This window comes from Chitinophaga sp. ARDCPP14, assembly GCF_051362515.1.
Taxonomy (GTDB): Bacteria; Bacteroidota; Bacteroidia; order Chitinophagales; family Chitinophagaceae; genus Chitinophaga.
The window spans coordinates 230,686-317,565 of record NZ_JBKIXB010000009.1; the positions used below are offsets into that span (position 1 = coordinate 230,686).

At 47.0% G+C, this 86,880-nt stretch carries 55 protein-coding genes (1 of these 55 only partly in view); 30 read left to right on the plus strand and 25 right to left on the minus strand.

Translation table 11 applies throughout. The annotated features are described in order from the left end of the window. From ACLHR0_RS23730 to ACLHR0_RS23750, 5 genes are all read right to left on the minus strand, one after another. Positions 1-652, minus strand: partial view of an O-antigen ligase family protein gene (locus ACLHR0_RS23730; protein WP_370910351.1) — the 5' end (the start) only. Its footprint begins 782 nt before the window's first position; 652 of the gene's 1,434 nt are visible here — the first part of the coding sequence; the start codon lies at positions 650-652; its stop codon lies off the left edge, out of view. 120 nt (positions 653-772) lie between these two features. Continuing rightward, on the minus strand, positions 773-1,852 hold the full coding sequence (locus ACLHR0_RS23735) for an acyltransferase family protein (RefSeq protein WP_436490008.1): 1,080 nt from the start codon (positions 1,850-1,852) through the stop codon (positions 773-775). Between the two features lie 10 nt (positions 1,853-1,862). Next, positions 1,863-4,049: a GumC family protein gene (locus ACLHR0_RS23740; protein ID WP_436490010.1), complete on the minus strand. Its 2,187-nt coding sequence runs from the start codon at positions 4,047-4,049 to the stop codon at positions 1,863-1,865. Between the two features lie 394 nt (positions 4,050-4,443). Beyond that, complete coding sequence (locus ACLHR0_RS23745; protein ID WP_436490012.1) at positions 4,444-10,563, minus strand: fibronectin type III domain-containing protein; 6,120 nt, start codon at positions 10,561-10,563, stop codon at positions 4,444-4,446. 388 nt (positions 10,564-10,951) lie between these two features. Next, positions 10,952-12,136 carry a glycosyltransferase family 2 protein gene (locus ACLHR0_RS23750; protein WP_436490014.1) on the minus strand — a complete coding sequence of 395 codons (1,185 nt, stop codon included), beginning with the start codon at positions 12,134-12,136 and terminating at the stop codon, positions 10,952-10,954. Positions 12,137-12,559: 423 nt separating this feature from the next. On the opposite strand from ACLHR0_RS23750, the gene ACLHR0_RS23755 reads away from it, so the two are divergent. From ACLHR0_RS23755 to ACLHR0_RS23785, 7 genes are read left to right on the plus strand one after another with little or no spacing between them, the layout of a single operon-like run. Further along, positions 12,560-12,952: a response regulator gene (locus tag ACLHR0_RS23755; RefSeq protein WP_370910356.1), complete on the plus strand. Its 393-nt coding sequence runs from the start codon at positions 12,560-12,562 to the stop codon at positions 12,950-12,952. Positions 12,953-12,996: 44 nt separating this feature from the next. After that, entirely contained in the window at positions 12,997-14,148 is a 1,152-nt protein-coding gene (locus ACLHR0_RS23760; RefSeq protein WP_436490016.1) for a sugar transferase, read from the plus strand. Then, entirely contained in the window at positions 14,148-15,356 is a 1,209-nt protein-coding gene (locus ACLHR0_RS23765) for a glycosyltransferase (protein WP_436490018.1), read from the plus strand. The genes ACLHR0_RS23760 and ACLHR0_RS23765 overlap by 1 nt, the downstream gene beginning before the upstream one ends. After that, positions 15,340-16,263: a glycosyltransferase family 2 protein gene (locus tag ACLHR0_RS23770; RefSeq protein WP_436490019.1), complete on the plus strand. Its 924-nt coding sequence runs from the start codon at positions 15,340-15,342 to the stop codon at positions 16,261-16,263. The genes ACLHR0_RS23765 and ACLHR0_RS23770 overlap by 17 nt, the downstream gene beginning before the upstream one ends. Continuing rightward, positions 16,251-18,152, plus strand: coding sequence for an asparagine synthase (glutamine-hydrolyzing) (asnB, locus tag ACLHR0_RS23775; protein ID WP_436490021.1), 1,902 nt, complete (start codon positions 16,251-16,253; stop codon positions 18,150-18,152). The genes ACLHR0_RS23770 and asnB overlap by 13 nt, the downstream gene beginning before the upstream one ends. Position 18,153: 1 nt before the next feature. Next, positions 18,154-19,281, plus strand: a complete 1,128-nt coding sequence (locus ACLHR0_RS23780; protein WP_436490023.1) for a glycosyltransferase family 4 protein — start codon at positions 18,154-18,156, stop codon at positions 19,279-19,281. A 21-nt stretch (positions 19,282-19,302) separates the two neighbouring features. Then, the gene (locus tag ACLHR0_RS23785; protein ID WP_436490025.1) at positions 19,303-20,073 is read left to right on the plus strand and encodes a class I SAM-dependent methyltransferase; all 771 of its coding nucleotides are present in this window, start codon (positions 19,303-19,305) and stop codon (positions 20,071-20,073) included. A gap of 57 nt (positions 20,074-20,130) precedes the next feature. Here ACLHR0_RS23785 and ACLHR0_RS23790 read toward each other — a convergent pair whose 3' ends face one another. After that, positions 20,131-20,976, minus strand: a complete 846-nt coding sequence (locus ACLHR0_RS23790) for a beta-1,6-N-acetylglucosaminyltransferase (RefSeq protein ID WP_429047738.1) — start codon at positions 20,974-20,976, stop codon at positions 20,131-20,133. 10 nt (positions 20,977-20,986) lie between these two features. Then, positions 20,987-22,327 (minus strand): lipopolysaccharide biosynthesis protein, encoded by a 1,341-nt coding sequence (locus ACLHR0_RS23795; protein WP_436490028.1) that lies wholly within the window; start codon positions 22,325-22,327, stop codon positions 20,987-20,989. Positions 22,328-22,808: 481 nt separating this feature from the next. On the opposite strand from ACLHR0_RS23795, the gene ACLHR0_RS23800 reads away from it, so the two are divergent. Beyond that, complete coding sequence (locus ACLHR0_RS23800) at positions 22,809-27,440, plus strand: PKD domain-containing protein (RefSeq protein WP_436490030.1); 4,632 nt, start codon at positions 22,809-22,811, stop codon at positions 27,438-27,440. Here ACLHR0_RS23800 and ACLHR0_RS23805 read toward each other — a convergent pair. Both ACLHR0_RS23805 and ACLHR0_RS23810 read right to left on the minus strand, forming a co-directional pair. Further along, complete coding sequence (locus ACLHR0_RS23805; protein ID WP_370910366.1) at positions 27,437-28,051, minus strand: acyltransferase; 615 nt, start codon at positions 28,049-28,051, stop codon at positions 27,437-27,439. The genes ACLHR0_RS23800 and ACLHR0_RS23805 overlap by 4 nt on opposite strands. 2 nt (positions 28,052-28,053) lie before the next feature. Beyond that, on the minus strand, positions 28,054-29,259 hold the full coding sequence (locus ACLHR0_RS23810) for a glycosyltransferase (protein ID WP_429047742.1): 1,206 nt from the start codon (positions 29,257-29,259) through the stop codon (positions 28,054-28,056). Between the two features lie 173 nt (positions 29,260-29,432). On the opposite strand from ACLHR0_RS23810, the gene ACLHR0_RS23815 reads away from it, so the two are divergent. The 4 genes from ACLHR0_RS23815 to ACLHR0_RS23830 all read left to right on the plus strand — a co-directional run bounded on the left by ACLHR0_RS23815 (position 29,433) and on the right by ACLHR0_RS23830 (position 33,085). Next, complete coding sequence (locus ACLHR0_RS23815; protein WP_370910368.1) at positions 29,433-30,956, plus strand: GNAT family N-acetyltransferase; 1,524 nt, start codon at positions 29,433-29,435, stop codon at positions 30,954-30,956. A 136-nt stretch (positions 30,957-31,092) separates the two neighbouring features. After that, the gene (locus tag ACLHR0_RS23820) at positions 31,093-31,890 is read left to right on the plus strand and encodes an FkbM family methyltransferase (RefSeq protein ID WP_429064745.1); all 798 of its coding nucleotides are present in this window, start codon (positions 31,093-31,095) and stop codon (positions 31,888-31,890) included. Between the two features lie 351 nt (positions 31,891-32,241). Next, on the plus strand, positions 32,242-32,541 hold the full coding sequence (locus ACLHR0_RS23825) for a thiamine-binding protein (RefSeq protein ID WP_370910370.1): 300 nt from the start codon (positions 32,242-32,244) through the stop codon (positions 32,539-32,541). A 46-nt stretch (positions 32,542-32,587) separates the two neighbouring features. Further along, the gene (locus ACLHR0_RS23830) at positions 32,588-33,085 is read left to right on the plus strand and encodes a PH domain-containing protein (RefSeq protein WP_370910371.1); all 498 of its coding nucleotides are present in this window, start codon (positions 32,588-32,590) and stop codon (positions 33,083-33,085) included. A gap of 66 nt (positions 33,086-33,151) precedes the next feature. Here the strand turns inward: ACLHR0_RS23830 and ACLHR0_RS23835 are convergent, their stop codons facing one another. Beyond that, positions 33,152-34,384, minus strand: a complete 1,233-nt coding sequence (locus ACLHR0_RS23835; protein WP_429047749.1) for a nucleoside recognition domain-containing protein — start codon at positions 34,382-34,384, stop codon at positions 33,152-33,154. A gap of 67 nt (positions 34,385-34,451) precedes the next feature. On the opposite strand from ACLHR0_RS23835, the gene ychF reads away from it, so the two are divergent. The 4 genes from ychF (at position 34,452) to ACLHR0_RS23855 (ending at position 42,669) form a co-directional block, all read left to right on the plus strand. After that, positions 34,452-35,555, plus strand: a complete 1,104-nt coding sequence (gene ychF / locus ACLHR0_RS23840; protein ID WP_436490034.1) for a redox-regulated ATPase YchF — start codon at positions 34,452-34,454, stop codon at positions 35,553-35,555. 168 nt (positions 35,556-35,723) lie between these two features. Beyond that, a complete protein-coding gene (locus ACLHR0_RS23845) occupies positions 35,724-39,038 on the plus strand; it encodes a HEAT repeat domain-containing protein (RefSeq protein ID WP_436490036.1) in 3,315 nt (1,104 codons plus the stop codon). Between the two features lie 14 nt (positions 39,039-39,052). Further along, positions 39,053-40,705, plus strand: a complete 1,653-nt coding sequence (locus ACLHR0_RS23850) for an SWIM zinc finger family protein (protein ID WP_436490038.1) — start codon at positions 39,053-39,055, stop codon at positions 40,703-40,705. Positions 40,706-41,151: 446 nt separating this feature from the next. Further along, a complete protein-coding gene (locus ACLHR0_RS23855) occupies positions 41,152-42,669 on the plus strand; it encodes a reverse transcriptase domain-containing protein (protein WP_436490040.1) in 1,518 nt (505 codons plus the stop codon). A gap of 74 nt (positions 42,670-42,743) precedes the next feature. On the opposite strand, the gene ACLHR0_RS23860 is transcribed toward ACLHR0_RS23855, so the two are convergent. Further along, positions 42,744-45,605, minus strand: a complete 2,862-nt coding sequence (locus ACLHR0_RS23860; RefSeq protein ID WP_370910377.1) for a TonB-dependent receptor — start codon at positions 45,603-45,605, stop codon at positions 42,744-42,746. A 158-nt stretch (positions 45,606-45,763) separates the two neighbouring features. Beyond that, on the minus strand, positions 45,764-46,801 hold the full coding sequence (gene metX / locus ACLHR0_RS23865) for a homoserine O-acetyltransferase MetX (protein WP_436490042.1): 1,038 nt from the start codon (positions 46,799-46,801) through the stop codon (positions 45,764-45,766). Positions 46,802-46,925: 124 nt separating this feature from the next. On the opposite strand from metX, the gene ACLHR0_RS23870 reads away from it, so the two are divergent. From ACLHR0_RS23870 to trhO, 6 genes are all read left to right on the plus strand, one after another. Beyond that, the gene (locus ACLHR0_RS23870; protein ID WP_370910379.1) at positions 46,926-47,345 is read left to right on the plus strand and encodes an OsmC family protein; all 420 of its coding nucleotides are present in this window, start codon (positions 46,926-46,928) and stop codon (positions 47,343-47,345) included. Between the two features lie 20 nt (positions 47,346-47,365). Next, positions 47,366-48,556, plus strand: a complete 1,191-nt coding sequence (locus ACLHR0_RS23875) for an O-succinylhomoserine sulfhydrylase (protein ID WP_436490045.1) — start codon at positions 47,366-47,368, stop codon at positions 48,554-48,556. 230 nt (positions 48,557-48,786) lie between these two features. Then, complete coding sequence (locus ACLHR0_RS23880; protein ID WP_370910382.1) at positions 48,787-49,140, plus strand: hypothetical protein; 354 nt, start codon at positions 48,787-48,789, stop codon at positions 49,138-49,140. 80 nt (positions 49,141-49,220) lie between these two features. Further along, positions 49,221-51,740 (plus strand): DUF5686 and carboxypeptidase regulatory-like domain-containing protein, encoded by a 2,520-nt coding sequence (locus tag ACLHR0_RS23885; RefSeq protein ID WP_436490047.1) that lies wholly within the window; start codon positions 49,221-49,223, stop codon positions 51,738-51,740. A gap of 462 nt (positions 51,741-52,202) precedes the next feature. Continuing rightward, on the plus strand, positions 52,203-52,409 hold the full coding sequence (locus tag ACLHR0_RS23890) for a hypothetical protein (protein ID WP_436490048.1): 207 nt from the start codon (positions 52,203-52,205) through the stop codon (positions 52,407-52,409). Positions 52,410-52,522: 113 nt separating this feature from the next. Then, a complete protein-coding gene (gene trhO, locus ACLHR0_RS23895; RefSeq protein ID WP_370910385.1) occupies positions 52,523-53,539 on the plus strand; it encodes an oxygen-dependent tRNA uridine(34) hydroxylase TrhO in 1,017 nt (338 codons plus the stop codon). A gap of 188 nt (positions 53,540-53,727) precedes the next feature. On the opposite strand, the gene ACLHR0_RS23900 is transcribed toward trhO, so the two are convergent. From ACLHR0_RS23900 to ACLHR0_RS23930, 7 genes are all read right to left on the minus strand, one after another. Beyond that, positions 53,728-56,826 carry an efflux RND transporter permease subunit gene (locus ACLHR0_RS23900; protein ID WP_436490050.1) on the minus strand — a complete coding sequence of 1,033 codons (3,099 nt, stop codon included), beginning with the start codon at positions 56,824-56,826 and terminating at the stop codon, positions 53,728-53,730. Positions 56,827-56,838: 12 nt separating this feature from the next. Continuing rightward, the gene (locus tag ACLHR0_RS23905) at positions 56,839-58,152 is read right to left on the minus strand and encodes a carbohydrate porin (protein ID WP_436490052.1); all 1,314 of its coding nucleotides are present in this window, start codon (positions 58,150-58,152) and stop codon (positions 56,839-56,841) included. A 7-nt stretch (positions 58,153-58,159) separates the two neighbouring features. Then, entirely contained in the window at positions 58,160-59,251 is a 1,092-nt protein-coding gene (locus ACLHR0_RS23910; RefSeq protein WP_436490054.1) for an efflux RND transporter periplasmic adaptor subunit, read from the minus strand. A gap of 4 nt (positions 59,252-59,255) precedes the next feature. Beyond that, a complete protein-coding gene (locus ACLHR0_RS23915) occupies positions 59,256-60,533 on the minus strand; it encodes a TolC family protein (RefSeq protein WP_436490056.1) in 1,278 nt (425 codons plus the stop codon). 82 nt (positions 60,534-60,615) lie between these two features. Next, positions 60,616-61,986 carry a HAMP domain-containing sensor histidine kinase gene (locus ACLHR0_RS23920; RefSeq protein ID WP_429047781.1) on the minus strand — a complete coding sequence of 457 codons (1,371 nt, stop codon included), beginning with the start codon at positions 61,984-61,986 and terminating at the stop codon, positions 60,616-60,618. An 8-nt stretch (positions 61,987-61,994) separates the two neighbouring features. Beyond that, a complete protein-coding gene (locus tag ACLHR0_RS23925; protein WP_370910391.1) occupies positions 61,995-62,681 on the minus strand; it encodes a response regulator in 687 nt (228 codons plus the stop codon). A 59-nt stretch (positions 62,682-62,740) separates the two neighbouring features. Continuing rightward, positions 62,741-64,708 carry an ABC-F family ATP-binding cassette domain-containing protein gene (locus ACLHR0_RS23930; RefSeq protein WP_436490058.1) on the minus strand — a complete coding sequence of 656 codons (1,968 nt, stop codon included), beginning with the start codon at positions 64,706-64,708 and terminating at the stop codon, positions 62,741-62,743. 129 nt (positions 64,709-64,837) lie between these two features. Here ACLHR0_RS23930 and ACLHR0_RS23935 point away from each other — a divergent pair, with 129 nt between their 5' ends. Further along, entirely contained in the window at positions 64,838-65,428 is a 591-nt protein-coding gene (locus ACLHR0_RS23935) for a DUF3347 domain-containing protein (RefSeq protein ID WP_429047791.1), read from the plus strand. Between the two features lie 69 nt (positions 65,429-65,497). Beyond that, on the plus strand, positions 65,498-67,861 hold the full coding sequence (locus ACLHR0_RS23940; protein ID WP_436490060.1) for a TonB-dependent receptor: 2,364 nt from the start codon (positions 65,498-65,500) through the stop codon (positions 67,859-67,861). A 76-nt stretch (positions 67,862-67,937) separates the two neighbouring features. On the opposite strand, the gene ACLHR0_RS23945 is transcribed toward ACLHR0_RS23940, so the two are convergent. Then, positions 67,938-68,462 carry a hypothetical protein gene (locus ACLHR0_RS23945; protein WP_436490062.1) on the minus strand — a complete coding sequence of 175 codons (525 nt, stop codon included), beginning with the start codon at positions 68,460-68,462 and terminating at the stop codon, positions 67,938-67,940. A 596-nt stretch (positions 68,463-69,058) separates the two neighbouring features. On the opposite strand from ACLHR0_RS23945, the gene thrS reads away from it, so the two are divergent. Both thrS and infC read left to right on the plus strand, forming a co-directional pair. Further along, entirely contained in the window at positions 69,059-70,999 is a 1,941-nt protein-coding gene (gene thrS / locus ACLHR0_RS23950) for a threonine--tRNA ligase (RefSeq protein WP_436490064.1), read from the plus strand. Positions 71,000-71,169: 170 nt separating this feature from the next. Continuing rightward, on the plus strand, positions 71,170-71,877 hold the full coding sequence (gene infC, locus ACLHR0_RS23955) for a translation initiation factor IF-3 (RefSeq protein ID WP_429047798.1): 708 nt from the start codon (positions 71,170-71,172) through the stop codon (positions 71,875-71,877). Positions 71,878-71,960: 83 nt separating this feature from the next. On the opposite strand, the gene ACLHR0_RS23960 is transcribed toward infC, so the two are convergent. Both ACLHR0_RS23960 and ACLHR0_RS23965 read right to left on the minus strand, forming a co-directional pair. After that, a complete protein-coding gene (locus ACLHR0_RS23960) occupies positions 71,961-72,476 on the minus strand; it encodes a hypothetical protein (protein ID WP_429047800.1) in 516 nt (171 codons plus the stop codon). A 25-nt stretch (positions 72,477-72,501) separates the two neighbouring features. Continuing rightward, the gene (locus ACLHR0_RS23965; protein ID WP_429064726.1) at positions 72,502-73,092 is read right to left on the minus strand and encodes an HD domain-containing protein; all 591 of its coding nucleotides are present in this window, start codon (positions 73,090-73,092) and stop codon (positions 72,502-72,504) included. A 181-nt stretch (positions 73,093-73,273) separates the two neighbouring features. On the opposite strand from ACLHR0_RS23965, the gene ACLHR0_RS23970 reads away from it, so the two are divergent. Continuing rightward, positions 73,274-74,251 (plus strand): cation diffusion facilitator family transporter, encoded by a 978-nt coding sequence (locus ACLHR0_RS23970; RefSeq protein ID WP_429047805.1) that lies wholly within the window; start codon positions 73,274-73,276, stop codon positions 74,249-74,251. Between the two features lie 79 nt (positions 74,252-74,330). Here the strand turns inward: ACLHR0_RS23970 and ACLHR0_RS23975 are convergent, their stop codons facing one another. After that, positions 74,331-75,542 carry a serine hydrolase domain-containing protein gene (locus ACLHR0_RS23975; RefSeq protein ID WP_429047807.1) on the minus strand — a complete coding sequence of 404 codons (1,212 nt, stop codon included), beginning with the start codon at positions 75,540-75,542 and terminating at the stop codon, positions 74,331-74,333. A gap of 315 nt (positions 75,543-75,857) precedes the next feature. On the opposite strand from ACLHR0_RS23975, the gene serA reads away from it, so the two are divergent. From serA to ACLHR0_RS23990, 3 genes are all read left to right on the plus strand, one after another. Continuing rightward, on the plus strand, positions 75,858-77,093 hold the full coding sequence (gene serA / locus ACLHR0_RS23980) for a phosphoglycerate dehydrogenase (RefSeq protein ID WP_429047809.1): 1,236 nt from the start codon (positions 75,858-75,860) through the stop codon (positions 77,091-77,093). Between the two features lie 169 nt (positions 77,094-77,262). After that, positions 77,263-78,027: a hypothetical protein gene (locus ACLHR0_RS23985; protein WP_436490068.1), complete on the plus strand. Its 765-nt coding sequence runs from the start codon at positions 77,263-77,265 to the stop codon at positions 78,025-78,027. Between the two features lie 32 nt (positions 78,028-78,059). Beyond that, positions 78,060-79,634, plus strand: a complete 1,575-nt coding sequence (locus ACLHR0_RS23990) for a S41 family peptidase (protein ID WP_429047812.1) — start codon at positions 78,060-78,062, stop codon at positions 79,632-79,634. 133 nt (positions 79,635-79,767) lie between these two features. On the opposite strand, the gene ACLHR0_RS23995 is transcribed toward ACLHR0_RS23990, so the two are convergent. Together ACLHR0_RS23995 and ACLHR0_RS24000 are read right to left on the minus strand one after the other, a co-directional pair. Next, complete coding sequence (locus ACLHR0_RS23995; RefSeq protein ID WP_370910405.1) at positions 79,768-80,061, minus strand: phosphoribosylpyrophosphate synthetase; 294 nt, start codon at positions 80,059-80,061, stop codon at positions 79,768-79,770. Between the two features lie 139 nt (positions 80,062-80,200). Then, a complete protein-coding gene (locus ACLHR0_RS24000) occupies positions 80,201-86,800 on the minus strand; it encodes an HYR-like domain-containing protein (protein ID WP_436490070.1) in 6,600 nt (2,199 codons plus the stop codon). Between the last annotated feature and the right edge of the window lie 80 nt (positions 86,801-86,880).

An 86,880-nucleotide genomic window follows, 5' to 3' on the forward strand; every position in this document is an offset into this window, starting at 1 on the left:
TGAGGATAATCACGGTCTTGAATTTCTCCGGGTATTTGGCGATGTATGCTTTTTCAAACGGCATTAATCCAAACCACTGCTGAATACACGCATAAAAGGCCGCAACAGTAAGTATGATGATCCAGAATTTCAGGAATACTTTCAGGTCGTTCATGTTACGGATCATTTTCATGACCAGGTACATAAAGATCATATTGCGGACAAATACCCTCGCAAAGGTGGTCCAGCCATGCCGGTCGTATACAAAGGCGGGATTAAAAAACTGCAACAACACATAGCCGCCGTAGATGTAAAAAGTGATCAGCACCGGGTCCCGGAGAAAGTTAACTTTCTTGATACTATCGTCTCCGGCCTTTAATAAACTACCGAGTAATGTGATCAGCAGAATGGCATCTATTAATACGCCCACAGGTATTTCCGTACCGGACATCCTTTCGAGCAAACGCACGGTCAGCGCCACTGTACAGGAGATAAAATAACCTGCACGGTAATTCAGAATGGAAATCGCGGCAACAGTGATTCCTATCACCAACCCGATCAGCAACGCAATGTATTTTACCTCCTGGGCGCCGATATAGGCTATTGCCGGGATCAGCAGTACCCAACCGATAATAATAAATATGTTGAAAATATTTTTCTTCGCAATTTCCACTTAGGTCAATTTATAAGAATACTATTTTAATACCCATAGCGATAATAGTAAGCGCTATAAAGATGAGAATCAGCATCTGGTGAAGATGTTGGTCTATTGGCTTTTTCTTTGGTTGCGTTTTCATATAAAACTATACGTCATGATTTTTCCATTTGAACGGCTGGTACCAAACTTTCCCGTAAACAGGAAACTGCATCCTAATTTTACCAGTAAACGATAAGCAATAATTGAAAGCAATATCGAGGATGGTATACAGATCAGCAGCAACACGATCCCGTTGGTTATCCCTATGCCCAGCAGTACCGCGCGTAACCCCGCAAAAACAGTAATGTGCAGGAGGTAGATGTACAGGGAATAGTGGCCGGTTATGCTCAGGAACTGCAGCTTGTGCAGCTTCGCAAGCCAGGATGCCAGCATGATTACAAATAAGCAGCCATTGAGTGCAATGAGCATTAACAGGTACAGGTTCATTTGTTGATGATACAGGTAATACCATTGCAGCACACAAAACACCGGCGTCAACATCAGCAGGTTCACCGGGTTGGATAACTGTTGCTGTATTTGTATACGGAAAAAGTAAACCGCAGTAATATCCCCGATGGCAAAGTAGATGTAGTGCAGTGCGATGTCATAAAGCGCGCTGCTGCTGTGCACATATGGTGCCACGCCAAGCAGTACCAGTCCTGTTACCACCTGCCAGTACTTTTTCTCTTTGAACACCCGTGATGTGAGCAGATACAACATGGTAACATTAAATAATGCAAACAGGTACCACAACTGATCCAGTGTTCTGGGCTGAAGCAGTATATTCAGGAAATCCGTTGCGGACCGTTCCGCATTTGCGTATTTCGGAAATAAGATCTGCAAACTGATTTGTATGACTGCCCAAAGTATATAAGGATATAATAGCGTATTGATCTTCGATATCCCAAAGTTCTTGGCACCTCTTTTAGCAATACTTCTGCTGAAAAAAAATCCGGAAAGCAGGAAAAATAAAGGCATCCTGAAACTGTAAAGCATGTCGTTTGTGGCAAGTACTTCTTTAGGAAGAGATACGCCCCGCGCCACCAGACCATATGCCAGATGACGGTAAACCACCAGTACAATGGCTATTCCCTTGGCATAGTCGATCCAGGCATAACGCGAATCATTTTTTTCGGGCCGCAAACTAAATATGTCTTTAAAGATCCGTTGATACATATTTAAAAGATCAAAGCTCAATAAAATCTTCTTTTACATTATTCAAAACCACTCCCAGGAACTTATCGCCGAGAGACTCCAGGAACTCGGAAGATTCTCTGTCAATTTGTTTCATTTTCAAGCGGGAGGAGAAAATTGCTACCACACCTTCTGCATAGGCAGCCAGTTCCCGGCTATCTGTGAAATCGTTCAGTGGGGCGCCTTCCATCAAAATATAATCGTAGTGTTTTTTCAGTTCAGGCAGGTAATTGAGCAGGTGGTTGGGCGGTAAAATTTCTGATGGCGTATAGTCGCCACCTTTACATCCAATAATTTCAATACCCGGTGTTTCGTAAGTAGTAACAATCTCTTTTACTTTTTCAATGGAAAACTCTTCCGGTGGTACAGAGAAATACTCCAGGGTTGGTTTCGCTTCCATTTGCACGCTTACATCATTGTTACAGAAGTTGGTATCGATGATCAATACTTTTTTGTTGCTCAGGCTGAGGCTGTATGCCACTGCCTGCAGCAGTGTGGTTTTACCCTGCTGGGGTTCTGTACTGGTAAACAGGAATATTTTTTTGCCACTGCTTTCCAACTCATACCTGAGTTTACGTAAAAGTTCGCGGAAAACATTTTGTCTTTTCAGCCATTGTGCCTCATCCGTTTTACGTTGTAATATTTCCAGCAGTTTATATCTCTGAAGATTAGTATGATTGATGGTAGCAATCAACTTCAGATTGGAGCTGCGGTTGAATACAGAAGGGGATTTCAGTGAGTTGTCCATAAACTCCCTGAAAAGGATACCGATGCAGGAGATCATAAAAACAGCCATACCGGACATGCCCATAATGACGAGCCGTTTGGATGATTCTGGTGTGAAAGCCGGTTGTCCCTTTAATGTCTGGCGGAAATTATCCTGTGGCACATTCCGGTTATCTAAGGCGGAGCCGAGTTTTTCTTTCAGCTTATTATATTCATCCTGAGCCAGTTCCACTTCCTGTTGCAGGGAAGTTACCGTAGCTTCCTTATTGGCATAAGAACCAACGGAAGAACGGAGATTACGGATCTTTGCTTCCAGGGTACTGATATTTAATTTAGCGGCGCTTACCTGTGCTTCCAATGCATCCCTGCTTTGGATCAGCTCTTCACGGGTACTTACTTTGCCCGTAGTAGAAGAAGCATCCAGCAATATCTTTTGCAATTTGGCGCGCTGCGTTTTTATTTTTTCTGCCAGTGCATTATCAGTGGAGCCGGAATTTACATACTGGTCGTTCAGATCGTTGATCTGTTTTCTCAGCGTAACTATTTCCCCATTTGAATTGGAGTAGGCCGGTTTGCCACTGGTTGCCTGGGCCAACTGTGTGTTCACGTTGTCAAGAGAAGCCTGAAGGTTATTGTAGTTCGCCCTTTCGTCTGATACAGATTTCTCAAATTGTTTGATCAGATCCCATTCGTTGCCGCTGGCGGTTTCTACGTTTAACACGCCTTGTTGTGTTTTGTAACCCCTGAGCGCTTCTACTTTCTGCTCCAGTTCCTGTTTCTTTTGGTTTACCAGTGCTTCAAATGTTTCTACGTTTTCAACAGAGCGTTCAGAACGGGAGCTGCGGTAAAAACGGATAAACTCTTTGTAAAGGGTATTAACAGTGTACGCCGATAATTCAGGATTATCTGAATAACAGATGATGTTGATATAATCTGTACGGGAAAGACGTGCGGCATACAGCATTTTACGGATAGACTCAAAGTCGTACCGGTAAATCTTCATGAACTCCAGTATTTTTCTTTCTTCCGGCTGGGAAGAAGAAAGTATCTGCAGCGAATCAATTTTCTGACGGCAGATGCGCACAATTTCTTCCTTGTTGGCACTGGTATAATGAGGATCTTTCAGATCTTTTTCTGAAAGATGTCTGAAAGGTTTAGTGGAGGTGAGATCGTGCACCATGAGGTCACAGGCCAGTAATCCGATTACCAGCGGGGAATTCATGGTTTCGATAACGTTATCGAATTTAACATCTGCTTCAAAGAGGTTCAGATTTTCGTCCCGCAGTTTGATTTGTTCATTCGTTGTAAAACCTGTCGCCATCTGGGCGGTAGAGGCATAAAGTTTGGGTTTGCCGATGGTAAAGGCAAATGCAGCTGCAACAGCGGCAATGGTGCTGAACAGGATCCACCATTTCTTTTTAAGCAATGCCTTTATAAAATACACAATGTCCATATAGAATTTTTCCTTTAAGCTTTAATTGATACGCAGGGGTAGGTATACGTAAATACACGTACATCGGCCTTGTCCCGGCGTGGTAACTGGTATGTCAGAGGAGATGGTAAAAAATAAGATGATAATGTCAGGCAAGAAGCCCTACAATATATCAGGTTTTTGGCTGAGGATGAGGTTAATGGGGAGATATCCGGGGAGCAAAGCTATCCTGGTATATCCGGTTATGGCTCAAAGGTAAAAGATTATATTAAAACACACTTTATTTTTAAGCGAAACATAAAAATTAGTTGGTAACCGCTGAAGTTTGGCGGGTAAAGCGATTATTTTATAAAAAAACCGTTCCGGAACATTGCCCGGAACGGTTTTACTTTTATAGTAATCATTCAGTTACAACTCAGTTCTGCCTGATAAGTTTAACGCTCTTTGTTTCACCGGTAGAAGAAGTGATCCTCAGGATATATACACCCGGCAGTGTCACTGTACGCTGTGTATTGATCCTTATCAGGTTTTTACCCTGTGGTACCTCTTTCCTGGTTTCGCTGTAAAGGCGCTTACCACTCAGGTCATTGATTTCAATGAGCATTACAGGTGCTGTTTTCTGCAGTGTCATATCAATGGCCAGGTTATCTATATAAGGGTTTGGATAAACGTTCACCAGCATACTGCTTTTTGCAGTATTTGTGGTGGTGATCATTGAATTACCCGTTCCCATCAGCTGCGTATTATTGCCCAGGTTCTGAATGTTGGTGGTGGCAATAATTTCCATTGCATTCAGATAGCCTACCTGACCGCCCGGAGGGATACTAAGCGTAAACGCAATTTCACCGTTAGCGTCTGCTGTAAGGTTCGCGAAATCTGCGGTGGTGCTGGTATTGTTTTGCGCATTCAATGTTTTGCTTACACCATTGATGGTGAACTGGGTGCTGCCGTTATCAGGCTGCGGCGCCCACCATTTACTGTTGGACAGGAACTTGATGGTATAAGTGGTATTGGCGCTTAACCCGGTAAGGTGACCGTGCATAACCGGTGCGCCTGTAAAGAAGCCGGATAATGAACCGAAGTACAGGTATTCAGCCAGTACCGCATCCGGGTACACACCGCTGTTATTACCGGTGGTAGCTCCTTCAACGCCGGCAGCCCACCATGTTTCGTCAAATCTTAATCCTACGGAAGTGGTTTGTCCCTGATCATTCTTCAGGTTGGACGTAGCGCCTGTAATGTTATTCCACGGCGCCGGTACCGTATTATTGAGCTTGAAGTTCAGTAACAGTTTGTAGCTGCCACTGGTGTTAGGCGCCTGGGTTACCGTGATATTGAATGTAGTGGTGTCGGCAGCGCCGTATGTATCCTTCACAATAACTTTTACATTATTGTAAGTACCTGCATCGCTGATAGTTGGCGCTACAGAAAGGGATACACTACCACCTGATTGTACCAGGGTAACAAAAGAAGGCAGGTTGACGGTGCTATACGTAATCGGGTTGTTGTCCGCGTCCGTTGCCGTTACTGGAACATTCAGACTGGAACCTGCCTCCAGACTCTGGTTGGTAATATCTGTTATTACCGGTGCGTGATTGACTGCCGGTGCTGAGGAAGTACCTGCAACCACTTCGATCGCATTCAGGTAACCTACCTGTCCGCCTGCAGGAATACTCAGCGTAAATACTATTTCACCATTTGCGTCGGGGCTGAGGTTTGTAAAGCTCACCACGCTCGCAGAATTGTTTTGTACATACAGTGTCTGGCTAACGCCGTTGACAGTGAACTTCGTGCTGCCATTGTCCGGCTGCGGCGCCCACCATTTACTGCTGGAGAAGAACTTAACGGTAAACTTCTTACCGGCTTCCAGGCCAGTAATGTGGCCGGTCATGCTTGGTGCCCCTGTGAAGAAGCCCGGCAATGAGCCAAAGTAGAGGAAGTCGTTGATCACTGCATCGGGGTATACGCCACTGTTATTACCGGTAATAGCGCCTTCGCCGTTGGTAGCCCACCAGGTTTCATCAAACACCAGGCTCGATGCAGTTGTTTGACCCTTGTCGTTTTTCAGGTTGGTGGTCACTTTTCCGGTAACATTATTCCACGGTGCTGGTGCAGTGCTGTTTTGTTTGATACTGAGGAGCAGTTTATATCCGCTGGTATCTCCACCTGCCGGTGCATTTACGGTGAGGTTAAATACCACGGTGTCGCTGTTGCCATGTGTATCAGTACCAATTACGCCGATGTTATTAAACTGGCCCGCATTGCTGGTAGCAGGAGCCACCAGGAGGTAAGGATTACTACCTTGTGACTGTACTACTGAAACAAAGGCAGGGAGATTATAACCGGTGTACGTAATGGCATCGTTTTCAGGATCGGATCCCTGGAGCTGTACATGCAGGGTATCTCCGGCTGCCAGCGTTTTATTCGGAATAGCCGCAATTACAGGGGCTTTATTTACCACGACGGTAGTATCGCCGGCTCCGCCCGCGTTTATTTCCATCGCATTGAGGTAACCTACCTGTCCGCCTGCAGGAACGCTGAGGGTAAATTTAATTTCACCATTAGCATCTGCTGTCAGGTTTTCGAAAACTGCTGTATTCGTAGTATTATTCTGAACGTTCAGGGCTTTGGTTACACCATTAATAGTGTACTGCGTGCTGCCATTATCCGGCTGCGGCGCCCACCATTTACTGCTGGAGAAGAACTTAATGGAATAAGTCCTGTTTGTTTCCAGGCCGGTGAGATGTCCGTGCATAGCCGGCGCACCTGTAAAGAAGCCGGGAAGCGAACCAAAGTAGAGGTACTGGCTCATCACAGCATCAGGGTATACACCACTGTTGTTGCCGGTGGTAGCACCTTCTGTGCCGGCAGCCCACCAGGTTTCATCGAACGACAGGCCAACGCTGGTGGTTGTTCCGTTGTCGTCTTTCAGATTGGCGGTAGCCCCGGTAATGTTATTCCACGGTGCAGGCGCCATGCTGTTCAATGTGAAGTTGAGGAGCAGCTTATAATTAGGCGTTGGCTTATCTACCACCGTTAACAGGAAGCTGCGCACATCAATGCCGCCCTTGTTATCGGTTGCCTGTAACTTAACAGTATAAGTACCGGATGCACCAAATCCTGGTTGCAGGTTGATGACACAGGTATCATTATTACTGGTGATGGTGGCAAAAGACGGGATCTGGAGTGCTGTCCAGGTGTAGGTATTACCCGGATTCAGATCATGCAGGGATACCTTTACGTTCCTCTGCGTTCCTTCATCCACGCTCCATCCTGCAACAGAATCTATTACCGGAGGATAGTTATCATTTACGATGATATTGAACAACGCGGTGTCCTTTCCTCCGTTAGCATCTGTGGCGATCACTCCAACACCGTTATAGGTGCCCTGCTGCGCTGCTGTTGGCGCCAGGATCAGGGAAGTGGTACCAGCGTTCTGCTGCAGGGAGAAGAATGCAGGTGCGTTATAAAGACTAAAAGTAATCACATCATTATCCGGATCGGTAGCTGACAGCGGTATGCTCTGGGTGGTGCCATAGCGGATCGTCTGACTGCTGATGTCAGCTATCACCGGTGGATTGTTCAGTGATTTTGCGATTACCGCTTTGGTAAATGCGGAGTAACCACCTTCACCAAAAGCTCTTACCTTATAGTATACAATTGTATTGGCGACGAGGGAAGAGTCATTGAACGTTCCCTGTCCGGAAGCCACAGGACCAAGGCTTTTCAGCACGCTGAAGTGCAGGCTGTCTGCCAGGGAACGCTGAACTTCGTAGCCAGTTTCAATGGTGCTGTTATCAGTCCAGGTTAATTTCACTACCTGGGTGGAAAGCGCCTGTGTAACGAGGTTGGTGGGTACTACCGGTGGTAATGGTTTAGCTGCTGTGGTAGCATTGGCTACCGACGTGTAAGCAGATTCACCATAAAGGCCGATAGCCCGTATCTTATAATAATAAGGAGTGGAAGCGTTCAGTGCGGTATCTGTATAGCTTACCGCGTTGGCAGCTGCAGTAGCCACAATGGTATAAGTGCCGCCGCTGCTGGTGCTCCTGTAAATTTCAAAGCCTGTTTCATTATTGCTCTTGTCTGCCCACGTCAGGTTCAGTTTACTGTAATTGTTTACAGCTACTGCGAGGGTGGTTGGGGCGGTAGGAGCGGTACCATTCACTACTGATGTATCAACAAAGGCCTCTGCTGGTATCAGCGTGCGGGTATTAATGCCTGCCGCGCTACTGGTCCAGTATACGCCCATTGCAGAACCGCCGCTACCCTGGAAGTAGGTAACCGTGATAGGATACACACCGGCACTGATAATTACAGTGCCTGCTGCATAAGCCGCCGCATGTGCGCCATCGTTGTTTACGGTAGCGGTAGCAGAGTTGGAATATGCTTTATTAAAATACAGCTTACTGCCATCATCTGAATACGTTTCAAATTTATAGGTACCGGTAACAGGGATACGGATATAACCTGTCCACATTACGGCGTAGTTGGTGGAAACACCGGCTGGTACGATACTCTGGTCAGGCACATAAGCCTTGCCTGTTTGCGCAGGCGTAAGATTGGTGAAGTTGGGCAATGTGCTGTAAGAACCGGTATAATATTTATAATTAAGATTTGCCTTTTTGGTTCTCACCGTTACCTGGTTACTTGGAGTAGATGATTTTCCCGACACATCTTTTGCTTTCACGTAGAAGTTGTACAAGGTGCCATCTGCGAGACCGGTTACGGTTGCAGTAAGTACTTTGCCTACGGAGGTTACCAACACATTGTTTGCATAGATATCATAGCCGGCGATACCTGCATCATCTGTAGCAGCCAACCAGTTTAATATTACCTGGTTATTGGTGTAGCTACCGAGGGTTAAAGACGGAGGGGCAGAAGGAGCAGAGCTGTCTGACGCAGTGGTGCCTTTCACTTCCGCAGAAAGAGGCCCGGCTGCATTGTCGTTTACAGGACGTACTTTATAGAAATAGCTGGTATTTGGAATGAGATTGTTATCAGTAAAAGTAACTACGTTGGCATTGTTTTTACCAACAAGTATATATGGGCCACCCGCCTGGGTTGCGCGGTATATTTCAAAGTACTTTTCGTTGTAGGCCGGTGTGGCATTTTCCACCCACGACAGCACGATCTGTGTTTTGGTGAAACTGTTTATAGCCAGGCTGCTGATAGGATCAGGCCCGTTTACACCAGTGCTGTTTATAATCCGGAAAGTATCGGAGTAAGTACCGATGCAATAGTTGGGTGCTGTAACCCGCACTACATATGCTCCGGGAGTAGAAGTAGTTAAAGTGTTAGTGGTGCTGAGAACGGTAGCGCTGCCTGCACGTATCCATTCATAGTTGAGCATACCGGCCGGTACCTGCATGGTAAGACTGGTAGTGCCATCCGTAGCCGGGAGCACATTGCTGGCAAGGGCAGGGGAGGTAGTAATGGTTTGCGCAGGAGAAGCAGGTTTATAGCTGATCACCAGCGGGGTAACTGACCAGCCGGTCCAGCCGGTAGGGAGTTGTCCTCTTACGCGATAGGTACCGGGAGTGGTAACCACGATTGAGTTGGATGTGCCGGTAGATATAGTGACGCCATCTTTCTGCCATTCATACTGCGAAAATCCCGGCGCTATACCTATGGTAATAGTCTGACCAGGACAAAAAGTGGATGAACCATATAATGGATAAGGATTCAGCCTGTTGGCTCTCAGCATGAAGGGAACAAAATCTGCTTCATTCCATGCATCGTTCCAGGTATTGTGTTCATCGTTGGGATAAGTAGTGAGTTTAAAATTAGCACCGGCGGCATTAATCAATGCCACCACCTGGTTGGTAGTATAAGGAGCCGGGTTGCCATCCAGGCCACCCTGGAAAAGCCACATCGGCGTAAATTTGTAGGTATCAATATGATTGCCGTAGTCTATGGCCATCGCACTCATTGGCAACGAAGCCGCCGTTAACTGGGGATAGCGCATGGTGAATTCCCATGTGCCCCATCCGCCACCGGACAATCCATTTACGATCAGGCGATCGGGATCGCCTTTCGCACTGGTAACAATGGAATCGATTACTTCTTTCAGGTTATCGTAGTCGTTGGGGCCCCAATAGCCACCCTGGCTTTGAGGATATATTAAGTAGCCGTCGAACTGACCATTATCAACGCGGTTGGCCCATGTCTGGCCTCCCCATAATAAATGGAATTCGTTATCGTAGATGGTGCCTTTTTCACCTACACCATGAAAGAACAGGTAGATGGGATATTTTTTTCCATCATTCACGCCAGGAGCGTACGTTTTGGGGAATTTCAGGCGAAACGCCATGTTCTTATAAATGTAGCATTTATAAGAATCTGTGTTGTAGCTCATCCTGACTGTTCTCACCCATTTGGTGATCTTATCATACTGTGGATCCGCTGGGGGATTGGCAGGATTGTAAGTGATAACGGGATCACTGGGGTTTAATGCTGTTTGTGCCTTCACTGCTGATAGATAGCAGAGACCCAAGAGCATTAAAAGGAGCATGCGGTGTAAAGTTCGATTCATGGAAGTATGTTATATGTTATGTTATCTGGCAGTCATTCGGCTTTAACTGCAGAAAAAAAAGTATAACAAGCACTGATCCGGAAAGCCGGATATACTTGCAATTCAAAGGAGATGGTAAAAATTAAATACACTCCGGATATCTATCCAAAGGTGACGTGGCTTTATCGAAGGATGAGGTCTTAGAAAAATGGCTGTAGGTAAATCATCAATTCACTGATGGTGCATTTGTATTCTCAGCTCATTTGTGACAAAAAATGATTCTACAATTGGTTTTTATATTCACCGCTAAAGTAAATAACTGTATCTATATATAAGGAATTTTTTTGCAAACGGCGTTTTTTTGCTGGTAAACGCAAATTTTTATCGGGTGAAATAAACCGGCACTCCATTATTGAACGGCAATACTCCGTTGTGCCCGTTCCCAAACAGCAGATTGCCGCTTCCTGAAGAAGCGTATGCAACCGATGTAAACGGCTACGTTCATAAACACAAAGTAAAAAGGGATATAGAAGTATTTCGCTTTGATCTGCTTTTGGGCAAGTACGTAACCGGTAAATGCGGCCATATAGAAAAGCAGCTGTAATACACCGGTAATTATATATACAGGGCCGCCATTGAACACGATAAGAAGAATATTGGCAACCAGGGCCAGTAGGAGGGACAAGGGCGCAAGCGTCCAGCGCAGCACCCGGTGGGAGATATACTGCCACGTAATTTTAGGATACCTGAAAGGATTCAGCAGCGGGAGCAGCCGGCCCATCGACTGAAATCCGCCTGCGCTGATCCTTACTTTACGCTTATACTCTTCCTGGAGGGAAGCAGAAGAGGTTTCCATGGCGTAGGCGGCAGGTTCATACATTACCCGGTAACCTTTCATGTTTATTTTAAATGAAATCATGAAGTCGTCCAGTATGGTATCTTCCTGGGGCTGCTCATAAAGCGCAGTACGGATCGCTATCAGTTCTCCTGCAGCACCCATTACACTATACAGTTCTGCATCCCATTTTTTCAGTAACGATTCATATTTCCAGTACATGCCCTCGCCCTGGGCTTCTGCACCGCCGGTAGTAGCCATTACTTTCTTTTCGCCGGCCACCACGCCCACCTGGTCATCTGCAAAGTGCTGCATAAGCAGGGATACCGCGGCGGGATTCAGCAGGGTATTGGCATCAGACAATACTACAAAGGGAGTGGTAACCATTGCCATGGCCCGGTTTACCGCGGCCATTTTTCCTTTGCGCTGCGGATCATATAATAAGGTGATCCGGGGATGCTGCGAAATGATCTCATTGGTGTTGTCGGAAGATCCGTCCGTCACAAAAATGAACTGTATTTTCCCCGCAGGGTAATCCATTGCGAGGCTGTTTGCTATCTTTTCTGCAATAAAATCTTCTTCGTTATAAGCAGCTACCAGGAAGGTAACATCGGGTACAAAAGGTGCGGCCGCATCAGCTTTTTTGCCCTGTAATAGCCGTTTGACGCGGATTACAAGATAAAGCAACAAACCATATCCTACGTAACTATAGCATACTATAAAAATGCTCAACCAGAAAATCACAGACAAAATTGACATAGAGGACAATACATTTATGGGGATACGTATGTTTTCAGTGCAAAAGTATCATAATTTGGATCATACGCAATTGTATTTTTATATTAGATCGTTGTTTCATATCGTTTTATTGACATCATTCCGACCGTTTACAGTAAAAATTGCAACACTTACCCTCCAAATTAAGTCGTTTACCAAAAAAAGTATCTATGATATCCTGAAAATAATACTTTTGCTTCATGTTCATCAGATAACAGATCTGGTAACGAACAGCAAAAATGTAAAAACCATCTTTCCTCTCTCATATCCCCATGTTAAAACCGCAGAAGGTAATTTACCTGACTAATAATTGACCACATCCCATCAAAGGCCTTCGGGAGTTTGCAAAATAATTTGCACGTCCCATATTAACGGTTTTAATAATTGTTTGTAAAGAAGGTATAAATGAAAAAGAAAATTTTAGTAATAGACGATAGCATGCCGATGCGTTATTTGCTGGAGGCAGTTTTAGGAAAAGAATATTCGGTAGTTTCCGCACAGGATGGACTGGTGGCAATCACCTGGCTGCTGAAAGGAAACAAAGCGGATCTTATCATCACCGACCTGCAGATGCCGAATATCGACGGCTGGGAACTGCTGGATTATCTGTCAGGCAGCTATCTCTACCAGGATACGCCGGTAGTGGTACTTTCGGGATTCTATGCCGATAAAATGAATGATCTTTCAACAAAATATAATAGTGTGAGAGAAGTGCTGCAAAAGCCTTTCGACCCGATGCAATTGTTAAATAAAGTGGATTATATACTTGAGAAACAATTAAGTGCTGCTGCTGTATAATAAATGATATTGTCACCTACGAATACACTACTAATTTTTAACCGATGGATACCTTTACTCAAAATTTACTGCAGGTAGAAAGCATCAGAGGAGTAGATACCGGTAAAAGCTCCCTGTTTACCAAAATGCCGGACGCTGAAAGTATTTTGCTTTTTGTTGGCGCCCCGCATAAGGGAATGCTGACAGAAAACGATCAGTTCAGATGCATAGTGACCGAGAACGTAGAAGATGCGCAAAAAGTGATCAGTCAGTTGCAGCACGTTTTTAAGAAAGTGCCTGCGGCAATTATTTACCGCTTCGACAGTGCCTATGAATCGGCCCTTTCTGAATGGGACAGCTATTTTAAAACACACCAGTTTCTTTGCTCCATTCCTTTTTTCGTATACACAGAAAAAGGATTTGATGAAATGAAATCGCTGGTGACCAGGCATTCATTTATTGATGACATCATCACAATGGAGGCATGGCATATGCTGGGTAACAAAATTGCCATCGTGAGCAAGTTTAAACGTATGCGCACCTTCCCGGTATATAAAAGTAGCAGTCTCCGTACCCGGCTATACAACCGCAAATTTTACAGCAATTTCCTGAAACGTACGCTCGACGTAACACTGGCCGGCAGCGGCTTAATATTGCTGAGTCCTGTATTGCTGACGATTGCCGTATTGATCAGGATGGAATCCAAAGGTCCGGTGTTCTACGCCGCCAAGCGCGCTGGAAGAAATTACCGCGTCTTCAAATTCTACAAATTCCGTACAATGGTACCTGATGCGGACAAGCAACTGGATAAAATTAAGCACCTCAACCAGTACGACGGGCAGACAGACGGACCGGTTTTTATAAAAGTATCCAATGATCCGCGGGTGACCAAACTCGGCAGCTTCCTGCGCAATACCAGTTTAGATGAGATTCCTCAGCTGCTGAATGTACTAAAGGGAGATATGTCGCTGGTAGGTAACCGCCCTTTACCTTTATATGAAGCTACCACACTTACTACAGACGAATGGGTGGAAAGATTCCTCGCTCCGGCTGGTATCACAGGTTTGTGGCAGGTTAGTAAACGCGGAAAGAAGGATATGTCCGTAAAAGAACGGATTGACCTGGATATCAATTATGCCCATAAACGCTCACTCAGGTATGATATGTGGCTGATGGCCAGTACGCCGTTCGCGCTTGTTCAAAAAGATAATGTATAATGATAACGATTATTGAAGTAATACTGTTTGTTTACCTGGCCGGTTGTGTATTGTACAATCTGTTGTTAGCCATCGCCGGCCGTTTGAGCCGGAAAAAGAAGATTGCATACGAGGAAACTGTTGATTACGCGAGGATTGCCATTCTCATCCCGGCATATAAAGAAGACAGTATTATTTTATCTACTGTAAACAGTTATAACCGCCTGCGTTACCCGTCAAAGCATTTTGAAGTGGTAGTCATCGCAGACTCTTTGCAGTCACGGACCATGGCAGAGCTGGCAGCAACAGGCATAAATGTAATGGCCGTTAAGTTTGATAAAAGTACCAAAGCTAAATCGCTGAATACCGCTTTTGAAAGGTTGGGAGACAATTTTGACCTGGCCCTTATCTGCGATGCCGATAATATGCTGGAAGCAGATTTTCTTTTGAAGATCAATCACGCTTATCAGCAGGGGCACCACGCTATTCAGGGACAAAGAGTAGCCAAAAACCTTAACACGCCTTTCGCTATCCTGGATGCAGCCAATGAAATCATCGCCAATCACCTTTACCGCAAAGGTGCCAATGCGCTTGGATTGTCCTCTTCGGTAATTGGTTCAGGCATGGCCTTTCACTACCCGCTCATCAAACAGATCCTTAGTGAAATACAGGCCACCGGCGGATTTGACAAGGTGCTGCAACTGCTGGTGATCTCAAAAGGACACAGCATTTTATACCTGGAAGACGCCTATGTGTATGATGAAAAGATTACGCATGCAGCCGTATTTGAAAATCAGCGGAAACGCTGGATGTCCAGTCAGCTGGTATACCTGCGCACATTCTGGAGTAAAGGATGGTCGGCTTTATTCAAAGGTGACATCAATTATTTCAATCTTGCGGTGTGCCAGAATGCGTTGTTGCCGCGGATGCTGCTGCTGGCAGCCTTAACGGTTTGTACCGCGCTTTCATTGCTGCTGGAGCACTTTGTACCGGTTTCAGTTTACTGGTGGAGCGTGTTGTTTATATTGAATATAGTGAGTTTGCTGCTGCCTATCCCGGGGAAATTTTTTACAAAATATCTTTTCACTGCGGTGGTTACGTTACCACGTGCTATCGGCATCATGATATTATTGTTATTCCGCCTGAAAGGTGCAGATAAAACTTTTATACATACTACTCATACCCAAACAGGTATTGACAATCCTTTATTAGATGCAGCCAGAAAGTAATACATATTGTCCGCTGGTATCCATTATAACCGTTAATTATAACAATGCCAAGGTAACTGCGGAACTCATGGCCTCCCTTAACAGGATCAGCTACCCCAACCTGGAGATTATTGTAGTGGATAACGCCTCTGCAGAAAACCCGGTTGCGGTGATAAAAAATGAGTACCCGTCTGCCATCGTCATTGAAAGTAAAAGTAACCTGGGTTTTGCAGGAGGAAATAATCTCGGTATCAAAGCTGCTACCGGTGAATATCTTTTCCTGGTAAATAATGATACAGAATTTACCGAAGGATTGATAGAAGGCTTACTGGAAGTATTTGGCAAACATCCGGATGCCGGTGTGGTAAGCCCCAAGTTCCATTACTTTTTTCAGAAAGGAACCATAGAATATGCCGGGTACAAAGCAGTGGATACACTCACGGGAAGGAACAGTATGATTGGTTGCCGTGAAGAGGATAAAGGCCAGTACGATGCAGTATCAGAAACACATTACGCCCATGGAGGCGCCATGATGGTATCTGCCCGGGCCCTTGCAAAGGTAGGCCTGATGCCGGAAGTATATTTCCTGTATTATGAAGAATTCGATTGGTGCGAACAATTCAAACGCCAGGGATATAAGATATACTACCAGTACAAATCGCTGATCTATCACAAGGAGTCCATGACCACCGGAAAGAACAGCCCGCTGAAAACGTATTATATTACACGTAACCGGATATTATTCATGCGCCGGAATGTAAAGCTTCCAGCCAGAATGTTTTTCATGCTGTATTTTACTTTTCTTACCATTCCCAAAAATACCCTTCAGTTTTTACTAAAAAGGGAATCGGTTCATATGAATGCATTCTGGAAGGGAATTTTCTGGAATCTTAAACACCCTAAACCAGATAACATATGTGTGGCATAGCAGGGTTTATTGATTTTACCCAAAAATCAGACGCAGACATCCTGCGTAGCATGACAGATGTGATGGCGCACCGCGGCCCCAATGACGCCGGATATGAAGTGTACGAACATCCACAGGCATCTGTTGGCCTCGGTCAGCGGCGTTTATCCATCCTGGATCTTTCGAAGTCCGGCCACCAGCCAATGCACTACGAACAATATTCCATTATTTTCAATGGAGAGGTATATAACTTTAAAGAAATCCGCACGGAGCTGGAAAAACTGGGTCACCACTTCCATTCCGGTGCTGATACTGAAGTATTGCTGAAAGGCTATGCGCAATGGGGTGAAAAGATCCTGGATAAATGCATCGGTATGTTTGCCTTTGTTATTTATGACCGCACCGCAGAGGAAGTAACGCTGTTCCGCGATCGCGCCGGGGTTAAGCCTTTATACTACTACTGGCATGATCGCACCTTGCTTTTTGCATCCGAGTTAAAAGGGATTTGTGAACATCCGGCTTTCCGGAAAGAGATTGATGAGAAGAGCTTGTCCCTGTTCCTCCAATACAGCTACATTCCGGCGCCGTACACTATTTACAAGAATACCCATAAGCTGAAACCGGGGCATCTCCTTAAATTATCGCTCCGCGACGCTGCTATCCGGGAAGTCCAATACTGGAATGTACTGGATGCTTACCGTCAGCCGCTTACAGGATTATCTGAGCATGATGTCATCAAGCATACAGAGGAACTGATGCATAGCGCTTACAGTTACCGCATGGTATCTGATGTGCCGGTGGGCGTTTTCTTAAGCGGGGGATACGATAGTGCCAGCGTTGCGGCACTGCTGCAGTCCAATACTTCCAGCCGCATCAAAACCTTCACCATTGGGTATAAGGAGCCGCAGTGGGACGAATCAAAAGAAGCGAAGAAAATAGCGATGCACCTGGGCACCGAGCACTACGAATGGATAGTAGGAGCCAACGATGCGAAAGACGTGTTGCATCACTTACCGGAAATATATGATGAACCATTTGCAGATAATTCCACCGTACCCACTACGTTGGTCAGCAGGTTTGCCAGTAAAGAAGTAAAAGTGGTCCTCTCTGCTGATGGAGGCGACGAAGTATTTGCGGGGTATAACAAGTTTAACCAGTCGCTCCGCTATACCGGGAGTTTCCCAAAGCCCTTACAGCGCACGCTTAGCGCCGCCATGTCTGTGGTATCGCCGGAAATTATCCCTTACTTTAACAAGCAATATAATTTCGCGTCCCGGTACGAAAAAATGAAACTGATATGGGCCAGCGGTAAACCGCAGCACGCCCTAAAATATATCAGCCAGTACCTGACAGAAAATGAAGTTAATTATTATACCGCCGTACCGGCAGATGGTTATAAAACCAACTTCGATATGAACGGGGAGCTGGATAATATGAATGATCCCCTGAACAGGTTGCTGGCAGTGGACTATAAAACTTTCCTGGTAGATAACAACCTGGTAAAGGTGGACAGGGCCACAATGTCGGTGAGCATTGAGGGACGGGAACCTATGCTGGATCACCGTTTGGTGGAGTTCCTCGCAAAAGTGCCTGCTGGTCTTAAAGTAAAGGATGGTATCAATAAATATATATTGAAAACAATTGTACATAAGTACATTCCCAAAACCCTGATGGAACGTCCAAAAAGACCTTTCATTGCTCCTTTGCAGGAATGGTTTAAAGACGAGCTGAAAGAACAGATGCAATATTATCTGTCAGGTGAGCGCCTCGCAAAATCAGGGCTTTTCAATGTGCCTCATGTGGAGCAGCTGTTGGAAATTTATTTGTCCGGAGGAAAGGTGAGTCACCAGAAATTATGGAATATGCTGGTTTTCCAGTTGTGGTATAGTCGCTGGATAGAAAAGTTATAGTATGGGCAAAACAAATGGTAAAACACGGGTACTTGAAACCATCCGCCAGGGTAAAATTGGCGGGGGAGAGAGTCATGTACTGGACCTGGTAGCCTCGCTGGATAAAACCGCGTTTGATCCCATCGTGCTTTCTTTCACAGAAGGCCCTATGATAACGGCTTTACAGAAAATGGATATTCCCGTCTTTGTAATCGAAAGTGAGAAAGCATTTGATATCAGCGTCTGGAAAAAAGTAAAAAAATTCATGCAGGACCAGCGGATAGATATTGTGCATGTGCATGGTACCCGCGCAAACACAAATGTGTTGTGGGCCGCACGCCGCCTGGGTTTACCGGTGGTATATACCATTCATGGCTGGTCTTTTCATGACGGACTGCATCCACTGGCCAAACGTCTGCGTATTGCTGCTGAGAGGTTTATTACCGGTAAAACTCAGGTGAATATCTGTGTGTCGGAATCCAACCGGCAAACCGGTGTCAAAGCATTTAAAGATTTTACCGGTATTGTGGTTCGAAATGGGGTGAACCTGCAGAAGTTTAATCCCGATCAGTCTTACCCGGACTTGCGCGTGGAATATGGCATACCGGAAGATAAACTCCTGGTTTGTTTTATAGCGCGCATGACCTATCAAAAAGACCCGGTATGTATGATCAGGGGGTTTGCGGGAGCGCTGCAACAGGCGCCGCAGCTGCATTTGCTGATGATAGGAGATGGAGAACTGATGGATGCTGCGGTAAGCGCCGCTGCGGAAGCAGGCGTGGAAAAGCAGGTAACTTTCGCCGGCTTCCGCCAGGATGTACCCGCAGTGCTGCATGCAGCGGATATTTACTGCCTGCCCTCTTTATGGGAAGGCTTTCCTATCGGCGTATTAGAGGCCATGGCAATGGGGAAAGCCGTTATTGCCAGCGATGTTGACGGTACCAAAGAAGCGGTGAAAGACGGAGAGAACGGACTACTGGTGCCATCAGCTAATCCCGCGGCATTGGCTGAGGCCATTGTGAGGGTGGCAAAGGATAATACCCTGAGGGCTACATTGCAAAGTAATGCTAAAGCGGCCATTGCGGCGAATTTCAATGTGGCCGGTATGACAGAAAAAATTGCGGCTGTATATCAACAGCTTTGTAAATAATAACATTTTATCAATTTCAATATGACAAACACCGTAATCACCTACGAATATGATCGGATCACCGATATAAAAAGACTCAACTTTATAACGGATAGTCTGAAAAGCAACATTCCGGATGGGGGACGTGTATTGGATGTAGGATGTGGTAATGGCGTTATCAGCCGGCATCTCGGACAGTTTGGCTATGAAGTGCTGGGAATAGATATCAGCGAGAAAACCATTGCCGTTGCCCAACAGCGCAATACTTATCCTAATGTGAGGTTTGCAGCCATCAGCGCAGAAGCGCTTACTGCCCAGGGCGAAACGTATGATGCCGTAATATGCAGCGAAGTACTGGAGCACCTGGATCACCCGGGGCTGCTGCTGAACACCATTCACGCATCACTGAAAGACGATGGATTATTGGTTGTAACGGTTCCCAATGGTAATGGCCCCAGGGAATTGTGTGTAACAAGACCCATGCTCAAAGCGCGCAATAACCCCGTTTTGTGGAAGAACATTAATAAAGTAAAAAGTGCACTAGGGTTTAAAGGTACCACTGCACAATCCCAGGCAGATAACCTGGATCACGTGCAGTTCTTTACGCGTAAAGACTTACAGGATCTGGCGCAGGCGAGTGATTTCAAAATTGTGAGGTTTGCGAAAACGAATTTTGTGGAAGATGTATTTCCTTTTTCCCTGTTGACAAAGCGCCTTAAATTCCTGCAAACGCTCGATTGCCAGGTAGCAGAAATATTGCCGTACAATTTTACCGGTGGCTTTAACACCTTATGGAGAAAAAGTGCCGGTTGATTTTTGAATGTTGGTACAAATAGAGAAAGGCTGATCACGGTGATCGGCCTTCTCTTTTTACAGGCGGTTGGCCGCCGCATCTATTTTATCCAGTAGTTCCGGCGTTTTATCCATATCAAATTTACGGGCCAGTAATTTACCCGACCGCAGTATAGCAGGAAGGTCGCTCATGGTAAACGTTTTGGGATGCGCATGTCCTTCGGACCAGTCTATATACCGCTGGTAGTTATTTTGTACGCTGTTCTTAAAGGGCCCGTTCATAATAATGGTCTGGAAAATGAATTCATCCCCTCCCCAGGTATATTTGTAAAAGCGCTCAATCTCCGGGTGATCCTGGATATACCGCAGGCACCAGGTGGCACATTCCTGTGTGAGGCTCCACCAGAGCGATCCTCCATACACTTCCAGGTTCAGGGGATGACGCCTGTGGGGCAATATTTTATTGATCCATGCCGTGATCCTGTATTTCCCCGGCAGGCGGAGATCTTCAAAATGATAGGAGGTAATTTTGGGCATCATCTTTTTCAGTTCATCCGCAGGAAGCAGATCCAGGAATTGTTGTCCTGCGCGGTTGCTGAAAAAATCATAGAACATATTCATATCCGTAAGCGGATAATCCTGTGCACTGATGAGATGAATAAAGCCATATTGACTGCCTGAGCCGGCAATAAATTCGATTCCGTTCAATGCTGCCTGTATGGTTCCATATCCCGCCCAGGTAACATTTACCCGTTTTTCAATAAAGTATACCTGCGGCATATTCATCGCCTCCTGCCAGTCATTGATATCAGATTTGGCATCGAGGTGTATATAACAATCAATGGCAGGGTGTTGCAGCCTGTTCAGCAACCGGCATAGTTGCGCCGGGTTTTTATGACTCAGTATAATAAAAGCGAGTTTCATAAACTGAAGATTATTTATACTGTAAACGGAACAGTTTTATTTTTGACAATAACATTTTGCATTCAAACCAGCCGTAGTGCCATATACTTTTCAGGTTCACCGCGGGAAGATAACGCCGCAGGAAAATATATCCGAAGATGACCGCAAATAAAAGGTTCAGGGAAGAAGCAACAGCCACCGCACGGATATCTGCAAAAAGCAATACCAGCGTGATATCCAGCACAATATTCAGGATCAGTTTAATGAGATTTTTGTAGAAGTTAATCAGCGGTTTGTTGATCATATCCAGTGTAACCCCAATAAAGCGGTCGATAGGATAGAGGATAGCCGAGAACAGGAATATCCGCACAATATCTGTGGCCGGCAAATAGGCTTTGGCGGCCAGCAAAAGGATCAGGGGTTTGGTAAAGAGCAGCAATCCTACCACAAAAGGAAGAATGAGAATGGTAACCGTACCGGTATACCTGCAAAAGGCACGGGATACTTCTTTCCAGTCGTTCCGGTTGGCAGCGGCAGAAATAGTGGGCTGTGAGGTGGCTACAAAACTTCTCAATATAATTTCAATTACCTCCATGAATTTCTGGGGAATACTGTAAACCGCTACGGCCGCAGGATTGAGCATTGTTCTGAGTACCAGATTATCGGAATAATTCAGAAAAGCAGAAGAAACCATACTGCCTACTATCAGCCGCCCGTAATGGTACAGTTCTTTTACCTGGACTTTCGTTCTGGCAGCCATCGTTGTTAAAGCTGTCCACCGGAATATCATGCAATAAATGCTGGTGATCAGCAGCGATAATGAATAGGTATACAATACGTTGTGAAGTGTTACCTGTTTCATCAGGAACAGGCCGCCGAGTAAAACCAGGAAGGACCCGTTTTGCAGCATACGTATCTGTACAATTTTATCAAACCTATGCGCAGCCTGTAATACCCAGGTGGCAAAGTTAAAAGGCAGTGAAAATAAAGTCATGACTCCGAGCCATCCCAGGAAAAAGTGCCAGGTGGCGCTGAAATACGGATAAGCAACGGCGTATACCAGGAAGGACAGCAGGATAAAAGAGATAGTGAGTACCAGGGAAATGTACCAGGCAGCCCCGGTAACCTGCCTGGTAACAGCAATGTCTGTTCCTGCGCTGAACTTAATAATGCCGGATTGCAGCATGGCGGTGCGTATCTGATCCAGGATATTGTAAGTGGCCAGAAATAACACCCATTCACCAAAGGCGCTCAGGGAAAGCATCCTCACCAGTAATGCAAAGGAAAGTACGTTGAAAAAAGCCATTATAACGTTTCCTAGAAGGGAATGGAAATGCCTGTTACGAACAACAGCTAAAAGTTTAAATGCCATGAACCATTAATTACATTCAAATTGTATGAAAAACAATGGTCTTTTACAGGATGAGGCTAAAAAAAAGAGGAATATTCGATGCTCAGAATAACAAAGGTAGTTTTTTTATTTAGAATAAATAGCATCGCAAGGAGAGATAGATTGAAAATAAACAAATAAATATAGATATAAAATATTTATACTTTATTTATTGTAATGATATATGTTAATTTTTTTCATTATGTGAATTAAAAAAAAGCTTTCTTTGCAATAGTAAAAACCCCTTTTTCCGGGAACTTTTAAGTATTGACTATGAGGATAGACTTTTAAAAACCAATTGCACAAGCCATATATTTATATGATAAACCATCTGCTATTGCTAAGGCAATTTTTTTGCCGCGGTATTTATAGGCTAGGCGCTGTTATATTATTAATATCCTGTTTTGGGTCGGTCCCTGTTTTCAGCCAGGTTCAGACAGCGCGTTCGTTTAGTGATCCTACGATGTCCAATATCAAAGGCTTCTATGAATATCTTCCCGCCGGCTATACGCCCGGGAGTGGAAAGAAATATCCCCTGATTATTTTCTTTCATGGCAACGGGGAACTGGCCAGCTATGGCTCTCCGTTATCTGCAGTACTCAGAAATGGTCTCCCACGGGTAATCAACGACGGGAAATTTCCCACCACCTTCACCGTAAACAATCAAACTTTTTCATTTATAGTGATATCCCCCCAGTTTAACACCTGGCCGGGTTCCGGAGATGTGACGCTGTTTAAAAATTATCTTCTTACAAAATATGATATCGATCCTTCCCGCATTTATATCACAGGCCTGAGCATGGGAGGTGGACTAACGTGGGGCACGCTCTGTGAAGATAAAACCAAGGCCAAGGCTTTTGCAGCAGCAGCTGTTGTTTGCGGCATGTATCCACCCACCACCGCCTATGCTGCGGTAGTGGCTTCAAATAATACACCGGTATGGGCTTTTCATAACGACGCTGATCCAACAGTGCCTTCCGACTATTCAAAAAACTGGGTAAAATATATTAATGCCACCGTGCCGGCCCCCAATCCGCTGGCAAAACTTTCTATTTACAGCGCCGCTTCCCACGATGCGTGGACCAGGGCTTACGATCCCGCCACAAAGGAAGATGGCAAAAATATGTATGAGTGGATGCTGCAGTATACGCAGGGTGGAACAGTACCCACCACGCCGCCACCCGTTACAGGAGGGAAACGTATTGTTGTACCAATGAGCAACACCGCCAACGGACGTGCAGAAATGTATTATCCGGACGCAATGAAAACACTTAACGTAAATCCCGGTGACACATTATGTATTCCGGCCGGAGAATATGAATACCTGCATCTCGGCAACCTGACGGGAACTGCAGCGAAACCTATTGTTATCATCAACTGTGGCGGACAGGTAAAGCTGGGCGTAAAGAACCAGGGCACTGCAGCCGTATTCAATGCGCCAACCTGCCGGTTTGTAGAGATAAGCGGGAGCGGAGATAAAAATTATGAATTTGGGTTTGACCTGAATGGTACAAATATAACAGGCCTTAAAATATTCGGTCTTACACTGGGTATGGGCGCCTCCGATTTTGATGTGCATAATGTCTATATCCACGATGGTAACATCCTGTTACAGGCAAAAACCCTGCAAACCTGTGCGCAGCCTCAATACCTCGAAGGCAACTTTGTAATGAAGAATGTGAAACTCCATCACATTAAATGCCGCAACTCGACCGGTGAAGGTTTTTATATCGGTAACACGCATTACTACTGGACAGAAGGCACCTGCGTTGATATGAAGTCGCACTGGATTGAAAACCTCTGGGTATACGACAATGACCTGGAAAATATTGGCAGCGACGGATTACAGATCTCCATGGCGAAGAATGGTGACAACCGCGTATTCAATAACCGGTTGGTAAATTATGCCACTTCAAAGAACTCTGCACATGGTTACGGAATCCTGATTGGTTCCGGTTCCGCCCTGAAAGTTTATAATAACACCATCACCACTGGCTATATGCCAGGTGTTACGGTTTTCGGTTCGGGCGTAAGCGAAATATATAACAATGTGATCTCTGATATTTTTTATGAAGGAATCAACGTGGCAGATAAGATTCCGGAAAACACCACTCTGGATGTTTTTCCTCCTCCTGCTGCCATCATCTACAATAATACCATTGTTAATACAGATGCAGGTAAGAACGGTATAAAGATATTTGCCTACCAGACACCCATCGGGCACCAGGTGTATAATAACCTGCTGGTGGAAACAGGAACAGCCTACGATTATCCTTCAAAGGGAATGTATATTAAAGGAGACCAGCCTATTAAGCTGACCGCCAGCAACAATCTTTGTTACACAGATGTGGCCTCCGCCAAATTTGTGGACGGAGCTGCGAAAAACTACCGGCTGACATCTACTTCAACAGCGGTAAACACTGGCAGGGATATGACTGACTTTTCCCTGAAAACAGATTTCGACAATACCGCCCGTCCACAGCAGAGCAAATACGATGTGGGTGCTTTTGAGTTGAAAACCGGTACCACTTCACCACCCGTTTCAAATGCAGGTGGTGACCTTACCATTACCTTACCAATAGATTATGTAACCCTGGACGGCGCATCATCGGCCGCTTCAGGCGGCAGCACCATTCAAAGCTATGCGTGGAAGAAGATCAGTGGTCCCACCGCCGGCACCATTGTGAGCCCGAACGTCATTAAAACAAATGTAACGGGACTTACACAGGGAACCTATGTATATGCTTTGACCGTCACAGACGATAAGGGGCTGACAGATAGCGACAGCATCACGGTTACCGTGAAACCCGCTGCCAATAAGCCACCGGTGGCCAATGCCGGAAGTAATATCCAGGTACAGTTGCCCGTAAACAGTGCGTCACTGGACGGCAGCGCCTCTACGGATGCCGACGGACAAATAACCACCTGGGCCTGGACGAAAACCGCCGGTCCTGCCGGGGGCGATCTTTCCGCTGCCAATGCTGCTAAAACAAATGTAGCCAACCTGGTGGCAGGCACTTATACTTACCGTCTCATCATCACAGATAACACCGGCGCCAAGGATACGGCCACCGTTAATGTCACCGTAACCGCCGCGGCTAATAAACCGCCGGTGGCCAATGCCGGAAGTAATATCCAGGTACAGTTGCCCGTAAACAGTGCATCACTGGACGGCAGCGCCTCTGCGGATGCAGACGGACAAATAACTGCCTGGTCCTGGACAAAAACCGCCGGTCCTGCCGGGGGCGATCTTTCCGCCGCCAATGCCGCCAAAACAAATGTAGCCAACCTGTTGGCGGGTACTTACACTTACCGTCTCATTATCACAGACAACACCGGTGCAAAGGATACGGCCACCGTAAATGTTACCGTAACCGCTGCTGCTAATAAACCACCAGTAGCTTATGCCGGGAAAAATATACAGATCCAGTTGCCGGTAAACACCAGTGCGCTCGACGGCAGTAATTCCACTGACAGCGACGGACAAATCGTGAACTGGTCATGGCAGAAAACCACCGGCCCGGCTGGCGGAGACCTGGCAAGTGCCGGCGCATCCAAAACAACGGTGAGTAACCTGTCTGCCGGTACCTATACCTACCAGCTAACGGTTACTGATAATAATAACGCCACTGCCACAGCCACCGTAACCATCCTGGTACTGGCAGCAGCGCCCAATCTTTCGCCGGTAGCAGATGCGGGCAATGACATAGCTATCCAGCTACCGGTAAGCAGCGCAGCCCTGGATGGCAGCGCCTCCACAGATGCCGACGGACAAATCGTTACCTGGCTATGGGAGAAAACTGCAGGTCCTGCGGGAGGAAATCTTTCCGCCGCTAACGCAGCCAAAACAAATGTCACCAACCTGCAGGCGGGAACTTATACGTTCCGGCTGACAGTCACCGATAACGATGGCGCTACCAGCAATGCCACTGTGAACATTACAGTAACCGCAGCGCCGGTGAATAATCCACCGGTGGCCGTTGCCGGAAATGATATACAGATCCAGTTACCGGTAAGCAGCGCAGCCCTGGATGGCAGCGCCTCCACAGATGCCGACGGGCAAATCGTTACCTGGCTATGGGAGAAAACCGCTGGCCCTGCGGGAGGAAATCTTTCCGCCGCTAACGCAGCCAAAACAAATGTCACCAACCTGCAGGCGGGAACTTATACGTTCCGGCTGACGGTCACTGATAACGATGGCGCTACCAGCAATGCCACTGTGAACATTACAGTAACCGCAGCGCCGGTGAATAATCCACCGGTGGCCGTTGCCGGAAATGATATACAGATCCAGCTACCGGTAAGCAGCGCAACCCTGGATGGCAGCGCCTCCACGGATGCGGATGGACAAATCGTTACCTGGCTATGGGAGAAAACCACAGGTCCTGCAGGAGGGAATCTTTCTGCGACCAATGCCGCCAAAACAAATGTCACCAACCTGCTGGCGGGAACTTATACGTTCCGGCTGACGGTCACTGATAACAATGGCGCCACCAATTCTTCTTCAGTAAGTATTATGGTACTGCCTTTGGAAAATAAAGCGCCGGTAGCCCAAACACAGGGTGATAGGAGCATTCAGCAGCCAATGAATTCGTTCATTGCAGATGGCAGTTCATCTTATGATCCTGATGGTAATATTGTGAAGTATGAATGGACACAGGTAGAAGGACCCGCCACCGCCAATTTAAAAAGCCCTGACCAGGTACAAACACTGATCAACGGCCTCCATGCGGGCAAATACGAATTCAAACTTACTGTGACGGATGACAGGGGCGGTACGGCTACCAGCAACTTTACCTTAACCGTACTGGGCAACGATATTATCACGCATGAGGAAGACTCATTGGGTATATTCCCCAACCCGGCCACACAATACATCCGGTTACGGATCGTGCGGAGCGGCGCAACGCCTTTGCAGGTGAGGATTTTCGACATGAATGGCCGCATGCAGCAACAGCTGAGATACACCACGCCTGATTCATTCCAGACAGAAGTGAACATCAGCAATTTATCAAACGGACATTTCATTATAGATGTGAAGTCGGAAGACAGCAGCTACAATAAGAAAGGCCGTTTTATAAAAGTAAGCAACTAGATTTTTTCCCAGGTACCACTGGATAACTGATATTGACGGATAGGGCGGGCAGGGTTGCCCGCCACTATTGTAAAAGGAGGAACGTCTTTGGTAACCACACTGCCGCCCGCCACTACAGAATGGCGGCCGATGGTTACGCCTGCGGTAATAACGCTGTTGGCGCCAATCCAGCAATCTGCTTCTACAACAATTTCTCCAACGGTGCAGGGCTGCAACGCAATCGGAACATCGGGATCTTTGTACCCGTGATTCAAACCTGATAATACAATGTTCTGCGCCAATATAACATTGTCGCCTATACGAACCGGGCCAATCAGCACATTGCCTATCCCGATCCTTACATGGTCGCCAATAATTACCGCGCCCATTCCATTATTTACGGTGGCAAAGTCTTCTATGGTGGAGTAGTTTCCGAGAGTAAAAGTGTTAAATGGCAACACATCCATCCGTGTCCGCCTTCTTATCAGGGAGCCTTTTCCTTTTTTATGGAGGAAGGGATTGATAAACAACCGCACCCACAGGCGTGGACGGGCCTGATGCTTGGGCATCAGCAGGTATAAAGCCAGTTTCTTCAGCCCCGGGTGTTGTTTCAGTTTGTCTTTTATACTCATAATCAATTACCGCTGGAATTTAAGATCGCCTGGTAAATGGCCGCAACGGAATTCTCCCAGGTATGTGTGCCTGCAAAGCGGATACGCTCAGCGGCCAGCCCCGGATCTGCGTTATCTGATAAAGCTTTTTCAATCAATGGAACATAATCGTCCGGTGAAGGCGCCAGGTAAACATAATCCCTGAACAGTTCCATGGTTTTAGTAGCGGTTGCTACCACCGGCTTACCCATGGCAAGATATTCGTCGATTTTCAACGGGTAATTGCCTGCTGTGACTTCATTGATGACTTGTGGATTAAGACACACATCAAAGGACTGCACATAGGCAGGAAGCTGCGATAAGTCCTTATGCCCCGTAAAATAAACGTTGGGTAGCTGATGAAGCGCTGACGCTTTGAAGTCATCATCTTCCGGGCCAACCAGCACCAACTTCCATTCCGGCCGTTCGCTGGCTATCTTTACCAAAACGGAAATATCCAGTCGCAGTGATTTAAGCGCCCCCACATAACCAATAACCGGTCCCTGTCCTGTTGGCACATCATCCGGAACCGGATGTTTATCCGCCGCATTGAACAGCCGGAGGTCACATCCCTGTCCCACATAATAGCTGGAAGGGTTGTACTGCTGCAGCATTTCCTTGAGGTATAATGAATTGGCTACTGCGGCATCGGCCTTGGCAATGTGCTGCGGTTCAAGCCGCAGCCCGTGCTTTTTCCAGTAAGGCACGCCCAGCAGGTAGTCCCTGCTATAATATACATAACTGGAAGGCTGCAGCATTTCCTTGAGGTAGAAGCCGCGGAATATATCATTATCATTAAATAGAATGATGTCTTTGAAATTCATTTCCTTGACAGCATCCATAATACTGTCTGCAAACTTTCTGTTATTCCGCTTGTTAAACCAGGAGAATAAAGGGGTGAAAGGCAGCCAGTTAATAGATTCGAGGATGGCAGAAGGGTAGTAGTTCCAGAGGTTATCACTGATCGGCACAATGGCAGGTACCTTTTTCTGAATAGCATTCAGCTGGTATTGCACATGCGGATCTTCCTTCCCGGTCATAAGGGTATTCCTGTCCAGCGGAGCGTTAATATATAATACCCTGTTATGCCGGGCAAATTCCCGCGCAATATTTTTACAGTTGCTTCCAATAGTAGTGTACCATTGTTGCAGCCCTATTACAACGATATCTCTGTTTTGAATTAAAGGCACAGTAGCAAAGTGTAGATGATGTATATCGGTTTATTGAATTAATATGTGCAGGTCTGCCGTTGGGGATGGTTAAATATTGAACTTCTTAGCTCTAAATGCAAAGTAAATAAAAAAAATCGATATTATTGGAGTATTAGAATAAGAATCGTTCTTTAAAAACAGAAAAAGAGGCTATGTCAGAAACAGTAGAAATAAGAACATTGACCGTTGAGGATTACCTGGATCTTAAAGAATCCATGGTGTCTGCCTATGCCGATATGGCCGGCAGCTATTGGCGGGAGCCAACCATACGGCGACTGATCACACTTTTCCCGGAAGGGCAGATCGCAGTGACGGTAAATGACAAGGTAGTGGGGTGCGCACTGGCCATTATAGTGGACTATGAGAAATTTGGTGATAGTCATACTTATGAACAGATCACCGGTTATTATACGTTTAATACGCATAATCCAAAAGGCGATACACTTTATGGGATCGAGGTGTTCGTACATCCCGATTATCGCGGTAAGCGACTGGCCCGCCGCTTATATGACGCCCGTAAAAATCTCTGCGAACAACTGAACCTGCAGGGGATCGTGGCCGGCGGACGTATACCTAATTTTGAAAAGTTCTCCGACCGGATGTCGCCCAGGGAGTATATCGAGAAAGTGCAGGACCGGGAAATTTATGATCCCACCCTCACATTCCAGTTTTCAAATGATTTCACGGTAAAGAAGATCCTTAAAAACTACCTGCCTAACGATGAGGCTTCGAAAGGCTTTGCCACGCTGCTGCAGTGGTTTAATATCTATTACGAAAAGGACCTGGATACCATCCGCTATAACAAATCAACCGTACGCATAGGACTGGTGCAGTGGCAGATGCGGGATTATGGCAGTCTTGAAGGTTTCCTGCAACAGGTGGAGTATTTTATCGATGCAGTAAGCGACTATGGATCCGACTTTGTTGTTTTCCCGGAACTCTTTAACTCTCCGTTGATGAAAGAGTTCAACCAGATGGACCCGGCAGGAGCTATCAGGGGAGTAGCCCAATACACGCAGCAGTTAAGGGAAATATTCCAGCAGCATGCGGTAGCTTATAATGTCAATATCATTTCGGGCAGTATGCCGATTGTGATCGATGAGGTACTGTATAATATTTCCTACCTCTGCCGCCGGGATGGTACCTACGAGCAGTATATTAAGATCCATCCCACACCCGGCGAGGTAGCTGCCTGGGGAATTAAGGGAGGAAGCGATATTAAAGTGTTTGATACAGATTGCGGTAAAATCGGCATCCAGATCTGCTATGACGTGGAGTTCCCGGAACCGTCCCGTATCCTGGCAGAACAAGGTATGCAGATCCTGTTTGTGCCTTTCATGACAGATACGCAGCATGCCTATAACCGGGTACGGTTCTGCGCGCAGGCCAGAGCCGTTGAAAATGAGTGCTATGTGGCCATCGCCGGCTGTATCGGGAATTTGCCGAAGGTAAATAATATGGACCTGCAATATGCGCAATCCTGTGTATTTACCCCATCAGATTTTGCTTTTCCGGTAACAGGCATTAAGGCAGAATCAACGCCAAACACCGAAATGGTGGTTATCGCGGATGTGGACCTGGTATTATTGAAAGAATTACACGCTTTTGGAAGCGTGCAAACTAAAAAAGATATCCGGCGGGATCTGTATGAAGTAAATTATAAAAAGAAGGGGTAATTGTACATATAGATGAGGAGGATTTTCGAATTATAAACAGATGTAATTTGATGCCTGAAAATAAATAGGGTAACGGCTTGCGGAGGCTTGCTGTTATCCTTTTTTAGTTTTAAATTCAGTGTAAATCCCCAAAGTTATGAAAGATCAAGCCTATTATCCTTCCTGGAGGAATTTATCTAAGTACAGACAGTATCTTGCCTATTTTAGTGAATATATCAGGTATAACGACTGGAAATCCCTGCAAGCGTCCCTTAAACTCGTTTTATTAAACAAACCCTCTCTGAATGAATGGAACGCAAAATCAGCCATGGGACTTTTCCGGATCCGCGGAGGCACAACCGACTTCCAGTTTATTAATTATGCATACGAGAAGCGGGTACGCGACTTCCTAAAGGAGCAGGTAGAAAATGGGAACATCGACGGTTTTATTGACATTGGCGCCTGTATCGGGGAGTATGATGTATGGCTGGGTGGAAAAGGAATCCCCTGTGTTGCTTTTGAACCCGTGAATTACAAAGCCGTGCAGGAAAATATCACCCTCAATCATGTGGAAGATAAAGTGAAACTTTACGCCTGCGGTCTTGGTAGCAGGCAGGAGAAGGTGAACTTCAATATTATGAGTACTGTTACCGGGTCAAGTTATATCGACCGGGATAGCGATAAAGAAGGCAATATTCCTATTGAAAAACTGGATGACCTGATTCCTGAAATAGGATTTGACCTGCGCAGTAAAATCGTTATGAAGCTGGATGTGGAAGGAATGGAGACAGAAGTGCTGGAAGGTGCGCGTAATTTTATCGGCAAAGCCGATCATCTGCGTATCATTTTTGAACGCTATGAAGGTGACAATACTGTAAACGATAAGTTGAGCTCATTAGCTAATTTTACTTTCGACAGAATAGACCAGTTTAACTATCTCGCTACAAAAATATAGTCCAGCTCTTTATGATGATAAAGGCAATACATGTTCATTTGTGTGTTGCCTTTCGTAGTTTTACCACCCGACGGGCGGAATAAACAAGTCGAATGGATTGTTTTTATTTGTTATATATAATGAAACGTTCAGTGATTTTAAATAGTAGTAAATTATAAAATTATATTCTGTTTAATAATTGATAATTAATATATTGAGAGATTTAACTGAAGTGATACTATAATGTAAATAGGCTATTTTTCATGATCACTAACAAATTGGCCGCGAAAAATGATCATTTCATTTAAACCATTACTGTAAGTATTTTGTTTTAATAGATTGGTAACCATAAAATTAAAAAGTAAATAAAAGATGAGCAATAAGATCAATTTAGCCCTTCAAATCATTCCTTCAGTACCTTCAGAGCAGGTTTACGCAGTAGTAGACGAAGCAATTGCGGTGATTAAAGATTCCGGTGTAAAATACAGGGTATGCCCTTTTGAAACGGTGATGGAAGGCACCTACGAGGAACTGATGGAAGTGGTACGTAAAACCCAGGAAGTATGTTTTAAGGCAGGTGCATCCCAGTTATTGGTATATATAAAAATGCAGATAAGAAAAGACGGGGATGTTACCATTGAAGAAAAAACAGGGAAGTATGATAGCATATAACCAATTTTTTTTATCTTACTCACCGAACTAAAGGAGAGCCATATATATGAGATACGCTGCCCCGTTGGATGATAACTCGAAGATTGTAACGAACCTGGTCATCATTATTACGCTTGTGTTTTTATGCAGACAGATGACGGATGTTTCGCATGATGCAGTTACCACTACCATGTTTTTGTTTATCCTGGTGCCAGCCATCCTGGTAGCCTGGTGTCTGAGCCCCCGGTATTACATTCTAACGGCTACGACTATACTTATCAAGCGCCCGCTGCATAGCATTACCATTCAGCTGGAAGATGTGGTAAGACTGAGAAGCATCACGGAAGAAGACCTGGGCACAAGCTCCCGCTTACTGGGATTAGGAGGCATTTTCGGGTACCTCGGTACCTACCGTTCCAGTGAAATAGGCAAGTACCAGCGCTGGTGTACCAGCCGGGAAAACCTGGTGCTGATAGAATCGCTCAACAGGAAATGGCTGATCAGCCCCACCGGTGCAGATGATTTTGTGAAACGGGTGAATGCCACGATTAATGTACCAGCTTAATAGCTATAAATGAAAAAAGGAAGGCTGAATGCCTTCCTTTTTTCATTTATAGCATACCCCGGTCGTTTAATGAAAGAAAAGATAGCCGAGTAATATTGCGCAGAGCATACCAAAGAAGTCGGCAATCAGTCCGGCTGCCAGGGCATACCGTGTGAGTTTGATATTGACTGAGCCAAAATACACTGCGAGCACGTAAAAGGTGGTTTCTGTGGTACCCTGTATAATGCTGGCCAGTTTACCCACAAAGGAATCCGGTCCGTGCGTTTTCAGGATATCCACCATCAGGGCACGGGCGCCTCCGCCACTCAGCGGTTTCATAAAGGCCACCGGCAGGGCAGGAACAAAATCCGTATTGAACCCCATCGCCGCAAACAAGAGTCCGATGCCGTTGGTGATATAGTCGAGGCAACCGGTGGTCCGGAACACGCTGATCGCTACCAGCATACCCACCAGGTAGGGAATAATTCTTACAGATACCTGGAAACCTTCTTTCGCCCCCTCAATAAAGGCATCGTATACGTTGATCTTTTTTACCATCCCTGCCACCAGGAAAATGATAACAATGCTGAAAATGATCGCGCCACCGAGGGAAGCCGTTTTAGGGCCTATCTCCGCAGGTGGTAAACTGCGGACCCAAAACCATAAGGCAGCCATAATCCCGGCAAACAGGGCCAGGAATACCAGGACAGGGAGTTTAAAAAGGTTGATCTTTTGATAGATGGAAACCACAAACATCCCCATGATAAAGGCCATGAACGTGGATATCAGGGTAGGAATGAAAATATCCGCCGGGTTAGCCGCACCCGCGGCCAGCCGTATGGCAATCACAGAAGTGGGGATCAGCACCACGCCAGCTGTATTCAATACCAGGAACATGATCTGCGGATTACTCGCTTCCTCCGGCCGGGGATTGATCTCCTGCAGCTCCTTCATCGCCTTCAGCCCCATAGGCGTGGCGGCATTATCCAGTCCCAGCATGGTGGCAGAGAAGTTCATCATCATAGACCCCATGGCCGGATGCCCCTTCGGCACCTCCGGGAACAGCTTGGAAAAGAAAGGATTTACCAGCCTGGAAAACCGGTTGATCATACCGGCCACCTCGCCGATCCGCATGATGCCCAGCCATAAAGTCATGATGCCGGCCAGTCCCAGGGAGATCTCTGCACCGGTTTTGGCGCTGGCAAACATGCCGTTCATAATCTCCCCAAAAATAGACGCATCATGTAAAACTACTGACTTGAAAAGTGCTACAACAAATGCAATAAGAAAAAATCCCAGCCATACGTAGTTTAATGCCATTAGATTATTGGTTTATTCAATCAACAAATAAACTAAAATAAACCTATCTTTGCGCAAATTTTAAAAAATGGCTTTGCAAGTTGGAATTGTAGGATTGCCGAATGTAGGAAAATCGACTTTATTTAATGCGGTGAGCAACAGCGCTAAGGCGCAGGCCAGTAACTACCGCTTCTGTACTATAGAACCTAACGTTGGCCAGGTGGATGTACCGGACGAACGTATGCATAAACTGGCAGAGCTGGTAAAGCCTGACCGCGTGGTGCCTACTACCATCGAGTTTGTGGACATTGCCGGCCTGGTTAAAGGCGCCAGCAAAGGGGAAGGTCTGGGAAACAAGTTCCTGGCCAATATCCGTGAGGTGGATGCGATCGTTCACGTGATCCGCTGCTTTGAAGATGAAAACATCCTCCGCGAAGAAGGAGAGATCAACCCTGTCAGCGATAAGGAAATCATTGACACCGAATTACAGCTGAAAGACCTCGACAGCGTGGAGCGTAAAGTGGCCCGTACCGAGAAAATGGCTAAAACCGGTGGCGATCCAAAAGCAAAGATTGAATTCGAAATACTGAAAAGATGCCAGGAACACCTGGAGAAAGGCCGTAACATCCGTGAACTGGGCCTCAGTAAAGAAGAAAGGGTAGCCATTGCCGACCTGTTCCTGCTCACTGAAAAACCAGTACTGTACGTAGCCAACGTAGATGAAGCATCCCTTCATACCGGTAACAAATTTTCCCAGGCCCTCCAGGAATCTGTGAAAGCAGAAAATGCCCAGGTAATTATCATGAACAACTCCATCGAAGCGCAAATCTCCGAAATGGAGGAGCCGGCCGATAAAGAATTGTTCCTGGGAGAATATGGACTGACTGAACCCGGCCTGAACCGCTTAATCCGTTCTGCCTATAACCTGCTGGAACTGATCACCTACTTCACTGCCGGCGTGCAGGAAGTACGTGCCTGGACCATCCATAAAGGCTGGAAAGCTCCCCAGGCTGCCAGCGTAATCCACACCGATTTTGAGAAAGGCTTCATTAAAGCAGAAGTAATTGCTTATGAAGATTACGTAAAATACGGATCTGAAGCAGCTGCCCGTGACAACGGCCGTCTGCGCATTGAAGGTAAAGAATACATCGTTGCCGACGGGGATGTTATGCACTTCCGCTTTAACGTTTAAAAATACTTCTGGATAAGATCCATGAAGGTTACAACAAAAAGACGGGCCGGCCATCCGGCCCGTTGCTATGTTACCCCTAACGTATATGCATATATTAATTATATAACCCCCATACGCCAAATTCAAAATTCTTTTATTAGCTTAGCCACCTATTTTTAATGTTAGCTCATGCGTATTGTCAGGAACGTAAAACTCTTTTTCCGGGAAGGAAACTCGGATAAGACCTATGAAATTGATCTTTGTGAGGTTGGCCCGGAACAGTATATTGTTAACTTCAGATATGGTAAACGCTTCGGTACCCTGAAAGACGGTACCAAAACTGTAAGCCCCGTAACATTATCTGCCGCCACCACTATATTCGATGGTCTTGAAAAAGAAAAAAGAAGTAAAGGTTATCTGGGAGAACAGGAAGCTGTTCAGGACCTGTCGTTTACCCCGGTAGATACTACCCTCGTGGAAAACGTGAAACACCGCGCTATCCTGAAACGTTTACAGGATGCGGTAGAAGGGAAAAGCAGCTTTAAAACTGCCTGGAGCACTTCCCGCGTAATATGGCGGGCCGGTGAAGAAAAGATAAAGGAAGCCGTTCCCTACCTGATCAAGCTCGTGGAAAAAGGCGACGGACTGCAACGCTATGCAGCTCTCTGGGCGCTGGGTAAATCAGGCGACCCCGCGGCCATCTCGGTACTCCGCTCTTATGCCGATAACAGCTCCCGCCCCCTGAATATCAGGATGCTGGCTGCCAACGGCCTGCTACTGCTATTGCCAACGGAAGAACGGGCGGCACATGTGCGTTCCTATCTCCAACGGCTGCCCGAAATATTCCAGCAGGCGGTTGCCAAAGGAAGTACAGAAGAATTGCTCACACTGTTGCAGCAACGGGTCATCACACAACAGGAGCAAAGCTACCCGCTGCTGGAAGACTTATACATCGTAGCCTTTGAACATTCCGCCGTGAGAATTGCCATCGGCAACTTCCTCATGCACCTGCCTTTCAGGCCATCCTGGTTCCAGCATATCCGCCATATCTTCAAACAGGCGGAACTGCGCGGCGATCAGGGAATTGTAGCCATCCTGGCTGCACGTTTCGAAAGGGAAGCCCCTATGTTTAAGAACCCGGGTACGAGCATAGATTATAACGATAAGCCGTTTGTTCCAAACACTTATATACCGGAACTGAAAGAATCTGTACAGGCAGATAAAGAACTGAAAAGGCCCACCAGTAAAGTTGCATTTTCAGACAGGACCCGTAATTACCTTCATTACCGCGTATTCCGCAACCTGCGCCAGTTCGGTGAACAAAATGACGATCATTATGTTCGCCTCGCTACCGCCCTGTTGCTGCAATACGAAGAAAGCAGGGATGCGGCCAAAGAATACCAGACCCACGAACATACCTGGGTGAATGGCCGCTATGAAAGCTTCTACCGCCAGTTTCCGGCTAATTCAAAACTGGTATACCTCAACTATATCCTCCGCGGAAACGCCGCCAACCTGCAATTAACGCCCGATCACAAGGAATGGGTTTTCAAAGATGAGGGAGCTTCTAACGCACAGGGACGGACGAAACTGACATCAGGTAGCAACCCCGACGCCGCGAAAGACAAAGGCGGCCTGCTAAAAAAACTCTTCGGCTGGCTGGGTGGTGAAAAGAACGCACCAGCATCGGCCGTACCGCCGGAGTATAAGGCATCACCGGCACAACCGGTGAGCGATGTGCCATTCCTGCAACTGTGGCAAAAGTTACCGCAGGCTTTCATCCAGCTGCTCATATCCGCACGCATGGAAGCGATCCACATCTTTGCCATGGAGCAACTGAAAGCCCATCCGGATTACAGCACCCTGAAAGATAAAATGGATGAAGGCGTGATTGCCGGGCTGCTGGCTAACGCATTTTCCATTCCATCCATGTTCGGGTTGGAACTGGCCAAAGAGAGATACGATCCCGCCAACCCGTCGTTGCGGCTATTATACATACTGGTGATGAGCCCACTGGATCTGGCCCGTTTACAGGGACTGCAGTGGATCAGCGAAAATGAGCCGGTTTGCTTTGCGGACATGGACTTCCTCATGCAGCTGATATTTTCGCCCTATAAGGAAGTGCGCGGCTTTGCCCGTAAGCAACTTAAACCGGCGTACCTGCCACTGGATAAGGCGAGAATACTCTCTGCAAAAGCAATTACTTCGTTGCTGGCATTGAAAACATCCACGCCGGCAGGCAATGAAAACCTGAATGATGGCTGTAATATCCTGGAGCAACATTGCCGGGAGGCACTAACGGAAACCGGCATGCCGGATATAGAAGCGTTGCTGCAAAGCCCGGTGGCGGCCAATCAGGCATTCGCGGCGCGCCTGCTGCTCCTGAAACAAGGAGCGTTTAACTTCAGCGAAATATCCGACGCGATGCTGAAACAGCTGATCAGCAATGAATTCCAGCCGGTAAGAGCTGCCGGTGTGGAAGTGCTGGAAGCAATGGGCGTCGATGAATTATTGAAAAGACCAGAACTGGTACTCCATATATTATTAAGTACGTACACGGATGTACGTAATGCGGTACGCCCACTTATCAGCCGGCTGGTACAGCAGGATAAACGCATGGCCGTTTACCTGGTAAATGAACTGGTGCCACTGCTCATGCGCAAGGAAACCGGGGAAGGCATGCATGCCGATATTGAAGCCACCCTCAGCAATGAGCTGGTTGACTATTTACAGGATATCGACACTGCTACCGCTTTACGCCTGCTGTACGCCAATTACAGGTCGGCACAACAATTCGGATTGCTGGTACTTGATAAATATATTCCTGCATCGGCGCTGTCCGTGAAACAGGTAATTGCTGCCGGTAATCATGAACTGCTGAAAGTAAGGGAGTGGAGCTGGCATTTTTACTACAACAACGTCGCCCGTATCCGTTTTGAAAGAGACGCCGCTATTGGCCTGCTCGATGCGAAATGGGACGATACCCGGCAGGAAGCAATGGAATTTTTCAGAACGCAGTTTACGGATAACGATTGGTCGCCGGAAACACTGGTGGCGGTGGCCGACAGCGTGCGGCCCGATATCCAGGCCTTTGGCCGGGAATTGCTGCTGCGCTTCTTCCGCGAACAGGACGGACAAACCTACCTGTTGAAATTAAGCCAACACCCAAGTGAAAGCATGCAGTTATTTGCGACTAACTACCTGCAGCAATATGCCGCTGGCAACCTGGTGTTTCTGCAACAGCTGGAACATTATTTCCGGGTGGTACTAAGCAGGGTAAACAAAGCCCGCGCCGCCAAGGAACGGATCTTCGTATTCCTGGAAAAGGAAGCCATGAAGTCGGAGGAAGCAGCTGCTTATATCGGTCATATTATTGCGCATATATCCGCTACTGTAGCCATTGGCGACAAAGCCCGCTGCATTGCCATAATGCGTAGTATCCAGGAACGGTATGCGGTAGAACTGCCGATTGAAATAGTGCCAACAGCGATTAGAGTATCTTAAAAAGTAATCCATTTATGTTATTCAATTACAGATACAGCGGAAACTCCAACGTGTTCAGCAATGCCACCGCTGCGGGCATTTCCTTTGCACCGGATACCCGTCGTGACCCTACCTTTTTTGTGGGTAAGCTGCATAAAAAAATAGCTTTCCGGGAGGCCATCTCCGCCCTGCATGATGTAGTGGTATCCGATCTGCGCTTTAAACCGAAAGATAAAACAGCCTATAAAGAATGGGCCGCCCAGCAGGAAACAGTGTGGCTGGCGGAGTTCATGAACGGCTATGATGCGCAGGCGGCCGATCAGCGGATAGACGGGCTGAGAGGGGAACTCAATGGTATTTACCAGGAGAAGGAAAAAGTGATGGCCCCTTTTTATAAAGCCCGTAAAAATTATTTCGATTATTTATACCAGAAAGACCGCGACGCCTGGTTTGTACTGGACCCGGTGATCAGCGTACATCCGGATGAACTGTTCTTTGAATGTTTCAGCCAGGACGAATCTACCTACGGAAAGCTGAGTGCGAGTTATAATGTTTTCAAAGAAGTGAACGAGTTTGAATGCGGCACTACCAATATTGATTATTCTGCATCGCTTTATAACGAATTCCAGAAGATCCGTGATTATAAGGAAACAGATTTTAAGATTGATCCCGCCGGCTTCCAGGTGCAAACCTCGCAGGAGGAACTATATCATGAAGTAAAGATCGATTTGCCCGATAGCTGGGTGAGGGGCTTTCTGCAGGTGAGTTCTGCGATGACACTGCCCGCCGCAACGTTTGACCTGCATCCTATGGATGTATATAATTTCTGTTCCTGGCTGCGGCGCTTCAAAGAAAAACACGGGCCACGGTCGATCCGTTTTATCCTGGAACCCGGTAAACCGGTACGTGCAGTGTTTGAGCCATGGAACCAGGAAATCGTATGTGCAAGATCGTTATACACCGGCCCGCAAAGCAGGGAGATCAGGATATGGGGGAGAAGACGGTTGCTGATCCTGGAAAGGCTGATTCCAATTGCGAAGAAGTTCACCGTGCATCTTACCGGTAACGGGTTGCCATCCTTTTATGTAGCGGATCTTGGCGATATGCAGTTTACACTGGGGCTCAGCGGATGGACCGCCAACGACTGGTCGCGCGCCGGGCAGTTTGACCTTATGGCGCCAAGAGCAGACGTGAGCGACGTAGCAAAGCTCACCGTTTTTGAAGACCTGAAAACCAGGTGGATGGCTAAACCGGAAACGATTGTTGCCGCCACCGGCCTTGATAGGGCTACCGTATTGGGGGCACTGGGAATTTATACCCAGGCAGGCAAAGTAATTTACGATCTGCACACTGGCTTTTACCGCCTCCGTGAACTAAGTCGTGAGCCACTGCCGCTGGACCAGCTGCGCTTTGCCAATCCGCAGGAAGGGGAAGCCACCAAACTGGTGCAGGCCGGAAAAGTGGAACTGACGGCTACCGATATCCCGGGAGTAGGTTTGCAGCTGAAAGGAAATGTAAAAGGTGTGCAACGTATATACCATCCCGTTATTACCATTGATGCGGATGAAAGATTAAGTAATGCACACTGTGACTGTAATTTTTATAGTACGAATAAATTATACAAGGGGCCGTGCGAACACATGCTGGCACTGCGTATAGCGCATTCGGAAAATAAAGCGGTAAAATAATTTAAGGAGGTGTTTTTATTTCCGGAGATTATTTTCTACCTTGCTGACTCGTTAATAACAAAGATCTTTGTAAAGAGGAATTGATTGCACTTGCGCCCGAAAAGGGACGAATGATGTTTCGTCATTCAGGTATTCTGACTATACATGCTTCACTAAATGCAATCTTTACTTTGGGAGGGGGCTACGGTACGCATATTTCCAGTAGAAGCCCCCTGGGCTGAAATATGCGTACCGTAGCCCCCTCCCTGGAGTTGATTGATTTAGTCAATGGTTTGCACGAAGGCCTTTTCCTCTTTACAGAATTTTGTTTCCCCTTCTCAGCAGGGCCGTATCACCGCCCATTTTCCACCCTTTTACTGGTATTTTATTTTAGACGACCGGATTTTTATTACGGATAGGCTCCGTTGTCAAAGTCATGAAACAGCATAAATACAAACATATTTATCATGTCCTTAACCCGTCAACAACTGTACGATAAGATACGTGCATCCTCTAAAGAGGAATATATATTACAGGAAATGACACGCCTGGGTTTCTGGGCCGAAAATGTTGCGCAGCCTTCACCTGCGGCTACCCTCATCCAGAAGGAAAATGAGGTGCGCCGGCAGTTGAACGATCTGATGAACGAACGGCAGCGATACCGCAACAAGCGGGCAATGCTGGAAGATATGCGCAAGGCCCGCATGGCAAAAGCCAAACTGAAAAGGGAAGAAACAAAACAACGCCGCGAAACCGCAAGAAAAGAAAGAGCCGCCGCATGGGCCATCACCAAAGATCAGCAGATCGTATATCTTGGTGAGGAAGTATCTGCCGGCTTAAATAAAGTGGTGCCGGATGTAGCGCAACTCCAAAAGTTCGGACTGCCGGTATGGGCCGACGCTACCGCGTTAGCCAACGCTATGGGCATCACCATCGGCAAACTGAGGTATTTATCTTTTAACCGGAAAGTCGGGCATCATACCCACTATCAACGTTTTCAGATCCCAAAAAAATCCGGCGGCGCCCGCACCATTTCTGCGCCGATGCCGCAACTGAAAGCCGCACAACACTGGATCCTGGAGAATATTCTCTATAAAATAAAAAATGATGAATCAGCTCACGGCTTCGTACCGGGCAGATCTATCGTTACCAACGCAGCGCCACATACCGGTCAGGATATCGTGATCAACATTGATCTGCGCGACTTCTTCCCGTCTATTGAATACAAACGGGTAAAAGGACTATTCTGTAAACTCGGATACGCTGAACAGGTAGCTACCATACTGGCGCTTATTTGTACAGAACCGGAAGTAGATGAAGTACTGCTCGATGGCCGCAAATACTATGTGGCTAAAACAGCCCGGCATCTCCCGCAGGGAGCCCCTACCAGCCCCGCTATTACAAACCTGATCTGTTATAAGCTGGACAGGCGTTTTGCAGGTTTGGCGGCAAAGTACGGATACGCCTATACGAGATATGCAGACGACATGACATTTTCTGCCAAAGGCCCGGCTGCAGATAAAGCAGGACAATTGCTGCGTGCCGTGAAAATGTTTGTAAAAGAAGAAGGTTTTACCATCCACCCCGATAAACTAAAGGTGATGCGTAAAGGAGATAAGCACGAAGTAACGGGCATCGTGGTAAATGAAAAGCTGAGCCTGGACCGTACCACCCTGCGTAAATTCCGCGCCTTGCTACACCAGGTAGAGAAAACCGGTTTAGCCAATAAAAGCTGGGGCAAAGGAAAAAATGTTATCAGCAGCATGGAAGGTTACGCCAACTTTGTATACATGGTGAAACCGGAACTGGGCGCAAAGCTGAAAGCCACACTGGGCGCATTGCTGCAAAGGGAAGATATTAAGGCAGAAGCCCGCAGCCTGTGGACAGGAGAAAGCACGGCTAAAAAAATTACGCCACAGGTCAATGCCATACCACTCAACAATCCAACCACCCCGTCAGACAAACCCTGGTGGGACGTAGTATAACAATCGACAAACAAATATAAAAAGCCCCGGGTATTATTTTCTGACAAGAAAACAGTATCCGGGGCTTCTTCCTTTTATAAATTATAGCCTATAGAAATATAGCCTTGTGTGCCAATAGTGGGATTACCCCACGACTGTATATATTTCTTATTCAGGATATTGGCGGCGCCCAGTTTTACCGTGGTTTTAGCCTTCGGGAAAAACTTACTCACCATTGCATCCAATGTGCCATAGGCAGGAATTTCGCTAAGACCAGCGGCATTTAAATTAGGTCCTACAAAAGACGACTGCCATATGAAGGAGTCCTGCCATTTCCATAATACGTTAAACGCAAAATTGGAATTGGCAATGTTGCGGTTACCGAAATTCAGGCTGTAGCGCACCTTTGGTGTGTTATACATCGTCATAAATGAACCCAGGTCCTTTTCATTGGTGAGTTCATTATAAGAGATGTTACCACCGGCGGTGAAATTGAGCGGCAGGCTGTAATCCAGTCCCAATGCCCATCCCCAGGAATGCACTACTTCAGTGGCGCTTACCGGCACAGAGAAGATATTATTCTTTGCAGGATCTGCGGTTGGTTGCACCAGCACCTGTGTACCATTCATATTCTTGAAATCATTTTTATAGATATAGGCATCCACCAGCAATTGTTTTGCGATTACTGCCTTATAACCTATTTCATATGCCTGGATCCTTTCCGGCAGGAATTCACGGAAAACATACTGTTGGGGAGCACCCGCCTGTACCGACTGGAGAGAGAACACCGGTCCTTTATCCAGGCCATAACGTTCGCGCAGGAATGGCAAGCCGCCGATCAGGTGTGCCTGCGGCGTTACGAGATCGATATACTGATCCTGGTTGTGTGGAATACGGAAGCCTGTTTGATAGGAAGCGCGGATATTATGCGTACCGAGGAACGTATATACAGCTGACAAACGTGGACTGAACTGGCCTTTAAAGTTCATGTTCTTATCATAGCGCAGGGAGCCGGTCAGTTTCACGTGGTCCTCTATAATCTTTTTCATGATCTGCACATAACCGCCATACTCATTGATACGGAATTCATCGCCGTTGTCATCTACTGCAAACAGTGTTTTTTCTGAGTTCAGCGCATAGCGGCGGTAGTTGCCGCCTACCAGTATTTCAGCAAAGTGAATCAGGTTATGGAAGTTGTACATGAACTCTGCCTGATACAGGTTGGTTTTATCGGTGAACTTAGCGCCCACACCGGAAGCGTCTCCGGGGATGGGTTTGTTCTTCACTTTATCTGCGGCAGCATCAAACTCTGGTGTGCCTGGGATCAGGCGGCCCTTGTCGGCATTGGTTCTGGCAGCGCCGATAAAGTTGGCCTGCTGTGATTGAACTGCCGCCTGGGCAGCAGCAAATGCAGCGGGAATTCCTTGTCCGAGGTTATTGGTAAAAGTTGTTTTAAAAAGATTGCCTGCGGCCAGTCCATAGGTACCGAAGTATTCACTATACCACTGCTGACTGGTTTTCCAGGCCTCATTGATACCGGCAGCCAGGGTACCACCGGCGTAGCTGTCGCCCGCCCTTTCCTGTGTAGTGTATAATCTTACATAGAAGTCAGGGCTCTTCAATTCCACTTTATACTGGCCCATGTTGAAGTTTTTCAGGGAATAGCGGTCAGCTCCTGTGTACACGGTAGTACCGGAGCCATAGCTGCCCTGTAAAATGGCTTCGAGATTGGTAGTGAGCCGGTAATGCAATGCAGCATTCAGTTTGAGGTTTTTGGTAGTATAGTCTACTACGTCCGCTTCGTTGTAACCGGTGCGGGTTACGTTCGACATATTCTGCGGAGGCAGGATAGCATTATATAACTGATCCGGTGTGAGGGCGCCTCCCAGTTGCTGCGACAATGCAACCATTTGCGGCATCAGGGCAGGTTTCAGGCCGGTGTACATATTTACGGTATTCTCATCTCCATATACATTCACGCCATTATAGCCTTCATTATTAGCGCGGGTGCCATTTTCGAGGGTATGACCGTTTGCCAGGCTCTGGTCGCGGTGATCATATGCCTGCCAGTCCTTCGCCTGTAAATAGCCTACGTTCAGCTTAAAGGCAACCTTGTCACTAAAGGCATGTGCGTAACGCACAGATACATCGTAATACCCGGTAGTGGCGGTAGAGCGGCCTGCATCATTGAGGAAACCGGTTTTTACAAGGGCGCTGAGTCCCTGGTACTGGAACGGGTTTTTGCTGTTCATCAGGAGGATACCGTTGAGGGCATTGGGGCCATACAACGCGGATGCCGCGCCAGGGATGAGTTCCATGTTGTCGAGATCCACTTCCGGAATGCCCACCATGTTGCCCACGGCAAAGTTCAGCCCGGGGGCCTGGTTGTCCATTCCATCATTCAGTTGCAGCACGCGGGTATTACCATTGCTGTTAAAGCCGCGGGTATTCACTGATTTGAACGTTAAGCTCTGGGTGCTCATTTCAACGCCTTTCAGGTTGGCCAGCGCATCATAATAAGAAGGTGCGGGGGAGGCCTTCAGGGCGCGGGCATCCAGTTTTTCGATGGACACCGGTGATTGAAGGATGCTTTCCTGTGTACGGCTGGCGGCTACTACTACTTCCTGGCCGAGAATTTCAGTGGAGCTGAGTTCTATTACCAGTTTGTCCGCCGCAGAGGAGACTTCCCGCTCTTCTGTTTTGAAGCCTACGTAGGAGAACACCAGTGTTAACGGGAACGCATGTGTGGTTCTGAGGGTAAAAGCGCCTCCGCTGCCGGTGATAGTCCCGGTATTGGAGCCTTTAACTGCTACGGTTACACCGGGCATGACGTTGCCGGAACCTTTTTCGCGTACAGTACCATTAAGGGAGACAGGGTTTTGGGCCGAAATTATCTGGGTCAGGGATAATAAAAGCACCAGGCAGCCGATGAAGGCTTTGATTAGAATGCTTCTCATACACGATGGATTTATAAAAGGTTTAGACTCGGTTTAAATAAATATAAAGAAAAAAAACCGCATATAGCCATCGGGAGTGCAGGGGATTAAAATAAAAATGCAACAGGGTCATCCTGCTGCATCTATCTTGTTATAATACCTTAAAAATCAATGTGCTGTTATTGCATCCATTCCTGTAAAATGCTGCCGATCTTCTCAAATTCTATCAGGAAACCATCATGTCCGTACGAAGAATCTATTTCATGATAAGTAGCGTGTGGAAGATGTGCCGCTATAAACTGCTGTTCCTCCGGCGGGCATAAAATGTCACTGCTGATGCCTATGAGCAGGGTAGGCTGCTGAATATGAGAAAGGGTAGTGGTAATATCTTCATGACGGCCACGGGCAATATTATGGCTGTCCATTGCCTTGGTGAGCAGCCAGTACGACTGCGCATTAAAGCGTTTTACGAGTTTGTCGCCCTGGTAAATGATATAGGAGGAAGCCCTGAAATTATCGGTCTTCTCTTTATCTTCATCTGATTGCGCGCGCACGAAGGTGTGGTAGTTGCGATAAGTAAGCATACCAATAGCCCTGGCGGCTTTCAGCCCTTTCGATCCTGCGCTGTGGTTGTTGTCCTGCCACGTATCATCCGCTTCAATAGCCAGTCGCTGCGCAGTATGGATGGCAATACCCCAGGCGCTTTCCGCGGCTCCTGTGCACAGCAGGAACAGACGGTCGGTAACAGCCGGCTCCAGCAATGCCCATTCCAGTGCCTGGTAGCCGCCCATAGAACCGCCGATCAGCAGGTGGATACGGGGAATCTGCAGCTGCTTCCTGAGCAGGATATGCGCCTGTACCATATCCCGGATGGTAATGGTAGGAAACTGCCGATACCATGGATGGCCGGTTTCCGGGTTTACAGTATGCGGGCCGCTGCTGCCATAGCAGGACCCAATGATATTAGCACACACAATGAAATGCCTGGCAGGGTCGATCGCTTTACCGGGTCCGATTAAGCCAGTCCACCAGTCAGCCGCATCACTGTTGGCGGTTAAGGCATGACATACCCAAACCACGTTGCTGCCATCTTCTTTCATCGTACCATACGTATGATACGCGATATGTAATCCCGGTAATACTTCGCCGGATTCTAACCGGAATGCTGTTTGACTGTGAAATACCTTTGCCGACAATGCTTCTTCGAATTTGCGCAAAACTACAATATCAGAATTAAAAATTGCAAAATAGCGCCGGTGATTTATGAATTAGGGAGGAATGACGGCCACTGCATAAATCCTGATGGTTTTATTTATCTTTGTTGAAGATAACCTAATAATCATGAAGATAGCATTACAAAGAGTAGATGACGGATTTAATATGGAGGCAGTAGATGAAGGCGGCCACAAAGTACTGATGGACTCATCTCTGGAAAATGGCGGTAAGAATAACGGAGTAAGACCTATGCAAATGGTGATCATGGGCCTTGGTGGTTGTTCTGCCATTGATGTGATGATGATCCTGAAGAAACAACGCCAGGAAGTAACCGATTTCCGTATTGAAATTGACGCAGAAAGAGAAAAAGGAAAAGAACCTTCCCTCTGGGAAACGGCTCACCTGGTATTTCATCTCAAAGGTAATATTGATCCCGATAAAGCAGCACGCGCTGTGGAATTGTCTATGAACAAATATTGTTCTGTGGCGGAAACCCTGCGTCAGGGTAAAACAAAACTGACCTGGGAAGTGAAACTGAACGCATAAATGCTGTAACTACCATATCCATGAGCAAAGAAAAAAATCAATACCAACCGGATACCAATGCGGTAAGAATGCAGACGCCTAAAACGGACCAGATGGAGCATTCTGTACCCATGTTCCTGACCTCCAGTTTTTGTTTTGATAACGCAGAAGAAATGCGTGCTACTTTCGCGGACGAAACAGACTTCAATATCTATAGCCGTTTCAGCAATCCCAATGTAGACGAATTTGTACAGAAGATGTGCGCCCTTGAAGGAGGAGAAGCCGGCTATGCTACGGCCTCCGGTATGAGCGCAATTTTTGCCAGCTTCATGGCCCTGCTCAAAACCGGCGATCACCTGCTGTCTGCCCGCTCTATCTTCGGCTCCACCCACACCGTGATCACGAAGTTCCTGCCAAAATGGGGCATTGAAACTTCCTATTTTGATATGACCGATCCCGCCGGTATTGAAGCCATGATAAAGCCCAATACCCGGATGATTTTCGTGGAAACGCCGTCTAATCCAGGTCTTGAGATCATAGACCTGGAACTGCTGGCCGGCATTGCCAATAAGCATAATATCATTTTAAACGTCGACAACTGCTTTGCAACGCCTGTATTGCAACGCCCTATTGAATACGGCGCCCACCTGGTTACCCATTCGGCTACCAAATGGATTGACGGACAAGGACGTGTACTCGGCGGAGTAGTAGTAGGAAAGGCGGAACTGATCAAGGAAATCCATACTTTTTGCAGAAGTACCGGCCCGGCCATGTCGCCATTCAACGCATGGGTGCTCAGCAAAAGCCTGGAAACCCTCTATGTAAGAATGGAACGTCATTCGGCCAGTGCCTTGAAACTCGCCGAGCGCCTGGAAAACAACCCGCACCTGCTGTCAGTGAAATATCCTTTGCTGACTAGTCACCCGCAATACAACATTGCCAAAAAACAAATGAATGGCGGCGGTGGTATCGTATGCTTTGAACTGAAAGGCGGCCTGCAACAGGGCGTTCGTTTCCTGGATGCCTTACAGCTCCTTTCACTCACCGCTAACCTGGGCGATAGCCGCAGCATTGCTTCGCATCCTGCCAGCACCACCCACGCAAAGCTCTCTGAAGAAGAACGCGCCATTGCCGGTATCACGCCAGGACTGATACGGATTTCGGTAGGACTGGAAAACATTAAGGATATCGTGGAAGACATAGAGCAGGCACTGAATGCGAGTGCCCTGTAGCGGATGTTGTCTTACTCAGGATTACGCTGATTATACTGATTTTACTTTTTGGATTTTATTAAGATTATAAAGATTTAAGAGAGACTAAAGCAATTTTATTATTTGTTCTTTTTTTTAAAAGAAAATCATAAAAATCCAAAAAATCCAAAAAGTAAAATCAGTATAATCAGCGTAATCCTGAGAAAGACAAAATTCGCACAAATCCGCATTATTCTACTTATATTAGAATCATGAAATCCTTTGCCCATTTTCTCCTGATCCTTCTCCTGTCTTATGTAGCAGGTATGGTGCTGCCCTGGTGGAGCGTTGCGCTCGTGGCTTTCCTCGTAACGTTGCTTATGCCGCTGTCACCGGGTAAATCATTCTTCAGCGCCTTCATGGGCGTGTTTGTGTTATGGATGATCCTGGCTTTTTATATGGATGTAAGAAATGATCACCTGCTCGCCAACCGTATGAGTGAAATGATATTGAAAGTACGAAGCGCACCGCTTATGGGTGTAGTCAGTTCCTTTATCGGCGGACTCGTAGCCGGCTTCGCCGCCAGCTCTGCTGCGTTTGTCCGTGCTGCAAAAAAGCCCGCCTGATTACTTATCCAGGGTGTTAAAATTCTGATAAAACAGCTTATTCAAATAACCTGTAAGCAGTTCGCCGTTACATTTGGAATATGAAGAACTACCTGTCTGCCCTGTTTTGCATTTTCATTTCCAGCTACTGCCAGGCTATTGCGGTGAAAGGCCGCGTTACGGATGATAAAGATCAGCCGCTCCCATTTGCTACCGTATTCATCAAAGGAACTACCACCGGCACTACTACCAACGCTGCCGGCCAATACCAGCTTGATCTCCCTGCCGGTCAATATACGGTGGTATGCCAGTATATCGGTTTTAAAAGAACGGAACTGCCGCTTAACGTGAATGCCTCAACGCAGGTACTCGACTTTCATTTGCAGCCTATTAACATGCAGATAAAAGAAGTGGTAGTAAAAGCCAATGGAGAAGATCCCGCCTATGCTATCATCCGGCAAGCCATTAAGAAACGGCATTTCTACCAGCAACAGGTGAAAGAATATACCTGCATGTCCTATATCAAAGGGACTATCGGAATGAAAAATGTGCCAGGAAGATTCATGGGACAGAAAATAGATAAGAACGACATGGGAGTGGACAGCACCGGGAAAGGCATGATATTCCTGTCGGAGTCAGTAACTAAAATATCTGCAAGGCAGCCGGATAAAATAAAACTGGAAGTCATTTCCTCCCGCAAAAGTGGCGGTGGCTTTGGCTTAAGCTTCCCTGCCATCATCAGCTTCTATGATAACAATGTTTCCGCCGTTATCACACAAATGGGCCCCAGGGGTTATATTTCTCCCATTGCAGAAAATGCACTGGCCTACTATAAATACCGGCTGGAAGGCACCTTCACGGAAGAAGGCAAAACCGTTAATAAAATACAGGTGATTCCCCGCCGTAAACAGGAGCCACTGTTTTCAGGATATATCTTCATTACCGATGACGACTGGCGCATTCACAGCACAGACCTGATCCTTACCGGTGAATACCAGCTGGAACTGATGGACACGCTGGAGATCCGCCAAACCCACGTACCCGTTACCGCCGACATCTGGCGCGTAAAAGACCAGGTAATGCACATCTCATTTAATAAGTTTGGTTTCCGCATGGGTGGCAGCTTCGTCAATGTATACTCCGATTATAATGTACATCCTCAATTCCCGCCGAAGTTTTTTGATAACACCTTCCTCAAATATGATTCTGCCTTTGATAAACAAGGACATACTTATTGGGACAGCATCCGGCCGGTTCCGCTGGAAACCGCTGAGGTGAAGGATTATCACGAAAAAGACAGCATCGCTAAAGCGGCGCGCGACTCCTCCTTTTCCCGCTATCACCTCGATTCCCTGCAACGGAAACAGAAACCGGTGAAAGTAACGGATGTGCTCTGGAACGGTGTAAAACATAAGTACTATTTCCGCCGCGACAGCTCCATACAATATCATTCCCTCAGTGTAAAAGGACTGCTGAAATCACTGAAGTATAATACCGTGGAAGGGCTGGTCATTGCAGTGGAGCCTGAGCTGAACATCTATACAGGAGAAGAAAGCAGCCTGCGGATAACACCTTTCTTCCGGTACGGATTGAGCAATACTCACTTCAATGCCTATACGCAAATTGATTTCAGTAACAGGAGTAAAGTACAGAAGCGTTATGGCCGCAACGACTGGTCACTGGCAGGAGGGAAGCGCATCTCCCAGTTTAACCAGGACAATCCCATCGATAATATCGCCAATGAGTTTTATACCCTGTTCCTGAAGGAAAACTATATGAAGCTCTATGAAAACTGGTTTGGTAAACTGCGCTACGCGCGTACGTTCCAGACAAATGACCAGTTATCGTTCGCCGCTACTTATGAAAGCAGGAACCCGGTAGAAAATACCACCGACTTTGTAATCTTTAAAAACGACCGTAAGCAGTTTACGCCCAACCATCCCTATGAGCTGGCCAACGTGCCCTTTGAAAAGCACCAGGCGTTAATACTGGATGTGGATTTTACCTTCCAGCCCGGTCAACAGTTTGTGGAATTGCCCGACCGGAAAATCCCTTTTGGCTCCAAATACCCCACGTTCAAAGTAGGCTACAGCAAAGGGATACCCAATGTGGCAAACAGTATTGTTGATTTCGACAAATGGAGTTTCTCCGTTCAGGACAACATGAACTTCAAGTTGTTGGGGGAATTCCGCTACCGTATCGGCGCCGGCGGGTTCCTGAACGACCGGAACGTACAAATACCCGATTACCAGCACTTCAATGGCAACCAGACTTTCTATAACATGAAATACCTGAACAGCTTCCAGCTGGCGCCGTATTACCAGTACAGTACTACCGCCCCGTTTTATGCTACCGCTAATGTAGAACACCATTTCAATGGATTACTCACCAATAAAATTCCATTGTTCAACCGCCTGAAATGGAACCTGGTGGCAGGCGCCAACGCATTTTATGTAAACAGTGATAATAACTATGTAGAAGTTTTTGGAGGTATTGAAAATATTCTGAAGATGATCAGGGTAGATGTAGTAACGGGTTATCAGAGTAAAGAAGATACCCGTATAGGCGTCCGGGTTGGTTTTGGAGGTATCCTGGGGAATATGGTGAAGTTTAAGAACTAAGAACTGACAGTGATTCCGGGGACCTGTTACCACCTGTTATTGCTTGCCAGGTAACAAAATCCCCGTATCTCATCATTCACAAACCGGTTCTAAAATTTCTTCCTGCTCTTTATCTCTTTCTTTTCATCAAAGAAATATGCCAGTAACCTGTAGATCCAGATACCAACAACTGCATAAATAAAGTAGGTAATGTAAATACTCATAAAATAACATTTTCGGGTTAAACAATATTGCTTCTCTTAATCAATTTTCAAAAAGGGTGCCAATCGGGGTTGTAACTTATCTGCAAAGTTATATACAATAATTATCAAATAGTTATAAAAAAATAAATATTTTTTAGATCTCCGGTGAACCTTTGGTGGCCTTAATTCGTTAGTAAGGTAAGTATATTTGGACAAGCGCTGTGCACATTTTACTCACACGTTGGTGCCAAAATGAACCGTCATCCTTTGAATTACCGGTATGAGAAAGATCGCCCTCATTGCGCTGTTGTCGGGAATTATCCTGGCCGCAGCCGCCTATATTACGGAAACAAATGACCTGCCCGGCGCAGCAGAACTGAGAACCCCCGGCTTTATCGGTTATATCTTCATTATCAGCGCAATAGCCTGGTTTTCCTTACACGTCCTGTACCAGTGGGCGAAGAAATCAGACCCTTCTCATTCCTGATATTCAATGGATTTTGCTACCTTTGCTCCCTAAATCAATTGTTCTTTTACGATTAAAGAGAGTTGATTGGAGTTTTGTTCGCGACGCAGGCGTCCTTAAAATTTCAAGCAATTATGGCATTACACAATAGAGTATCTGCCGCCGAACTGAAGGTCCGGCTGGCCAATGAAACGTTTAAACGCGTCACTGTTTCTTTCTACCAGTACGCAAAAATCCCCGATCCACAGGCATTCCGTGATCAGTTGTACGAATCCCTTTTCCAACTCGGTACTTTCGGACGCATTTATGTAGCCCATGAAGGCATTAATGCCCAGGTGAGCGTTCCTGAGCATCACTTTGAGGCATTTAAGCAACAGTTGTACTCGATCGACTTTCTACATGGCATCCGGCTGAATATTGCCGTGGACGATGACGGTAAATCCTTCTTTGTACTGAAAATCAAAGTCCGCGATAAAATTGTGGCCGACGGAATTGAGGACCCCACCTTCGATATGGCCAACCGTGGCCGTTACGTGGATGCCAGCACCTTCAATGAACTTACTGCCGACCCGGATACCGTGATCGTGGACATGAGAAACCATTACGAATATGAAGTGGGTCATTTTGAAGGCGCCATAGAAGTACCTTCAGATACTTTCCGCGATCAGCTGCCGATGGCAGTTGATATGCTTGCAGATAAAAAAGACAAGAATATCATCATGTACTGCACCGGTGGAATCCGTTGTGAAAAAGCATCGGCTTACATGCTGCATAATGGTTTTAAAAACGTATTTCACCTGGAAGGAGGTATCATTGAATACACCAACAAAGCCCGGCAGCAGGGACTTCCCATTAAGTTCAAAGGTAAAAATTTTGTATTCGACGACCGGCTTGGGGAACGCATCAGCGACGATATTATCAGTCATTGCCACCAGTGCGGAGCGCCCTGCGATACACATACCAACTGCCTTAACGATGGCTGCCACCTCCTGTTTATCCAGTGCGAATCCTGCGCGAAGAAATATGATGGCTGCTGCAGTGAATCCTGCCAAACCACCCATGCATTACCGCCGGAACAACAGGCAGAACTGCGAAAGGGAGTGGAGAAAGGACTTATGTTCAATAAATCCCGGCGAAGAAAAGTAGAATAAAAAATCCGCCCCGCGTTGTTTCTTCTCGGCAGGGCGGAGTAGTTGACCATAAAATTGAATCGGCCGGATCACTCCGGCCTTTTCTTTTTTACGACCATTCTATCAACCTATATGCGAACTAAAAATATAAGCGTATAGTCCACCACGTTATAACAAACTAAATGAAAGGACTACACGCAATTTCATCCTCACATCTGATCTTTCTTATTTTTATAGGCGCCATAGAAAATGATCGGGAACACCAGCAGTGTTAATACTGTTGCGGTAATAAGCCCGCCAATTACCACGATCGCCAGCGGCTTCTGTGTTTCAGACCCGATACCATGTGATATGGCCGCCGGAATCAAACCGATGGCGGCCATCATGGCGGTCATTACCACCGGCCGTATGCGGCTCTGCACACCTAACTTGATCGATTCATTCAGCGATAATCTCGCTTCGAGGTTCTTATGGAATACAGAAATGAGAATCACCCCATTCTGAATACAGATACCAAACAATGCAATAAAACCTACCCCCGCAGAGATACCAAAGTTCATATTGGTAACATGCAATGCCAGGATACCGCCTATCAACGCAAACGGCACGTTCATTAACACCAGCCCCGCGTCCTTTACACTGCCCAGCATAATAAACAACACCATAAAGATGGCAATGATACTGATAGGCACTACCTGTCCCAGTCGTTGGGTAGCCCGCACCTGGTTTTCAAATTCACCCGTCCAGCCAATGCTGTAGCCTTTCGGCAATTTCACTACCCGGTTGATCTTCGCCTGCGCTTCCGCAATAGTGCTGCCGAGGTCGCGGTCACGGACAGAAAACTTCACGCCGATAAAACGTTTGTTACTGTCGCGGTAAATGAAAGCCGGTCCCGTAATGGTTTTGATCTCAGCGATCTCTTTCAGCGGTATTTTATTGTTGTTGATAGTAGGCACCATCAGGTTGGCCAGGTCATCTTCCGTTTTACGATAGTTTTCATCATAACGGATACGGATATCGAATTTTTTCTCGCCTTCATACAGCTGGGTAGCCGTTTTACCGCCAATGGCCATTTCAATAACTGCCTGGGCATCCCCGGTGGCTACACCATACTGGGCCATTTTGTTGTCGTCGAGATTGATGCTCATTTCAGGCTGACCAATATTCCGGATCACGCCAAGATCCTTGATCCCCTGCACCGTTTTCAATTGCGCCACTACCTGTTGCGACAATGATTCCAGCTTCACGAGGTCGTCGCCGAAAATCTTTACGCCGTTGGCAGCCTTGAACCCGGCTACTGCTTCAGAAACGTTGTCGCTGATTGGTTGCGAGAAGTTGAGGATGATACCCGGGTATTTCTTCAGCCGTTGTTCCATCTGGGAAATCAGCTCGTCCTGCGTGATCTTCCGTTTCCATTCTTCCTTCGGCGCCAGGTCTACCTGGTATTGTATAAAGTAAAAACCGTTGGGATCTGTACCATCGTTGGAGCGGCCTACCTGTGATAATACCCTTTTTACTTCGGGGAAGCCGCCGAGGTCCTGCCGGATATCATGCGCCATTTTAGTGCTTTCCGTGAGCGACATGCTCATGGGCAACTCCGTGGTTACCCACAGGGAGCCTTCATTCAGCTGCGGAAGGAACTCTGTTCCCAGGAATTTGGCGGAAATAAACGTAAGTATCATGAAGGCCAGTGCCAGCGTAATGCTCAGGCGTTTATTCCGGTAGGTCCATCCAAACCCTCTCATTACAAAACGGTCAAAGAAGTTCACCAGTGGATTATTCTTCTCTTTCACATTTTTGTTGAGCAAGATGGAACACAGTACCGGCACCAGTGTTAAGGTAAAGAGCAGTGCGCCCAGTAACGCAAATCCCAACGTCCAGGCCAGTGGCGAAAACATTTTACCTTCTACTTTCTGGAAAGAAAATATGGGGATCAGGGAGATGATGATAATGAGTTTAGAAAAGAAGATGGCTTTGGCCAGTTCTCCACCGGTTTGCTTGATCCAGCCCAGCTTCGCCATTTTGTTGAACCGCTCCATGCCGTATTTGTGGGCTTTATGGTCCAGCATCACGAAGATGCCTTCTACCATTACCACCGCGCCGTCTATGATGATACCGAAGTCAATCGCCCCCATCGACAGCAGGTTGGCGCTCATACCTTTCATGCGCAGGCACATAAAGGCAAACAACAGTGCCAGCGGGATAATGATGGATACAATCACGGTAGTGCGCCAGTCGGCCATGAACAGGAATACGATCACCGTTACAAAAATGATCCCTTCCGCGAGGTTGTGCATCACGGTGTGGGTACAGAACTCCATGAGGTTATCGCGGTCATAGAACGTTTCCATCTTGATATCATCCGGCAAAATGGTTTCATTCAGCTCCTTCAGCTTCTCTTTCAGGCGGGCGAGTACTTCTGTGGGGTTTTCACCTTTGCGCATCACCACAATGCCTTCCACCAGGTCGTCGTTGCTGCCTATGCCCACCTGGCCCACGCGCGGGGCAGAGGCTTCATGTACATTTGCGAGGTCTTTTACCAGCAAAGGCACGCCGTTGATATTCTGAACAATGATGTTGTTGATATCGGGGATGCTGTTTAGCAGCCCGATGCCACGCACCACGTATGCCTGCCCGTTCTTTTCAATCACATCACCGCCTACGTTCACATTACTTTTGGTCACTGCCTGGTATAATTCCAGCGGTGTAATATCGTATTTGGCCAATCGTACCGGGTCAGCGGAGATCTCGTAGATCTTTTCCTGCCCGCCGAAGGCAACTACATCGGCTACACCGGGCACGCTCCGGATCTGCCGGTCTATCACCCAGTTCTGCCAGGTGAGCAGATCGCGGGAATCGCGTTTACTGCTTTTCAGGTAGTACCGGAATATTTCACCGGTAGGACCGTAGGGAGGCTGTACTTCGGGTTCGGCGCCCTCCGGCAAACTGATACTCTGCAGCATGTTGTTGACCTGCTGCCGTGCGAAGAAATCTTCCACGTCATCGTCGAACATGATCTTCACTACAGATAACCCGAACATGGTAACAGAGCGCACACTGGTTTTCTTCTGCACCGCATTCATGGATACTTCTATGGGCAGCGTTACAAAGCGTTCCACTTCCTGCGCGCTGCGGCCATTCCACTTGGTTACAATCACAATCTGTGTGTTGGTAACGTCGGGGAAGGCTTCAATGGGCGTATGCAAAAAGGAAAACACGCCTGCTGCGATCAAAGTAGCTACGCTGATAAAAACAAACAGTTTGTTCCTCAGCGAAAAAGCGACAATATTTCTAATGAATTTATTCATAAGTCCTGTTCTTTAGAATGCCACTCTGGTCCTTAATCCGATGATATTTACCGGTCCGCGGTCCCCGTTGTAGGCAGGGTGCATCACAAACTGGTAATCAGGGCTTAGGGCTATATGTAGCCTGGTAATGTTACATTGATAGAAAACTTCGGCAATCATTTCCGGTGCGTAGTTCAACTGGCCGTCGCCGATCATGAATCCGGTGCCACCGGCAGCAAGGTAGTTGCGGTGCTCTTCTGATAATCCGTTCACCACCAGCGCCACACCGGCGTTATCCTGGTTGCGGTGCCAGCACTGGCCGTTTTGCAGCCATCCGGCGCTAACAGAGCGGTCTATTTCGGTATAAGCCCAGGTTTCATTGCGGCCATCATTCCACGATGCTTTCAGGAAAGCGCCGCCGCTGTTGGTAAGTTCCTGGTCTATATTGATACCAAAACCGTATTTAGTATGTCCGTCCCTTCTTACGGAACTGACGTCCGGCGTATCTTTTGCGGCACTCACCGCTTCGTTATAATTGCCCATAGGAGCCTGGTTAATAAAAGCCATTAACCGGACATTCCCTTCATGCTTATTCAGTGTATGCGTATGCGTTACTTCTATTACCTCACCGTTGGATTTACCGTATTGGTAGTTCAATTTCGGTCCGTTGGCTTCTTCCGGCTCCAGGGAAGTAGCTGCCTGTAACAGCCAGTTATCCTTCCGGTACTGAATGGTCAGCGCCATGGTATAGCCGCGTACATCTGCTGGGTAGTCCCATGCGGCATTGCTCATCAGCGACCAGTTCATAAACTGGGTGCGGGGATCGTGGCTATACGTATTCTGATCAAAGAAATCCGCGAGGCAGTATTTACCGCCAATGAAACGGAGATAGTGGGTAGGCGTGGCGCCGCCTACATGGTTCAGATCATCACCATCTGCTTCGGTATTGGAAGTTAACGGTAATGTATACACGCCATAAGCCCTGGCCAGGTATATTTTCGGTTTGGGATCGCCCACGCGAAAGGTTTCTCCGTTCGGGAAACCCGCAATGCCGGTGGCATGGCTGAGACCTTCACCACCAGCGAGTTCCGGGTTCACATATAATTCAAAGTTCTTCCACGGGCGGATACCGGCATAAACAGTACTGGTAATAGATGTAGCCCCTTTTTCATGGGTACGGAAACTGTTGGCGCCTGAGTACTTCGCGGAGAAATCAGGATGCCATTGCGTTACCAGTGTTTGCTGAAAATGGAAAGTGTAGGGGATAATGCTATCCGTCTTCTTTTCCTGTGCCAGCAGGCGGGTACTGCCCAGTGCCAGTATTCCTATGGAGAACAGCTGCTTCATGGCCCGCTTAATCTTTAAGTGCATCGTAGATGAGCAATTGATTTTTGGAAATCACTTTCTCTTCTGCGGCCAGGCCGGAGGAGATATAAGTAATATCGCCGGATGTTTTAGCCACTTCTACCTCGCGTACGGCTATATTAAATTTGTCTTTAAATACCAGCACATAATTTTTGCTGTTATCAAAGATGACGGCGGCAGAAGGGACGGCTATCTTTTGGTCGTTATCCTGGTACTTCACGTATACGGTAGCAAACATTTCCGGCTTCAGCAGCATGTTTTTGTTATCGATGCTGATCCGTACCTGCATGGTTTTGGTGGCAGGGTCCAGGAAATTGTAGATCTTATCGATTTTGCCGTGGAAGGGCTCATCAGGATAACTTACCGTTACCACGTCTGCTTCATAGCCTTCTTTGATACGCGCGATATCTGTTTCAAAAACATTGGCCATCACCCACACATCATCCAGTTCGGAGATCGTAAAAATGTTGGAACTGTTATCGGTACGTATCTCCATGTTATTATTGATATTCTTCTCAATAATATAACCGGAAATAGGAGCGGTTACCAGGTAGGTAGCGCCTTTGCCTTTGCGGTATATGGTAAACAGATCGTTGAGCCGGTTAATTTCCGCATCAGATTTTTGTACTTCTCCTTTGGCGTTTACTACGTCTTTATCTGTGTTCAAACGGCTGTCGAACAGGTCCTGGGCTACTTTGAGGTTTTTGTCTGCTACATTGCGGTCAGACTTTGCCTGGGCCAGCTGCTTTTCGTAATCAGCAATTTCAGCACTGTGTATTACGGCCAGTACCTGGCCTTTCTGTACATAGTCGCCCAGCTGTACTTTGATATCTTCCACATACCCGCTCACCAGTGGGTATACTTTCAATACCTTACCGCCATTAGGGGTAACCTTACCGGATAAACGAACTTCGTTCACCACCGGCTGCAGGTATGCCGTATCGATACGGATATTTTTCAGCATGGTATCGCTGAGAACGAAGGTGGTTTTCTCCTGATCTTCTGCCTGGCTGTGTTTACAACCACTCCACAGAATAGTTGCCAGCAGCGAAAAGCCAATAAAAAGGAAAGGCTGTTTCATGCGCTTAATTTTTAAATAATTCTTGTCCTGTTGCATAGTTGAGTTCTTCGTAGGCATTTACCCGGTTGGATAAAAACTTGTTGATATTTTTCGCGTTATCGCTATAACTGTTGAAGTAATCGATGAACTGAAGAAGGGAGATATTTCCTTTGCTGAAATTCTTGGCTACTTCAGCAATCAGGGTATCAAATTCTCCCTGGAACCGGTGCAGGTCAAATCCTTTGTAACGCTTTTCCAGTGCTAGTATACGCTGATAAGCATTCAATACTTCTGATTGTGCGATGGATTGCTGTTGCAGTAGTTGTTGTTGTTCTGCGCCGATTTGAAGTTGTGCGGCGCGGATATTTCCCTGGTTGCGGTTCCAGGTGGGTAAATCAATTCCCAGTGTCAGGCCAACGAAATTAGGCGTGTAACTACCTTGTTTATCGTAGGTGGCGCCTACATGAAGGTCCGGCACTGCCATTGATTTCTGGAGGCGGTAGTTGAGCTGTGCGGTCTGGAACTGCACGTCAGCCATCCGTACATCCGGCCTGTTCTGCGCTACGCTGTCGAGTAATGATTGCAGCTGGATCTTATCCAGGTTATATGAAGCCAGGTCTGCGGGTTGCAGCCGGGCCTCATAAAAAACGCTGGTATGTAACAACTGTTGTAGGTTTTTCTGTGATTCCAATTCCTGTTGTTTCAGATCGGCGAAGTCGTTTTCAATGCCTACCTGTAATGCCTGCAGCCTGACGAGATCCGCATGGGCCACGCTTCCTTTTTTATCAGCTGTTACATATGCATCTACAATTTTCTGCAGGTTATCCAGCTGTTCTTTTAACACGGTTTCAATCTGTTGCTGGTAGTATACATTGTAGAAGTTTTCCCGGAGTTGTAAGCGGAGGGTACGCACCAGTTCATCGAAGTTGGCCTCGCTCATTTTGGCGGCTGCTGCGGCCAGTTGTATGGTTTTATTCCGTTTGCCTGCCAGCTGAATGAGCTGATCAAGGTTATATTGTGTTTCGCCGCCGGCGCCCACATTAAACGGTTTAAAGTTATTAGTGCTGCCAAAACCCAGTACAGTGCTGAAGGAAGGATTGTCCCACATCTTCGCCTGCCGTATCAGCGCTTTGGAGGCGTCTACCTGGTAGCGTTGCGCCAGTAATAAATAGTTTTTTGTAAGAAATGAATCTTCAACTGCCTGCAGTGTTACAGGTTGAGAAGTGATTTGCGCCTGTGCATGTTGAATAAAGCCCAGGCAGTAAATACACGCTGTTAGGAACAGCATCCTGATAGTTCGCATAATGCCAGATTTCATGGCACAAAGCTCACAAAGGGGAATTAAAGCGGCCTTTAAGGAAGATTAAAAAAAAATTAAAAGAAATTTATACGTGTGGGAGGACCACGGAGAATGTAGTGCCTCCTTCAGGATTGGAGGTAACAGTAATATGCCCGCCATGGATCTGCACAATTTTCTTACAGATAGATAAACCCAGGCCATGGCCGCGGATTTGAAGCACATTTTGCCCACGGTAAAAGGGTTCAAATATTTTGTTAATATCGTCCGGTGGAATACCAATGCCGGAATCTTTTATCTGTATAAGAATATTTTTCGTGAAAAAATCTATCGACACATGCGCAGTATTATTTTCTGAAAATTTACACGCATTATCGATCAGGTTCAGGAAAAGCACCTTCAACAGGCTCTCGTTTCCATAGCAGGTCACGAGCAAATCATTATCAGGTACCTTTATGAAATGGATCTCTACTTTACTGGAAGTTTTTTGTTTCAGCCGGATCAGGGTGGTCATCTCCATCAGTAACTCATCTATCCTTACATTCGTCAATACAAACTCCTGCTGCCGCATTTCCGACTGTGCCAGTTGCAACAGGCCGTTGGAAAGATCGGAGAGGTTTTCTGCATCTTCCAGCACAGAAGTAAGTAGTGCCAGGTATTCTTCTTTGCTCCGGTCTTTGGATAATGCCACCTGTAACTGGCTGATAATAGCCGCCAGGGGAGTACGCAGCTCATGGGAAGCATTGCTCACAAAGCTTTTTTGCAGGTGAAACGACTCGCTGAGACGTTGCAGCATAGTGTTGAAGTTGGCGCCCAGCTTGGCTATTTCATCTTTTCCTTTCACGGCTACCTGTGTATCCTGCATGTTGTTGGCATTGATACTATCTACCTGCTGTACCAGCTGATCGATTGGCTGTACCATTTTACGCGCAAAAAAGTAACCTACGCCCACCAGTACTATCACGGCGGTAATCAGCTCCAGCAGCAGGATCTGGCTGAGGTTCTGGAGGTTTTGAAAACCATATTTATCAAAGGAAGATACAATGACGATGACAGATACGTTGCCTTCTGTATAATACACGCCCACCACTTCGCCAACGCCTTTGTCGTAGCTGTACAGTTTATTTTCCTTGATATAATCGAGTAAACTGGGATGTGTGCGGATGGTAGTATCTTTCAGGTTGCTGTACAGCAGGTCGTAATTAGGATTGTATACGAGTATGGTTTCTTTATAAAGATCCTGGAAGGTGGTCCGGTCCAGCTTCCGCAGCAGGTCCACCTTTACGTTGCCATCTTCAATGATCACGTTGGCAATGGAGCGGGCGCGGTATTCCAGCCGTTCCAGGTATTCCGCCTTCCGCGACTTGGCAGAGAAATAATAGGCCAGCACGGCAAATGCAACGAGCATCAGCGTAGCCGACAGGGTATAATAAAGCGCTATTTTATATTTGATTTTCAACCGGTGTGTTATTCTTCAGAAAGATAATAACCCATACCTGTTTTTGTATGCAGGAGTTTCTGATCAAAATCCTTGTCTATTTTTTTGCGGAGGAAGTTCATATACACTTCAATCACGTTGGTACCGGTATCGAAGTCGATATCCCATACTTTTTCAGCGATGGTGATTTTGGAGATAACCTTGCCTTTGTGCATGGCCAGGAATTCCAGCAGCTGGTATTCTTTGGCGGTGAGGGCAATCTTTTTACCGCCACGGGTTACATCTTTTTTCTCGCGGTCTATTTCGAGGTCGGCGATCGTGATTTTGTACTGGGTGCCATGCGTGGCATCGGAGCCGGCTCTTTTCAGGAATACCCGGATGCGCGCCAGCAGTTCGCGGAAGTCGAAGGGCTTTACCAGGTAATCGTCGGCGCCCAGCTCAAAAGCCTGCATTTTGTCTTCCACGCCACCGAGTGCGGTGAGCATGATCACGGGAACGCGGTTGTTTTTGTGGCGGATCACTTCACACAGCTCATAACCGTTGTTGTGCGGCAGGTTCAGGTCCAGGATCACCAGGTCGTAATCGTTACTGGTAGCTAATCCTTTACCCATACGGCCGTCGTAGGCCACATCCACATCAAAACCGTTTTCCTCCAGTCCTTTCTTAACGGCATTGGCTACTTTAACTTCGTCTTCAACAACCAGTATCTTTTGCATAGAAAGGGTTTAAGTGTTGTTATACAGGCATCCTGAAAGATACCTGTATAACAAAATAACTAACTGATAAGGTTCGCTTCCAGCTGCATTATTTTCTCAAATAACTGCTCATATTGCTGATTGGCCCTGTCCAGGTACTTCTGAACATCCTGGTATTCGCTTTCTACCTGGGCAAATTTAGCTTTATCATTGTAGATTTCAGGAGAACCGAGGCTGGCTTCCAGGCCGGCCTTACGTTCTTTCAGGCTGGCCACCTGGCCTTCTACCTGTGAAAACTGTTTTTGTTGTTTCTGCAGTTCACGCTGTACGTCTTTGTTGATAGCGCCTTTACCTGCATCTGCAACCGGGGCTGCTGCCTGCTGGCGGCTTTCTTTTTTCGTATCTGCGTTATTGTTAGTGGCTTTGGCGTTGCCGTTTTGTTGCTGGGCAGCCATTCTCTTTTTCCACTCTTCGTATTCGTTGTAGGTACCTTTAAACTCCTTGATTTCGCCGTCTACGATTTCCCAGATCTTATTGGCTGTCTGGCTTACGAAGTAACGGTCGTGGGATACCAGTACCAGGCTGCCATCATATTTGTTCAGGGCGTCTATCAGCATCTGCACGGAGTTCATGTCCAGGTGGTTCGTAGGCTCATCCAGCATCAGGAAGTTCGCCTGGCTGATAATGGTTTTTGCCAGCGCCACACGGGCTTTTTCACCTCCGGACAGGATCTTGATCTTCTTAAATACATCATCGCCGGTAAAGAGGAAGCAGCCTAACAACTGGCGTAATTCCAGCTCTGTACGGCCGCTGCCGAAGTTCTTCAGCTCGTCCAGTATTTCGCTGTTCATATCCAGTGATTCCAGCTGGTGCTGTGCATAGAAGCTGGTTACCACGTTATGACCGGGTACGCGTTCTCCTTCCATCGGTTCCATACCAAAGATGATACGCAGCAGGGTAGACTTACCCTTACCATTGGCGCCGATTAAGGCTATTTTATCACCACGGTTGATTTCAGCGCTGGTATTTTTTAAGATCTCTATCTTGCCGAAGCTTTTACTGATGTTATTCAGTGTACATAGGATCTTACCAGGTGTTTTATCTACTGTGAAGTTTATTTTGATTTTAGAAGGGCCGTTATCGGTTTGTTCCACCCGCTCCAGTTTATCGAGCCTTTTGGCGATACTCTGTGCCTGGGCGGCTTTGGACGCTTTGGCTTTAAAGCGTTCAATAAAGCGTTCCTGCTGGCGGATATAATCCTGCTGGTTTTCGTAAGCGCGTTGCTGCATTTCCCGGCGAAGTTCCTTTTCCACTTCATAGTCGGCGTAAGAACCGGCGTAGTGGTGCAGTTGCTGCTGGTATACTTCCACAATCTTGTTCACCATACGGTCCAGGAAGAAACGGTCATGCGATACGATGATCACAGCGCCGTTGTAACCTACCAGGTATCTTTCCAGCCATTCGATGGAGGGAAGATCCAGGTGGTTCGTGGGCTCATCGAGCATCAGCACATCCGGCTGCTGCAGGATAAGACGAGCCAGGAGCACACGCATGCGCCATCCACCCGAAAACTGGCTGTACGGCCGCTCCAGGTCGGAGGTGGTAAAGCCGAGGCCTTCCAGCACCTGCGCCGTTTTATGTTTCATGTTGTAGCCGTCGAGCGCTTCAAATTCATGCAGCTTGTCACTGAATTCGTGCAACAGTTCTTCGGTCTGACTGTCTTCCAGCTCCCGGGTAATACGTTCAATATCTTTCTCCAGCTCCAGTGCTTTGCCAAAGGCCATCATGCCTACGGTAAGAATAGATTCATCGGTTTCAAAGCTGAGCAGGTCCTGGTTAAAGAAGCCAATCGTCAGACTTTTACTTTTATTAACACTTCCTTTGGAAATGGAATATTCCCCATTGATAATGCGTAACAGGGTAGATTTGCCGGTACCATTCAACCCGATAAGCCCTACACGGTCACCCGGTTCTATATGCCACGAGGAATTTTCCAGAATAACCCTGGACCCAAACTCAAACGTAATGTCCTGTAATGCGATCAACATAAAAAATAAAAAAATTGGATAAAAAACGTGCAAAGTTAAGGAAAAATGCGGACTTTAACCTACTCAAATTCAGTACTCCAAAGAAACAATCCGCTCATTTTATTTAGTTTTGTTACAAAGTGTAAGATTATGAATTTTAAAGTATGCGTTCCGGTTGGCTTACTGATGCTGGGTGTGGCCCTGTTTGCCTGCAACCAGCAGACCGCCCCGAAACAGGAAGAAGCGGCAGCAGGCGCTTCCGCCGCGTTACAGGCGCCCTATAGCCAGGTGTTTTACGACTCACTGGGCGCCGCCATGCAATCGTATTACCAGCTTTCGGATGCGCTGGTACAGGCTGATAGCACTGCCGCCAATACCGCAGCAGCGACACTGAAAGGGCATGTGGACAGTTTGCCGGTCAACCTTTTACAGATGGATAGCAGCCACCTGGCCAATATTACCGGTATCACCGGCAGCGTAAGCGCTGAATTAACCGGTCTGGCAGGAGAAACAGGGCTGGAAGGCAAAAGAGCCGCTTTCCAGATGGTATCCGATATGCTGTTCGACCTTGTAAAGAACACCGGCCTGAAAGGTCATACTATTTATCACCAGTACTGCCCGATGGCATTTGATGATAAAGGCGCGTACTGGCTTAGCGACAAAGCAGCTATACAGAATCCTTACTTTGGCCATAAGATGCTCACCTGCGGTGAAACCAAAGATAGCCTGAGCTATAAATAATAAGTAATCGTTGAATCGTGCGCAGTAAATCGTAAATTACTTTCGCTTTGCTGCTCATGATTTAACGGTATGTTCACACGATATAGTCCCCTTTTATTGTTCTTCTTTTTGCTGTGTTTCTTCAATGAGGCAGCGGGACAGCAATATACCGTAAGCGGTTTTATTAAAGACAGTACCAATGGCGAATCGTTGCCCGGCGCCACCGTGCAGGTGCTGCATTCCACCAACGGCGTACATACCAACAACTACGGATTTTATTCTATCACGCTGCCGGCAGGCAATTACATCCTCCTGTATTCATTTCTCGGCTACGAATCCAAAGCAGTGGCGTTGACGCTGGATGCCAATACCACCCAGCACCTGCAACTATACCCGCGTTCTTACCAGGCAAAGGAAGTAGTGATCACCGACAAAAGAAAGGATGCCAATGTGAAAAATACCGAGATGGGAAAGGCCGAGCTGACCGCAGTACAGATAAAGAAACTGCCGGCACTGATGGGGGAGGTGGATGTGCTCAAAGCCCTGCAGCTGATGCCGGGGGTACAGGCTGCCGGTGAAGGCAACGCCGGTTTTTATGTGCGTGGCGGCGGGGCCGATCAGAACCTTATCCTGCTGGACGAAGCGCCGGTGTATAATACAGGCCACCTTTTTGGCTTTTTCTCTGTATTTAATGCAGATGCCATCCGGAGCACCACGCTCATCAAAGGCGGTATGCCAGCCAATTACGGGGGCCGGTTGTCGTCTGTGGCAGATATTGCTATGAAGGAAGGGAATAATAAAAATTTCCAGGGAGAAGGGGGAATCGGGCTGATCTCTTCCCGGTTATCTTTCCAGGGACCTTTGAAAAAAGATAAGGCCTCTTTTATCGTGAGCGGCCGTCGCACTTATATCGACCTTGTCACAAAGCCATTTATCAATAATACTTCGTATAAGGGTTCGGGTTATTATTTCTATGACCTGAATGTAAAGATGAACTACGCTATTTCGGAGAAAGACCATATTTACCTGAGCGGTTATCTTGGAAAAGATGTGTTCAGCTTTAATAACCAGGACCGTTCCTTTGATGTAAAGATTCCCTGGGGCAATACCACGGCTACTTTGCGCTGGAATCACGTGTTCAGCCAGAAGTTATTTGCCAACACCTCTCTCATCTATAACGACTATAAATTTCAATTCAGCGCCCTGCAAAATAATTTCGATATCCGGTTGTCTTCCGGCATCAGCGATATGAACCTGAAAACAGATTTTGACTATTACGCGCATGTAAAGCATCATATCCGTTTTGGCGGCAACTATATCTATCACACGTTTACACCCTCTACTATCAGCGGGGAGCAGGATTCCACCAAATTCTCCCCCGAGAATGTGTTTAAGAAATATGCCCATGAGGTGGCATTATACCTGATGGATGACTGGGAAATATCTCCCAGGTTGCAATTGAATGTGGGTGTTCGCTACAGCGGGTTTATGCAGATCGGCCCTTATACCCGCTACTCCCGTGATGCAGCGGGGAATAAAACGGATAGTGTTGTATACCGGCGCTGGCAGCCGATATCCCGTCATGGTGGCTTTGAACCGCGGGTCATCCTGAGATGGTCCTGGAACGAGGTAAGTTCCGTAAAAGCTTCCGCAACCCGTAACTATCAGTTTATTCATCTTGTATCCAACGCGGGAACTACTTTGCCTACAGACGTATGGGTGCCCAGCACTTACCTGGTGCAGCCGCAGATTTCCTGGCAATATTCTGCCGGGTACTTCCGCAATTTCAGCAACAATATGTATGAGGCATCTGCCGAGGTATATTATAAAAGCCTGCAAAACCAGATTGAATACAGGGAAGGATACACTCCATCGCTGAATGATCCGGAGCAGGACTTCGTGTTCGGAAAGGGGGAGGCCTATGGCATGGAATTATTTGTAAACAAAAAGAAAGGGCGGTTTACCGGCTGGCTGGGCTATACACTGGCCTGGACCTGGCGGCAATTTCCCGCGTTGAATGATGGCAACCGTTATCCCGCGAAGTACGACCGTCGCCATGATCTGGCCCTGGTAGGCACTTACGACCTGAGTAAACGCTGGACGGTGTCAGGTGTGTTTATTTACGGCACCGGTAATACCACTACGCTACCTGAAAAGTTCTATTTTATAGAAGGCACGCTGGTACAGGGTTACGGCAGTATCAACTCCTACCGGCTGGATGCCTATCACCGGCTCGACCTGTCGGCCATATATACTCCGGTGCCTAAACGGCCCAATAAGCGTGTGAAAGGCAGCTGGACATTTTCTGTGTATAACGTTTACAGCAGGAAGAATCCTTATTTCATTTACTTTGACCAGGAGGGGAGCGCCGTAGATGGCACGTTGAAGGTGAGTGCGAAGCAGGTGTCGTTGTTCCCGGTGTTACCGTCGGTGACGTATAATTTCAGGTTCTAGCCGGGATTCAAAAGGGGTGATAGTACCTGAATTCAAATGAGATGATAGTACATACAAATGGGGTGATAGCGGGGGATTACCTCACGAAGCAGTACCTGATAATTCCTACCAGGGCAGCCACTATAGCAATGAATTGCGCAATGGCGGCATAGTGTACCGATTTGATCAGTTCTGCTTTAACGTCCTGGATAGTGCCCAGCAGCTCCGATTTAACCTTTTGGATGTCCGTTGTTAATTCTGACTTAACCTTTTGAATATCCAGCGTCAACCCGTTTTTTACAACCGATAGCTCTTCTTTGGTGGCCATCAGATCCATACGGGTGGCAAGCTTGTGGATATCCTGCTTAAGTTCGTTTTTAACATTCGACAGCTCTTCTTTAGTAGCCATCAAATCCATACGGGTAGCAAGCGTGTGGATGTCCTGCTTAAGTTCGTTTTTAACATCCCATAGTTCGCCTTTAGTTGCCAGTTGTTCAATTTTTGCGGATGATTTCCTTTCATAATGGTCATCCAGCGCATTTACAACTTCGAGAGCTTTGTCATCCGGCAAATGCAGGTCATTCCGGAAGATGTCATACAGTCTTAAGTTTCCGATTGTCATATGTAATGGTTTTATATTACAGGGTTAAAATTAATTTATTCTTTATTTCGATATCGTGATAATTACAGATATTTCTTTTAAATATATCAAAGCTGATGGCTGTTTATTATTTTGTAACTGTGAATAATATTTTGATGTAAATAATCTCAAAAAGGCATCCGTATTATTGCCAGGAGCGCTATATCAGGGAAGTTTTTGGGGGGCATAGTGCATTGGGAGTGCATGCCTAGTGCATGGGGAGTCCATGAGGAGTGCATGGTAAGTGCATTGATACTGCATGGATGACCCATGACATACGCTGGTTTGAGGCATAGGTGAAGCAGGGGTGAGGTAACTGTTATCTTTTAGCTTAACTTCCCCTAAATAAGATCGTCTCACCCGGTAAATCACATGGATTGTAATGTTTTATCATTATAAATGTGCATTTAAGCCATTTTTCAACTGTGTTCACACCGCTGTATAAATATTTATTTTTAAAATCCTTAAGTTCAACGACATGGTTATCTAAAAGCTAACAAACTATTTCTTAACTTCGCAAACATTTTATAAAGGAAATATAGCCCATATGAAAAAGTATGGTGCTAACAGCAAAACGTATGATAAATATCACTTTTCCGGATGGCGCAGTTCGTCAGTATGAATCAGGAGTAACTGCATTGGACATTGCCAAATCCATCAGCGAAGGATTGGCACGCAAAGTATTGGCAGCAAATGTTAACGGGCAGGTAGTGGATGCTACACGCCCGATTTTGACGGATAGCACGCTGCAGCTGCTGACGTGGGTGGATAAGGATGGTAAGGCAACAATGTGGCATTCCTCGGCGCATCTGATGGCCGAAGCACTGGAAGCCCTGTACCCCGGCGTAAAGCTCGGCTATGGCCCTTCAATTGAAAATGGATTCTATTACGATATTGATTTGGGCGACCGCACGATTTCTGAAGAAGATCTGAAGGCGATCGAAGCAAAAATGGTGGAGTTGTCTAAACACAACAGCGAATACGTGCGCAAAGAAGTAAGCAAGGCAGATGCCCTGACTTATTTTACTGAAAAAGACGATCCGTATAAAATAGAAACGATCAATGAATTACCTGATGGAAGCATTACCTTCTATACACAGGGCGGATTCACCGATCTTTGCCGCGGACCGCACATTCCGAATACCGGCTTTATCAAATCCATCAAGCTGACGAGCATTGCAGGCGCTTACTGGCGCGGCAGTGAAAAAAATAAGATGCTTACCCGCATCTATGGCATCACTTTCCCTAACCAGAAAGAGCTGGACGAATACCTGGCCCTGATAGAAGAAGCAAAGAAACGTGATCACCGCAAACTGGGTAAAGAACTGGAACTGTTTGCCTTCTCTGAAAAAGTAGGTTTAGGTTTACCTATGTGGTTGCCTAAAGGCGCCATGCTGCGTGAACGCCTGCAGCGTTTCCTCCAGGAAGCCCAGCTGGCCAGCGGTTACCTGCCGGTAGTAACACCGCATATCGGGAATAAAAATCTGTATGTGACTTCCGGTCACTACGAAAAATACGGAAAAGACAGTTTTCAGCCGATCCATACGCCGGAAGAAGGTGAGGAGTTTATGCTGAAACCTATGAACTGCCCGCATCACTGCGAACTGTACAAGGTATCGCCAAAGTCGTACAAGGATTTACCCGTGCGCTTTGCCGAATTTGGTACCGTGTACCGTTATGAGCAGCATGGTGAACTGCACGGTCTTACCCGTGTGAGAGGATTTACCCAGGATGATGCGCACCTGTTCTGCCGTCCTGACCAGGTAAAGGAAGAATTCCAGAAAGTGATAGACCTGGTGATGTATGTATTCAACAGTTTGAGTTTTACCGAGTATACTGCACAGATTTCACTGCGTCATAAAACGGACCGCAGTAAATACATGGGTACCGAAGAGAACTGGGAGCTGGCAGAAAAAGCAATTATCGAGTCTGCCGCCGAAAAAGGGCTGAACACCGTGGTGGAATACGACGAAGCGGCGTTCTATGGTCCTAAGCTCGACTTCATGGTGAAGGATGCACTGGGCCGTAAATGGCAACTTGGTACCATCCAGGTGGATTACAACCTGCCGGAACGCTTTGAACTGGAGTACATCGGGGCCGATAACCAGAAACACCGGCCGGTGATGATTCACCGTGCGCCATTTGGTTCACTGGAACGCTTTATCGCCGTGCTGATCGAACATTGCGCCGGTAAATTCCCGTTGTGGTTAGCGCCAACACAGGTGAAGATCCTGCCGATCAGTGATAAAAGCCAGGCCTACGCAGAAAAAGTAGCAGAATTGCTAAAAAAAGCAGAAATTCGCGCTGAGATAGATGATAGAAGCGAAAAGATAGGTAAGAAGATCCGGGAAGCAGAGCTGGCAAAGATTCCGTACATGCTCGTACTCGGTGAAAAAGAAGCAGCCGACAATGTAGTAGCCGTTCGTCGTCAATCAAAAGGTGATTTGGGAACTATGCAACTCGAACAGTTTACCACCATGATAAACGAAGAGGTAGCAAACCGGAAGCCAATTGAGTAACATCGCATAAATGTGGAAAAAAGGTATATAAAACAATGAACATTACTCGATTGAGGTATGTTAATTGCTGTAATTTTCCCCGTATTTTTGTAAAGATTGTTTTTGGTCCATGGACGAGATGTGGACCATGGACTAAAAGGACAATTAATTAATTAATTTTATTTTTCTTAATGCAACAAAGACCCAGACCAAGCAGTTTTGGCGGCAACAACCGGGGAAGAAACCCCAACTTCCGCAGGGAACAACAACAAGAACATCGCACCAACAGGATGATACGCGTTCCTGAGGTACGACTTGTAGGTGAAAATATTGAGGTAGGTGTCTACAAAACAGAGGATGCACTGCGTATGGCTGAGGAACAGGGTTTAGACCTGGTAGAGATTTCCCCGAATGCTGTGCCTCCCGTTTGTCGTATCATCGACTACAACAAATTCCTCTACGAAAAGAAAAAGAAGGAAAAGGAAATGAAGGCGAAGGCGCACAAAAGTGAAGTGAAAGAAATTCGCTTTACGCCTAACACCGATGACCATGACTTCGATTTCAAAGCGAAACATGCTGAAAGCTTCCTGAAAGACGGTAACAAGGTGAAAACCTATGTACAGTTTAAAGGACGTGCCATCATGTTTAAGGAACGTGGTGAATTGATCCTCCTGAAGTTTGCTGAAAGGCTGGCAGAAGTAGGTGGCCTGGAAAGTATGCCTACCATGGAAGGTAAGCGTATGATCGCCATCTTTGCCCCTAAAGCAGCGAAAAAGAAGGAAAAAGAACCTAAGGAACCGAGAGAACCCCGGGAACCAAGGGAGCCAAGAGAACCGAAAGAAGCAAAGGCGCCCGTTACGCCTCCAGCCGCTGATGCAGCAGGAGATGCCAACGCATAGCCGATGGTTATATCACATTAAAAAAGCAGCACAGCAGGGTATTATACCTTGTTGCGCTGCTTTTTCTTTTAGCGTGTAACCTGTTATTGTATTGCTTTTAGTACTTTCCGCGCCCTGGAACGGATAGCCGGTGTGGGATTATTTTCCAGCTCCGCTGCTATCAGCAGCCGGATCTCGTTTTTGATGTCAGGGTAATCTTTTGCCAGGTTAGCCAGTACCGTCATGGAAAAGGCTTTCACCGCCACTGCTTCCAGCGGATCTTCCAGGAACGCAAAACAACTGTTCATCACCGGCCCTTGCAGGGATTCCGGGACTGGCAGGTATTGCAATATCCTCAATACATTTCTCTTTACTGCCACCGGCATACCCGGTTCCTCCATCCTGGCTACCATAGCCGGCAGGTGGGGAGCAAGCAACGCGGGGTACTTTTTTGCCACAAAGCTCACAATCCACGCGGCCCGTTGTACCACGCGGTATTCGTCGTGCAGGAACAAGTGTATCAAGGCGGCAAACCGTTCCGGATGGGGACCTATCCAGGTCGCAATGCGGAGCGACTGGGCACGGGAATTTTCCGATAAAATTTCAGTACGCAGATCCATAGACCTGCAATTTAATACACACGAGTTAATTATTGGCGGAAGTACTGTTTGCCAGCAGGTAGGCGAGCGTTTTTTCACGCATCCGCGCTACGTCTTCAGGCTTCACCGGCATATCCGTTTCCTTGCCCATATCATCCCAGATGCGGATCTGGATGTATTGGTGGAATAAAGGATCATTGCGGAACGCCAGCGCCTCTTCTTCATTCATAGGCCCACCCTGGTATTCGAGGGTTTGTTTGCTGGCTTCGGAGAGGGTATCGTAATAGGCGCTGTCCGACCAGGTAAGATAGCGTTTCGCGGCCACATGACTGCCCACCAGCTGCGCCATGCGCTCCGGGAAGCCGCATTCCAGCAGGAAAGCGCTGCCCAGGTCGTCGTGTGCGCGGGTACCGAGGCCGCCCATCTGGGGCGCACTTTCAAAAAAATGACCAATGTCGTGCAGGAATGCAGCAACGATCATTTCATCATCAAAGCCTGTGCTTTCTGCTATAAGGGCCGCCTGCATCATATGCATCAGCATGGTTACCTGCTCGCCATATTCCTGGTGGCCGTAAGTATTATACAGGTCGAAGATTTTGTTGACTACTGATTGGGCATGTAATTCACTACCGGTCATTTTCGTACGTTTATAAGGGTTAGTACAGTTTTTTCATAGTATGCCGTGGCATTATCGCAAATGTAATAGCTGCAACTGCTTTATCAGCACGCCTCATGTTATGTTTTTATTAATACCGGAGTGGTTTTCAAACGCCAATAATCCTTTACCTTTGCCCTTTACATTACACAAAACTGAACCATTGCTAAAAAAAGAACTGCGCGTCATACTGGTGTCGCTGATCGTTAGTTTTATACTAACCGTGGCGAAATTTTCGGCGTACTTTATGACCCATTCGGTGGCAATCCTTTCTGATGCCCTGGAGTCCATTATCAACGTGGTGGCGGGCGGTTTTGCCTGCTATAGTATTTACCTTGCCAGTCAGCCGAAAGATGCCAACCATCCGTACGGACATGGCAAAGTGGAATTCTTTTCGATCGGTTTTGAAGGCGCCATGATCTTTATCGCCGGCGTGTTGATTCTTGTGAAAACGGCACAGTATTTTATCCTGCCGCGTGAACTGCACCAGATTGAAAACGGTTTATGGGTATTGGGCGCTACCACTGTCGCCAACCTGTTGCTGGGCCTGTACCTGGTACGTTCCGGTAAGCAGCTTTCTTCCATCACTATTTCGGGGAATGGCCAGCATATCATGACCGATGTTTACAGCAGCGCGGGGTTGATTGCTGCGTTGGTTGTCATTCATTTCACCGGCTGGACCTGGCTGGATCCCGCGGTATCACTGGTGATGGGCGGATTGATCCTCAGCAAAGGATATCAATTGATGCGCCGGTCTATTTCCGGGTTAATGGATGAAACGGATATGAAGATAGTGGACAAGGTGATCACTATTTTATCGGTTCATCGCAGGCAGAACTGGATCGATATGCATAATATGCGTGTGCAGCAATATGGCAACAACTATCACATTGATTGCCATGTAACGATGCCTTACTACCTGGAGCTGAATGATGCGCATGATGAAATGAAGAAGATTGAGAAGCTCGTGAATGAAGGGTTTGCCGGCAGTGAGGTAGAGTTTTTTATTCATATGGACCCCTGTATTCCTTCCTGTTGCCACTACTGTTTAAAAGAAGCCTGCCCGGTCCGGAGCCATGCATTTACCGGCGAAATAATATGGACCCGCGATAACGTGCTACCCAACAGAAAACATGGATAGTAATACATCTTGCTATAAAAAAACCAGCATAACTTATACAAGCTATGCTGGTTTTTTTTATAGTCAGATGTTTAACTGTTTATTCTTCTCCAGCTTCTTCACCATCACCATGGCCGATGATATCGCGAATAGGTTTTACTGCCTGGTAAATACCGCGGTTGTATTTGTTTCCTAAGATAACAAGGGTGGTAGAATCCTGTATGAAACGATAGAACACGGTGTTGTTACCATGCCACCAGCCGTTGTGATAAATAATATTTTTTGTACTGTCCGGATATACCATAAGGCGCCATCCCAGCCCGTAATTGCGGACGCCGGGCTTCTCATTGCTGTAAGGCGTGTAGGCAGCCTTTAAGGTAGCCGCATTCAGGAACTGGCCTGAATAGAGGGCCTGATCCCACTTCAGCATATCCTGTGCGCTGCTGTAAATACCTTTATCGCCCATTACACCGTCGAAGTAAGTATCCGGTTCAAACTGCCCGTTATATTTATGGCTCTGGGTTTGGTGCACGCGCACAGCAGAGGAGGGGTCGTATACAAAAGTGCTGGTCATATGCAGCGGTCCGAAAATAGTTTGCTGCATGAAGTCGGCATATTTCTGTCCGCTTACCTTTTCAATAATAGAAGCAAGGAGCAGGTAATTGGTGTTGCAGTACTGGAAGTGCGTACCTGGCAAATGTTGCATGGCGGGCTTATGCGCTTCCATTAATTTGATGACTTCGCCGTTGGTAATAAAGTTGGCTTCCTCTTTCCATAAACTGTCGCAGAAATAAAGGTAGTTAGGCAGGCCACTCCGGTGGTTCAGGAGCATGCGTACATTGATTCCTTTATAAGGAAATTCGGGAAAGAATTTTTGCAGGGAATCTTCCAGGCTCAGTTTCTCATTTTGTACCAGCCACATTACTGCTGCGCCGGTAAAGGTTTTTGTAACAGAAGCCAGCTGAAAGGAAGAACTGTCCATCACCGGTGTTTTAGTCCGGGAATTTTCATAGCCGTGATACTTTTCAAAGATAACCACCCCTTTCCTGGCCACTATGATGGCGCCGTTGAAACCGGTACGCAGGAGCTTTCCGTTATAGAATGCTTCCAGTTCCTGTTGCATTTGTTTAGTACGCGGTGATTTAAGGATGGCTTCTTTTTCCGCGGCCGATAGTCCTGTTGTAAAGCGTGCCGAATCTGCTGCTGCTTTCCTTTTACTTTCTTCCCTTCTTGCTGCATTGCTCTGGCAGCTGGAGATAATTGCAATTCCCGATATAGTTAAGATAATACTTATTGCTTTCAATCGCTTCATTAGAGGAGTTGTGACTACTTTCTTAATTCAATTTTCGACCCATAAAATACAAAGCGCTCAATTTAGACTCAAAGTAAAAGACTGCCAAATAAAAACAGTGATTTCGGATTCTTTTAATTGATTTTTAAGCAAAAAAGTGAGAAAAACTTTAAAAATCATCCCCGATTTCCGTCTTTTTTTGATAAAATCGAATTTGATTCCCCTGCTATTTGAATATTCCTCAACTTCGAGTAGGTTTGTGCCCTGTTTCCCCGCTATCAGCAATTATTAAGCCAATTGCAACACAGAGATACACATATAACTTAGTATAATATTATGGACCAGCAAAAGTCGACAAGTTATCCGAAAGAGAAGATCAGCATTTTATTATTAGAGAACATCAGCGATGCTGCGGTGGCAGAATTTACCACGGCAGGATACCATGTGCGCAAGCTTACCGGTGCGCTCAGCGAAGAGGATCTTATCAATGAAATCAAGGACGTTCATTTACTGGGCATCCGATCCAAAACCAAAGTTACCCGTAAGGTACTGGAATCGGCCAGGAAACTGCAGGCTATTGGTTGTTTCTGTATCGGTACCAACCAGGTTGACCTGAAAGCTGCTACAGAGCACGGTGTAACCGTTTTCAACGCGCCTTATTCCAATACCCGTTCCGTGGCTGAGCTGGTAATAGGTTTGTCTATTATCCTCATCCGCCGCATCGTGGATAAAAACAATGCAGCGCATAACGGCATCTGGCTTAAAGAAGCCACTGGCAGCTATGAGCTAAGGGGTAAAACACTTGGAATAGTAGGTTATGGCAACATCGGTAGCCAGGTGAGCGTATTGGCGGAAGGAATGGGCATGAACGTAATTTATTACGACGCCGAAACCAAATTGCCGCTGGGTAATGCAGAACAGCAACGCACGTTGAAGGAACTCTTCAACAAAGCGGATATCGTTTCGCTGCACGTACCTTCCAGCAAAACCACTACGAATATGATCACTGCAGAAGTGCTTGCAGATGCTAAACCCGGGGCTATTTTTATTAACTATGCCCGCGGTGAGGTAGTAGACCTGGAAGCGCTGAAAGATGCACTGGAAAGCGGACGTTTGTCCGGCGCCGCCATAGATGTATTCCCGGTAGAACCGGAAAAGAATGGCGCCGCATTCAGCACGCCGCTGCAAAAATTATCCAATGTAATCCTCACGCCGCATATCGGCGGAAGCACGGAAGAAGCGCAGCACAACATCGGACTGGACGTGAGCAGTAAAATGCTCAACTACCTGGAAAAGGGCGCCAGCTTCGGTTCTCATACGGTACCTGCTATCAGCGTGCCGCCTATTGAAAACACACATCGCATCCTGCATATCCACCGGAACGTGCCGGGCGTGTTGTCTGCCATCAATACTGCTTTATCTGCCAACAAAATCAACATCCTGGGGCAGTACCTGAAAACCAACGACCAGATCGGTTACGTGGTACTGGACGTGGATACGAGGTTATCACAAGAGGCGCTGGCTTTGCTGAAGGAAGTAGAGCATACGATTAAAACAAGATTACTGTATTAATAAAAGCAACAATGGATTTGCGGGCGAACGGTTTTAGTTCCCCGCAAATCCGTGATGCTCACCCACCATATCTCCCCGTTCACCGACTCTTTTTACTCATATACGTTTTTTCTTCCCGTATTTTCAAAATTCTTTGTTAACCTTGTAGTGCAACTGAAAAAATTAGCACATGAATATGAACAGGGTACTGACAGCAGGAGCAGGGGTAATAGCCGGTCTTTTGTTGTATGTAAATGCTTCCGCACAAGATAGTGAACCAAATAAATGGGCGCCAGCAAATATCAAAATCGACGGACAGGCTACTGAATGGCCCAAACCCCTGCAGTTTTATAACAACGTTACCAAGTTATTTTACACAATAGCCAACGACCAGGAGAATGTATACGTAATCGTTAGTGTTCCTGATCCGCAAAGCCAGATGAAAATTATGCGTTCCGGCCTTACTGTTTCCATCAACCCTACCGGGAAGAAAAAAGGGGGCGCGGGGATTACATTTCCGCTCACCTATAATGTGAACACCGGTGCGCCGGATGTCCCGGAAGAATCCCGGGCACTCATTGCAGGTGAATTGAAAAAACAACTCCTGGCGAACGTAAAGGACATCAAAGTAGAAGGATTTGACGGCATCCCGGATGGCAATATTCCGGTGAAGAATACGTTTGGTATTCAAACCACCTCCTCATATGATGCCGCCGGTAACCTGGTTTGTGAACTGGGTATCCCGCTGAAGGTGCTGGGTATCCCCGCCGGAAGTGATAAGCCCATCGCTTACCATTTTAAGGTAAACGCCATGAAAAGGGAGGATAAAAAGGAACTGGAGGCCAAACGTGCCAAAGGAGAAAAGCCCCCAATGCCAGGTGAATATGCGGACCAATTCGCCTTGTATTATTCAGCCGACTTTTGGACACGTCAAACACTGGCCACTCAAAAGTAAGCAACCAGACTACCATCGTCTTAACTGTTTTTATGTATAAAAAACTGTTTTCTGCGGGAACTACCACCATACTGGCGGGAGCCTTGTGCACAGGCACTTTTATGTCTTGCCACAAAGATAAACCAGCCCCTCCGCCTGTTGACATTACAGACGCCCTGAAGAAGGACTCCCTGAAGTACCTGATGTACCAGATCATGCAGGTAACTTACGGCGATGGCGGACGAACGGTCAGCAAAGGATTGCCTACTTACTACTGGTATTCCAGTGTACCGCAGCTAGATCCCCTGGCCAGCAAGTATGCGGATGCAAACGCCCTGCTGACAGAGATGAAAGGCTATGCCATCAACCCGGCCACCAATGCCGCATACGACCATTACAGCTTCCTGGATGAAGATGGTACCATCACCAACCAGCTGATGAATGGCGTATCGGAACAAAATGCCGCCGCCAATCCCTCTAAACTGGGATTTGACATCGGTTTTGCTGCCGGAGCGGATGCCAGTAAAGTAAGATTATTTGTAAAGTATGCAGATAAGAACAGCCCCGCCGGTAAGGCAGGCGTTTTAAGAGGGTGGGAGATTATTTCCGTAAACGGTAATACCAATTTTTCCAGTGCCTCTTCTGCTATCAACTCGCTTTATAATACGATTTCAACGGCATCCACCATCACCCTGGGATTTAAAAAACAGGATCAGACTTCGGTTACCCTTACTATCAATTCCGCTACATACAACATAAACCCGGTGCTGTTCGATACCATTTACACCGTTAAGAATACCGCCAACATAAATATAAAGGTGGGCTATTTCGCGATGTATACTTTTTCCAGTGTAACCAACGACGCCGGAAATGCTACCGCTACCAAAACGGCTTTGGATCAAACGATCGCCAAATTCAAAGCACAGGGCATCAAACAACTGATTGTGGATTTCCGGTACAACGGCGGCGGAGCCACCTCTACAGCGGAATACCTGGACAATGCTTTTGCTCCTTCGGCTGCCGGCGGTAAAGTGATGTATACCTACAAGTATAACGATAAGATCATGCAGAACCTCGCGGCTACCAAACTGGATGCGCAGGTGAACTTTGCTGCTGCTACAGGTGGTATGTCACTGGACAATATATTCTTTATTGTATCCGGTGAAACTGCTTCTGCCAGCGAATTAACACTGAACAACCTTAAACCGTACATGAATGTAAGGCTCATCGGGAAGAAGACATACGGAAAACCTGTTGGCTTTATTGATTTTAATATCTCCATGTATGATAATGATCATAAACCGGTATACCTCGCTGACCTGTACGCCATCAACTTCGAAACCATGAATGCCAACGGCAACGGGGGGTACTACACCGGTATCCCGGTAGATGCGGAGGCAGCGGACTATGTAAACGTTGCCTGGGGCAACACTACATCGGATCAGAACCTGCAGCAGGCCCTGAACTATGTTTCAACAGGCACTTACCTGGATCTTCGTACCAGCGCCAGGATCAGCGCAGCTGCCGGCAATGATTTGCGCGCGGCTATTCCTGGTATTACGCCTGCCAGAGGGTTTAACGGAATGGTTGATTTCAGGTTAAGCAAGAAAGTAGCAGGACTTCAATAACATATATTCTTTAACGTTAGCCGGCCAATTCAAGCCGCGTTGATCGCAAGATCAACGCGGCTTTTTGCTTCATAGACAATAAAAAAGTCCGGATACGTATATCCGGACCAGTTAGCTGATGGAGGAAGAAGTATCAGCGGTGACCCAGTTTCCGGATCATATCTTCAGACATATCCTCTGAATAAACACCATACCCATACATCAATACGCCTTTGAGACCTGATTTCGTTTCAATGGCATACACTACTGCCTCATCGCCGGGGTCCGTATCTCCTTCAAAGCGATAGGTTTCTGTAATGTCAAAATCCTCCGGCCGTACATTCCCGCTGTTACACTGAATACTGTCGAAAACAAGGTTGAAATCGGTGGTGTATCCGCGTTTACGCAGATCTTCTATGGCCGCTGTTACGGTGTCGTACACTTTCATATAAAAACAATTTCCGGTTTGCAAATGAAACGGCACTAAGTTAATAAATCGCCGGGGATTTGATGGAGTTGGATATAAAAACAAAAAGCATAAAGCCGGTTGGCCTTATGCTTTTTGTTTTATGATCGCGTATCCGTTATCAGCGGATCACGGTAACTTCTCCTTTCAGTACGTTGGAGGATCCGCCGGCTACTTTCTTGTAAGAAAGCCACCATACGTATGTGCCAACATCCACCGGAACTCCCTTGTATCTGCCATCCCATCCTTTATGATTGTCGGACGACATGAAGATCAGTTCACCCCAGCGGTTAAAGATCCGCAGTTCGTAGTCGAACATTTGTCCCCTCACTACTGGCCTGAACACATCGTTACGTCCGTCGCCGTTTGGTGAGAAGGCGTTTGGTAAGGTTGGTTTAGGTTCACATTCTATAAAGCCTACGGTGATATCATCGGTAGCAGATCCGCAATCGTTGAATACGGTTACGGTATAAGTACCTCCGTTGGTTACGGTGAGGGATGGTCCGCCGGAACCGTTATCCCAGCGTACACCGGTAATTCCGCCACCTTCAGCACGCAGTATCAGCGTTTCACCTTTACACAGGGTGGTATCTCTTCCCAGGTTGATAACCGGTAAGCCGGTGATATTTACTTTCACGCTGTCGAGGAACACACGTTGACAGTATTTATCCATCACAGCTAATTTATAGCTACCTGCCTGAGAGATCTGTTTAACCGGGTTAGGATCGCCGTCGTTCCAGAGGTAAGAAATGGCATCCGGATTGGTTCCGTCCAGGGTAATGGTGCCACCAGGGCAGATATTCCTGTCGGGTCCCAGCTCCATAGTGAGCGCTGGTTTCATCCTTACATTCACGGTATCTCTTACCACGCAGTTATCCCTGCTTACGGCTACCCAGTATCCGCCTGGCTTGTTTACCACGATAGAGTTGCTGGTTTCACCCGTCTGCCATTTGATACGGCCGCCGTTGGAATTAACGGTGAGCATAATGGACTGGTCAGGACAGATAGAGGTGTCGCGGCTCAGGCTGATGTCTGGCGGAGGATTCACACTCACTTTCACGGTATCAATGGTGATACATCCGGACTTCATCACTTTCACCCAGAATTGTTCCTGTGTTCCTACCAGGATGGAAGGTTCTGTAGAACCATTACTCCAGAGATAGGAGCCACCATTTACATAAGCATCCAGTTTCACGGTTTGGCCGCGGCAGATGGTTGTATCAGGGATATCAACCAGTGGCGTTGGTACCAGACCTACATGGATGGTATCGGTAGTGGCGCATTCGCCGTTGCTTACATTTACCCAGTAGGTGCCTGCCTGGTTAATATTGACCCGTTGCGTGGTTGCGCCGGTAGACCATTTAATCTGGTAGGCGAAATTAGCAGGACCTGCATCCAGCACCAGGTTGTTGCCACCACAGATAGTGGTATCGTTGCCCAGGTTCACCATTGGTTTCTGGATGTAACTCAGATTGTAAGTCACGGTGTCAGAGGAACAACCCGTTCTGCCATCCGTAATGATGAAGGAAGCAGAAGTAGCCCCGTTAAGGTTAAACACATTGTTGCTTTGTGTTCTTGGCAATCCTGTTACCGCATTGGCCGGCGTAACTGCTACCAGCGTATAGGAAGGCAGGTATACGTTGCCAACTTTGCGTAAAGCGATCCTGCCGTTGTCTGAACAGTTGGAAGGCAGGGTAGCTTCCAGTTGCGGTTTATCGCAAGGCTTAATGATTACACGCTGGATAACGTCGTTGGCTTTATTGCCGCAGGCATCCATGATGGTCCATCTTCTTATAATCGTATATCCGTTACAGATATCTTCCACATATGGATCTTCTGTATAGATAGCTCTTTTCGGGAAGCTGTTATCACAGTTGTCTGTTGCGGTTAATACCGGTGCAGCAGGGATCTTATCCTGACAGTAGATTTCCACATCTGCAGGAGCAGGCATGATCACTGGTCTGGTGGTATCTTTTACATTTACGACCTGTGTGATGGTAGTGGTATTACCACAGGCATCTTTAGCGATCCAGGTTCTGATGATGCGGTAGTTGCCGGCACATTCTCCTGGTATTCTTTCTGTAGTGATCCTGCGGGATACGGTAAGACCATTTCCGATGCTGCTGCAATTATCAGATACCTGTACATCGGTAGCAGGAGCAGGGATGTTATCACAGCTCACTGTTGTGTCGGCAGGAGGCATCACAGTGAATACCGGTTTAGTGGTGTCCTGAACGGTGATGATCTGCTGCATTACGGTTTTGTTGCCGCATTCGTCGGTAGCGGTCCAGGTTCTTGTTTCCCGGAAGTTAGCGGCGCAGTTACCTGGTAATTTCACGGTTTTGCTACTGGTGAACACCTGGATGCTGCCGCTGCAATTGTCGGTAGCGGTGATGGCAGGCCATGCCGGTACCTTATCGCAATCTACCACGGTATCCTTCGGAGCAGGCATGCTGAATACCGGTCTGCTGGTGTCCTGTACCTTAATGATCTGTTGTACTGCACGGGCATTACCACATTCATCAAAGGCGGTCCACTTACGGTAGATCACGTAGTTGTTATTACAGCTGTTCGGGTTGTGGGCAGCAGAGTCTTTCGGCACTACTGTAATTACACCCGGCGTACAGTTATCGGTTGCTGTGAGATTAAATCCGGCCGGGATCTTATCGCAATCCACTGTGGTATCGGCAGGTGTAGCCATATTGAATACCGGGGCGGTCATGTCTTTCACGGTGATCACCTGTTTCAGGGTCACGCCGGTGTTACATTCGTCTTTCGCGGTCCAGGTGCGGATCAGCAGGTAATTGTTAGCACAGTTGCCTGGCAGATCCTGGCGAACTTCCACTACAGGGATAATGATTTCCCCGGCGCAGTCGTCGTTTGCTTTCAGGTTTATTGCTGCAGGTACCTTATCACAATTTACGGTTGTATCAGCAGGCGCTGGTGTGGTGAATACCGGTGCTTTGGTATCCTTTACCGTAATGGTTTGTGAAGCGCTTACTGAGAGACCGCATCTATCTGTCGCTGTCCAGGTACGGGTAATGGTACTGAGACAAGGCGAAGTAACCACGGTGACGTCATTGTAAGTAATGGTCAGCGGCTCGTTGTTGTAAGGCGCGTGACTGAACGCCGGATCTCCGAAGAGCGTGGTGTAGTCTTTACCTCTTTCACATTCCGTTGTTATGGCCGGAGGAGTGAAGGTAACAATCGGGCTGATAGTGATGGCCGTGATTTTCACCACGTTGCTGATGTTGTTGATACAAGCTCCGGAAGCTACCACTCTTCTGTACCAGGTGTTGGCTGCAAGCAAACCAGGCTGGTAAGTATCGCTGGTGGCGCCGGTGATGTTGGTGAATGGTCCGTTTGCACCGGCAGTGCTTTGTTGCCACTGGTAGGTGTAAGTGCCATTACCGCCGGTCAGTGCATTGCTGCGTATAGCCATTGGCGTTTCTGTTACGCAAACTGTTTGATCATCCTGAATGGTGTTACCGAGTATTGGTTTACGGTTAACCAGGGTGACACTGGAACTGGAAGCGTCGCACACGCCGTTGCTTACTACCCATGTTAATTGGGCTGTTTCGCCGGCAGGAACGGTGATGGTAGCATCTTTCCGGTTAATATCACTGATGTTGATCAGTGCCGCGTTGTTGCTGGTTACAATCCAGGTGCCTTTTGCACCTGCTACACCAGGATCGCTGGCGCTCATTTTAAAGGTGGCATCATCGCAATGTTCCTGATCAATACCTGCGTTGGCAGGTACCGGTAACCTGTAGTTGATGAGTGTTACATCATCCCAGGTAGCGCTACATACGCCGTTGGTCACAGTCCAGCGTAAAGTAACCGTATCACCTGTGTTGATGTTCACATTGGAAGTAGGACTGTTGATAGACCTGATCGCAGCATTTCCTTTAATAACAGACCAGAAGCCTTTTGCACTTGGTACAGATACCGGATCTGCTGCCAGGGTGAAGTCGCCGGTGTTATTACACATTTCAATATCTGCTCCTGCATTTGCAGCAGCCGCTGTTTTATAGTTGATCAGTGTAACCGTGCTGCTGGTGCTCATGCAGCTACCATTTGTTACGGTCCATTTCAGGATTACAGTATCGCCAACCGGAACAGTTACTGCGGTATTCGGGTCATTTACCGATTTGATAACGGCGTTACCCGGAACACGGCTTACATCGGTCCAGGTGCCTTTTGCACTGGGGGATCCGGGTTGACTCGCCTTCATGATGAAGTCGGCTGTAGTATTACATTTTTCCTGGTCAAGGCCGGCATTTGCTGTGATGGCCGCTTTGTAGTTGATGATGGTTACCCTGCTGAAGCTGGTATCACATACACCGTTTGCGATAGCCCACTGGAGTATCACGGTATCGCCTACAGGCACTGTTACCGCGGTAGTCGGACTATTAGGTGATTTGATTTTTGCTCTTCCAGGTATTGGGCTGATGTCAGTCCAGGTTCCTTTTGCAGTGGGCACGCCTGGTACATTTGCCGCCATGATGAAGTCGCCTGTGTTGCCACAGATGGCCTGGTCAGGACCGGCATTTGCTTTATTTGCGTTGGCGTAGTTGGTAAGCATTACTGTATCATAAGTAGCGGCGCAGGTGCCATTGGTGATTCTCCATACCAGTTTTACGCTGACACCCGCAGCAACAGTAACGGCCGTGTTGTATTGATTCGGAGAGGCGATAGTTACGCCGGTGGTACCGGCTGGATTCGTCCAGGTACCTGTTACATGTAAACCGGCAGGTTTGCTCCCATCCAGGATGAAGTTGATGTCATCACATTTTTCCTGGTCAGGACCAGCCTTGGCGGCAGCAGGTGTTTTGTAGCTGGTGATCCTTACGGTATCTGCCAGGTCTGCTGCGCATTTTGGATTGGTGATCTTCCAGGTAAACAGGATGGTGCTGTCTGCCGGAACGGTAACGGAAGTTTTCGGATCGTTAATGTTCGACATCTTCACAGTGGCAGTCGCTGGTGAGAAGCTCCATGTACCAATAGCACCCAGCTCAGTAGGAGCGGTGGCGTTCATGGTAAAGGTGGTTTGCTCACAGGCTATTTTATTGGTGCCTGCATCACGCATTACCGGTTTTTTCAGACTGGTGATCCTTACGGTGTCGATGTTGTCAGCTGCGCATTTCGCGTTGGTGATTTTCCAGGTGAACAGGATAACGCTGTCGGCCGGAACGGTAACAGCCGTTTTAGGATCGTTGATATTGGCAATTTTTACAGAAGCCGTAGCCGGTGAGAAAGTCCAGGTACCTTTTGCGCCAAGCTCCGTAGGGGCGGTGGCGTTGAGGGTAAAGGTAGTTTTATCACATTCCATCTGATCGGCGCCTGCACTGCGCATGATTGGTTTAAGCAGACTGGTGATTAACACGGTATCTACGTTATCTGCCGCACATTTCGCGTTGGTAATCTTCCAGATCAGCTGCACCGCCATATTCGCAGGAACTGTTACACTGGTTTTAGGATCATTCTTATTCACAAAGGTCACCGCAGCAGTAGCAGGGAGGAACGACCAGGTACCTTGTGCACCCAGCTCTGTAGGAGCGGTAGCATTGAGGGTAAAGGTGGTTTTCTCACATTCCATCTGATCGGTGCCTGCGCTGCGCATCATTGGTTTAAGCAGGCTGGTGATGATAACCGTATCCACTTTATCCGCGCTACATGTACCATTTGAAATGCTCCAGATCAGCTGTACCGCTGTGTTTGCAGGAACCGTCACATTAGTTTTCGGATCATTCTTATTTACAAAGGATACTGCAGCAGTAGCAGGGAGGAACGACCAGGTACCTTTGGCGCCCAATTCAGTAGGAGCGGTGGCGTTGAGGGTAAAGGTAGTTTTCTCACATTCCATTTGATCGGCGCCGGCATTGCGCATGATTGGTTTGAGCAGACTGGTGATTCTTACGGTATCATAAGTAGGAGCAGCACACTCGGAGTTTGAAATCTGCCAGAAGAGGAGTACTGAACTGTCGGCCGGAACGGTAACAGTAGTAGTCGCGCTGTTGATGTTAGCAAACTTCACAGAAGCCGTCGCCGGAGTGAATGTCCAGGTGCCTTTAGCGCCCAGCTCTGTAGGAGCAGTGGCGTTGAGCGTAAATACTGTTTTATCACAAGCAATCTGGTTGGAACCGGCATCGCGAACGATTGGTTTTTTCAGGCTGGTGATCCTCACGGTATCATAAGTAGCAGCAGCACACTGTGAGTTTGAAATCTGCCAGAAGAGGAGCACTGAGCTGTCGGCCGGAACGGTAACAGTAGTAGTCGCGCTGTTGACATTTGCAAACTTCACAGAAGCGGTAGCCGGAGTGAATGTCCAGGTGCCTTTAGCGCCCAGCTCTGTAGGAGCGGTAGCGTTGAGTGTAAACACCGTTTTATCACAAGCAATCTGGTTAGAACCGGCATCGCGAACGATTGGTTTCTTCAGACTGGTGATTCTTACCGTATCATAAGTAGGAGCGGCACACTCGGAGTTTGAAATCTGCCAGAAGAGGAGCACTGAGCTGTCGGCCGGAACGGTAACAGTAGTGGTAGCACTGTTGATATTAGCAAACTTCACAGAAGCCGTCGCCGGAGTGAATGTCCAGGTGCCTTTAGCGCCCAGCTCTGTAGGAGCAGTGGCGTTGAGCGTAAATACTGTTTTATCACAGGCAATCTGGTTGGAACCGGCATCGCGAACGATTGGTTTTTTCAGGCTGGTGATCCTCACGGTATCATAAGTAGCAGCAGCACACTGTGAGTTTGAAATCTGCCAGAAGAGGAGCACTGAGCTGTCGGCCGGAACGGTAA

What these genes read in the sequence shown, in the direction of transcription:
- ACLHR0_RS23735 (WP_436490008.1), bottom strand. Translation starts at nt 1,852, where the DNA reads ATGTATCAACGGATCTTTAAAGACATATTTAGTTTGCGGCCCGAAAAA.
- ACLHR0_RS23740 (WP_436490010.1), bottom strand. Translation starts at nt 4,049, where the DNA reads ATGGACATTGTGTATTTTATAAAGGCATTGCTTAAAAAGAAATGGTGG.
- ACLHR0_RS23745 (WP_436490012.1), bottom strand. Translation starts at nt 10,563, where the DNA reads ATGAATCGAACTTTACACCGCATGCTCCTTTTAATGCTCTTGGGTCTC.
- ACLHR0_RS23750 (WP_436490014.1), bottom strand. Translation starts at nt 12,136, where the DNA reads ATGTCAATTTTGTCTGTGATTTTCTGGTTGAGCATTTTTATAGTATGC.
- ACLHR0_RS23755 (WP_370910356.1), top strand. Translation starts at nt 12,560, where the DNA reads ATGAAAAAGAAAATTTTAGTAATAGACGATAGCATGCCGATGCGTTAT.
- ACLHR0_RS23760 (WP_436490016.1), top strand. Translation starts at nt 12,997, where the DNA reads ATGGATACCTTTACTCAAAATTTACTGCAGGTAGAAAGCATCAGAGGA.
- ACLHR0_RS23765 (WP_436490018.1), top strand. Translation starts at nt 14,148, where the DNA reads ATGATAACGATTATTGAAGTAATACTGTTTGTTTACCTGGCCGGTTGT.
- ACLHR0_RS23770 (WP_436490019.1), top strand. Translation starts at nt 15,340, where the DNA reads ATGCAGCCAGAAAGTAATACATATTGTCCGCTGGTATCCATTATAACC.
- asnB (WP_436490021.1), top strand. Translation starts at nt 16,251, where the DNA reads ATGTGTGGCATAGCAGGGTTTATTGATTTTACCCAAAAATCAGACGCA.
- ACLHR0_RS23780 (WP_436490023.1), top strand. Translation starts at nt 18,154, where the DNA reads ATGGGCAAAACAAATGGTAAAACACGGGTACTTGAAACCATCCGCCAG.
- ACLHR0_RS23785 (WP_436490025.1), top strand. Translation starts at nt 19,303, where the DNA reads ATGACAAACACCGTAATCACCTACGAATATGATCGGATCACCGATATA.
- ACLHR0_RS23790 (WP_429047738.1), bottom strand. Translation starts at nt 20,976, where the DNA reads ATGAAACTCGCTTTTATTATACTGAGTCATAAAAACCCGGCGCAACTA.
- ACLHR0_RS23795 (WP_436490028.1), bottom strand. Translation starts at nt 22,327, where the DNA reads ATGGCATTTAAACTTTTAGCTGTTGTTCGTAACAGGCATTTCCATTCC.
- ACLHR0_RS23800 (WP_436490030.1), top strand. Translation starts at nt 22,809, where the DNA reads ATGTCCAATATCAAAGGCTTCTATGAATATCTTCCCGCCGGCTATACG.
- ACLHR0_RS23805 (WP_370910366.1), bottom strand. Translation starts at nt 28,051, where the DNA reads ATGAGTATAAAAGACAAACTGAAACAACACCCGGGGCTGAAGAAACTG.
- ACLHR0_RS23815 (WP_370910368.1), top strand. Translation starts at nt 29,433, where the DNA reads ATGTCAGAAACAGTAGAAATAAGAACATTGACCGTTGAGGATTACCTG.
- ACLHR0_RS23820 (WP_429064745.1), top strand. Translation starts at nt 31,093, where the DNA reads ATGAAAGATCAAGCCTATTATCCTTCCTGGAGGAATTTATCTAAGTAC.
- ACLHR0_RS23825 (WP_370910370.1), top strand. Translation starts at nt 32,242, where the DNA reads ATGAGCAATAAGATCAATTTAGCCCTTCAAATCATTCCTTCAGTACCT.
- ACLHR0_RS23830 (WP_370910371.1), top strand. Translation starts at nt 32,588, where the DNA reads ATGAGATACGCTGCCCCGTTGGATGATAACTCGAAGATTGTAACGAAC.
- ACLHR0_RS23835 (WP_429047749.1), bottom strand. Translation starts at nt 34,384, where the DNA reads ATGGCATTAAACTACGTATGGCTGGGATTTTTTCTTATTGCATTTGTT.
- ychF (WP_436490034.1), top strand. Translation starts at nt 34,452, where the DNA reads ATGGCTTTGCAAGTTGGAATTGTAGGATTGCCGAATGTAGGAAAATCG.
- ACLHR0_RS23845 (WP_436490036.1), top strand. Translation starts at nt 35,724, where the DNA reads ATGCGTATTGTCAGGAACGTAAAACTCTTTTTCCGGGAAGGAAACTCG.
- ACLHR0_RS23850 (WP_436490038.1), top strand. Translation starts at nt 39,053, where the DNA reads ATGTTATTCAATTACAGATACAGCGGAAACTCCAACGTGTTCAGCAAT.
- ACLHR0_RS23855 (WP_436490040.1), top strand. Translation starts at nt 41,152, where the DNA reads ATGTCCTTAACCCGTCAACAACTGTACGATAAGATACGTGCATCCTCT.
- ACLHR0_RS23860 (WP_370910377.1), bottom strand. Translation starts at nt 45,605, where the DNA reads ATGAGAAGCATTCTAATCAAAGCCTTCATCGGCTGCCTGGTGCTTTTA.
- ACLHR0_RS23870 (WP_370910379.1), top strand. Translation starts at nt 46,926, where the DNA reads ATGAAGATAGCATTACAAAGAGTAGATGACGGATTTAATATGGAGGCA.
- ACLHR0_RS23875 (WP_436490045.1), top strand. Translation starts at nt 47,366, where the DNA reads ATGAGCAAAGAAAAAAATCAATACCAACCGGATACCAATGCGGTAAGA.
- ACLHR0_RS23880 (WP_370910382.1), top strand. Translation starts at nt 48,787, where the DNA reads ATGAAATCCTTTGCCCATTTTCTCCTGATCCTTCTCCTGTCTTATGTA.
- ACLHR0_RS23885 (WP_436490047.1), top strand. Translation starts at nt 49,221, where the DNA reads ATGAAGAACTACCTGTCTGCCCTGTTTTGCATTTTCATTTCCAGCTAC.
- ACLHR0_RS23890 (WP_436490048.1), top strand. Translation starts at nt 52,203, where the DNA reads ATGAGAAAGATCGCCCTCATTGCGCTGTTGTCGGGAATTATCCTGGCC.
- trhO (WP_370910385.1), top strand. Translation starts at nt 52,523, where the DNA reads ATGGCATTACACAATAGAGTATCTGCCGCCGAACTGAAGGTCCGGCTG.
- ACLHR0_RS23900 (WP_436490050.1), bottom strand. Translation starts at nt 56,826, where the DNA reads ATGAATAAATTCATTAGAAATATTGTCGCTTTTTCGCTGAGGAACAAA.
- ACLHR0_RS23905 (WP_436490052.1), bottom strand. Translation starts at nt 58,152, where the DNA reads ATGAAGCAGCTGTTCTCCATAGGAATACTGGCACTGGGCAGTACCCGC.
- ACLHR0_RS23910 (WP_436490054.1), bottom strand. Translation starts at nt 59,251, where the DNA reads ATGAAACAGCCTTTCCTTTTTATTGGCTTTTCGCTGCTGGCAACTATT.
- ACLHR0_RS23915 (WP_436490056.1), bottom strand. Translation starts at nt 60,533, where the DNA reads ATGCGAACTATCAGGATGCTGTTCCTAACAGCGTGTATTTACTGCCTG.
- ACLHR0_RS23925 (WP_370910391.1), bottom strand. Translation starts at nt 62,681, where the DNA reads ATGCAAAAGATACTGGTTGTTGAAGACGAAGTTAAAGTAGCCAATGCC.
- ACLHR0_RS23930 (WP_436490058.1), bottom strand. Translation starts at nt 64,708, where the DNA reads ATGTTGATCGCATTACAGGACATTACGTTTGAGTTTGGGTCCAGGGTT.
- ACLHR0_RS23935 (WP_429047791.1), top strand. Translation starts at nt 64,838, where the DNA reads ATGAATTTTAAAGTATGCGTTCCGGTTGGCTTACTGATGCTGGGTGTG.
- ACLHR0_RS23940 (WP_436490060.1), top strand. Translation starts at nt 65,498, where the DNA reads ATGTTCACACGATATAGTCCCCTTTTATTGTTCTTCTTTTTGCTGTGT.
- ACLHR0_RS23945 (WP_436490062.1), bottom strand. Translation starts at nt 68,462, where the DNA reads ATGACAATCGGAAACTTAAGACTGTATGACATCTTCCGGAATGACCTG.
- thrS (WP_436490064.1), top strand. Translation starts at nt 69,059, where the DNA reads ATGATAAATATCACTTTTCCGGATGGCGCAGTTCGTCAGTATGAATCA.
- infC (WP_429047798.1), top strand. Translation starts at nt 71,170, where the DNA reads ATGCAACAAAGACCCAGACCAAGCAGTTTTGGCGGCAACAACCGGGGA.
- ACLHR0_RS23960 (WP_429047800.1), bottom strand. Translation starts at nt 72,476, where the DNA reads ATGGATCTGCGTACTGAAATTTTATCGGAAAATTCCCGTGCCCAGTCG.
- ACLHR0_RS23965 (WP_429064726.1), bottom strand. Translation starts at nt 73,092, where the DNA reads ATGACCGGTAGTGAATTACATGCCCAATCAGTAGTCAACAAAATCTTC.
- ACLHR0_RS23975 (WP_429047807.1), bottom strand. Translation starts at nt 75,542, where the DNA reads ATGAAGCGATTGAAAGCAATAAGTATTATCTTAACTATATCGGGAATT.
- serA (WP_429047809.1), top strand. Translation starts at nt 75,858, where the DNA reads ATGGACCAGCAAAAGTCGACAAGTTATCCGAAAGAGAAGATCAGCATT.
- ACLHR0_RS23985 (WP_436490068.1), top strand. Translation starts at nt 77,263, where the DNA reads ATGAATATGAACAGGGTACTGACAGCAGGAGCAGGGGTAATAGCCGGT.
- ACLHR0_RS23990 (WP_429047812.1), top strand. Translation starts at nt 78,060, where the DNA reads ATGTATAAAAAACTGTTTTCTGCGGGAACTACCACCATACTGGCGGGA.
- ACLHR0_RS23995 (WP_370910405.1), bottom strand. Translation starts at nt 80,061, where the DNA reads ATGAAAGTGTACGACACCGTAACAGCGGCCATAGAAGATCTGCGTAAA.